The sequence below is a fragment of the Rhodanobacter sp. OK091 genome, from assembly GCF_900142825.1.
Classification (GTDB): Bacteria; Pseudomonadota; Gammaproteobacteria; order Xanthomonadales; family Rhodanobacteraceae; genus Rhodanobacter.
The window spans coordinates 57,672-148,378 of sequence record NZ_FRCH01000006.1 but is presented as its reverse complement, the minus strand read 5'-3'; the positions used below and the strand labels follow the sequence as shown (position 1 = coordinate 148,378).

Annotated in this window: 76 protein-coding genes, 1 pseudogene and 1 riboswitch (1 of these 78 only partly in view); of the genes and pseudogenes, 53 read left to right on the top strand and 24 right to left on the bottom strand. The window is 63.7% G+C overall.

What is annotated here, in order from left to right:
- Positions 1-2,966: pseudogene (locus BUA26_RS19315) on the bottom strand (hypothetical protein); the annotation flags it as partial.
- A gap of 167 nt (positions 2,967-3,133) precedes the next feature.
- The gene (xerD, locus tag BUA26_RS19310) at positions 3,134-4,051 is read right to left on the bottom strand and encodes a site-specific tyrosine recombinase XerD (protein WP_072762542.1); all 918 of its coding nucleotides are present in this window, start codon (positions 4,049-4,051) and stop codon (positions 3,134-3,136) included.
- 50 nt (positions 4,052-4,101) lie between these two features.
- On the opposite strand from xerD, the gene BUA26_RS19305 reads away from it, so the two are divergent.
- The 8 genes from BUA26_RS19305 to BUA26_RS19270 all read left to right on the top strand — a co-directional run bounded on the left by BUA26_RS19305 (position 4,102) and on the right by BUA26_RS19270 (position 10,727).
- Positions 4,102-4,605, top strand: coding sequence for an RDD family protein (locus tag BUA26_RS19305; RefSeq protein WP_072762543.1), 504 nt, complete (start codon positions 4,102-4,104; stop codon positions 4,603-4,605).
- Positions 4,606-4,679: 74 nt separating this feature from the next.
- Positions 4,680-5,447 carry a class I SAM-dependent methyltransferase gene (locus BUA26_RS19300; RefSeq protein ID WP_072762526.1) on the top strand — a complete coding sequence of 256 codons (768 nt, stop codon included), beginning with the start codon at positions 4,680-4,682 and terminating at the stop codon, positions 5,445-5,447.
- Positions 5,448-5,537: 90 nt separating this feature from the next.
- Positions 5,538-6,791 carry a polyhydroxyalkanoate depolymerase gene (gene phaZ / locus BUA26_RS19295; protein WP_072762525.1) on the top strand — a complete coding sequence of 418 codons (1,254 nt, stop codon included), beginning with the start codon at positions 5,538-5,540 and terminating at the stop codon, positions 6,789-6,791.
- Between the two features lie 124 nt (positions 6,792-6,915).
- A complete protein-coding gene (locus tag BUA26_RS19290) occupies positions 6,916-7,536 on the top strand; it encodes a YceI family protein (RefSeq protein WP_072762524.1) in 621 nt (206 codons plus the stop codon).
- The gene (locus BUA26_RS19285) at positions 7,533-8,111 is read left to right on the top strand and encodes a cytochrome b (RefSeq protein WP_072762523.1); all 579 of its coding nucleotides are present in this window, start codon (positions 7,533-7,535) and stop codon (positions 8,109-8,111) included. The genes BUA26_RS19290 and BUA26_RS19285 overlap by 4 nt, the downstream gene beginning before the upstream one ends.
- Positions 8,111-8,656, top strand: coding sequence for a YceI family protein (locus BUA26_RS19280; protein ID WP_072762522.1), 546 nt, complete (start codon positions 8,111-8,113; stop codon positions 8,654-8,656). Before BUA26_RS19285 ends, BUA26_RS19280 begins: the two co-directional genes overlap by 1 nt.
- 12 nt (positions 8,657-8,668) lie before the next feature.
- Positions 8,669-10,054: a GTP-binding protein gene (locus BUA26_RS19275; RefSeq protein ID WP_072762521.1), complete on the top strand. Its 1,386-nt coding sequence runs from the start codon at positions 8,669-8,671 to the stop codon at positions 10,052-10,054.
- A gap of 100 nt (positions 10,055-10,154) precedes the next feature.
- Positions 10,155-10,727, top strand: a complete 573-nt coding sequence (locus BUA26_RS19270; protein ID WP_072762520.1) for a DUF4337 domain-containing protein — start codon at positions 10,155-10,157, stop codon at positions 10,725-10,727.
- Positions 10,728-11,457: 730 nt separating this feature from the next.
- Here BUA26_RS19270 and BUA26_RS19265 read toward each other — a convergent pair.
- Complete coding sequence (locus BUA26_RS19265; protein WP_072762519.1) at positions 11,458-11,694, bottom strand: glutaredoxin family protein; 237 nt, start codon at positions 11,692-11,694, stop codon at positions 11,458-11,460.
- Between the two features lie 76 nt (positions 11,695-11,770).
- Between BUA26_RS19265 and BUA26_RS19260 the strand changes: the two genes are divergently transcribed.
- The 3 genes from BUA26_RS19260 (at position 11,771) to BUA26_RS19935 (ending at position 15,931) form a co-directional block, all read left to right on the top strand.
- Positions 11,771-13,153 carry an L-serine ammonia-lyase gene (locus BUA26_RS19260; RefSeq protein ID WP_072762518.1) on the top strand — a complete coding sequence of 461 codons (1,383 nt, stop codon included), beginning with the start codon at positions 11,771-11,773 and terminating at the stop codon, positions 13,151-13,153.
- Positions 13,154-13,248: 95 nt separating this feature from the next.
- Complete coding sequence (locus tag BUA26_RS19255; protein WP_072762517.1) at positions 13,249-14,913, top strand: APC family permease; 1,665 nt, start codon at positions 13,249-13,251, stop codon at positions 14,911-14,913.
- A gap of 244 nt (positions 14,914-15,157) precedes the next feature.
- On the top strand, positions 15,158-15,931 hold the full coding sequence (locus tag BUA26_RS19935; RefSeq protein ID WP_178368637.1) for a nuclear transport factor 2 family protein: 774 nt from the start codon (positions 15,158-15,160) through the stop codon (positions 15,929-15,931).
- Between the two features lie 79 nt (positions 15,932-16,010).
- On the opposite strand, the gene BUA26_RS19240 is transcribed toward BUA26_RS19935, so the two are convergent.
- The 3 genes from BUA26_RS19240 to BUA26_RS19230 form a co-directional block, all read right to left on the bottom strand.
- Entirely contained in the window at positions 16,011-17,153 is a 1,143-nt protein-coding gene (locus tag BUA26_RS19240; RefSeq protein ID WP_083573106.1) for a homoserine dehydrogenase family protein, read from the bottom strand.
- A complete protein-coding gene (gene metB, locus BUA26_RS19235; protein WP_072762516.1) occupies positions 17,150-18,337 on the bottom strand; it encodes a cystathionine gamma-synthase in 1,188 nt (395 codons plus the stop codon). Before metB ends, BUA26_RS19240 begins: the two co-directional genes overlap by 4 nt.
- Before the next feature lie 75 nt (positions 18,338-18,412).
- Positions 18,413-19,441 carry a homoserine O-succinyltransferase MetX gene (locus BUA26_RS19230; protein ID WP_083573112.1) on the bottom strand — a complete coding sequence of 343 codons (1,029 nt, stop codon included), beginning with the start codon at positions 19,439-19,441 and terminating at the stop codon, positions 18,413-18,415.
- 81 nt (positions 19,442-19,522) lie between these two features.
- A riboswitch (SAM riboswitch) is annotated at positions 19,523-19,639 on the bottom strand.
- 325 nt (positions 19,640-19,964) lie between these two features.
- On the opposite strand from BUA26_RS19230, the gene BUA26_RS19225 reads away from it, so the two are divergent.
- The 6 genes from BUA26_RS19225 (at position 19,965) to BUA26_RS19200 (ending at position 28,810) form a co-directional block, all read left to right on the top strand.
- Positions 19,965-20,690, top strand: coding sequence for a 2OG-Fe dioxygenase family protein (locus BUA26_RS19225; RefSeq protein WP_072762515.1), 726 nt, complete (start codon positions 19,965-19,967; stop codon positions 20,688-20,690).
- Between the two features lie 157 nt (positions 20,691-20,847).
- On the top strand, positions 20,848-22,023 hold the full coding sequence (locus BUA26_RS19220; protein ID WP_072762514.1) for a fatty acid desaturase family protein: 1,176 nt from the start codon (positions 20,848-20,850) through the stop codon (positions 22,021-22,023).
- 134 nt (positions 22,024-22,157) lie between these two features.
- Entirely contained in the window at positions 22,158-22,514 is a 357-nt protein-coding gene (locus BUA26_RS19215) for a DUF1304 domain-containing protein (RefSeq protein ID WP_072762513.1), read from the top strand.
- A gap of 14 nt (positions 22,515-22,528) precedes the next feature.
- Complete coding sequence (locus tag BUA26_RS19210) at positions 22,529-23,191, top strand: M24 family metallopeptidase (protein WP_072762512.1); 663 nt, start codon at positions 22,529-22,531, stop codon at positions 23,189-23,191.
- Between the two features lie 212 nt (positions 23,192-23,403).
- Complete coding sequence (gene fusA, locus BUA26_RS19205; RefSeq protein WP_072762511.1) at positions 23,404-25,533, top strand: elongation factor G; 2,130 nt, start codon at positions 23,404-23,406, stop codon at positions 25,531-25,533.
- A gap of 364 nt (positions 25,534-25,897) precedes the next feature.
- On the top strand, positions 25,898-28,810 hold the full coding sequence (locus BUA26_RS19200; protein WP_083573105.1) for a TonB-dependent receptor: 2,913 nt from the start codon (positions 25,898-25,900) through the stop codon (positions 28,808-28,810).
- A 219-nt stretch (positions 28,811-29,029) separates the two neighbouring features.
- On the opposite strand, the gene BUA26_RS19195 is transcribed toward BUA26_RS19200, so the two are convergent.
- Positions 29,030-29,911: an EamA family transporter gene (locus tag BUA26_RS19195; RefSeq protein ID WP_072762509.1), complete on the bottom strand. Its 882-nt coding sequence runs from the start codon at positions 29,909-29,911 to the stop codon at positions 29,030-29,032.
- Between the two features lie 198 nt (positions 29,912-30,109).
- On the opposite strand from BUA26_RS19195, the gene BUA26_RS19190 reads away from it, so the two are divergent.
- The gene (locus BUA26_RS19190) at positions 30,110-32,317 is read left to right on the top strand and encodes a beta-glucosidase family protein (RefSeq protein ID WP_072762508.1); all 2,208 of its coding nucleotides are present in this window, start codon (positions 30,110-30,112) and stop codon (positions 32,315-32,317) included.
- A gap of 116 nt (positions 32,318-32,433) precedes the next feature.
- Here the strand turns inward: BUA26_RS19190 and BUA26_RS19185 are convergent, their stop codons facing one another.
- A complete protein-coding gene (locus BUA26_RS19185) occupies positions 32,434-33,219 on the bottom strand; it encodes a LytR/AlgR family response regulator transcription factor (RefSeq protein WP_072762507.1) in 786 nt (261 codons plus the stop codon).
- Positions 33,219-34,403: a sensor histidine kinase gene (locus BUA26_RS19180; protein ID WP_072762506.1), complete on the bottom strand. Its 1,185-nt coding sequence runs from the start codon at positions 34,401-34,403 to the stop codon at positions 33,219-33,221. The genes BUA26_RS19185 and BUA26_RS19180 overlap by 1 nt, the downstream gene beginning before the upstream one ends.
- Positions 34,404-34,625: 222 nt before the next feature.
- On the opposite strand from BUA26_RS19180, the gene BUA26_RS19175 reads away from it, so the two are divergent.
- The 18 genes from BUA26_RS19175 (at position 34,626) to BUA26_RS19100 (ending at position 52,228) form a co-directional block, all read left to right on the top strand.
- Positions 34,626-35,246 (top strand): hypothetical protein, encoded by a 621-nt coding sequence (locus tag BUA26_RS19175; protein ID WP_083573104.1) that lies wholly within the window; start codon positions 34,626-34,628, stop codon positions 35,244-35,246.
- A gap of 163 nt (positions 35,247-35,409) precedes the next feature.
- Positions 35,410-36,192: a class I SAM-dependent methyltransferase gene (locus BUA26_RS19170; protein ID WP_072762504.1), complete on the top strand. Its 783-nt coding sequence runs from the start codon at positions 35,410-35,412 to the stop codon at positions 36,190-36,192.
- A 37-nt stretch (positions 36,193-36,229) separates the two neighbouring features.
- A complete protein-coding gene (locus tag BUA26_RS20510; RefSeq protein WP_178368636.1) occupies positions 36,230-36,376 on the top strand; it encodes a hypothetical protein in 147 nt (48 codons plus the stop codon).
- Positions 36,377-36,666: 290 nt separating this feature from the next.
- On the top strand, positions 36,667-37,407 hold the full coding sequence (locus tag BUA26_RS19165; RefSeq protein WP_072762503.1) for an XAC0095 family protein: 741 nt from the start codon (positions 36,667-36,669) through the stop codon (positions 37,405-37,407).
- A 187-nt stretch (positions 37,408-37,594) separates the two neighbouring features.
- Positions 37,595-38,083, top strand: a complete 489-nt coding sequence (locus tag BUA26_RS19160) for a hypothetical protein (RefSeq protein WP_072762502.1) — start codon at positions 37,595-37,597, stop codon at positions 38,081-38,083.
- 996 nt (positions 38,084-39,079) lie between these two features.
- A complete protein-coding gene (locus BUA26_RS19150; RefSeq protein ID WP_072762500.1) occupies positions 39,080-39,418 on the top strand; it encodes a hypothetical protein in 339 nt (112 codons plus the stop codon).
- Between the two features lie 68 nt (positions 39,419-39,486).
- Positions 39,487-39,885: a hypothetical protein gene (locus tag BUA26_RS20325; RefSeq protein ID WP_143154346.1), complete on the top strand. Its 399-nt coding sequence runs from the start codon at positions 39,487-39,489 to the stop codon at positions 39,883-39,885.
- A gap of 68 nt (positions 39,886-39,953) precedes the next feature.
- A complete protein-coding gene (locus BUA26_RS19145; RefSeq protein ID WP_072762499.1) occupies positions 39,954-40,349 on the top strand; it encodes a ribonuclease E inhibitor RraB in 396 nt (131 codons plus the stop codon).
- A gap of 78 nt (positions 40,350-40,427) precedes the next feature.
- The gene (locus BUA26_RS19140; RefSeq protein ID WP_072762498.1) at positions 40,428-40,688 is read left to right on the top strand and encodes a hypothetical protein; all 261 of its coding nucleotides are present in this window, start codon (positions 40,428-40,430) and stop codon (positions 40,686-40,688) included.
- A 78-nt stretch (positions 40,689-40,766) separates the two neighbouring features.
- Complete coding sequence (locus tag BUA26_RS20320) at positions 40,767-41,222, top strand: hypothetical protein (RefSeq protein ID WP_143154345.1); 456 nt, start codon at positions 40,767-40,769, stop codon at positions 41,220-41,222.
- Between the two features lie 89 nt (positions 41,223-41,311).
- On the top strand, positions 41,312-41,764 hold the full coding sequence (locus tag BUA26_RS19135; RefSeq protein ID WP_072762497.1) for a hypothetical protein: 453 nt from the start codon (positions 41,312-41,314) through the stop codon (positions 41,762-41,764).
- Between the two features lie 352 nt (positions 41,765-42,116).
- Positions 42,117-42,338 (top strand): hypothetical protein, encoded by a 222-nt coding sequence (locus BUA26_RS19130; protein ID WP_143154344.1) that lies wholly within the window; start codon positions 42,117-42,119, stop codon positions 42,336-42,338.
- Positions 42,339-43,543: 1,205 nt separating this feature from the next.
- Positions 43,544-43,735 (top strand): hypothetical protein, encoded by a 192-nt coding sequence (locus BUA26_RS20315; RefSeq protein ID WP_143154343.1) that lies wholly within the window; start codon positions 43,544-43,546, stop codon positions 43,733-43,735.
- A gap of 206 nt (positions 43,736-43,941) precedes the next feature.
- On the top strand, positions 43,942-45,543 hold the full coding sequence (locus BUA26_RS19120) for a peptide chain release factor 3 (protein ID WP_072762494.1): 1,602 nt from the start codon (positions 43,942-43,944) through the stop codon (positions 45,541-45,543).
- 51 nt (positions 45,544-45,594) lie between these two features.
- Positions 45,595-46,521, top strand: coding sequence for a CPBP family intramembrane glutamic endopeptidase (locus BUA26_RS19115; protein WP_072762493.1), 927 nt, complete (start codon positions 45,595-45,597; stop codon positions 46,519-46,521).
- A 114-nt stretch (positions 46,522-46,635) separates the two neighbouring features.
- Positions 46,636-50,283 carry a response regulator gene (locus BUA26_RS19110; RefSeq protein ID WP_072762492.1) on the top strand — a complete coding sequence of 1,216 codons (3,648 nt, stop codon included), beginning with the start codon at positions 46,636-46,638 and terminating at the stop codon, positions 50,281-50,283.
- Between the two features lie 5 nt (positions 50,284-50,288).
- Entirely contained in the window at positions 50,289-51,191 is a 903-nt protein-coding gene (locus BUA26_RS19105) for a CheR family methyltransferase (protein ID WP_083573103.1), read from the top strand.
- 44 nt (positions 51,192-51,235) lie between these two features.
- Positions 51,236-52,228, top strand: coding sequence for a diguanylate cyclase domain-containing protein (locus BUA26_RS19100; protein WP_072762491.1), 993 nt, complete (start codon positions 51,236-51,238; stop codon positions 52,226-52,228).
- Between the two features lie 85 nt (positions 52,229-52,313).
- On the opposite strand, the gene BUA26_RS19095 is transcribed toward BUA26_RS19100, so the two are convergent.
- From BUA26_RS19095 to BUA26_RS19085, 3 genes are all read right to left on the bottom strand, one after another.
- Positions 52,314-52,796: a hotdog fold domain-containing protein gene (locus BUA26_RS19095; protein WP_072762490.1), complete on the bottom strand. Its 483-nt coding sequence runs from the start codon at positions 52,794-52,796 to the stop codon at positions 52,314-52,316.
- Positions 52,797-52,885: 89 nt separating this feature from the next.
- A complete protein-coding gene (locus BUA26_RS19090) occupies positions 52,886-55,333 on the bottom strand; it encodes an acyl-CoA dehydrogenase (RefSeq protein ID WP_072762489.1) in 2,448 nt (815 codons plus the stop codon).
- A gap of 12 nt (positions 55,334-55,345) precedes the next feature.
- A complete protein-coding gene (locus tag BUA26_RS19085) occupies positions 55,346-56,245 on the bottom strand; it encodes an alpha/beta fold hydrolase (RefSeq protein ID WP_072762488.1) in 900 nt (299 codons plus the stop codon).
- Between the two features lie 139 nt (positions 56,246-56,384).
- On the opposite strand from BUA26_RS19085, the gene BUA26_RS19080 reads away from it, so the two are divergent.
- From BUA26_RS19080 to BUA26_RS19060, 5 genes are all read left to right on the top strand, one after another.
- A complete protein-coding gene (locus tag BUA26_RS19080; protein ID WP_072762487.1) occupies positions 56,385-56,963 on the top strand; it encodes a TetR/AcrR family transcriptional regulator in 579 nt (192 codons plus the stop codon).
- Between the two features lie 123 nt (positions 56,964-57,086).
- Positions 57,087-58,871: a phosphoenolpyruvate carboxykinase (GTP) gene (locus BUA26_RS19075; RefSeq protein ID WP_072762486.1), complete on the top strand. Its 1,785-nt coding sequence runs from the start codon at positions 57,087-57,089 to the stop codon at positions 58,869-58,871.
- A gap of 143 nt (positions 58,872-59,014) precedes the next feature.
- A complete protein-coding gene (locus BUA26_RS19070) occupies positions 59,015-59,560 on the top strand; it encodes an RNA polymerase sigma factor (protein ID WP_072762485.1) in 546 nt (181 codons plus the stop codon).
- Positions 59,557-60,015, top strand: coding sequence for a FecR family protein (locus BUA26_RS19065; protein ID WP_072762484.1), 459 nt, complete (start codon positions 59,557-59,559; stop codon positions 60,013-60,015). Before BUA26_RS19070 ends, BUA26_RS19065 begins: the two co-directional genes overlap by 4 nt.
- 17 nt (positions 60,016-60,032) lie before the next feature.
- Positions 60,033-60,938 (top strand): DUF4097 family beta strand repeat-containing protein, encoded by a 906-nt coding sequence (locus BUA26_RS19060; RefSeq protein ID WP_072762483.1) that lies wholly within the window; start codon positions 60,033-60,035, stop codon positions 60,936-60,938.
- 90 nt (positions 60,939-61,028) lie between these two features.
- Here BUA26_RS19060 and BUA26_RS19055 read toward each other — a convergent pair whose 3' ends face one another.
- Positions 61,029-61,940: a hypothetical protein gene (locus tag BUA26_RS19055; RefSeq protein ID WP_072762482.1), complete on the bottom strand. Its 912-nt coding sequence runs from the start codon at positions 61,938-61,940 to the stop codon at positions 61,029-61,031.
- 247 nt (positions 61,941-62,187) lie between these two features.
- Between BUA26_RS19055 and BUA26_RS19050 the strand changes: the two genes are divergently transcribed.
- Positions 62,188-65,088: a bifunctional diguanylate cyclase/phosphodiesterase gene (locus tag BUA26_RS19050; protein ID WP_072762481.1), complete on the top strand. Its 2,901-nt coding sequence runs from the start codon at positions 62,188-62,190 to the stop codon at positions 65,086-65,088.
- 67 nt (positions 65,089-65,155) lie between these two features.
- Here BUA26_RS19050 and BUA26_RS19045 read toward each other — a convergent pair whose 3' ends face one another.
- Positions 65,156-66,055, bottom strand: coding sequence for an Hsp33 family molecular chaperone HslO (locus tag BUA26_RS19045; RefSeq protein WP_072762480.1), 900 nt, complete (start codon positions 66,053-66,055; stop codon positions 65,156-65,158).
- A gap of 97 nt (positions 66,056-66,152) precedes the next feature.
- On the opposite strand from BUA26_RS19045, the gene mtgA reads away from it, so the two are divergent.
- Both mtgA and BUA26_RS19035 read left to right on the top strand, forming a co-directional pair.
- On the top strand, positions 66,153-66,893 hold the full coding sequence (gene mtgA / locus BUA26_RS19040) for a monofunctional biosynthetic peptidoglycan transglycosylase (protein ID WP_072762479.1): 741 nt from the start codon (positions 66,153-66,155) through the stop codon (positions 66,891-66,893).
- Between the two features lie 153 nt (positions 66,894-67,046).
- Positions 67,047-67,475: a CBS domain-containing protein gene (locus BUA26_RS19035; protein ID WP_072762478.1), complete on the top strand. Its 429-nt coding sequence runs from the start codon at positions 67,047-67,049 to the stop codon at positions 67,473-67,475.
- Positions 67,476-67,523: 48 nt separating this feature from the next.
- Here BUA26_RS19035 and BUA26_RS19030 read toward each other — a convergent pair whose 3' ends face one another.
- Positions 67,524-68,831, bottom strand: a complete 1,308-nt coding sequence (locus tag BUA26_RS19030) for an NTP/NDP exchange transporter (protein ID WP_072762538.1) — start codon at positions 68,829-68,831, stop codon at positions 67,524-67,526.
- A 102-nt stretch (positions 68,832-68,933) separates the two neighbouring features.
- Here BUA26_RS19030 and BUA26_RS19025 point away from each other — a divergent pair, with 102 nt between their 5' ends.
- On the top strand, positions 68,934-70,529 hold the full coding sequence (locus BUA26_RS19025; RefSeq protein ID WP_072762477.1) for a GMC family oxidoreductase: 1,596 nt from the start codon (positions 68,934-68,936) through the stop codon (positions 70,527-70,529).
- Between the two features lie 44 nt (positions 70,530-70,573).
- Here BUA26_RS19025 and BUA26_RS19020 read toward each other — a convergent pair whose 3' ends face one another.
- A complete protein-coding gene (locus tag BUA26_RS19020) occupies positions 70,574-72,490 on the bottom strand; it encodes a M48 family metallopeptidase (RefSeq protein ID WP_072762476.1) in 1,917 nt (638 codons plus the stop codon).
- Between the two features lie 56 nt (positions 72,491-72,546).
- The gene (locus BUA26_RS19015; protein WP_072762475.1) at positions 72,547-73,134 is read right to left on the bottom strand and encodes a LemA family protein; all 588 of its coding nucleotides are present in this window, start codon (positions 73,132-73,134) and stop codon (positions 72,547-72,549) included.
- A gap of 55 nt (positions 73,135-73,189) precedes the next feature.
- Here BUA26_RS19015 and BUA26_RS19010 point away from each other — a divergent pair, with 55 nt between their 5' ends.
- Positions 73,190-74,482: a serine hydrolase domain-containing protein gene (locus BUA26_RS19010; protein WP_072762474.1), complete on the top strand. Its 1,293-nt coding sequence runs from the start codon at positions 73,190-73,192 to the stop codon at positions 74,480-74,482.
- A gap of 80 nt (positions 74,483-74,562) precedes the next feature.
- Here the strand turns inward: BUA26_RS19010 and BUA26_RS19005 are convergent, their stop codons facing one another.
- Positions 74,563-75,609 (bottom strand): energy transducer TonB, encoded by a 1,047-nt coding sequence (locus BUA26_RS19005; protein WP_072762473.1) that lies wholly within the window; start codon positions 75,607-75,609, stop codon positions 74,563-74,565.
- Positions 75,610-76,013: 404 nt separating this feature from the next.
- On the bottom strand, positions 76,014-76,550 hold the full coding sequence (gene metJ / locus BUA26_RS19000; RefSeq protein WP_072762472.1) for a met regulon transcriptional regulator MetJ: 537 nt from the start codon (positions 76,548-76,550) through the stop codon (positions 76,014-76,016).
- A 414-nt stretch (positions 76,551-76,964) separates the two neighbouring features.
- Here metJ and BUA26_RS20310 point away from each other — a divergent pair, with 414 nt between their 5' ends.
- Complete coding sequence (locus BUA26_RS20310; protein ID WP_143154342.1) at positions 76,965-77,189, top strand: hypothetical protein; 225 nt, start codon at positions 76,965-76,967, stop codon at positions 77,187-77,189.
- A 121-nt stretch (positions 77,190-77,310) separates the two neighbouring features.
- Here the strand turns inward: BUA26_RS20310 and gcvH are convergent, their stop codons facing one another.
- The 5 genes from gcvH to BUA26_RS18975 all read right to left on the bottom strand — a co-directional run bounded on the left by gcvH (position 77,311) and on the right by BUA26_RS18975 (position 83,268).
- A complete protein-coding gene (gcvH, locus tag BUA26_RS18995; RefSeq protein ID WP_072762471.1) occupies positions 77,311-77,706 on the bottom strand; it encodes a glycine cleavage system protein GcvH in 396 nt (131 codons plus the stop codon).
- A gap of 86 nt (positions 77,707-77,792) precedes the next feature.
- Complete coding sequence (gcvT, locus tag BUA26_RS18990; RefSeq protein ID WP_072762470.1) at positions 77,793-78,893, bottom strand: glycine cleavage system aminomethyltransferase GcvT; 1,101 nt, start codon at positions 78,891-78,893, stop codon at positions 77,793-77,795.
- 87 nt (positions 78,894-78,980) lie between these two features.
- Complete coding sequence (gene cysC, locus BUA26_RS18985) at positions 78,981-80,870, bottom strand: adenylyl-sulfate kinase (protein WP_072762469.1); 1,890 nt, start codon at positions 80,868-80,870, stop codon at positions 78,981-78,983.
- Complete coding sequence (gene cysD / locus BUA26_RS18980) at positions 80,870-81,787, bottom strand: sulfate adenylyltransferase subunit CysD (RefSeq protein ID WP_072762468.1); 918 nt, start codon at positions 81,785-81,787, stop codon at positions 80,870-80,872. The genes cysC and cysD overlap by 1 nt, the downstream gene beginning before the upstream one ends.
- Before the next feature lie 83 nt (positions 81,788-81,870).
- Positions 81,871-83,268, bottom strand: coding sequence for an amidase (locus tag BUA26_RS18975; protein WP_072762537.1), 1,398 nt, complete (start codon positions 83,266-83,268; stop codon positions 81,871-81,873).
- Between the two features lie 115 nt (positions 83,269-83,383).
- Here BUA26_RS18975 and BUA26_RS18970 point away from each other — a divergent pair, with 115 nt between their 5' ends.
- From BUA26_RS18970 to BUA26_RS18945, 6 genes are all read left to right on the top strand, one after another.
- Positions 83,384-85,054 carry an electron transfer flavoprotein-ubiquinone oxidoreductase gene (locus tag BUA26_RS18970; RefSeq protein ID WP_255368422.1) on the top strand — a complete coding sequence of 557 codons (1,671 nt, stop codon included), beginning with the start codon at positions 83,384-83,386 and terminating at the stop codon, positions 85,052-85,054.
- Positions 85,055-85,134: 80 nt separating this feature from the next.
- Complete coding sequence (locus tag BUA26_RS18965) at positions 85,135-87,201, top strand: glycosyltransferase (RefSeq protein ID WP_083573101.1); 2,067 nt, start codon at positions 85,135-85,137, stop codon at positions 87,199-87,201.
- Between the two features lie 106 nt (positions 87,202-87,307).
- Entirely contained in the window at positions 87,308-88,054 is a 747-nt protein-coding gene (locus BUA26_RS18960) for an electron transfer flavoprotein subunit beta/FixA family protein (RefSeq protein ID WP_072762466.1), read from the top strand.
- Positions 88,055-88,171: 117 nt separating this feature from the next.
- The gene (locus tag BUA26_RS18955) at positions 88,172-89,113 is read left to right on the top strand and encodes an electron transfer flavoprotein subunit alpha/FixB family protein (protein ID WP_072762465.1); all 942 of its coding nucleotides are present in this window, start codon (positions 88,172-88,174) and stop codon (positions 89,111-89,113) included.
- 227 nt (positions 89,114-89,340) lie between these two features.
- Positions 89,341-90,288, top strand: a complete 948-nt coding sequence (locus BUA26_RS18950) for a glycosyltransferase family 2 protein (RefSeq protein WP_072762464.1) — start codon at positions 89,341-89,343, stop codon at positions 90,286-90,288.
- Positions 90,285-90,707, top strand: the 5' portion of a protein-coding gene (locus tag BUA26_RS18945; RefSeq protein ID WP_083573100.1) for a GNAT family N-acetyltransferase. The gene runs 360 nt beyond the window's last position; the window shows 423 of its 783 coding nt (coding positions 1-423); it begins with the start codon at positions 90,285-90,287; its stop codon lies off the right edge, out of view. The genes BUA26_RS18950 and BUA26_RS18945 overlap by 4 nt, the downstream gene beginning before the upstream one ends.

Here is a 90,707-nt window from a genome sequence, read left to right as displayed (position 1 = left end):
AGGCGGTGGTAGGCGTCGTAGGTCAGCGTCTTGGTAACGCTGTCGTTCTCGGTGCCGTACAGACCGGACTGGGTGATCGACAGCGGGTTGCCGTACAGATCGCGGGCGATCGCCTGGGTGATGCCGGCCGGGGCCTGCACCTGGATCGGTGCGCTGTAGCTGGGCGAGTCGAACACCTGGTAGCTGGTGGTGGTGACGTTGCTCTTGGGGTCGGTCACCTGTTGCCGGGCGCCGGACAGGTACGCGGTGCTGGCGGTCAGCGTGCCCAGCTCGGAGTCCTGCTGGGTCTGGGTCACCCGCTCCAGCGCGTCGTAGGTGGTCGCGACGCCCTTTATGCCGGCCGCCGCGGGCGACAGCGTGAAGTTCAACGCACTGGCGCTGGGGTACGCGCTGAAGGTCTTCTGCCCTTTGGCGTCGTAGGTGGTCAACGTGCTGGCTTGCACGCTGGCGCCGATGGCGCTGTCGCTCAGTACCGGGCGCAGCATCGCATCGAAGTAGGTCACGCCCACCGCATTGCCGGTGGTGGTGGTGCGCCGCCAGTGGTTGGCCGACACGCCGCGCTCGTCACTGGTGACGAAGTCGTAGGCGAAGGTCTTGGACAGCCACGCCACCTCGTCGCCACCGGGATAGGTGATGCCGGTGATCCGGCCGATGCTGTCATAGCCGTAGCTGGTGGTGTGGCCGGCCTGATCGGTGATCGCGCTGATCTGGCCGAAGTCATCGACGGTCAGGGACTCGCTGGTACCGTCCGGATAGCCGATGGTCTGCGGGATCCCGCGCTTGTAATTGCTCAGGCTGGTGGTGTGGTTGTTGCCGTCGGTGAAACTGGCCAGCTGGCCGGCAGTGTTAAACGTGTAGCTCATCAGCGGCTGGCCAAAGCGAGCGCGCGACAGCAACGTGTCATTGCTGGTGTTGTAGGTGTTGAGGCTCTCGACCTCCCCGGTGGTGAGGTTGGTCACCTGCTGCGGCAGGCCCAGCACCCACAGGTTGGTGTCGTTGAGGTAGGTGGTGGCTTCCTCGATCGGGCTTTGCCCGGCGATCGAATTGGAGCGCTTGGTCTGCGTTACCTGGGCATAGACATCGAACGCCTCCGCTTGCCAGGTGTAGGTGTCGCCATCCTGGGTGATCACGCGCTGGTTGAGCGGTGAATACTTTTCGCTCTGGTCTGCGTTAATGAGAGGCTGAAGATTCTCGCCTACGATCGTTGGCAATGGCACGGTCGTCGGTGGGGCATAGGCGTTGTCTTCAGCCCGCAGCAGGGTCGATGCACCCGCGGCCCCGGCGTAATACTCCGTACGCAGCAACTGGCTCTCGGTCATGCCGAACAAGTTGCTGAAAATATGCCGCACCGCACTGCCATCCGGCGCCACGATGTCGCTCCAGATGGTCGTGGGGCAGGTCCCGGTGCAATTTGACCAACTCTCGTTGGCGGGCGAGTAGTTGTACGACCAGGTTTGGTTAGGGATACCTGCGCCCGAGACGGTCATCTGCGTAGCCGTCAAGCTGTACCACGCATCGGGGACGATTGCGTAGCTGCCTCCCGTATTCGGATCGTTGTACTGCACCCCCCCGCACCCTTGCCTGACATACGAGCGGCCGTGCTTCATCGCCGCCACCACGAAGGTTCCCGTCAGCCCCGAGGGGTGGACGATCGTGCCTGTCGTCGGACCGAGGTAGGCGGGAACCGCCAGCGTGATGCAGCTGGAGAAGGGGGAGCTGGCAGCCAACGTCGCCGTATCGAAACCCGCCAGGTTGTAATGCCACTGGGTGCCATCGGGGAGAGTTACGGTCGTGAGGGAAGGCAACGCCCCGGCAGAGTAAGCATAGGTCCATGTCCGGGCGGCGCCGGACGAGGGCTGCAGAGTCACGCTCTGAATAAGCTGGGTGCCCGACACATAGGTCACATTGAGCGCGCGACCATCGCTCGCCGTGATACCCGTCAGATAGCCGTTGACGTCATAGCTGTAGTTGAGCGTGTTGCCAAATCGATCCTGGATCTTGGTGACCAGCAGTACGCCCAGACTCTCCGTGATGGAGTCGGTGATCGGTTGAGCACGTGCCACGGTTGAACCGGACAGCACGCTGATGAGCGTCTCGACGGACTTGTTCGCGAAAGCCACCAGACTGCTGGAGGGATGCGAATCCACACTGGCCGTGGTGTCGAAGAGCTGTCGCGTCATGCCTGTCGCACCGCGATACACCAACTTGTCGAACCAATACAACGTGCCGTCGGGCGCCTGACCCAGAAAAGCCTCGCCAGGCAGGCCATTCGACGTGGTCGGAAGGCAGCTGAAGCGCCAGTGGCTCTTGGTGACCGCAGGATAAGTGCCTTTAGTGGCGGCATCGACGTTGGAAAGCATGTCCTGGCTCGACTCGCCAGGAAGCACGAGGTGATAACCCCTCCACCACTCCTCGGGATCCCATTCCTGGAGCCCTGGGTCGCCCAAGTGCCGAAAGACCGTGGGGGGAACCCCAAAATGGGTGCACCGTGCATTGAGATCGATACCTGGCGCCACAAAGTTGTCGACCTCCCAGCCGTAGATCTTTTGCGGCAGGTTGGTATACGGGTTGTAGTTCGCCATCGGCAAACCGGTCGGGTTGCTCGGCGAGGGAGGCACGCCCGCTGTCAAGGTTTCCAGGTGGGGAAGGATCAGTTTCCAATCGCCAAAGACGGTGTCGACATCTGACGCACTGGGTCGATCACCCTCAGCATCGAATTGACGAACCAGCTGCAGCAACGGGCCCGTGCCCGCCAGACTGATGTCCGTCTGGGTAAAGGACAGCGATCCATCGTAGAGACTGATGTTTTCGCCGAACGGGTGCTCACCCAACGGCTGGATGTCTTCGTTGACCCGGATGAGCTGCTTGTAGGCTTGCTCGGGCATTGACTGCGCATGGCACAGCGGCCCGAATGAAAACAGCAGCACTGCCGCCGACAGGCAGATCCCTTGCCAATTACTGCGCATTCCCTTTCCCCTAGATTCCGGCTTTGCACACGGATTGGAGCAAGAACTTGCTCCTGGAAATAGTCCTGTGTCAATCAGCAAGTTTTTGCGAATAGCTATTGCTGCATGCCAATAAAATCGACAGCAAGCACCAGGCTAGGCTGTGCGGCTCGTCCGGCACATAGCGCTCACCCCCGCGGATGATGCTGCGCATGCAATCGCTTCAGCCCTTCTTTCGCCACCAGCGTATAGATTTGCGTGGTGCTTAGTGAGCTGTGGCCGAGCAGCATCTGCAGGGCGCGCAGGTCGGCGCCATGGTTGAGCAGATGGGTGGCGAACGAGTGGCGCAATACATGGGGCGAGATGCGTTTCGGGTTGATCCCGACCTTCAGGCCGTAGCGTTTCACCAGGGTCCAGAACATCTGCCGGGTCATGCCTTCGCCGCGCTTGCTGAGGAACAGCGCCGCCGGCTGCCGCCCTTTTGCCAGCGCCGGCCGCACGTTGGCCAGATAGGCGTTGATGCGCTCCAGGGCCAGTTCGCCGACCGGCACCAATCGATCCTTGCCGCCCTTGCCGGTAACGCGCAGCACGCCCTGGCGCGTATTCAGCGCGGCCAGCGGCAACTCGACGAGTTCGGATACGCGCAGGCCGGAGGCGTACATCAGCTCCAGCATCGCGCGATCGCGCAGCCCCAGCGTGGCCGTGGTATCGGGCGCGTCGAGCAGGCCTTCGATCTCGCGTTCGGCCAGCGCCTTGGGCAGGCTGCGCGGCATCTTCGGGCGCTCGATCAGCAGCGTCGGATCGGCAAAGCCCGGCTCCGTGCGGGCGAGGAACGCGTAATAGCGACGGAATGCCGATTGCCGTCGCGCGATCGAACGCACCGCGGCCGACTGCGCGCCGTGATAAGCGGAAATATCTTCGCGCCGGGCTGTGCGCAGGTTGCGGCCGCGACCGGCCAGCCAGCCCGCCAATGCCTCCAGATCGCGCCGGTACGCCTCCAATGTGCGATCGGCCAGGCCGTCCTCCGACCATACCCGTTCCAAGAACGTGCTTATGCTCAGCCGGTCGGCTTCGGCGATACTGGCGCGGCTTTCTTCCTTTTCCATGCGCACGATGCTGGCCATTGCGCGCGCACTACGCAAGCGACCGACCGCCGATGCCCGCGAACCTCGCCACCACCGATCTCCCCTGCCCGCTGTGGCGCCGCCTGCTCGCACTGGTCTACGACCTGCTGATCGTGGTGGCGATCGTGATGGTGGTGGGGCTGCTGTGTCAGCTGGCCACGGGCGGCCGGTTGATCCATACCGTGGGAAAGGCGGCCGTGCCGATCTGGTATCAGCTGCTGCAGGCGCTGGTGGTGATGGCGTATTTCATCAGCTCGTGGCGCCGCGGCGGGCAGACCGTAGGCATGCGGCCATGGCGTATCCGCGTCACCCGCGATGACGGCGGCACGCTGACGTTGCAGCAGGCGCTGATCCGCGTGCTGGTGGCCGCGGCACCGCTGGTGCTGCTGATGCTGGAGCCGGTGATCGGCCTGCACGCCACGCTGTGGACGCTGCTGATCGTATGGACTGCATGGTTTGCGGTGGGCTTGTTCGATCCGCGCCGCCGCGCCGTGCATGATTTCGCCGCCCACACCGAGATTCGCCGGCTGGCATGAGTGGTTGGCGGCGACGTGTCGGAATACCTCACCGCTTCACACTTCCCTCAGCGATGACAGGATTCAATCCCACGATGCCTCACCCGCGCCCCGCCGAAAGCCGTAGCGACGCCGAACTTATCCGCGTCAATCGCGGCTTCTACGAATCGCTGTGGGCTGCGGCGAGGTTGATCGGGCCCGAGCGCTTCAATACCTGGCCGCTGCTGCGCGGGCTGGCGGCCGCTGCACCGAACCGACTGGAAGTGGCTCCCGGCCTGCGCCCGCGGCTGCCGCTGGATGGCACCTGCTTCGTCGATCTCAGCCACGCCGCCCTGCGCCGCCTGCACGCCAGCGGCGCCAAGGCGGTGCACGGCATGATCGGCGCGCTGCCCTGCGCCGATGCCAGCTTCGACCTGATCTGCGCACTCGATATTCTCGAGCACGTCGCCGACGACGACAGCGCGCTGGCCGAACTGGCCCGCGTCGCGAGACCCGGTGCCCACGTGCTGCTATCGGTGCCCTTGCATCCGGAAGCGTGGACCGCGTTCGATGACTTCGTCGGCCATTGCCGCCGTTACGAACCGGCCCAGATCATCGCCAAGCTCGCCCGGCACGGTTTCACCATCGAGCACAGCGCGGTCTACGGCATGCAGCCCAAATCATCGCGCCTGCTCGACCTCGGCCAGTGGTATCTGACCCATCGGCGCGAGCGCGCGATGTGGTGGTACAACCGGGTGTTCATGCCGCTGGGCCTGCACTTCCAGAAACCGCTGCAATGGCATGAAGGCCTCAGCCATACGCAAGGCGTCGACGAGGTGCTGCTGCGCTGCCGTTACCGCCCGACTCCGCAGCCAAGTCACTGATTGAGCTGGGCACTGTTATTGCGGCGTTGCAACACGCGAAGGGGAAACGGCGCTAAGATGGCTTTCGTCCCTACGGCTATCCCCACTCCGATGCTTTATCAGATCCACGAATGGCAGCGCTCGTTCCTCGGCCCGTTGAGCTACTTCGCGCAGGCCAATGCGCAGATGCTCAATGACAACAGCAGTCCGTTCGCGCAGTTGCCCGGCGCGCAGCGGATGGCTGCCGGTTACGAGTTGATCCATCGCCTCGGCAAGGACTACGAGAAACCCGAATTCGGCATCCACACCGCCATCGCGCACGATCAGGAGATCGCGGTGATCGAGCGCGTGGCGCTGGCCAAGCCGTTCTGCCAGCTGAAACGTTTCAAGCGCTTCAGCGACGACCCGGCCACCATCGACAAGTTGAAGAACGACCCGGTGGTGCTGGTCGTCGCCCCGATGTCCGGCCACCATTCCACGCTGCTGCGCGATACCGTGCGCACGCTGCTGCGCGACCACAAGGTCTACATCACCGACTGGGTCGACGCGCGCATGGTACCGACGGCCCAGGGCACGTTCGGCCTGGACGACTACGTCGCCTACGTCGAGGAGTTCATCCGGCATATCGGTGCAAGCTCATTGCACGTGATTTCGGTGTGCCAGCCCACGGTACCGGTGCTCGCCGCCGTCTCGCTGATGGCCGCGCGCGGCGAAGACACGCCGCGCAGCCTCACCATGATGGGCGGCCCGATCGACCCGCGACGCAGCCCCACCAGCGTCAACAGCCTGGCCACCAACCAGCCACTGTCGTGGTTCCGCGGCAACGTGATCCATACCGTGCCGCCGAATTATCCTGGCCACGGCCGCGAAGTTTATCCGGGCTTCCTGCAGCATGCGGGATTCATCGCGATGAACCCCGGCCGGCATCTCAATTCGCACTGGGATTTCTATCAGGATCTGCTGCGCGGCGATCTCGACGACGCCGAATCGCACCGCAAGTTCTACGACGAATACAACGCCGTGCTGGATTTGCCTGCCCAGTTCTATCTGGACACGATCGAGAAGGTGTTCCAGCAATTCCTGCTGCCCCGCGGGCTGTGGAATGTCGCCGGCGAGCGGGTCGATCCGGCCGCGATCAAGCGCAGCGCGCTGCTCACCATCGAAGGCGAACTGGACGACATCTCCGGCCTGGGCCAGACCCAGGCGGCGCACGATCTGTGCAGCAGCATTCCGGTCAGGCGGCGCGAACACAAGGTCATCGAAGGCGCCGGCCACTACGGCATCTTCAGCGGCCGTCGCTGGCGCGAGACGGTCTACCCGCAGGTGCGCGACTTCATCCGCAAGTTCGATCACGCCGGAAAATAAACGCCGGCGACGGGTTTGGCGCCGCTGGCGGCTTCGGTCGCTCTGCGATTGGCCCGGCCACGGAAACCATCCGTTCCCCGATCGGTGCTGGCACCGCCGCCGCCGATCGGCCAGACTTCACGCCATGCGTCATTTCCGCTCCAGCGTCTGGGTATGGTGGCTCGCGGCGTTCCTGCTGCCGCTGACGTCGGCGCATGCCGCCAGCGCCAGCTATCGCTACGACACGGTGCACAGCCAGATCGTTTTCAGCATCAGTCACGATGGTTATTCGCGTCCGTTCGGGCGGCTGCACATCGCCAAAGGCTGGCTGCGTTTCGATCCGGACGACTGGAGCACGGCTGCCACCGAGCTGGATATCGATCTGACCGGGGTGGACATGGGCGACACGGACTGGAACAAGGCCGTTTGCAAGCCGGCCCTGCTCGATTGCGCGCGCAACCCCTATGCTCATTTCGTCAGCAGCAGTGTCGAACGCAAGGACGATCATCACGGCACGCTGCACGGGCAGCTCACCTTGCGCGGGGTCAGTCAGCCGCTGAGCATTCCGTTCACATTCAACCGTGCCGCCAAAACCATCTACGGACTGCATACCATCGCCGGCTTCTCGGCCGCCGCCATGCTGGATCGCGAGGCATTCGGCATCACCGCCAACGCCGGATCGATCGGTCAGCAGGTAGGCGTCTGGCTGGAACTCGAAGCCGTTCGCGACGAGCAGGCCGTTCCCGCATCGAAGGAGCAACCATGAGTCTGCGCAGCAATGATCGCCAATGGGGTACGGTCGCCAAGTTTTTCCACTGGATCATCGCACTGGCCATCCTCGGCAACGGCACCTTCGGCCTGCTGATGGACCTGGCGCATTCGCCGATGCAGAAGATCAATTGGCTCGCGCTGCACAAGTCGATCGGGCTGACCGTGCTGGCGCTGGTGCTGTTGCGCGTGCTGTGGCGCTGGGGTGACGGCCGCCCGCGCGAGGAACCGGCGCCACGCTGGCAGCAGTGGGCTGCTCGGCTCACCCATGGCGTGCTGTATGTGTTGATCGTGGCGCTGCCGCTCAGCGGCTGGTGGTTCAATTCCGTCAGCGGCAAACCGCTGCAGTGGTTCAAGCTGTTCAATCTGCCGGCGCTGGCTGAGAAGAATGACGCACTGCGCGACTTAGTACGCGACGTGCACGAATACCTGTTCTGGTTTCTGCTGCTGGTGCTGGTGGCACACGTCGGCGCGGCGCTGAAACATCATGTGTTCGACAACGACAACGTATTGCGCCGGATGCTGCCGTTCGGCCGTCTGCGCAACCACACGACGCCCCAAGGAGAATCCTGATGAAACGACTTGCCGCGCTGCTCGCGCTCGCCCTGCCCTTCGCCGCCACCGCAGCCGACTATGCCGTGCAACCGGCCGCAAGCACGCTGGGTTTCAGCGATACCTTCCAGGGCGAGGCCTTCAATGGCCACTTCGGCCAGTGGACGGCGGCGATCAGCTACGACCCGGCCAACCTCGCCGCTTCGAAGTTCGACGTCGAGGTAGTCCTGGCCAGCGTGAAGACCGGCGACAAGGATCGCGACGGCGCCTTGCCCGGTACGGATTTCTTCGACGTGGCGAAATTCCCGAAGGCGCATTTCGTCAGCACCGGCTTCCATCAGAACGGCGCCCGGGTGATCGCCGACGGCAACCTCACCTTGCGCGGCGTGACCAAGCCGGTGAGTCTCGACGTCACGTTCAAGCCGCAAGGCAAGAGCGCCACGCTGGACGTGGCAGGTACCGTCAAGCGGCTCGAATTCGGCGTGGGTGGTGGCGATTATGCCGATACGTCAGTGATCGGTGCCGACGTGAAGATCACCGCGCACCTGCAGCTCGCGCCGAAGTAAACAGGCTTCACGATGGCGAGCGACGACTTGTGGCAACGCCTGCGTAGCTGGCTCAAGCCCGCCGCCGGCATGCCATCGACGCCGGTACCGCGTCCCGCCGCGCCGCCCCGGAACGGTGCCGGCTCGGCGCGGGTAGCCGACAGCTTGCGCAGCCTGCTCGACGACCCGACCATCCCGGCCTCGGTACGCGGCGAATTGGCTGCCGATTTCGGCCGCATCGAAAACATGTTGCACAAGCTCGAACGCGGCGAGTTGCACGTCGCCGTGTTCGGCCGCGTTTCGACCGGCAAGTCGGCACTGGGCAACGCGCTGCTGGGCCGCGAGGCATTCAGCGTCGGTGTCCTGCACGGCACCACCACCGATGCCGCGCACGCAATGCTCGATGAAGCGCAGCACGACGGCCTGGTGCTGATCGACACACCTGGCATCAACGAACTGGATGGCGAGGCTCGCGAACAGCTCGCGTTCGAGGTCGCCGAGGTCAGCGACCTGGTGATCTTCGTCGGCGACGGCGACCTCACCCGTGAGGAACTCGACGCGCTGAGGACGCTCGCTGCCACCCAGCGCCCGCTGCTGCTGGCGTTGAACAAGGCCGACCGTTACGGCGCCGACGAACTGGCCGACTTGCTGGCGCACCTGCGCCTGCGCGTGGCCGGGCTGGTGCGGGCGGAAGACGTGCTGGCGGTGGCCGCGCATCCGACCGCACAACGCGTGGTCGAAGTGGATGCGCGCGGGCGCGAACAGTCACACGAGCAGGCGCGTCCGCCGGATGTCGCCGCGCTGCGCGAGCGGTTGCTGGCGATCGCCGCCCGCGAGGGCAAGACGCTGTCGGCGATCAACGCCGGCCTTTATGCCGGCCGGCTCACCGACCAGGTCAGCGCGCGTATCGCGCAGACCCGGCAGGTGGTCGCGGCGAAGCTGATCCACAACTACTGCATCGCCAAAGGCGTGGCGGTCGCGCTGAACCCGATTCCCGTCGCGGACCTGCTCGCTGCCGCCGGACTGGACGCGGCGATGGTGGTGCAGCTGTCGCGGGTCTACGGCTTGCCGCTGACCCGCGCCGAATCGGGCCGGCTGGTGGCGGTGATCTCCGCACAGCTCGCCGCCTTGATGGGCGCGATCTGGGGCATGCAACTGGTCGCCTCCGCACTGAAGGGCGTGAGTGCCGGCCTGTCGGTGGTCGTCACCGCCGCCGCCCAGGGCGCGCTGGGCTGGTACGCCACCGTGCTGATCGGACGCGCCGCCGAACGCTATCTGGTCGCCGGCAAATCCTGGGGCGAGGCTGGCGCCAAGCGCGCGGTCGCCGACATCGTCGCCAGCCTCGACCGCGATTCGATCCTGCGTGAGGCACGCGAGGAAATCCTGCGCCGGCTCAAGAGCCGCCACACCGCGCACTGAACGGCTCATTCCCGATTATTTTTCTGCATGACGCGTCGCAGGCATGGCAACTGCGCCTAGAATCCGCCTGCCCGTCACAGTCCGCCATTCGGAGATCGCCATGTCAGAAGAGTTCGAAGTCCGCGGTGTGCATGAGGATCACTTGGACGCGGCGGCCGAACACGAGCCCCGCGGCATGGCCGGCAGGCTGGCGGTGATCACGGCGATCCTGGCCACCTTGGGCGCGATGTTCTCGTACATGGCCGGCGCCACCCAGGCCGAAGCCGGCCTGCTCAAGAATGACGCCGCCATCAAGAAGACCGAGGCGGCCAATCAGTGGAACTACTACCAGGCGAAGGGCAACAAGCAGAACCTGAGCGAGCTCGGCATGGAACTGTCCAGCGACCCGCGCAAGCCGTTCTTCGCGGCCGAAGTGAAACGCTACGAGGCCGAGAAGATCTCGATCAAGCTCGCTGCCGACAAGCTCGAAAAGGCCTCGGCCGAATTCGACGAGAAGAGCGAGGTGCAGATGCACCAGCATCACCGATGGGCGCAGGCCACGATGCTGCTGCAGATCGGCATTGCCATGGCGGCGATCGCACTGCTCACCCGCAAGCAATGGCTGGGCAAGCTGGTGCTCGCGATGGGCGGCATCGGCGTCATCGTCGGCGCACTGGCATTTTTCGGTATCTGAATTTCAGCTGCGGACACCTCCCCTCACGACACCCGTGTGTAGGAGCCCGCTCGCGGGCGATGCTCTTTTTTGCACTTGAAGCGAAGAGCTTTCACCCTCCTGCGGAGGGCGAGTTACTTCTCTTTTGCTTGTCCAAAAGAGAAGTAACCAAGAGAAAACGACACCCCGCTTACGCGCTTTGCGGGCATCGTGCCCGCAAAGTCCGCGGGTGGGTTACGGGGTTTGTCGACAGGGCTTCCTGCCCTGACGCCAAACTGGTCGGCATCCCTGCCGGCCACCCTGCGGGCTGTTCCTCCACCCACCCGCCGCTTCAGAGGGGCCCCGGGTAGAGCAGCAGGCCATCGTGGCCTGCACTCGGTGAAAAGCCGAAGCGAAGCGTCGCTCTGGCTGTTGACCTAGCTCTTCTGAAAAGTACGCGCAGGAGGCGCGTTGCTCTACCCGGGGCCCCTGTGCGGCGGTGAGACGGGGACGACAGGCCGCGCAGCGGGAGTCGACAGGGATGTCGACTCCTTTTCGTCAGGACAGGAGTCCTGTCGAAAAGCCCGGCTTCGGCTCACGGACTTGCCGGGCAGGAGCCCGGCAAGCGCCAAGCGGGGTGGCCTTTCTCTTTGGTTACCTTTCTCTTTGGCCACACAAAGAGAAAGTAACTCGGGCGCCATCGGCGCACGAAAGCTCTTGCTTCGATCAACCCACCTAGAGCCAAGAGCATCGCCCGCTAGCGGGCTCCTACCTACAGCGCGGTGGCGAGAAACGCGCGCACCGCTGCCGCGTCGAACGGCCAGTCCAGTTCGCGTCCGTCGCGAGCGTCGCGCAGCACCGGCACGCGCGTGCCGTAGCGCTGCTCCAATGCTTCGGCATCGTCGACCCACACGCTGTCGAAATCCGGCGCGCGCGCCTCGGCCAGCACGGCGAGTGCGAGGTCGCACAGGTGACAGTAATCGCGCTGGTACAGGATCAGGTCGGGCATGCGCTTGCGAATGGACTGCCAAAGGCGGGGACGCCGCGTAGAATAACCGGTCCACCTCCTTCATCAGCGTGCAACCATGGCCGTCAGCGTATTCGACCTGTTCAAGATCGGCATCGGACCGTCCTCCTCGCATACGGTGGGACCGATGCGCGCGGCGGCTCGTTTTGCCGAACGCTGGCTGGAAGAAAAAGGCGTGCTCCACCGGGTCACCCGCGTGCGCGCCGAACTGTATGGCTCGCTGGCGATGACCGGTCGCGGCCACGGCACCGACAAGGCCGTGCTGCTGGGGTTGGAAGGCCAGCATCCGGACACGGTCGATCCGGACGAGATCCCCGCCGCGCTCGAGCGCATCCGCAAGACACAACGCTTGCGCGTGCTGGGCAAGCACGAGATCGAGTTCGAGGAAAAGCGCGACCTCGTTTTCAACAAGCGCCAGAAACTGCCGTTCCACACCAACGGCATGCGTTTCAGTGCGTACGATGCCGACGGCAACGAACTGGCCACGCGCGACTATTACTCGGTCGGCGGCGGCTTCGTGGTGAACACCGACGAGGCGGCGGAAGATCGCATCGTCGCCGACACTACGGAGCAGCCGTACGCTTTTTCCACCGGCGACCAGATGCTGGCGCTGTGCAAGCAGCACGGCCTGACCATCGCCCAGCTGATGCTGGCGAACGAAACGGTGTGGCGCAGCGAGGAAGAAACCCGCGCCGGCTTGCTGACGATCTGGAAGGCCATGCAGGACTGCGTCAACCGCGGCCTGCGCTCGCCCGGCGTACTGCCCGGTGGATTGAAAGTCACCCGTCGCGCACCGGCGATGGCCGAGGAGTTGCGCAACGCACCTGAAGCCGCACTCAGGGATCCACTGACCATCCTCGACTGGGTGAACCTGTACGCGCTGGCGGTGAACGAGGAAAACGCCGCGGGCGGTCGCGTGGTCACCGCACCGACCAATGGCGCAGCCGGCATCGTGCCGGCGGTGGGCCACTACTACCTGCGCTTCTGCCCGAAGGCGAACGACGACGGCATCGTCGAATACCTGCTTACCGCCGCCGCGATCGGCATCCTGTACAAGGAGAACGCCTCGATCTCCGGCGCCGAAGTCGGCTGCCAGGGCGAAGTCGGCGTGGCCTGCTCGATGGCCGCCGGCGGCCTCACCGCCGCGCTCGGCGGCAACGTGATGCAGGTCGAGAACGCCGCCGAGATCGGCATGGAGCACAACCTCGGTCTCACCTGCGACCCGATCGGCGGCCTAGTGCAGATCCCCTGCATCGAGCGCAACGCGATGGGCTCGGTCAAGGCCATCAACGCCAGCCGCATGGCGCTGAAGAGCGACGGCAAGCACCGCGTCTCGCTGGACAAGGTGATCAAGACCATGCGCGACACCGGCCGCGACATGAAGGACAAGTACAAGGAAACGTCGCGCGGCGGCCTCGCGGTCAACGTGATCGAGTGCTGACGCCCCTGCCCTGACCTTTGCCGGGTGACACGCCCGGCCCAGTCTGCAACCATCGGTTTCTTTTGGGCGCTGCCGGCGCCCCAGCCGGAGCTTCCATGTCCCAAACCAACGCGATCCGCCGCGACGTCGGCCCCTTCGCCCTGATGCTTACCGGCCTGGGCTCGATCATCGGCTCCGGCTGGCTGTTCGGCGCCTGGCGCGCCGCCGGTCTGGCCGGCCCCGGCGCGGTATGGGCCTGGGTGCTGGGCGCCGCGATCATCATGACGATCGCGCTGACCTATGCCGAACTGGGTGCGATGTTTCCCGAGTCCGGCGGCATGGTGCGCTACAGCCATTATTCGCACGGCTCGCTGGTCGGTTTCATCGGCGCATGGGCGAACTGGATCGCGATCGTCTCGGTGATTCCGGTCGAGGCCGAGGCCTCGGTGCAATACATGGCTTCGTGGCCATGGCAGTGGGCGCACGACCTGTACATCCACATGCCTGACGGCCATGGCGAACTCGCCGTGCCGGGACTGATGATCGCAGCAGTGCTGGTGATCGTCTATTTCCTGGTCAATTTCTGGAGTGTGAAGCTGTTCGCCCACTCCAACACCGCAATCACCGTGTTCAAGTTGGTGGTGCCCGCCGCCACCGGCATCGCCTTGATCGCCAGCGGCTTCCACACCGAGAACTTCTCGGTCGGCATCCACGGCGACAAACACGCCACCGACTTTGCCGCGATCCTCACCGCGGTCGCCACCGCCGGCATCGTGTTTAGCTTCAACGGCTTCCAGAGCCCGGTGAACCTCGCCGGCGAAGCACGCAACCCGGGCAAGAGCATCCCGTTCGCGGTACTCGGCTCGATCGCGCTGGCCACCGTGGTCTACGTGATCCTGCAGGTCGCCTATATCGGCTCGGTACCGCCGGACATGCTGGCCAAAGCCGGCTGGCACGGCATCGATTTCCGCTCGCCGTTCGCCGAACTGGCGATCATCGTCAACCTGCACTGGCTGGCGATGCTGTTGTACATCGACGCATTCATCAGCCCCAGCGGCACCGGCATGACCTATACCGCCACCACCGCGCGGATGATCTACGGCATGGAACGCAACGGCACGCTGCCGAAGATCCTCGGCCAGGTGCATTCGAAGTGGGGCGTGCCGCGTCCGGCGATGTGGCTGAACCTGGCGGTGTCGTTCCTGTTCCTGTTCTTCTTCCGCGGCTGGGGCACTTTGGCGGCGGTGATCTCGGTGGCTACGATCATCTCCTACCTGACCGGCCCGGTCAGCGTGATGACCTTGCGCCGCACCGCGCCGGAGCTGCACCGTCCGTTCCGCCTGCGCGGCCTGTCGGTACTCGCCGGCATCGCCTTCATCATGTCGACCGAGCTGCTGTACTGGGCGAAGTGGCCGCTGACCGGCGAGATCATCCTGCTGATGGTGGTGGCGCTGCCGGTATATCTCTACTACCAGGCCAAGAACGACTGGCATGATTTCGGACGACAGATGAAAGGCGCCTGGTGGCTGGTGTTCTACCTACCCACGCTCGCGTTGGTGTCGTGGGCAGGCAGCACCTCGTTCGGCGGCAAGGGCTATCTCTCGTACGGGATGGACCTGGGCGTCGTGGCGGTGATCGGGCTGGTGTTCTATCTGTGGGGCGTAAAGTCCGGCTGGCGCACGCCGTCGGTGGAGGCGGCGCAACTGGAAGCACACGTCGATCCGTTCACGCCGCTGGTGCCACCGGATGAAGAAACGGCGGAACGCATCACCGGTCGCTGAGCCTCGCACCGGTTGCATCGAAAAGCGCGCGGCACCAAGCCGCGCGTTTTTTTGTTTCAGAGATGCATTCCATCCAGCGCGCTTGTCGAAAACGCGCCGCTCCGTTCGTCATTGATGCAAGAGCCCGTGAAAGGGCACACCGCCCGATGTGCGGAGGAGAACGACGATGCATTCCCCCAGCGATCGTTTCGCGAGAAGAGCGCCTGCCTACCCCCCAGTGGCAGCGCAACCCGGGGCGGGTCGCATGACGGACGCGCAGCAGACCCGGGATCTCGTGCGCCGCTTCTACGCCACATACCACTCGGCCGACCGCGACGCGATCGAGAAGCTGTTGAGCCACGACTTCCGATTCACCAGCCCGTATGACGACGCCATCGATCGCGCCACGTATTTCGAACGTTGCTGGTCGCATGCCGGAACGTTCGCCTATCTGGACGTGAAGGAGCTCCTCATCGAGGGTGACACCTGCTTTGTGCTTTACGAAGGCGCTGCCGCCAACGGCTCGAGGTTCCACAATACCGAGCGGCTCCAGCTCGAAAACGGCCGCATCCGTTCGGTGGAAGTCTTCTTCGGCCGGCCGCAAGGCGAAACCTCGGATGCCGGAAGCGATATCCGCGCGCTCGTCGAGCGCCAGGCCCAGGCCATCCGCGACAAGGACGCCGACGGTGTGATGATCCACAACGCGCCGGACATGTTGTCCTTCGACATCGTCGCGCCACTGCGCCAACGTGGTGCGGAGGTGGTGCGGGAGCGGCTGCAGCACTGGTTCGATGCCTTCGACGGCGCCATCGGCTGCGAGGTGCGCGAACTCGAGGTGGCGACTTCCAGCGACACCGCATTCGCTCACTTTCTGCAGCGCTTCAGCGGCACCAACACCAGCGGTATAGCGATCGACATGTGGGTGCGCGTGACGATGGGATTGCGCCGTATCGACGGCCGCTGGCTGATCGTCCATGAGCACATGTCCGACCCGTTCGATCCCGACAGCGGCATGGCGCTGACCCAGCTCGCACCTTGAGCACGCGCTATCCGATCAAGACATCCACCGGGCGATCGCGGCCGGATAAGCGATGCCGCGGCCCATTCCCGCGGCGCGTTCAAGCGAGTGCCAGCACATCTCCCAGCAACGCTTGCGCCGTCACTTCTGGCCCGGCACCCGGCCCCTGGATCACCAGCGGCTGGGTGTTGTAGCGGGTGGTGGTGAGCGCGAACTGGTTGTCGGTGCCGTACAAGCGTGCAGCCGGATGGCTCAGCGGCACTTCGACCAGGCCGACGCGGGCGCGGCCCCGCTGGTTGAGACGGGCAAGAAAGCGCAGCACGCAGCCGCGCGACTTCGCTTCGGCATGCAGTTTGGCCAGCGGTTCGTCCAGCTCTTCCAATCGAGCCAGAAAAGACTCCGTATCCAGCGCACGCAGCGACTCGGGCACCAGGCCTTGCATGTCCACCTCGTCGGTGCCCAGCGAGAAGCCGGCGTTGCGGGCAATGATCAGCAGCTTGCGCGCGACGTCCTCGCCGGACAGGTCCGAGCGGGGATCGGGCTCGGTGTAGCCGAGCTTGCGCGCCTCGCGCAGCAGCGCGGAGAACGGGCGGCTGCCGTCATATTGGTTGAATAGCCACGACAACGAGCCGGAGAACACGCCTTCCAGCGTGAGCAAGCTGTCGCCACAGGTGCGCAGGCGGCGCAGCGTCGACAATACCGGCAAGCCGGCTCCCACCGTCGCCGAATCGCCGTAGCGACCGCCATGTGCGAGCGCCGCCTGCAGCGCACGCCAGCCGGGCAGTTCGCCGCCGGCCAGCGCCTTGTTCGCTGTGACCACGTGATACCCGCGCGCCAGCCATTCGGCGTGGCGCGACGCCAGCGGCGCGCTGGCGGTGGCGTCGACGATCACCCGGATCGACGCGCCGCTGGCATCGAGTGCGGCGAGCAGGCCGGCGTTGTCGCGGATGTCGCCCTGGTTATTCAGTTGCTCGCGCAGGCTGCGACTGGCCAGGCTGGCCGGGTCGGTCTGCTGCCGGCGCGAGTTGGCGGCGCCGACCAGCCGCAACGACGCCGCGGCCGGCGTGTTGAGCAGCTTCAGCAGGGCACCGCCGACCACGCCGGTGCCAAGCAGCACGATCGCGATGGCCGGCGCTGCGGAAGCGATTTTTGTGGGAGCGGCTTCAGTCGCGATTTTCCCGCGGGCCGTGATCGCGGCTGAAGCCGCTCCCACAGTAGCCGCAGCATCCAGCACCGCGCTCATGCGATCACCCGGCGTTTGGATTTCTCCACGGTGACGGCACGCAGCAGCGCCGCATCGAGGTCACGCAACAAGTCGTCGCCATCCTCGATGCCCACCGACAAGCGCAAGAGGCTGTCGGCGATACCGGCATTACGGCGTGCCTCGGGCGCCATCGCCGAATGCGTCATCGAGGCCGGATGCGCGATCAGGCTCTCCACCCCGCCCAGCGACTCGGCCAGCGAGAAGTACTGCAGCCCGTCGACGAAAGCTTCGATCTGCGTCACGTCGCCTTCCAGCTCGAAGCTGAGCATGGCGCCGAAGCCCTGCTGCTGCCGCGAGGCCAGCGCGTGGCCAGCATGGCTGGACAGGCCGGGGTAGTACACCTTGCGCACGGCCGCATGACCGTCCAGCTGCGCGGCGATGCGGGTAGCGTTCTCCTGATGCTGGCGCAGCCGCACGCTGAGCGTGCGCAAGCCACGCAGGGTGAGATAGCTGTCGAACGGCGCGCCGGTGAGGCCATTGCAGTTGGCCCACCACTTCAACTGATCGAACACCGCCGCGTCGCGCGCCACCACCGCACCGCCGACCACGTCGCTGTGGCCGTTGATGTACTTGGTCGTGGAATGCACCACCACGTCGGCTCCCAGCAGCAGCGGCTGCTGCAGTGCCGGCGACAGGAACGTGTTGTCGACCACCAGCAACGCGCCGACCGCGTGCGCGGCCTGTGCCACGTGGCGGATGTCGGTGATACGCAGCAGCGGATTGGACGGCGTCTCCACCCATACCAGCGCGGGCTTCTGCGCCAGGCCGGCGGCTAGCGCCACGCTGTCGGTGAGGTCGGCGAACTCCACGCGGAAGCGGCCCTTCTTCGCCCATGCATCGAGCAACCGCCAGGTGCCGCCGTAGCAGTCGTGCGCGGCCAGTACCGTGGCGCCCGCCGGCACCAGCTCCAGCGCCAGCGCGACCGCCGACATGCCGCTCGATGTCACCACCGCGCCGGCGCCCTGCTCCAGTTCCGCCAGCGCATTGCCGAGCAGGTCACGGGTGGGATTGCCGCTGCGCGAGTAGTCGTACGGCCGCTTGCCGCCAAGGCCGTCGAAGCTGTAGTTGGTCGACAGGTGCAGCGGCGGCACCACCGCGCCGTGCTGGGTGTCCGATTCGATGCCGGCGCGCACGGCGCGGGTACAGGGGGCGGACTCGCTCATGGGATGGATCTCCGGGTCTTCGTGCTGTGGTGATGGGGCAAGTTCTGGCAGGAACAATTTCTGGCGGATGCGGGCTTAGCTCAGCGCTTCGCGCAACAGCGGCGCGAGCTGCTCGGGTTCTTTGAGGAAGGCGTCGTGGCCGTACGGCGACTCGATCACCTCGAGCGTGGCCGGACCATGCAGGCGGCGCTGCAGCTCGCACAGGTCGGCCAGCGGCACCAGCCGGTCGGACGGAAACCCGATCAGCGTGGCCGGCGTGGGGATCTGTTCAGGCTTGACGTCGTGCAGGTCGATCGACTCGGACAACGCCAGAAACCGGTCGGCATTGAAGCGCTCGACAAAGCGGCGGCCCTGATGCTCCAGATAGTCCTCGACCGGAAAATGGAAGCGGTCGTCGCGCCACTCCGGCTCGCCGGCAAAGCGGCGACCGAACTCGCCGCTGCCGCGGTAGGTGGTGACCGCCAGCTGACGCGCCAGCGCCAGCGCTTCGTCGACCTGGCCGCTGGCCTGGCCCAGCCGCACGATCCCGCGCTGCACGCTGCGCTGCGCCGTGCTGAGCGGGTGCGGCCGATGCGCGCCGGCCAGCAGCACCAGCCGGTCCACGCAGCGGGGATGCCGCGCGGCAAACGCCAGCGCCACCATCGCGCCGTACGAAGAACCGACGAAGGCATGTGCCCGCGAGATGCCCAGCGCCTGCAGCAAGGCAGCCAGCGCATCGGCCTGATCCTCGCTGGACACCGAGCCGGCGCCCAGCTCGTCCGGAGTCAGCCAGTCGATCGCCAGCACGCGCCAGCGTTCCAGATCGATCGCCGCACCGCTGCCGACCAGCGCCTGCCACCAGCCCGGTGCCACCTGGCCATCCAGTGCGGTGACGTCGCGGTCGGCCGAGATGCCACCCTGCACGATCAGCGTCGGCGCATCCGGTGCGCCGCACCACAGATAGCGCACTTCGACCTCGCGCGGGCCATTGCCATACCTGGGGCCGATGACCAGCCGCCGCGTGCTGCGCTGGGCGGTCAGGCCCTCGCGACGCGATTCCACATGAAAGCGTGCCGAAGGCTGGCTGATATTGGGCTCGGCGAGTGGCTGCGGCTGAAAGGTCATGCGGTTCTCCGGTCGCATCGCCTGCGGGGCGCCGGAGCCGGGTGTCATCCATGCGCGCGAAGGGAACTGCGGCAGGAATGACGCCCATCTCTCGGTGGCGCCGTGGCGCCTCCGCAGGATTTGGCACCGTGACGGGAACGTTTCCCGCAGGTTGCCCCGGCATCAAAGGGCCTATCCCTCCGCCGGTCTCGATGAGTGAAGCGGATAGTGAAGGCTATCCTCATGCGCTGTCAATAGACGTCTAAACATCTAAACGTATATATGTTTATTGGTTATAACCATTGACTGAACCTGCAGAGGCCAGACATCCGCACGACCGGAGCACTGCCGGCCTTTCCAGGCCGAACCCGCATACCCCGCCTGGGTGTTGTAGGAGCCCGCACGCGGGCGATGCTCTTGGATGTTCTTCGGTTCGACCAAATCCAAACCAGGAGCATCGCCCGCGAGCGGGCTCCTACACGGTCCGGGTTCGGCCGGGGTGGCGGCCATCGCCGCTTCATGCAAGCCCTGCTAACGTAAGGGGATGACTGACCACCCCGATACGTCCGCGCTGCACACCCGGCTGCAGCGCGACGGTTTTGCCTTCGTCACCGCCGACATCATGCGCGGCCTGCTGCAGGCGCCGATGCTGACCGACTGGCCTGCGTTCGCTGCCAGCTGGAGCGATCTGGCGCCGGACAGCTATCTCGCCGCCAGCGGTCGCCGACGGCGCCGGCGCCATGCCGCGTTTGCCGCCGATGCGGGTGGCGAAGTGTGGCGCCAGCCACACCAGCCGCATTACCAGAGCCTGCAGTACAACCACCTGCAAGGCGACATCCAGCGCTGGTTCGAACCCGTGTTGCCGGCGGTCGCCGACGGCGCCAGCCTGCGTCGCATTCTCGGCTTCTGCCGCGATTGTTTCGGTGCGCTGGCGCCGACTGCCCGGCATTGGCATATCGAGGTGCACCAGTTCCGCATCGAGGCGCGCGCCGACGAAGCCGGCGAGCCGACGCCGGAAGGCGTGCACCGCGACGGCGTCGACTACGTGCTGGTGCTGCTGATCGACCGCACCAACATCGAGAGCGGCACTACCACCATCCACGCCCACGACGGCAGCTTGCTGGGCAGCTTCACGCTCACCCATGCACTGGATGCCGCACTGGTCGACGATGCCCGCGTGTTCCACGGCGTTACTGCGGTGACGCCGCTCGATCCCGCCCTGCCCGCGCATCGCGACGTGCTGGTGGTGACGTTCAAGGCGACGAGCTGATAACGCACGTCGCCCAGCTCCCGTGTGCGCTGGCGCCGACTCCTGGCGCGAATCGTTCGTGCGAGCGGGCTACCCATCCGCTTTCGCGACGGCGGCCAACATTCGCCTTACGCGCAATCACGTAAGATGCGTGCCTGATCTTTCGCCAGGCCATGACATGTCCCTCGATTCATCACATCGCGGGGATTTCTCTGCCGATTCGCTGCCAGCCGATGCCCACGCCGAGCGGCTGACGTTCAATGGCGACAATTCGTTCCATCGCGAACTGCGCCGCCGTGTCGACGCCGAGTTCAAGCGCAGCGGCACCCGCCAACGCGACAGCGCCCAGATGTATCTGAAGACGGCGGCCATTCTCGCCACGTTCGCGCTTGCCTATGTCGCTCTGGTGTTCTTCGCCGTCACGTGGTGGCAGGCGCTGCCGCTGGCCCTGGTGCTCGGCACGGCGATGGCGGGCATCGGCTTCAACATCATGCATGACGGTGGCCACCAGGCGTATTCGGAACGGCGCTGGATCAACCGGCTGATGGCATTGGCGCTGGATCTGGTCGGCGGCAGCTCGTACATCTGGCAATGGAAGCACGCGCGATTCCACCATACCTGGGTCAACGTGGCCGGCCACGACAGCGATATCGATCTCGGCGTGCTGGGCCGACTGTCGCCGCAGCAGCCGCGCCGGCCGTGGCATCGCTGGCAGCACCTCTATCTGTGGCCGCTGTACGGCGTCACCGCGATCCGCTGGCATCTGTTCGGCGATTTCCGCGACATGATCACCGGCACCGTCGGCGAGCGCCCGTTCAAGCGACCGAAAGGCTGGAACCTGGCTGGGTTCGTGATCGGCAAGCTGGTGTTCTTCACCCTCGCGTTCGGCCTGCCGCTGATCTTCCATTCCGTCGGCACCGTGCTGTTGTTCTACAGCCTGGTCTCGGCGGTCGCCGGCATCTTGCTGGCGCTGGTGTTCCAGATGGCGCACGTGGTGGAAGAAGCGGCGTTCCCCGTGCCGGACGAAGCCGGCCAGCAGATCGACACGCCCTGGGCGATCCATCAGCTGGAAACCACGGTGAATTTCGCTCGCGGCAACCGCGTGCTGAGCTGGCTGATCGGTGGGCTGAATTTCCAGGTCGAGCACCACCTGTTTCCGCGCATCTCGCACGTGCACTATCCCCGTGTCGCCCGCGTGGTGGAAGCCACCTGCCGCGAGTACGGCGTGGCGTATCGCGAACACCGCACGTTCGCTGCCGGCATCGCCTCGCACTACCGCCTGCTGCGGCGACTGGGCAGACCCGATACCCACGTCGCTGCCGTGCAGACAAACACACCCTTACCAACCGGCTGACCTCACTCTACGCAGGCGACCGGCCCCGCGCCGCAGATGCGAAGCGGCCGTCTTTCCGCGTTTGCGATCGACCTACGCGGCTGCGACACTCCGCAGGCGCCGCCAGCCGTCGTTCGTCAGCCAAGGGGACCGTCATGTTCATCGCCGCCAACGTCGTAATCGCCGTCATCGCGCTGCTGCATCTGTGGTTTCTGATCCTGGAAATGTTCCTGTGGACCAGGCCTTCCGGTCGCCGCGCGTTCGGCCTCACCGCGGAATTCGCCGAGCAGTCGAAGGCACTCGCCGCCAACCAGGGTCTCTACAACGGCTTTCTCGCCGCCGGCCTGGTCTGGGGTCTTTGTCTGGGTGGCGCCGGCTTTGACGTGAAAGTGTTCTTTCTCGCCTGCGTGCTGATCGCCGGCATCTTCGGCGGGCTCACCGCGAGCCGGAAGATTCTGTGGATACAGGCGCTGCCCGCGGCGATCGGACTGGTACTCGTCCACCTGGCCTGATTAAGCAGACGCTCATGACGACTCCCTCCCGCGAAGCTGTCGGACCACGCTTCGACCCCACCTCGATGCAGCGCGCCCGCGAAAAGACCTGGGCTGCGTTGCACGGCATCCGCCAGCGCATGTGTCCCGGCATCAGCGAGGACGAGGCGAAGCTCGAAGCCGCCGAAGTGTTTCGCGAACTGGACTTCGAGCGGCTGTGGCATCCGGTGATCATCCGTATCGGCGCAAACACCACCAGGACCTATCGGCAGGCTTCCGATCCGAACGTGCGGCTGGGCGAGAACGACAGTTACTTCATCGACCTCGGGCTGGTGTTCGACGGGCATGAGGGCGACGTGGGCGATACCTTCGTGGTCGGCCAGGCGCCGGAGCGGCAGGCTTGCGCGGATGCGGCTCGTACCCTGTTCGGCGAAGTAGCCGACGCGTGGCGCACGCAGGGACTGAGCGGCCAGGCGCTGTATGCATTCGCCGGCGAACGGGCCGGGGCGATGGGATGGCGGATCAACCATGCGATCAAGGGGCACCGGGTCAGCGACTTTCCGCATTCGGTGCACAAAGGCGGTGACCTGGGTGACCTGGAAGCATCGCCATCCGGCGGGTTGTGGATACTGGAGATCCAGATCGCGCATCCCACCGAGCCATTCGGCGCGTTCTACGAGGATCTGCTGACGCGCTGATCCGCATGCGCGGCAACCCCAGAGTTGACCGATCGACGCTGCCTCGCCGCGTACCGGTTATCATGCAACCGACACGTACGCGCAGCCTGCCTGCACAGGCCCGCACATCCTGCGACCCTGCTGACCTGCAGTCCCATTGAAAAAGCGCCTGCCGGACAGCATCTGGTCTGCCCGCTGTCCGCTTGCTCGACACACTTTCTGGAATCTCTACCGTGGCCCGACAGAAACCTCTCTCGCTCTACCGCAACATCGGCATCATTGCGCATATCGATGCAGGCAAGACCACCACCACCGAGCGCGTGCTGTATTACACCGGCAAGAAACACCAGATCGTCGACGTGCACGACACCAAAGACGGCAAGGGCTCCACCACCACCGACTATCTGGAGCAGGAGCGCAAGCGCGGCATCACGATCCAGTCGGCCGCCGTCTCCACCGAGTGGAAGGGCCATCAGGTCAATATCATCGATACCCCGGGACACGTCGACTTCACCATCGAGGTAAACCGCTCGCTGCGCGTGCTCGACGGCGCCGTGGTGGTGTTCGACGGCGTGGCCGGTGTGGAACCGCAGACCGAGACCAACTGGCGCCTGGCCGACCAGTACAACGTGCCGCGTATCTGCTACGTCAACAAGATGGACCGCATCGGCGCCAGCTTCGGTCACTGCGTCAAGGGCATCCGCGAACGCCTGGGCGCCAACGCGCTGCTGTGCCAGATCCCGCTGGGCAGCAGCGACGAGTTCGTGGGCATGGCCGACCTGGTCGCCGGCGTGGGCTACATCTGGGCTTCCGACGACAAGGACAGCGCCTGGGAAACCGTGCCGCTGGAGCAATTGAAGGATCGCCTGAAGTTCGGCTCCACTGCCGACAACGAATGGATCGCCAACCTGCCCAAGCTGCGCGAGGAAATGCTGGAGCACGCACTGGCGCTGGACGACGACGCTTTCGAACGCCTGCTCAACACCGGCGAACACGATCCTGCGCTGCTCAAGCAGTGCATCCGCAAGGGCTGCGTCACCGGCAAGCTGGTGCCGGTGCTGTGCGGCTCGTCGTACAAGAACAAGGGCGTGCAGCAGCTGCTGGACGCGGTGATCGACTACCTGCCCTACCCGGGCGAAAACGGCGGCATCGCGATGGTCGACGAGGATGGCAACGTCATCGGCGAACAGGTCGTGTCCGACGACGCTCCCGCGCGCGCGCTCGCGTTCAAGGTGATCAACGACCAGTTCGGCACGCTGACCTTCTGCCGCGTCTACTCCGGCGTGATCAAGAAGGGCGACACCTTGCAGAACGTCACCCGCGGCAAGAAGGAGCGCGTGGGCCGCATCGTCGAGATTCAGGCCAACGCGGCCAAGGAAATCGATGAAGTGCGCGCCGGCGACATCTGCGCCTTCGTTTCGATGAAGGACACCGAGACCGGCGATTCGCTGTCCGATCCGGCGCATCCGGCGCTGCTGGAACGCATGCGCTTCCCGGATCCGGTGATCAGCGTGTCGGTCGAGCCGAAGACCCGCAACGACATCGACAAGATGTCCACCGCGCTCTACAAGATGGTCAAGGCCGACCCGTCGCTCAAGCTCGAAGTGGACAAGGAAACCGGCCAGACCGTGCTCAAGGGCATGGGCGAGCTGCATCTGGAAGTGACGATCGATCGCATGCGTACCGAGCTGGGCGTGGAAGCGAACATGGGCAAGCCCAAGGTCAGCTTCCGCGAGGCGTTCGGCCACGTCGTCGAGCACACCTATACGCACAAGAAACAGTCCGGCGGCTCGGGCCAGTTCGCCGAGGTGAAGATGATCTTCGAGCCGACCGCGGCCGGCACCGGCGTGCAGTTCTCCGACGAGATCGTCGGCGGCCGCGTGCCGCGCGAATACATCCCGGCGATCGAGCATGCGGTCAAGGTCGAGTCGAACCAGGGCCAGATCGCCGGCTACGAAGTGGTCGACTTCAAGGCTCGCCTGATCGACGGCAAATACCATGACGTCGACTCGTCCGCGCTGGCCTTCGAGATCGCCACCCGCCAGTGCTTCCGCGAAGCGCAGAAGCTGAGCAAGCCCAAGCTGCTGGAGCCGATCATGCGGCTGGAAGTGGTGATGGAAGCGGATTATCTGGGCGACGTCATCGGCGACATCAACCGCCGTCGCGGCACGGTCAGCGACCAGGGCCACAAGGGCACCTCGGCGTTCGTGCAGGGCTTCGTGCCGCTGGCGGAAATGTTCGGTTACATCAACTTCCTGCGCTCTGCGACCCGCGGCCGCGGCACCTTCACGATGGAGTTCGACCACTACGAAGACGTGCCGGCAAGCATGGTCGACAAGTTGATGGAGAAGGAAACGAAGTAAGTCTTGCTTCCCGCCGGCGCCGCGCGCTTCGGCGTCGGCGCCGTGTGGAAAAAAGCCCGGCGATCGGCTCCGGGCGGCATGCAAGCCGGCGATCAGCAAGGTCGCCGGTTACTGCTCATGGATAGGCGCGCATCGATCGCATGAGCTTGGGAAAACTCGCTGACCCGCGAAGCATTCGCGCCAGTCGCCGACGCGCATGACATGAAGATTTTTTCGCAGCCTGGATGCTGCGACGCACGATGACAGCAGCAAATCCGCTGATCATGCTGCACCGGGTTTCGCACGACGCATCGCGTCATGCGCACACCCGGGCGCTATAGGGGGCGCCCTTTCTCAACGGGAGAGGTTGATGGATTGTCATTGCATGTCGCGCACCGCACGTTCCGTTCGTTCGCGCAAGAAGCTGCTGGACGCTGCTTGCGCCGCCGCCCTGATCGCCTTCATGGCTGCCGGCCCGGCAGCTGCCCAGACCGCTCCGGAGCAGACGCAGACTCCGCCCGCGGATACAAAAGCGAAAACAACGCCAGCCAAGACCGCCAGCAAGACCGACAAGACCGGTCGAAAATCCGAAAACACGGTGAGCAACCTCGACGCCATCGTGGTGACCGGCATCGCCGCCAGCATCGAGAACTCATTGAAGGCCAAGCAGAACTCGGATGACATCATCGAGGCGATCTCGGCCGAGGACATCGGCAAGCTGCCGGACGCCAGCATCGCCGAGAGCCTCTCGCGCCTGCCCGGCCTGGCAACCCAGCGCCTGGATGGCCGCGCGAACGTCATCTCGATCCGCGGCCTGTCACCGGACTTCGCCGGCACCACGCTCAACGGGCGCGAGCAGGCCACCATTGGCGAGAACCGCGGCGTCGAATACGACCAGTATCCGTCAGAGCTGATCAGTGGTGCGGCGGTATACAAGACGCCCGACGCCAGCCTGATCGGGCAAGGCCTGTCCGGCACCGTCGACCTGCATACGATCAAGCCATTGGACCTGCCCAACCGCGCCATCGCGATCAACCTGCGCGGCGAACACACCAGCAACGGCAAGCTCAATCCCGGCACCGGAGTCGGCGACAACGGGCATAGAGCCAGCATCTCGTACATCGACCAGTTCTTCGACCATACCCTCGGCCTCGCCGTGGGCTTCGCCCAGCTCGATTCGCCGATCCAGGAGAAGCAGTACCAGGCGTGGTGGTGGAGCGTCGACAACGGTTCGGCCGGCATCGACCAGAACTGGGGCGGCCCGCATACGCCGGGCATGCCCGACAACGTGATCTCGCAGGAAGGCATGCAGCTGCGCGCGCAATCGGAAAACCAGCTGCGCAACGGCTTGATGACCGTGCTCGAGTGGGCACCGAACGATAACTATCACTCCACGCTGGACATGTACTACTCCACCTTCAGCGAGAAGAAGTTCACCAACGGCGCGCAGTGGTCCAGCAGTCCCTGGGATGGCATTTCCTATGCGAACGTGGGCGTGACACCCAGCCAGCCCTATCCCGTCGTCACCTCAGGCACGATCAACGGCCTCGCACCGATCCTGCAGAACGAATACACCAAGGAACACGACAAGCTGTTCTCGGCGGGCTGGAACAACCAGTACGACTTCGGCAACGGCTGGGCGGCGACGGCGGATCTGTCGTATTCCAGCGCAAAGAAGAAACTGCACGACGCTTACCTGTTCAGCGGCCTGTCCGGCGGCGCCTTCACCAGTGCGCAGTTCTCCACGCCGCTGGGCAACGGGTACCCGTACTTCACGCCAGGCGTGAACCTCGCCGATCCCGCCACGGTGGTCTTCACCGACCCGGATGGCTACGGCTACAACGGCCGCCAGGAATTCGACCATCAGAAAGACACGATCAAGGCGGTCCGGCTGGAAGTGACCCATCCCCTGGGATGGATCTTCAGCAGCTTCAACCTGGGTATGGACTACTCGGACCGCACCAAGACCAAGCAGGCCGACGTGGGCTTTGCCTGGTTGAACGGCAACGGCTCCACGTCGGGCACCTACGACAACCACTTCAGCACGCCGATCAATCCGGCTTTCCTGTATGGCCCCACCTCGCTCAGCTACGGCGGCATCCCGGGCATCCTCAACTACAACGTGCTGGCCGCGCTGCAGAACCAGTTCTACCTGACCCAGCGCAATGGCCAGTCGGACTGGAGCCGCAACTACACGATCGAGGAGAAAGTCCCCGTCGCCTACGCCAAGTTCAACATCGAGACGACGCTGGGCAGCATTCCGCTGCGCGGCAACGTGGGCGTGCAGTTCGTGCGCACCGATCAATCCTCCGATGCGCTGCAGACCAATGGCGATGCCCTGGTCGGCCGCATCACCGACGGTGCCAAGTACAACAACGTGCTGCCCAGCCTGAACCTGGTGGCGCAGCTCACCGACAAGCAATACCTGCGTTTCGGCCTGGCCAAGACGATGGCCCGCGGCCGCATCGACGACGAGAAGGTCGCGACCTCCGCCAGCGTGTCGAAGCAGCAGAACGGCCCCGCCGCCGGCCAGGTGCTGTGGTCCGGCAGCGGCGGCAACCCGAAGCTGAGGCCTTACGTGGCGGTCGGCACCGATCTGTCGTACGAGTTCTATTTCGGCAAGTCCAGCTATGTCGCCGCAGCGGTGTTCAACAAGAACCTGCTCAACTACATCTACAACCAGACCACGCTCGACTACGACTTCTCCCACTACATCAACGACAACCCCACGCTCACGCCTACCAGCAACATCGGCTCCTTCACCCGCCCAGCGAACGGCACCGGCGGCAGGATGGAGGGCCTGGAATTGTCGGGTGCGCTGGAAGGCGGAATGCTGACGCAGGCGCTGGACGGTTTCGGCGTGCAGGCCAACTTCTCGCTGACCAACAGCAGCATTCCGGTCAGCTCGATCTCCTCGATTCCCGGTGGCCCGAAGACCTTGCCCGGCCTGTCGCGCAAGGTCGCCAACCTCGCGCTGTACTACGAGAAGTACGGCTGGTCGGCACGCATAGCCGAACGCTACCGCTCGTCCTTTACCGGCGAGGCTGTAGCGCTGTTCGACCAGCTCGGCTACACCACGATACTGGCCAACAAGCAGACCGACCTCCAGCTCGGCTACGCCTTCCCCGAAGGCCGCTGGAGCGGCTTGTCGATCCTGCTGCAAGTCAGCAACCTCACCAATACTCCCGATGCGACGGCGCAGGTTGCGGGCCTGCCCAACAACGTCAAGGTCGCCAGGCCGCTGGAATACGACACCTGGGGACGCACGGTGATGCTGGGAGTGAATTACAAGCTGTAGCGGATGGTTGAAAAACAACCTGCCGATGCGATCCACGGAGGGATCGCTCGCGCATCGAGCATGCAAAGGGCCGGCTCGTCATTCCCGCGGTTTTCAACAGCCGCATGGCTGGTCAAGCGGAAATCCACCGTCTTTCCCGTAACGCGTGCACCACGGGATCCCGGATATCGCTTCGCGATTCCGGGATGACGGGCAAAATCAGGGCATCCTTGCCGACGCTCAGTTCGCCAGCGGCTCGGCCAGCGCGGGCTGAACGCTCAACGCGGTGCCGGCCGCGGCCACGATGATCGCCACAATGGCCAGCCATTGCAGCACGCTGAGCTGCTCGCCCAGCAACGCCACGCCGGCCACCGCAGCGACGGCCGGCTCCAGGCTCAACAAGGTGCTGAACGTGCGCGCCGGCAGCCGCGTCAGCGCGACCATCTCCAGCGAATACGGCAGCGCCGAACTCAGCACCGCCACGCCCAGCGCATACGGCAGCAGCGTCGGCGACAGCAGTGCCGCACCGGCATGCGCGACACCGAACGGGATCGCCAGCAACGCGCCGATCGAGGTGCCCAGAGTCACCGCATCCGCACCGTAGGCCGCCCCCGCCTTCCGCCCCAGCACGATGTACAACGCCCAGCCACCGCCGGCGGCCAGCGCGTACAGCACGCCGACCGGATCCAGCGCCTGCATTTGCCCGCGCAGCGGCAGCAACAAGGCCAGCCCGGCCACCACCAGCGCGATCCAGACGAAGTCGAGCAAGCGGCGCGAGCCGAACAGCGCCAGCGCCAGCGGCCCGGTGAATTCCAATGCCACCGCGATGCCCAGCGGTATCGTGCGCAGCGACATGTAGAACACCAGGTTCATCGCACCCATCGAGAGGCCGTAGCCCCATAGCGCGCGCCGGTCGCGCCGACTGCCCCAGCGACGCCACGGCCGCCGCCACAGCAGCAGGATCAGCGCGCTGAGCCCCAGCCGATAAGCGGTGGCGCCCTGCGCGCCGACCTGCGGGAACAAGTGCTTGGCCAGCGACGCGCCGCATTGGTACGAGACCATGCTGATCAGCAGCATGCCGACCGCGAGCGCGACCGGGGCAACGGTAGAGCGTGATGACATGAGTGCAGCCACGGCGGAAGAACAGTCCACCCATGATGCCCGCAGACCCGCATGAAACCCACCATGCAGACCGCCATTGCTGACAGCATCTGACAGCAATGAGCGGCATGGCTCGCGAAATGAGGCAGGATGCCTGGACTCAACCCCCCAAGACTTGCGATAAGGTCAATCGATCAGGGCGCCATTGAGGATGCTTCCATGAAACACAAAAACAGGTCGGCGCTACGCCGCGCCATCTTCGCATCGGGTATCGCGGCCTGCGCCTGCGCCCTGGCCGCGCCCGCACGACCCTGGAGCGATGCCGGTCAGTCGCCCGACGCGCGTGCGCGCGCGCTGGTCGGGCAGCTGACCGAGGCGGAAAAATTCCAGTTGATCCACGGCGTATTCGCCCAGCCCGATCAAGCCCACAACTGGCCGATGCCGGCCGGCGCGATCGGCTCGGCCGGCTACGTGCCGGGAATCCCGCGGCTGGATATCCCGGGGCAGCAGCAGAGCGACGCCGGCCTGGGCGTGGCCAACCCGGTCAACGTGCGGACCGGCGATGTCGCCACGGCGCTGCCCTCGGGCCTCGCGACCGCGTCCAGCTGGGACCCGCAGATCGCGTTCGCCGGTGGCGCGATGATCGGCGGCGAGGCCTGGCACAAGGGCTTCAATGTGATGCTGGCCGGCGGCGTCGACCTGCAGCGCGATCCGCGCAATGGCCGCAACTTCGAGTACGCCGGCGAGGACCCCCTGCTGGCCGGCACACTCGTCGGCGAGACCATACGCGGCATCCAGAGCCAGCACGTGCTGTCCACGGTCAAGCACTACGCGCTAAATGACCAGGAGACCGCGCGCACCACCATCGACGTGCGCATCGGGGAACGCGCCATGCGCGAGTCCGATCTGCTCGCCTTCGAATTGGCGATCGCGCGCGGCCGCCCCGGATCGGTGATGTGCTCGTACAACAAGGTCAATGGCGACTGGGCCTGCGAGAACGACTTCCTGCTCAACCAGGTGCTCAAGAAGGACTGGCGCTATCCGGGCTTTGTGATGTCGGACTGGGGCGCCACGCATAGCGCCGCCAAGGCGGCCAATGCCGGACTGGATCAGGAGTCGGCCGCCGAAGTGTTCGACAAGGAGGTCTACTTCGACGCGCCGCTGAAGCAGGCGCTCGCATATGGTGAGGTCAGCCACGCCCGGCTGGACGACATGGTCACGCGCATCCTGCGCAGCATGTTCGCCGTGGGGTTGTTCGACCATCCACCGCAAAAGGGCCCGATCGACGCCGACGCCAACCTCGCCGTGGCGCAGCGCACGCTGGAAGCCGGCGCGGTGCTGCTGCGCAATGAACGCACGCTGCTGCCGCTGGCGTCCGACCTGCATTCGATCGCCGTGATCGGCGCGCATGCGGACAAGGGCGTACTGGCGGGTGGCGGTTCGTCGATGGTGATACCGCGCGGCGGCAACGCGGTGACCGGCCTGGAACCGGCCACCTGGCCGGGGCCGGTGACCTACGATCCGTCTTCGCCGCTGCAGGCGATTCGTGCGGCGGCCGGCCATGCCAAGGTCGAGTTCGCGTCGGGTGACGATCCCGTCGCGGCAGCCGCGCTGGCGCGGCAGGCGCAGGTGGCCGTGGTGTTCGTGCAGCAGTGGACGGCCGAGTCGTTCGATGCGGCCGACCTCACGCTGCCGAACAAGCAGGACGCGCTGGTCGCGGCGGTGGCCAAGGCCAACCCGCACACCGTGGTCGTGCTGGAGACCAACAGCCCGGTAGCGATGCCGTGGCTGGACCAGGTCGGCGCGGTGCTCGAGGCGTGGTACCCCGGCAACGCCGGCGGCCAGGCCATCGCCAACCTGCTGTTCGGCCGGGTGAACCCGTCGGGACGCTTGCCGGTCACCTGGCCGCGCGATCTGTCCCAGTTGCCGCGGCCGCAACTGCCGGGAGCCGTCGCCGCGCCGGGAACCCCGCCACCGGCCACGGTCGACTACGGCATCGAAGGTGCCGACGTGGGTTATCGCTGGTTCCAGCGCAAGCAGCTGCAGCCGCTGTTCCCGTTCGGCTTCGGCCTTTCCTACACCAGCTTCGCGCAAACCGCGCCCCAAGTGACGGTGCGCGACGGCCTGCCCCGGGTCAGCGTGGAAGTGCGCAACACCGGTTCGCGCGCCGGCGCCGACGTGGTGCAGATTTATGCGCAGCTACCGGGCAATCCCATCCGACGGCTGGCCGGCTTCGCGAAAGTGACGCTCGCACCGGGACAGGCACGCACCGTCGAAGTGCCGCTCGAACCACGCCTGCTGTCGGAGTTCGACGTGGCCAAACGGCGTTGGATCATCCGCGGTGGCAGCTACGCCATCTACGCCGGACGCTCGGCCACCGATCTTTCGGCGGCAGTGCAGGTGAAGCTTCCGGCGAAGGTGCCGTAGCGGTATCAGGCCGATGCGCGGCTGCCGTGCACCCGGACGTTAGACGGGCGATATCCGATTGTTCAAGCCCGTCTCGTCCCAACGGCCTCCACTTACCGGCGCCAACTGGCTGCCCCTCAGCTCGCCCCGACCATCAGCCGCTCGAGGTGAACGCGGACTTTGTCGCGGTAGCCTTCGCTGCTCGATACGGTGGCGCCACCCGCGAGGACCAGGATGAAATCGCCGCGCGGCGTGCGGCTGACCTCCCGCACGTGATTGACGTTGACGAGGCAGGAGCGGCTGATGCGCAGCATGGGTTGCGAGCGCATCGCGCCTTCGGCCTGCTGCAAGGTGCTGCGGGCGTGCAGCGTGTCTTTGCCTACACGCAGCATTACGTAGTTGCGGTCGGCCTCGACCATTTCGACTTGCGCGACGTCGACCATCTGCATTCGACCGCCCGCGTCGGCCAGCAGCCGGGGGCGCGACTGCCCGGCTGTGTGAACTGCCCGATCCAGTTGGCCGATCAATGTTGCGAGCGCCGACTGCCGATCCACGGCGGTCTGTGCGAGATGGCGATGCCGGACGCGGGCGAGCATCGCGCGGAACCGCCCGTCGTCAAAGGGTTTGAGCAGATAGTCGATGGCACTGACCTCGAACGCCTCCAGCGCATAGTGGTCGTAGGCCGTCACGAACACGATCAGCGGCAGCGCCTCGGGATCCAGCGACTGTGCGAGCTGCATGCCCGACATCGTATTCATCTGGATGTCGAGAAATAACAGGTGCGGCGGGTGACGGCGGATCGCTGCCAGGGCCTCCTGCGCGTCGGCGAATTCCCCGACGACATCGAGGTCCGGCTCTGTGGCGCAGCAGTCCCGAAGAATTCGGCGCGCGGCCGCTTCGTCGTCGACAATCATGACATCCATCAGGATATCTCCCGGGCCGAACGCTGTTGCGTGAGCTCGCGCAACACCGGGATCGCGAGCTGCGCAACCCACGTGGTGGCATCGGTCGGTCCTATGTCCACGGTGGCGTTCGGGCCGAACTGTACCGCAAGCCGCTCGCGCACATTGCTGAGGCCGATGCCGTCACGCCGAACTGCGTGATTCGGCGCGATCGAATTGATCACGCGCAGGATCAGCGTTTCCGAGGACAGGAACGCCTCGATGCGGACGGTGATCGCTCCACCGTGGCCCGCCAGGCCGTGGACGACCGCGTTTTCGACGAGCGGCTGCAGGATGAGGCTGGGAACCCAGACCGCAGGCTGCGCTTCAATATCGGGCAGCACGACCGTCAGGCGATCAGCGAAGCGGCGTTCCTGCAGTTCGAGATACAGCTGCACGAATCGCAGCTCATCGGCAAGAAGTGAAAAATCCCGCTCGCCGGCGTTCAGCAGCCGCCGCAGCAGATCGGCCAGTTGCACCATCATCGACTGCGCGACCTGCGGATTCCAGTCGATCTGGCCGCGAATGGTGTGCAGAAGATTGAACAGCGTATGCGGCGACAGTTGCATCCGCAGTGCCGCCAAACGGGCCGTACTCCATTCGCGCTCCAGGGCTGCGACCTGCAATTCGGAGTCGCGGAAGCGTTGGTACAGGGCGAATCCGGTCACCAGCGCGAGCCCGAAGCCATAGCTCAGAAAGAAATTGATGAAGCTCGCGAGCCAGAGCGCCCCCATCGATTCCGCCGGCTGGCCGGCGGCCGCCGGCGGCATCTGCAAGTTGTCAGGCAACAGGATAGCCAACACCATCGCCCAGAATGACAGCGACGCGAACGCGACACCGAGCACGACCTGCGCCAGCGCACGCCAGACAGTAGTCCAGCCGATACGCAACGAGCTCCAATAGCAAACCAGCAGTACCGGGAAGAGCAACACGTGCTGCAGAACACGCTGGCCCCACGGCCCGAACACGACCACGTCGCTGACCTTGGCGACGTCGGCTTGCAGACTGTGCGCATAGAGCACGTTCGACAGCGTTACATAAAGCCAGAACAGCGTCGTGATCAAAAACAGTTCGCGCAGAGGCATGGGCGCAAGCCGCGCTGCCCGCTGCTCCGGTGCGTAGGCGAACGATGCTGCGGTTTCGGTCACGAGAGCACGGTTGTTCATGGAATACGGCGCATGCCTCCCGCGGCCCTTTCGACTGGCGTCAGCTTATCGCAATGCTGTGCGCCGATATCGAGTTCGTCGCCTCTGTTGGGACGGACTCGTCGGTGCCGGGGACGAACTCGACGTCCAGCTATAGATAGGCCGGTGGCAGCTGATGTCTCATAGACCGGCCGAGAAAACCATCCGCTCTGTGCCACCCGCGAGTCATCCGGAGACATGCATATGAAAACCCCCAAACATGCCCGAACCGGCTTTCTCGTGATCGCGCTTGTCGTTCTCATGCAGCCCGCTTTGAGCCTGGCGCAGTCGGAAAAAAGCGCCGCGACAGCCGCGCCGCAGGACACCACCGCGACGCGCGACGGGCAACACGATTTCGATTTCGAGATCGGCACCTGGAAAACACACCTAAAGCGTCGCCTGCATCCACTGACCGGCTCCACGACCTGGGTCGAAATGGAAGGTACGTCTGTCGTCCGCAAGGTCTGGAATGGCCGCGCCAATCTGTTGCAGCTGGAGGCCGATAGCCCGTCCGGCCACTTCGAGGGGCTGAGCCTGCGTCTCTATGATCCGCAATCCCATCAATGGCGCCTCAATTTTTCCAACAGCAACGACGGCATCATGGCCCAGCCCACGATCGGGGAGTTCAAGAACGGACGCGGCGAGTTCTACGATCAGGAATTGCTTAATGGCCGGGCCATTCTTGTCCGATTCGTCATCTCGGACATCACCGCGAATTCCGCCCATTTCGAGCAGTCGTTCTCGAACGATGGCGGCAGGACGTGGGAAGTGAACTGGATCGCGACGGACACGCGGGTCAGGGATGAAGAAGACAGAGCGCACTGAACGGCACCATGGACCATGGCGCTGATCGGACGATCTGAATAATCGCATCGCGTTCGAAAACCGTGCACGAATCGCCTTCGTCGTTTGGAAAACATCTCAACGAGCGAGGCCTTCGAGCGATCTGACACCGTGCCGTCTGGACGGCCACTGAGGGCAGTACGACATGCGCAAACTTATTGTTGCCTACGTGATTTCGGCGCTGGCCATGGCGGGTCTGGCCATGGGCCAGGCACACGCGGCCGATCCGGCGAATGTTCCCCATGCGGTTGCCGCTGCGGTCGCCGATGCCTCGCGGCCCGCCGCCGATACCGAACGGGATGCTGACCGCAAGCCGGCTTTGACCCTGGCTTTCGCCGGCATCAAACCGGGCGACAAAGTCGCCGACTACGCCGCCGGCGCCGGCTATTTCACCCGCTTGTTCACCGATGTGGTCGGGCCTCAAGGCCACGTCTACGCGACCGTGCCCAACTCCTTGTTCGTATACCCGAATATCGTCAAGGGGATTGCCGATATCCAGACCTACGCTGTCGCCCATCAAAACGTCACGGTGACCTTCGCGTCCGCGCTGGACGCGGCAAGGTTTCCCGAACGGCTCGATCTGTTCTGGATTTCCCAGAACTACCACGACTTGCATGACAGCTTCATGGGTCCGGTCGACACGGCTGCATTCAACAAGGCGGTCTATGCGGCGCTCAAGCCTGGCGGGGTCTACATCGTGCTCGACCATGTCGCTGCGAAGAACTCACCCGCGGACGTGACCGATACCTTGCATCGCATCGAGCCTTCGACGGTGCGCCGCGAAGTCGAGGCGGCAGGCTTCAAGTTCGAGGGCGAGAGCAAAGTGCTGGCCAACCCCGCCGACCCGCACACCGCCACCGTGTTTGACAAGGCGATACGCGGCCACACCGATCAGTTCCTCTTCAAGTTCCGGAAACCGAAGGGCTGAGATCTCGGCCCCGTGCGCTGCCCGGCGATCCCGTTCGGTGGCTCGCCGGCTTTGCTGGCTGGTCGCGCCGGCGATCTATCTGCATCGCATCCGCGAGGAAGAGATTGCGCTGACCGAGGGACTGGGCGACGCGTATCGCGAATATTGCCGGCACACGAAGCGGCTGATCCCCTGGGTCTACTGACTCAGCTTCGCTCATCCACGCCTGTCTTGACTCCCCTCCACTGCCGTAGCAGACTCGTTTGCAAGGAGCGTAGAAACTCCCTCTCATAGCGGTGCCCACCTCCGTCAAACCGGTGGGTTTTTTGTACCTGTTCGCAGGTGCAAGCCGACGCGAAGCCTGCGTCGGGAGGGCGGCTAATACAACACCCTTCGGGGAAATACGCCCGCCGGCTATGAGCGGTTTCTAACCTCCCGACACCCCGTCCGTCGTCATGCCGTGGGCGGGCACTTCTATGGAATGAGGAGGCGACCATGTCGACGTTCGATTCGAATGATCTGGAAACGATGGGCTATTTCCTGCCGGAGGACAGCCAGCTGCGGCTGAAGAAGCTGCGCGAGTATGCCGAATTCCTGTCGCATATCGCGCAGCCGCGCACGGCGGACGAGGAGCAGGAATGGATGCCCGAGATTCGCGTGGGCGAAGTGGCGATCTGCCTGGAATTGTTGGCCGAGCAGGTGGGGCTGGTGCTGGACGAGATGTCGTGGCCGGCCTACCGGTCCGAGAGCGAGGCTGCGGCCGAGGCCGGCGCGGAGCCTGCAGAGGAGATGCCCGACGACGCGGGTGGGCGCTACCGCTTCGGCATGACCATGGAGCAGATCGATACGCTCAACCGGCTGATCGACATGATTGTGGCCCATGGCGATGTGGTGATCGCCAGTGGTGAGGCCGAGTTCGCCGACCACACACTGTCGGTGCTGGGCGATGCCATCTTCAACGACGCGAGGACGGTGCGCGAAATCATCCGTCAGGTGGAATCGCAGAGGCTCGGGCCAGCGCACGGTTCGCAAACCGGCGTGGCCGAAGAGCGGGCCACATACCATGTCGGGCCAGCGCGTTTGTCTGCGGACAGCGCGTCGCAGGAAGCCGGGACGGGGGAAATTTTCCGGCGATTTGCGCCCGTCGCTCAATCGCGCCAATGTGTATCGCATGGGCATCGCACCAGAAGGTTTCATGAAGACAAAAGCGCCAGCAAGATGAGGCGGGTTCGCTGACAATCAGCGCTGCTGAGGCGCACGGGCCGCGCAAGTGACTGAAGCGCGGACGGCGAATGCTAGGGCAAGCTCGACAGGCAGAGACCGACCCAAAACGGACATTTCGAACGCGATATGCCAGGCTAGTGTGGCGGTCTAGGGGGCGATAGCTATGGATGTGACAGGAACCGGGCCAGGCAAGGCATTCATGCGCCCATTTCTCTTCGACTATTGGGCGTATCGGTCGTGGATGCAAAGGGAAGGCAACAGCCCTTCGGTTTTATCTTCGTACGCTGGATTTGGCTTGGCGTTCTACGGCATTTGGGTGATCGCAGGACTGACGTTAGTCCTGCTGCCACCGATGAAGGTGCTGCTGACCTATCGACTCGGCCCGATTCCAGCCTTCCCAGTTGTTGTGGTCATCGCTTACCTTGCGATCTCGGCCTTCGCTACTCGATTTCTCCGAGCCAGAGAGGCGCAGGCTCGGGACATCTATGAGGCTAGCAAGGGCATCTCATACGGATGGGTTGTTTTGGGTTCAGCGGTGATACTTCTGCCGCTGCCGATCGCACTCGCAGTTTCGCGAGATAGCTTTGTCGCGACCGTGCTGACCATTGCTTTCCATGCAGTTTACGTCGCTGCGATGGGCGGATTCCTTCTAAGGCTGATTCGTAAACCGCCAGCTGAGGCCGGTTAAACGATTTGAGTGCAAGGGGCCGCTTTCGACCGACAGTGTTGAAAAACTCGCTTCGAAAATTCGAGCTCGTTCAAAGCGAGAAAATCCGGCCACGACGATCGCTTTCTGTCGGCCTGAATGTGCAAATTTGTCCAGGATCGATTTATCGTCGTGGTCGCGATCCAAAATTTGGACGTCTATTTGTTAAGACGGAGTTTTTCAACAGAATAGACCCATAGCGGACGCTGCGGAACAGCACGGAAGGCCAATGAAGGGGGCTAGATGACGTACACAAAGCGGGAGCTATCGGTCGAGCTCGCTGCGCTCCTGGCTGCAATGCCCGGAGCAGTTGACTATGTGAAGGTGTCAAGCTGGGCCTATAGCGCTTACGTCAGCAACAACGACTTAGAACCCGAAGTCAGCAAGCTTCTTGTGGCGCTGGGAGCTATGGACTTGGGGCCAGAGTTTGAATTCAGCGAGTTGGAGCTCCGCCAGATTGCGGGAGGCAACCAAGAATAGGTTCGCTTTCGACCCGTTGCTGCCGGTCAGGAGCGTCAGCTTTGCGGAAGCCTATTTTCCGGGAGTGACTGCGGGCACCTGGAAATGCGAGTGGGTCCAATGCGTGAGGTGCGTCCCTCCGGACAGCCACCACATGCATCTCACGCACGTGGCTGTCGGCTTTGGCCCAAGATGAACCATTCGTCAATCCGATGTCGATCTGCTCGGAGCGCAAACTGTCATTTTGACGCGTGACAGCCGGCGAATTTCGTCGAATGGGTGAGTAACAGGCGCAGTCGGGAGGGCCCGTATATCCCCTCGGGTTGTGATGGATAAAACATAGCACCTCGAATAAAAAGGTTCGCATGGCAGCAAAGCGTCGATGCCGACTCCGGGCACATCAGGTAACGAGGGGATCTCGTGTAGGATTAGGGTGGAAGAAGGGGGACACGTGGAAGCTGAACATCCAGTGCATATTGCCGAATCAAGGCACTACTGAAGCGTTAGGCATGGGAAGTCATGAACATCATCGATATCATATTTGCTGCTTCGGTGCCCATCGTTTTCGCTGCCGTCATTTGGTACTACGTTTCTCTGTTCAAGTTTTCACGCATCCTCGCCCATGACAATCCGCAAGCCCTTTCTCAAGCTCGCGAAAAGCGTTCAATGCGCATCTCTAATCTCCAAGCTGCACACCTTGTGCTCAGTGGCACGAAAGATTCGGCATTCGATGGTTGCAAGCTTTCTAGCCGCGCGTTGGCGGCTCGCAATCATGCAAACAGGCTTCTATACATTGGCCTTTGTGCTTTCATGGTTCTTCTAGCTGCAGGGCTTATTGTGTCAGTCACGAAAGCCTAACCACTCATCCAAGCGGACGGCTCCGCTGCCGCTTAATTCCAGCGTTAGATTCAACCGGAAATTCCAGCATGACTCGAACTCTACAAAAAATGCTCTTAGCTACACTTCTTGTCGCTGGCAGTTCCGTTATCGCTGGTGAGCCTGTAAACGAAGCGATGTTGCAACGCGTGGCCTCAAGAATGAACAAGTCTTTACCTCAAATGGAGTCGGACAACACTCGCCTGGATAAAATCACTGTTGGCCCTGGACTAACATGGACCTACAATTTCACGCTGGTAGGCCTTGACGATTCACATGGCACGAGGAAAGTCATTGAGGCAAATGCACCATCAATTATTTCTAAGTTCTGCTCCCTCCCAGCTACAAAAATATTCTTAGAAAACAATATTATCACCCATATGCAATACACAGATCATGCCGGAAAGCTTGTCTCAGATGTTCTACTTGACAGGGCCAAGTGCTCTTGATTTGTATCTAACATTTCGTTCAAGGCGGACGGCTACGCCGTCGCTTAACTCCAGCGTTAGGCTTAAATATGAAAGTTATTGCAGTCATCGTGCTTGCTCTGCTGCTTGGAACAGTGGCCTTCCGTTCCTTTAGTCAACAGGCATCCTCTTCACAGGCAAACGATGACGCTGTCATCGAGCAGTTGCGCCTTGCGGGCTCAAACCTCTCGAAGCCGCATCCAATAGACTTCTATCTCTACGCGCCGACCCAAGAGTCTGCCGAGCGCATTGCGGGCGTCCTTTCTCATCAGGGGTTCACAGTCAAAGTCGAGCACGCTGCAACTGGTTCGCAGTGGCTTGCTCTGGCCACCAAAAAGGTCGTACCCACCTCTGCCGCACTCGCTAATCTTCGGCGCGATCTCACCGCTATCGCCTTGCGCGAGCATGGCGACTACGATGGCTGGGAAGCTCCGATCGTCAAGTGACGGCAGCCTAACATCACATTCGAGGCGGACGGCTCTGCCGCCGCTCAATTCCAGCGTTAGGCATCATTGGAGAATTTTATGCAGACCGATATGACGCCCGTTCGGCAAGAGCAGTTTTCTGTAAACGGGTCGAGCTATGAGCTCAGTCTTTTTCGCATCACTCAAACAGGAGAGCTTCGTCTCTTTGTATCAAAAGAAGGCCATGGTGTTGGCCGCTCATTCTCGGCAGGCTCCGATGTTGTCTCCGACGCAAAGAGCCAATCCGGCATAGACATTAGCGAGACGCTCTTCAATCAAGCTAAAGACGACATCACTCGCAACGAATTTGGCGAGTACTGATGCCTAACATCTCGTTCGAGGCGGACGGCCCTGCCGCCGCTCAACTCCGGCGTTAGGCGCAAGCAGGCCTCTCCTCAAATGAAACGTATAGTCGCTATAGCCTGCACTCTGTTTCCACTTGCCGTGGTCGGACAGGCAACACCTTCAGCGTTGACTGTGGCCGTGCACACGTTTACTGGCGGCGCTGAGAATCAAGCCTTCCGCCATTCCATCGTCGATCTAAGCGGCGACCGCAGCTCTGACGCGCTAGTTCTTCTGTCGGGCCCAAATTGGTGTGGTTCGGGCGGCTGCACCTTGCTTGTCTTTAGGCAAGTTCACGGCAAGTTCGAGCTGACCTCACGCAGTACGGTGGCACAAACCCCAATCCGGGTTTCGCCAGAAGCTTCCCACGGTTGGAAAACCCTAATCGTCTACTCCAAGGGGCGCGGCAATGTGCTGCTGCGCTTTGACGGTAGTCGCTATCCTCTAAACCCCTCTATGCAGCCACTCGCCACCAAACGGCAGGTCGAAGCATCCACTATGGCGCTCAATTAGTGTCAGTATTTGTGCCTAACAATTCGTTCAAGGCGGACGGCTTCGCCGCCGCTTAATTCCAGCGTTAGACGCCTCAGGGGAGATCCATTATGGGTGAAACGGAAGAAGCAAATAGCCGCCGCGCTGACATCGCCATGCGTAATCGTCGCCGCACGCTGGAGTCCCGTGAACGCAAGTTGACGATGGCGGTATTCGGGCTTATGGCTTACTCGGCATTCGCAAATGTTGTCAGCGGCATCGTCCTTCTAACAACGTCACCTTTGGATGCTGGCTTAGGCCTCATCCTCGGCGCCTTGTATTCGCTTGGCGCCTATCGCGTTTGGCTCAAAGACGATATCCGCTGGTGGCCCGTCGCAGTGCCAGCTGGTATCTCAATTGCCGTCCTGATAATGGCCTGGCTTGGCGGAGTCCAGCATCCCATTCCGTTGCTGCTTAACGCCATTCTCCTCGTACTCGTGCCCATCCGCAGACGGGCTGTGGCAGCGGTGCCTAACATCTCGTTCAAGGCGGACGGCTCCGCCGCCGCTCAACTCCAGCGTTAGGCCTTATGCACTGCCCATACTGTTCAAGCACGCTCACCGAATCAGGAGCTGGCGAGCTTCAATGCACACAAAGCGGCGCACTCTTCAGTCGCTCCATCCGTGCGCAGCTTGAACAAGTCGCCGCCCGCGTCTCGTCACCAGCAGCACGTACCGTACTGAGGCTTGGTAGCTTCTTTTGCCCCGGCTGTGGCGCAGAAGCGCCTGATGGCATCTGTTCGAGTTGTGGTGCTGTAATGTCTCCTCGGTTAGTGCACGAACTCCTAGAGTTCAATCCTCACGGTAGTGCCTAACTATTCGTCCAAGCGGACGCGCGTACCGCGCGCCGCTTAACTCCAGCGTTAGGCGCCAAAACATGCTTCACGCATTCTGGGATTGGACTAAGTTTGGTTTGGGATTCGGCCTTGTCTGTCTTGTTGCAGGGCTGGTCGTCACTCTGCCGCTGTTGCTATTCAAGCCTCTCCGAGAGCGCTTCTCCCGTTCTAAATTCGACGTAGAGACGATTGGCGCCATTGCGCTGGTCATCGCGCTTCTTGCCATAGGCCTCTACAATCACTTTGGCGCAAATGGCGTCTAACATCTCATTCGAGGCGGACGGCTGCGCCGCCGCTCAATTCCAGCGTTAGGCACCATCCGTGACTCGATCGCGCACATCACTTGAACTTGCGGCAGGCAAACTCACTTCCGCAATCCAAAAGGAGTGGGACGCCGAGATGGGTGAGTCCGCCTCGTCCGTAACAGAGCAAGTAATGTACGCTTCACACGAATTGCTGCGAGCGGCTAAGACTGGCTCACTTGTGCCCTTGCTTGGCGCTGCATCGGTGTCTGAGTTCTTGGGTATTCAGTGGGTGCAAGCCCACGCAAACGTTCGCCCTTTCATTCGAGCACTAGAGACCGCTGCATCGGGGGCAACACGTGCCTAACAATTCAATCAAGCCGACGCGGCTTATTTCAGGCGTTAGGCTTTCCACAGCTTCATTTCGGGCACACATTCTCGTTTCTCAATTACCGCGATGGTCGCGCTTGTCGATGAGGTGAAGTAGTGAGACGGAAATTGAGCAAGGAGGCCTTGTTAGAGCTGCTGACTGTAATGAGCCATCCAAGGCAGCACGGGCTCACTCAGGCAACCGTAGAGGCAACTATGTCCAACTTCTGCGCTGGCTGCCCTGATCCAATAGGCGCATATCGACTTGTTGTGGAGTGTCTCGATCCGATGACAGACGAGGAACTAGTCGATCGAGCTTTGGCAATGCCACTTCGTCCAATGTCCGAAGTGCCTAGGGCAATTGTTCCGACCAATCATCCTTCAAGAGCAGCCTAACTATGCGCTCAAGCGGACCGTGCGGGAGTAATCTCCTCGCGAAAATCACACATTGCGGCCCGCGCGGCCGCTTAGCTTAGGCGTTAGGGCTCAAATGCCGCATTTCGCTCTTACAAGACAAGGCTACGATCAACTCATCAAAGCTTGCGGTGGTCGCCTACCGTCTCCGCTTTGGGTCAACGCTGGCGTCCTCTCGCCTTCTGAGATGGCCGATTTACGCACCCAAGGGCTCCAAGTCACCGACTTCGTCCGAGCAGTCCCTTTGCGAGGTCCGGGCTTGGTTGACGCAATCGACACCATCGAAGAGCATCATCCGGGTTCGTCCATTTGGGTTGAGCACGTGGCGCAGCCCTAACCAGTCATCCAAGCGGACGGCGCCGCCGCCGCTTAATTCCGGCGTTAGGGCGCATATGCGGACTGAGGTTGTCGAAACGTTCTATTCAAAAGATCGCAAGCGACGAGTGAATATCGTTCGCCAGCCCGATGGGTCCTACAGTTATGTTGAAGAGTATTACTTCAAAAATGAGCTTGCGGAGATCGATGGCTGGGCCTCTCTTGGCGGCAACCCATCGCTATACGACAGCTTGGAAACGGCACGCCGCGAAGTACCATTCAATGTCACCTGGCTTGCTTCACAACGCGGCGAACCCTAACCACTCGCTCAAGGCGGACGGCTTCGCCGCCGCTTAACTCCAGCGTTATGCATCCCGGCCATTTGAATGGCCGCTTTGCGGCATGCACATGAGATAGCCGACCGGCCGTTGTTGGCCGATAGCCGACACCCCATCCAGCCCACCCCGAGCTCACCGCCCGATCCACGCTACAATTGCCGGTTCGCGCTCCCGTCGAACCGCTATCCATGTCCACCCATCTGCAAGAAACCCGCCGTCGCCGCACGTTCGCCATCGTCAGCCATCCTGACGCGGGCAAGACCACGTTGACCGAAAAGCTGCTGCTGTTCGGCGGTGCGATCCAGATGGCGGGGTCGGTGAAGGGGCGAAAGGCGGCGCGGCATGCGACCTCGGACTGGATGGCGCTGGAGAAAGAGCGCGGCATTTCGGTGACTTCATCGGTGATGCAGTTTCCGTACGAGGGCAAGATCGTCAACCTGCTCGACACGCCGGGACATGCGGACTTTTCCGAGGACACCTACCGCGTGCTGACCGCGGTGGACTCGGCGCTGATGGTGATCGACTGCGCCAAAGGTGTCGAAGAGCGCACGATCAAGCTGATGGAGGTGTGCCGCCTGCGCGACACGCCGATCATGACGTTCGTCAACAAGCTCGACCGCGAGGGCCGCTCGCCGATCGAACTGCTGGACGAAGTGGAGTCGGTGCTGGGCATCGCCTGCGCGCCGGTGACCTGGCCGATCGGCATGGGCAAGCGGCTGAAGGGCGTGTATCACCTGGTGCTGGATGAGGTACACGTCTTCGAGCCCGGCAAGAATTTCACCCGGCAGGATTCGACCATTTTCAAGGGACTCGATGCGCCGGGCCTGCTGGAGAAAATCGGCGACGAAGCGATGCGCGAGCTGCGCGACGAACTCGAGCTGGTGCAAGGTGCCGCGCCGTCGTTCGATATGAACGAATACCTCGCCGGCCGGCAGACGCCGGTGTTCTTCGGCTCGGCGGTGAACAACTTCGGCGTGCAGTTGCTGCTGGATTTCTTCGTCGAGCACGCACCGTCGCCGCGCCCGCGCGCCACGCTGGGCCGCGAAGTGCAGCCGGAGGAAGAAAAGCTTTCCGGCTTCGTGTTCAAGATCCAGGCGAACATGGACCCGGCGCACCGCGACCGCGTGGCGTTCATGCGGGTGTGCTCGGGCACTTATACCGCCGGCATGAAGATGATCCAGACCCGCACCGGCAAGGACATCCGCATCGCCAACGCGCTGACCTTCATGGCCAGCGATCGCGAGATCGTCGAGACGGCCTATCCGGGCGACGTGATCGGCCTGCACAACCACGGCACCATCACGATCGGCGATACGTTCACCGAAGGCGAGTCGATCAACTTCACCGGCATCCCGAACTTCGCGCCCGAACTCTTTCGCCGCGCGCGCCTGCGCGATCCGCTGAAGATGAAGGCCTTGCAGAAGGGCCTGGCGCAGTTGTCCGAGGAGGGCGCCACCCAGTTCTTCCGTCCGCTGATGAGCAACGACCTGATCCTGGGCGCGGTCGGCGTGCTGCAGTTCGACGTGGTGGCGTACCGGCTGAAGGACGAATACAACGTCGACGCCAGCTTCGAGCCGGTGACGGTGACCACCGCGCGCTGGGTGCATTGCGACGACGAGAAGAAGATGGCCGAGTTCCGCGAGAAGAATGCGATGAACCTCGCGATCGACGGTGCCGGCGAGCTGGTCTACATCGCGCCGACGCGGGTCAATCTGCAACTGGCGCAGGAGCGCTGGCCGCAGGTGCGCTTCGCCAACACGCGCGAGCATGCGGCCTCCGTCGAGGTGTAGCAGTACCGCAACACCACTGCTAACGCGCGAACCTTTACCGGGGGATCACACATGCACGACCAGGCCATCGCCTTCACCACGCCGCGCGGTGCCTCGGCCCGGCAGCGCTGGCTGCTGTTCTCGCCACTGGCGCGGATCGTAATCTTCGTGGCGCTATCCACGGTGCTGGGCCTGACGTTTGGTTCCTTGCTGCACCTACTGGGCTGGCACAACAAGGATGCCGCATCCGTCAGCTTCGGCTTGGTGCAGTTCCTGATGCGCGCCGTGCCGTCGCTGCTCGCTTATCTGCTGCTGGTGCGTTTCGTGGAACGCCGCGCGGTCACCGAACTGACACCTCTTCGGCTGCTACCGGACGGCGCCGCCGGCACGGCCATTGGCCTGCTGCTATTCAGCACGGTGGTCGGCATGCTGTATTTGCTCGGCAGTTATCACGTCACCGGCAGCAACCCGGACGCGCCATGGGTACCGGCCCTGCTGATGGTGGGACTGGGTGCCGGCATTGGAGAGGAAATCCTCTTCCGCGGCGTGCTGTTCCGCATCGTCGAGGAAGGCTTGGGCACCTGGTGGGCACTGCTGATTTCGGCACTGTTCTTCGGTGCGGTGCACATCGCCAATCCCGGTGCCACGTTGTGGAGTTCGGCTGCCATTGCGATCGAGGCCGGCCTGCTGTTTGGCATGCTGTATCACGTGACCCGCTCGCTGCCGATTTGCATGGGCGTGCATGCGGCATGGAACTTTGCCCAGGGCACGATCTACGGCATTCCCGTCTCGGGGCTCAAAACCGACGGCTGGCTGGTGTCCACCCGCACCGGCCCGGACTGGCTCAGCGGTGGCATCTTCGGCGCCGAGGCGTCGGTGATCGCGCTGGGTCTGTGCTTGCTGTGCACGTTGGCCTTGCTGGCCGTCGCGCTGCGGCGCGGTTCTATCATCCCGTGCCGGCCATGGCAGCAGTGGTTGCAACGGTTCGGTCGCCGCTGAGCCGCGGCGTGCGGCCGGCTATGGTTCGGCGCCGGCACCGGCTACTCTGTTAAAGGCCCGATCGCCGATCCGCTGATCGCAGAACAGAACGCCTACCGAACCGCCGTGATCCCCATGCAGCCATCTACCCGCCCGAAAAAGAATTCATGGCTGGCCGATCAGCCGCTGCAGCGCAAGATGATGCTGGCGATCGGCCTGTTGCTGGGTCTGTTCCTGGTGACCAGCCTGGTCACCTTGAACTCGCTGCGTCAACAGGAAGGCAATCGGCAGTGGACGACGCACACCTATCAGGTGCTGCTGGAACTTGACCAAGTGCAGCATGCGCTGCAGACCAGTCAGCTCGGTGCGCGCGGCTACATGCTGACCCAGCGCGCCGACCAGCGGGCCATGTTCGACAGCGGCATCAGCGACCTGCATGAACGTATCGCCCATCTGCGTCAGATGACCACTGACAACCCGCTGCAGCAGTTACGCATCGATTCGCTGGAAAAGATGGCGGCGCAGTGGCAGCGGGAGATAACGGTCAACGCGATCGACCCAATCGCCCAACGGAAGGTCGCCGATACGGCAGCGATGGCGCTGGAACTGCAGCGCATCCAGTCGAACTATCTGGAACACCGCACGGTGCGCAGCGACGACCTGCACGCCGCCATCAATCAGATGATCGCCGAGGAAAATCAGCTGCTGACGGTGCGCAACCGGCAACTCGATAGCGCCCTGTTCACCGCCAAGGTGATCAACACGATTGCGATACTGCTCGGTATCCTGCTCGGCATCGTGGTGATCAGGCTGACCTCGAAGCTGGTCAGCCGGCCATTGCGTCGTCTTACCGACCTGATGACGCGACTGGCGAATCGCGACCACGATTTCGAGATCCGCCGGCTCGATCGCCGTGACGAGGTCGGCGAAATTGCCCGCGCGCTGCAGGTGTTCAAACAGATGTCGCTGGATACCGAGGCGCAGACCTGGATCAGATCCCGCGTGTCGGACGTCTCGCACGTGCTGCTGCAAGCCACCACGCACAAGGAATTCGCACAATGGCTGGCCAGCGAACTGGTGCCACTGTGCGGGGCCGGCGTGGGTCTGTTTTATTCATTCGACGACACGCGCCATCGCCTCGACCTGCTGGGCAGCTACGGCCTGCGCCTGAACAACCGCACGGCGGACCAGTACATGCCCGGCGAAGGACTGGTGGGCCAGTGCGCGATCGAACGCAAAGCCATCATGCTCGACGACGTGCCGGAAAATTACCTGCACATCGATTCGGGCACCGGCGAGGCGTTGCCACGCAACGTCTCGATCCTGCCGGTGCTCTACCGCGACACCTTGATCGGCGTGCTGGAACTGGCCGGTTTCGTGCCGCTCAGTCCGTTGCAGAAACGGCTGCTGGATGAGCTGCTGCCGATCGTGGCGTTGACCCTGGAAAACCTCAACCGCGCCGTCAGCACGCACGACTTGCTGCTGCAGACGCAGGAACAGGCCGACGACCTGCGCGTATCCGAGCTGGTGATGCGCCAGCAGAAGGAAGTGCTGCGCGACAACAACGAGGCGCTGCAGGCGAAAACCGCCGAACTGGAAGAGCAGTCCGAACGGCTGATCGCCTCCGAAGAGGAGTTGCGTGTGCAGGCCGAAGAGCTGCAGGCGTCCAACCAGGAGTTGCGCGAGAAGACAGAGAGCCTGAACCGGCAGAAATATGTGCTGGAGGAACTGCAGCAGGAAACCGCCGACAAGGCGGCCGAACTGGCACGCGCCAGCCAGTACAAGTCCGAGTTCCTGGCGAACATGTCGCATGAACTGCGCACACCGCTGAACAGCCTGCTGATCCTGTCGCGCAACCTGGCCGACAACGAGACCGGCAACCTCGACGACGAGCAGATCGAATCGGCGCGGATCATCCACGACGCCGGCAACAGCCTGCTGCGCCTGATCAACGACATCCTCGACCTGTCCAAGGTCGAGGCCGGCAAGATGGAGCTGGTGATCGACGACCTGGCGCTGCCCGATCTGCTGCGGCGGCTGCGGCGCACGTTTGCGCATGTGGCGGAGGAAAAGGGCCTGGGCTTCACGCTGGACATCGACCCCGGCCTGCCGGCCGTCCTGCGCACCGACGGCAGCAAGCTCGAACAGGTCGCCAACAACCTGATCAGCAACGCGTTCAAGTTCACCGCCAAGGGCGCGGTGAGCCTTCGCATCGGCCGCCCCGACAGCGACACCGACATTCCGGAAATACTGCTGGGCCAGCCGCTGATCGCCATCACGGTGAGCGATACCGGCATCGGCATTCCGCCGGACAAGTTCCAGCGCGTCTTCAACGCGTTCGAACAGGTGGACGCCGGCACCAGCCGCCAGTTCGGCGGCACCGGGCTAGGCCTGGCGATCTCGCGGCGGATGACCCAACTGCTCGGCGGCGACATCGTGCTGCGCAGCGAGAGTGGCCGCGGCAGCTGCTTTACGCTGCTGCTGCCGGAGACGCCGCCGGAGGCGCCGGCGGCATCCGACTTCGCCGAGGATCTGCCGCGCGCCAGCAAGACCCGGCTCAGCCAGGCCGTGTCGCCGTATCTGCTGCCGGAGCCGATCGATGATGATCGCACCTCGCTGCTGCCGGGCCAGACCACGATTCTGGTGATCGAGGACGACCCCGCCTTTGCGCGCATCCTGATCGACATGATCCATCGCAAAGGCTATCGCGCGCTGGCCGCCGGCGACGGCGAATCGGGGCTGCAACTGGCGCGTGAACATCATCCCACCGGCATCCTGCTGGATATCTCGCTGCCGGTCATGGACGGCTGGAGCGTACTCGACCAGCTCAAGGCCGACGACGCCACGCGCGCGATCCCGGTCCACTTCATCTCGGTCGACGACGGCGGCACGCGGGGGCTGGAGCGCGGCGCAGTGGGCTTCCTGATCAAGCCGGTCAGCCGCGAATCGATCGGTCTCGCGCTGGAGCGCCTGCTGCATTTCGCCGCCGGGCAGCAACGCCACCTGCTGATCGTGGACGACGATGCCGACTCGCGCACCGCCGTGCACATCATGCTGCGCAGCGACAACGTGCAGATCGACGAAGCCGGTTCGGCGGAGGAGGCGCTGGAGAAGATCACCGGCACGGCTTACGACTGCGTCGTGCTCGACCTGGGCCTGCCCGGCATGTCCGGACTCGAATTGCTGGAGCGCCTGGCGGAGACTGCCCGTGGCGTGCCGCCTGTGGTGGTGTATTCCGGCCGCGACCTCAGCCGCGAGGAAAACCTGAAGTTGCGCCAGTACACCGACGCCATCGTGGTCAAAGGCGCGCGTTCCACCGAACGTCTGCTCGACGAGGTCAGCCTGTTCCTGCACAGCATCCAGCAGGCGCCGCGCCGGAGCGCCGCCGGATCCGCGGCGAAGGGCGAACTCGCCGGCCGTCGCGTGCTGCTGGTGGATGACGACATGCGCAACCTGTTCGCGCTGTCCAAGGTGATGCGCGGCTGGGGGCTGCAGGTGAACATGGCGCAGGACGGCTACAAGGCGCTGAAGGTGCTGGCCGACGACGAAGTGCCGGAACTGGTGCTGATGGACATCATGATGCCGGGCATGGATGGCTACGAAACCATCCGCGCCATCCGCGCCCAACCGCATTTCGCCGACCTGCCCATCATCGCGCTGACCGCCAAGGCGATGCTCGGCGATCGCGAGAAGTGCCTGGAGATGGGCGCCAGCGATTATCTGTCCAAACCGATCGACATCGACAAGCTGGCGTCGATGATGCGCGTGTGGCTGCAGCGCTGAGCGCAATGCCTGCGTCGACTGCGGCCAGCGAACTGGAACGGATCGAACTGGATTTGTTCGTGCAGGCGCTGAAGCGGCGTCACGGCCACGACTTCAGCCAATATGCGCCGGCCTCGCTGATCCGGCGCGTGCGCCAGCTGGCGCGCGATCACCGCTGCGGCAACATCAGCGAGCTGACCACGCGCCTGCTGCACGAGCCGGACTTCGTGGCAGTGGTGATACAGGGGCTGTCGGTCCCGGTGTCGGAAATGTTTCGCGACCCGCCGGTGTTCCGGGCGCTGCGCGAACAGGTGCTGCCGATGCTGGCGTCGTACCCGCAGATCACCATCTGGCAGGCCGGCTGCGCTTACGGACAGGAAGCCTATTCGCTGGCGATCCTGCTGGACGAGGCCGGGCTGTACGAGCGCAGCCATATCTTCGCCACCGACTTCAATGCCGACGCCTTGCGCCGCGCGCACGAAGGCATTTATCCGGCCAGGGACGCCCAGCTGTGGTCGCGCAACTACCTGGAAGCGGGCGGCGAGCGCTCGCTGGCGGATTACTACAGCGCACGCTACAACTTCATCAAGCTCGACCAGCGGCTGCGTCGCCACATCACCTTTGCCAGCCACAACCTGGTGGCCGACAAGGTGTTCTGCGAGGCGAACCTGGTGGTGTGCCGCAACGTGCTGATCTATTTTTCCGCGCCGTTGCAGAACCGCACGCTGGAGCTGTTCCATGACAGCCTGGTGCGTGGCGGCTACCTCTGTCTGGGGCTGCGCGAGAGCCTGGACTTCTCGCCGGCGGCCGCCGACTTCAGCGTGCTCGACGCCGCCCTGCGGCTGTACCGGCGCGGCCACCGGCCGGCCTCGATCGAGTTTGATGGGACAGTGCTCCCGTTCACGCAGGATGGCAGGGGTAGCGGTTAAGGTGGAGCCAAGAGGCAAGCCGCCCGGTCACCGACATGAACACGATGCCGCCGAAAATCCTGGTCGTCGACGACACCGCCGCCAACCTGATCGCGATGCGGCGGCTGCTTGCCCGCAGCGGCGCACAGATCATCGAGGCGCGCAGCGGCAACGAGGCGCTGGCGTTGTGCCTGGATCACCACTTCGCGCTGATCCTGCTCGACGTCAACATGCCCGACATGGACGGTTTCGAGGTGGCCGCGCTGCTGGCCGAGGCCGAGCAGCTGCGCGAGACGCCGATCATCTTCGTCACCGCGGCCTATGCCGACGACCTGAACCGGCTCAAGGGCTACCGCTCAGGCGCGGTGGATTACATCGCCAAGCCGATCAACGACGTGATCCTGCAATCGAAGGTGCGCGTATTCCTGGAGCTGTATGCGGTGCGCGCCGAACTGCAGCAGACCATGGCCGAGCTGGCCGAGCGCAACCAGCAGCTCACCCGCGAAATCGCCGAGCGCGAACTGGTCGAGGCCATGGTGCGTCATCAGGCCAGCCACGACATACTGACCGGCCTGCCCAATCGCATGCTGTTCAACGATCGCCTTCAGGTGGCGATCCAGCATGCACACCGCCACCATGGCCACTTCGCGCTGGCCTTCATCGACATCGATGGCTTCAAGGGCGTCAACGACGAACACGGCCATCCGGCCGGCGATGCGCTGTTGCAGGAAATCGCGGCGCGGCTGTCCACGCATCTGCGCAGCAATGACACGGTGGCGCGACTGGGCGGCGACGAATTCGCGCTGATCCTGGAAGACGTCGAAGATCCGCATCAGGCGCTGCAGCTCTGCCAGAAATTGTGCCGAACCCTGGGCGAGCCCTACATGCTGCGTTTCGACGACCGTCTGGTCGAAGTGTGCGTCAGCGCCAGCATCGGCATCGCGCCGTACGCTCCCGACGATCGCCCCGACGCCAACGAGCAACTGATCCAGGCCGCCGACCGCGCCATGTACACAGCCAAGCGCGGCGGCAAGAACCGCTGCGTGCTGGCGAGCTGAGCCCATCCGCGACAAACAACACGTTATCGAGGCGAGGCTGGATAGCGGCGCTGGGCTTGGCCTCGCGCGTGCAGGTCGCAACCGGCTAAGTCGCCGCCGCCCGCGTGCGCGGCGATACCCACATGTCGATGCGGGCGCGGAACACTTCCTCGCCGGCATCGTTGCGCACGCTCACCTTCACCGGCCATGCGTAGCCACCGGGCGACTCCACCGCAGCATTCTCGGGAGTGGCCTCGGCATGCATGGCGCCCTTGGCCTTGGCCAGGTACTCCACCGTCATGCCCTTAGGAATCCAGCGCATGTTGGCCGGAATGGTCGCGTCGGTCATCACGCCGGCACTGAGTTCGGCCAGGTTGCACAGTGCGATCGCGTGCACGGTACCGATGTGGTTGTGCACGCGCCGGCGGTCGCGGATGCGCACTTCGCAACGCCCTGGTTCCAGCGCCACGAATCGCGGCGCGATCGTGGCGAAATAAGGTGCCTTGAAACAGATCAGTCGCGAAAAGAGCCAGTGACCCGCGGGCCAACGTGTGATGCGACGATACAGCGAAAGCACGGGTGCGCTCATCGGCGACTCTCCAGGAAAAAGCCGGCCCGACGCTGATGGCGTGTGAAACCCATCAGGCACGGGCCACGACGTGCACGCTTGCCGGCGTTCTACTTGTCCGCGCGTGTCTTGAATGCGCGCAGCTCGTCCGGCTCGAAATCATCCACCGAGATGAACTCGAACACGCCTTCGCGCACGCGTCTGAGCAGTGCGACCTCACTGGCATTCAGCACGCCGGCCTGCTCCGCTTCCGCCAGCTGATCCATGTAATCGTGTGACTTGAACTGGCCGCCCTTCTGCGCCTTGCCGAATTTGCGGTCGACCGGTTCGGCCATGATCACGTCCGGCAACAAGGCGTTCATGCGGCCGACCGTGTTGTTCGCCGTCGGAGTCAGATACACCCATTCGAGCAGGCGATCGCGTGCCTCGCTGGGTGCGGTGATCAATGCGGCGACGCGGCGACCGAGACGATCGGAAGGCGGCACTTCGCGACGACCGAACGGAAACACCAGCGCGCGCAACAGCCACGACACCGGCTTCAGCGGGAAATTGCGGATCGCGCCATCCAGCGCCATCTGCATGTTCCACACGCACTGGTGGAACGCCCATGCCAGCAGCGGGCGATCCGCTTCCGGCCGGCCGGTGTCTTCGTAGCGTTTCAACATGGCGCTGGCGATGTACAGATAGCTCAGCACGTCGCCCAGGCGCGCGGACAGCTTCTCCTTGAACTTCAGTTTGCCGCCGAGCACACCCATGAACACGTCCGAACACAGCGCCAACGCGGCGGAGTAGCGGTCGAGCTTGCGATAGTAGCGGCGGGTGTACGCATCGCCGGCACTCTCGCCGAGGCGCGAACCGGTCAGGCCCAGCACCAGGCTGCGCACCGCGTTGGACACACCGAAACCGAGATGGCCGAACAGCAGGCGATCGAACGTCTTCAGCTGCTCGCCGCGATCGGTGATCGACAGCGCCTGCATTTCCTTCAGCACGTACGGATGGCAGCGGATCGCGCCCTGACCGAAGATCATCAGGCTGCGCGTCATGATGTTGGCGCCTTCCACGGTGATCGCGATCGGCACGCCTTGCCATGCCCGGCCGGCGTAGTTGTTCGGACCGAGCTGCACGCCCTTGCCGCCGAGCACATCCATCGCGTCGCCGGCCACTTGCCGGCCCCATTCGGTGGCGTGGTATTTCGCGATGGCCGACGGCACGGCCGGCTTCTCGCCCCGGTCGACCGCGGCGGCGGTGGCGCGCGACAGTGCTGCTGTGGCGTAGGTCAGGCCACCGATGCGCGCCAGCGCCTCCTCGACGCCTTCGAAGCGGGCGATCGCCAGGCCGAACTGCTTGCGCATGCGCGCATACGCGCCGACCGATGCCACCGCACCGCGCAGCGCGCCAGTGGCGTTGGACGGCAGCGAAATCGCACGCCCCACCGACAGGCATTCGACCAGCATGCGCCAGCCGTGGCCGGCCATGTGCGGGCCACCGATCAGGGTGGACAGCGGCACGAACATGTCCTTGCCGTGGACCGGGCCGTTCTGGAACGGCACGTTCAATGGGAAGTGACGGCGACCGATCTGCAGGCCCGGCGTGGAACGCGGCAGCAATGCCAACGTGATGCCCAGATCGTCTTTGTCGCCGAGCAGATGCTCCGGGTCGTACATGCGAAATGCCAGTCCGACCACGGTGGCGATCGGCGCCAGCGTGATGTAGCGCTTGTCGAACGTCAGCTTGATGCCTAGCGTGTCGACGCCATCGACCGTCTGCTTGCAGACGATGCCGAAGTCGGGAATCGAGGTGGCGTCGGAACCGGCATACGGACCAGTCAGCGCGAAGCACGGGATCTCGTCGCCCACGGCCAGTCGCGGCAGGTAGTAGCTCTTCTGTTCATCGCTGCCGTAATGCAGCAGCAGCTCGGCCGGCCCCAGCGAGTTCGGCACGGCGACGGTCGAGGCCACCGTGGCCGACATCGTGGCCAGCTTCTGCAGCACCGCCGAATGCGCCAGCGCGGAGAACTGCAGGCCGCCGTACTGCTTCGGGATGATCATGCCGAAGAAGCGGTTCTTCTTGATGAACTCCCACACGTTCGGCGGCAGGTCGGCCAGCTCGTGAGTGATCTGCCAGTCGTCGATCATGCCGCACAGCTCTTCCACCGGGCCGTCGAGGAACGCCTGTTCTTCCACGCTCAGTTCGGGCTTCGGCTGCTTGAGCAGCTCATGCCAGTCCGGCTTGCCGGAGAACAGCTCGCCCTCGAAACCGACGGTGCCCGCTTCCAGTGCGGTCTGCTCGGTGTCGGACAGTTTCGGGGTGACGCTGGCGAACAGTTTCAGCAGCGGCGCGCTGATCTGCCGGCGGCGGAAATCCACCAGCAGCAGCGGCACCGCGATGGCCAGTTCGATGATCAGCAAGAGGATCGTCGTCCACGGCGTATGCGCGATCAAGCCCACCACCAGCGTCGTGACAGTCGTGGCGATCGCCCAGGTGCGGAGGCTGCTGCGGTGGTAGGCACAGGCGCCGGTGGCAATCAGCGCCGCCAGCAAGGTCAGTATCACGGGCATCTCAGCACCTCATCACGGTTGGACAGCGCCGGCGTGCCGCCGGTCGACAGATGGAACAAGACTCTGCACGAAGCGGGCGACTTCGCGGGTGAACGCATCGTTCGCGTCGCCCGCCACCATGTGCGTGGCGTGCGGCAGTTCCACATGCCGGGCATGCGGCACCAGTTGCAGAAACTCATCGACGGTGGCGCGCGAGACTACGTCGCTGCGCGCACCGGACAGCAGCAGGACCGGCACGTCGATCTTCGCCGCGGCGGCCTGCAGGCGCGGCTGATAGCGCTCGCTCTCCTGCACCACGCCGCCGGCCAGCAACGCCGGATCCCAGTGCCAGCGCAGCCGACCATCGGCACCTTCGCGCAGCAGCGGGCGCAGTTGTTCCTCGCTCTTGCGCTCGCGCCGCTGCGGCAGGTACACGGCGATCTGTTCGGCCGCCTCGGTGTAGTTCGCGAAGCCGTCCGGATGGGCCTGCATGAAGGCAAGAATGCGTTCCACCCCGGCGGTTTCCCAGCGCGGCGTGATATCGACCAGAACCAGCGCACGGAACGGCGTCGGCCGCACTTCGCCGGCGAGCACGATACCGAGCAAGCCGCCCATCGATGCGCCGACCAGGATCGGCGGCTGCGGCTGCGCTGCGGCCATCCGCAGCAAGTCATCGGCGAACTGGTCCATGTGGTAATCACCGTTGACCACGCGATCGCTTTCACCATGCCCGCGGGTGTCGAATGTCACGCAGCGGCAACCCGCATCGGCCAGCGCCGCAGCCGCACCGCTCCAGGCGCCGCGGGTCTGGCCGAAGCCGTGCGCGAACAGCAGCGTCGGATGGCCGGCCGGATGGCGCGTCTCCACCGCCAAGCTCAGGTCGGCAACGGGAAAACGGTTGATGGTAGGAAGAGATGGGATGTCGGAAACCATACGGAAGAGTATGGATTGCCTCGGCGAGCGCCGTCAACCGCCCCATCGGCGAACCCCGTGCGACCTGAAAATAGCCAGCCCAATCAGCCGGATGGGTCGTACCCATTACAAATACACGGGGTATGGCTACCATACGCACATGAATGTCAGCACCAAGCCAGAACGCACCCGCCTGTCAGCCGAGGATTGGGAACTCGCCGCCCTGCACCTGATCGCCGAACAAGGCGTCGGCGCCCTGGCCGTGGAGGCGCTGGCCCGCCAGCTGGGTGTGACCAAGGGCAGCTTCTACTGGCATTTCCGTACCCGCGAAGCTTTGCTGAATGCCGCGCTGGAACGCTGGGAGCAGTACGGCGAACGTGAAGTGCTGGGCCAGATCGAGCAGATCACCGATCCACGCAAACGCCTGCCCGAGTTGTTCCGTCGCGTTGCGCACGAACTGCAGCCGCATCGCGTCTACGCCGCGCTGCTGAAGGCGTTGGATCATCCGCAGGTGGTGCCGGTGATGGCGCGCGTGTCGCAGCGGCGAATGGAATTTCTGACCACCGCGTATCGCGAAGCCGGTTTGCCGGCGCAGCAGGCATTGAATCGAGCGCGGCTGACCTATGCCGCCTATGTCGGATTCCTGCAGCTGAATTTCACTCTGGGCCTGCCGCGTATCAATCACGAGGAATTCGACGCCTACGTGGAGCACATGATCGCGACACTTATTCCGGCCTGATCTACAACGGAAATATCCCCGCACGGCGCCAACTGGCGCCGTTTTTGTTGCAAGAAACCTTGCAATACCAGTGCACGCAAACTACCGTTCCGGTTCAATTTTTCTGAAGACCTAGAGGGCACGATGGCTAGCAGCCTGGAAGCGCTACAGCATTGGGTAAACGACGTGGCGGCGCTGACGCGTCCGGCCCGGATTCACTGGTGTGACGGCTCGGACGCCGAATACCAGACGCTGGTACAGCAGATGCTGCAGACCGGCACTTTGATCGAATTGAACCAGCAGACTCACCCGGGCTGCTATCTGCACCGCTCCCATCCTTCCGACGTGGCCCGTGTCGAGCACCTGACCTTCGTCTGCCACCCTGACGAGCAGGATGCCGGCCCGAACAATCACTGGATGGCCCCGGCCGAAGCACACGCGAAGATCGATGCGCTGTTCGATGGCTGCATGGAAGGCCGCACGATGTACGTGATCCCCTACTGCATGGGGCCGATCGATTCGCCGCTGGCGCGCTGTGGCGTGGAGATCACCGACAGTCCCTACGTGGTCGCCAACATGAAGATCATGACCCGTATGGGCACGGCCGCGCAGGCGCGGATCGAGCGCGAGGGCACGTTCGTCAAAGGCCTGCATTCGACGGGCGAACTCGACCCTGCGCGCCGCTGGATCATGCACTTCCCGGCCGAGCTGTCGATCAAGTCCTACGGCTCCGGTTATGGCGGTAATGCGTTGCTGGGCAAGAAGTGCCACGCGCTGCGCATCGCCAGCAACCAGGCTCGTGCGGAGGGCTGGCTGGCCGAGCACATGTTGATCGTCGGCATAGAAAACCCGCGTGGCGAAACGCATTACATCGCCGCCGCGTTCCCGTCCGCCTGCGGCAAGACCAATCTGTCGATGCTGATTCCGCCGGCAAGCTACCTCCAGGATGGCTGGAAGGTGTGGACGGTGGGCGACGATATCTGCTGGATGCGCCCCGGCGCCGATGGCCGGCTGTACGCGATCAATCCGGAAGCCGGCTTCTTCGGCGTGGCACCGGGTACCAGCGACGCCACCAATCCGAACGCGCTGAGGAGCATCTCGCACGACACCATCTTCACCAACGTCGCCCTCACCGCCGACAATCAGCCGTGGTGGGAAGGCCTGCACGGCACGCCGGTCACCGACTGGCAGGGCCGCCCGTACGACGCGGCCAATGGCCCCGCTGCCCATCCGAACTCGCGCTTCACGGTCAGTGCAAAGCAATGCCCGACCTGGTCGGACAAGGCTGAAGAAGCGCAAGGCGTGCCGATCAGCGCCATCGTGTTCGGCGGTCGCCGGCCGTCGCTGCTGCCGCTGGTGATGGAGGCACAAGACTGGAGCCACGGCGTGCTGATGGGTGCCGCGATGGGGTCGGAAACCACCGCTGCCGCTACCGGCGCGGTCGGTGTGCTGCGCCGCGACTCGATGGCGATGAAGCCGTTCTGCGGCTACCACTACGGCGACTACTTCGCACACTGGCTGTCCCTCGATCAGCCCGGCGCCCGGTTGCCGAAGGTGTTCCACGTCAACTGGTTCCGCAAGGGCAAGGACGGCAAGTTCCTGTGGCCGGGCTTCGGCGACAACTTGCGCGTGCTGGAGTGGATGATCGATCGCGTCGAGAAGCGCGTCGATGGCACCGAAACCCCGATCGGCATTCTGCCGGCCGACGGCGAACTCAGGCTGGACGGCCTCAAGCTCCACCCTGCCCAGCTCGATGAGCTGCTCGATGTCGACAACGCCGGCTGGCAGACCGAGCTGGCCGCGATCGGCGAGTATCTGCAAACCTTCACTCCGCGCCTGCCAGAACAGTTGCACCGGGAACAGCAGCGTGTGGCCAAGGCGCTGGACGATGCCGACGCCCAGCCGCGCCGCGAGGCAGCCTCGCATTGAACCATCATGCGCCAGGGCGGGCTATCACGCCCGCCCTGGCGCATGATGGGCGCCGACACGGCGGCGGCGGTTCAAACCCTTTCGCATGACGGCGCATCCAAGCTGGCAAGATGATCGCTGCCTGCCCTGCCATTGGAAGTTCCATGTCGCCTGCCTCAGCGGGAGCCCACGACACCGATGACGTGCGCGCCGCAGCCGCCGGTGACCGCCACGCATTCCAGCGGCTGTATCAGTTGCATGTGGGCCGCGTGCACGGCGCGGTGTACCGGCTCGCCGGCTACGACCACGCCCGCGCCGAGGATCTGACCCAGGACGCGTTCATCCGCGCCTGGCAGAAACTGCCCGGTTTTCGCCACGAGAGTGCGTTCGGCACCTGGCTGTACCGGCTCGCCGTGAACGTGGCGCTGATGGATATCCGTGCCCGCGGCGCCGACCCGGTCAGCATGCTGGACGACGATCACCTGCCGGACACCGGCGAGACCCCGTTCTGCGCCGCCGAACGCGAAGAACTGGAGCGCGCGATCGGCCTGCTGCCGCCACGTGCCCGGGCCGTGCTGGTGCTGCATGACATCGAAGGCTGGCGACACGAAGAAATCGGCAACGAATTGGGCATGGCGATCGGCACATCGAAAGCGCAACTGCATCGCGCCCGCGGCCTGCTGCGCAAGGTATTGGGAGAAAGCTCATGAACGAATTCGAATGGCGCCGCCAACTGCGCGACCTGCGCCAGCCGCTGACGCCGCGACGCGATCTATGGGCCTCGCTCGACGCGGCACTGGACGACGTCGAACGGATGGACGCACCCGAGATCCAGCAGACATCATCGATGCATTCGCCAAGGCACCGGCGGCGTTGGCTGGTCGGCGCCAGCCTCGCCGCGTCGATGCTGCTGGTGGCCGGCATCGGCTGGCATCGGCTGCAGGCGCCCACGGATACACAGATTGTCCGCGCCGACAGAGCCCCGGCAAGCTGGAAACCTGCCGACCCACGGTTGGCTGGCGCAGCGATCGAACTGGATGCCGCCCGCATGGAGCTGCAACTGGCGATCCGGCAAGCACCTCATTCGCCGGCGCTGCAGCGCCTGCTCGACCGTACCGAACTGCAACAGACGCAATTGCGCCAACTGGCCGATCAGGCCGGCTGATACCCACAGGACCGATCATGAAAATCACCCGCTATCTTCCGCTGCTTTTGTGCCTGTGCATCGGTCAGGCTCTTGCCGACACACCGATTCAGCTGCGCCATGACGCCAGTCCGACCGCTCATGTCAGTATCAGCAATATCGCCGGCACAGTGAATGTGATCGCCTGGGATCGCAACGAAGTGCAGGTCCGCGGCCAGCTCGGCAATGGGGCCAAGCCGCTGGCCATCACCGGCAGCAATACCGACATGGCGATCAAGGTCGAGCCGCAGGGCGGCGGCTCCGGCTGGTTCAACTGGAAAGGCGACAACAACATGGCGTCGACCACGCTCGAACTGCATGTGCCCAAGGGGGCCTCGCTGGACATCGGCGTGGTCAGCGCACCGCTGGTGATCGACGGCATGGATGGCGGCAACATCGAGGTCAATACGGTCAGCGGCAAGGCACGCATCAACGCACGCGCCCGATCGCTGAAAGTCGAAAGCGTCAGCGGCGGCATCGAGCTGGCCGGACATGCCGAACAGGCCGACCTGCAGACAGTCAGCGGCGAAATCCTGGCCCCCGCACTCGGCAGCAACGTCAAGCTGCAGACCATTTCCGGTCGCATCCAGGCCTCTGGCGGACCGTGGCAGAAATTGACGCTGAGTACGGTATCCGGCGACGTGCAACTGACCGGCGGGCTGGCCGCCGACGGCACCCTCGGCATCGACAGCATGAGCGGCGACGTACAGTTGCAACTGCCGGCGGGCACCTCCGGCAACCTGCATGCCAGCAGTTTCAGCGGCAACCTGCGCAGCGATTTCGGTACGCCCAAGGAACCCGAGCATGGCCCCGGCAGTTCGCTGGACGTCCGCCTCGGCGACGGCCGCGGCAAGATCAATGTCGAGACCTTCAGCGGCGACCTGCGCGTTCGCAAGCAGAACTGATGACGGGCAGATACGCACTCTCAAACGAAAAACGCCGTCGCACTTGCGACGGCGTTTTCAACTCAGCCGGTGTAGATACAGCCCGGCGAATCAAAGATCCTGGTGGTACTGCACGTAAGGCGTACGCGACTGATCCGGCTCCGGGCCCACCGGCGTATTGGCCGGAGTGCCGGACGACCACAGGTTCTGCGCGCCGACGCTCAACACACCGCGCCACGGCAAACGCCAGGTCACGCCGAGATCGATACTGTTCCAGCGCCTATCTGCATTGAGGCTACCGGGGATACCGGCTTCCGGCTGCATGGTGCGACCGGTCAGGACACCGCTCAACGGGCCATGATCGATACCGAAACTCAGCGCTTTCTGATCCAGCGCGTTGACGCCGAGCAGGTTGCCGGGCAACAGGCGAATGCGGCCGACACTGGCACCCAGATCGATGCCGCTCTTGCTGCCCAGCGCGAGTCGGCCACGCGCGTTTAGCTGGGAGCTGCTGTCGAAACCCGACAAGCCGTCGACCCCCGGCGCCGCGCCTGGAAGCACGCGCGGCAATACGGCGTTGTGGTTCGATGTACTGACGGTGCCGACACTCAAGTCGAGGCTGTAGCGACCGGCGTCGTAGGTGGCACCCACTTCGCTACCGAGCACCCGCAAATTCTGGTTCGCCCACGAGTGTTCGCTGACCTCGGCATGTGCCTGCAGCCGCGGCCCCAGACCATATTGCAGGCCAGTCGTCATCACGCTGGCGGCATCGACCGGATGCAGTGCCAGCGGGGCGTTCTTGCGCAATGCATCGGCACCGGTGCTCTGATCCGCCTTGAGCGCCAACAGACGACCATCGGCGCCACGCCACAGCGGCACCACCACACCAGGCTCGACTTCGGTCATCTGATCCGGCGCCTGCGCCAGCAAACGCTGCGCTGTGGCGTTGTCATTGCCCGCAGACTGCCCGGCCGCGGTGAGCGGCAGCAGGGAGATCAATAGCAGGGCGGACAGGCGTCGCATGAGCGTTGTACCGATGACTCTTTCGATGATGGGGAGACCTGGACGCGAGTATACCCGGTTTTACGTTTTACTAACACCCCGAAAACCCCCACCCAATCACAGAACGGCATGGGTTTGTGTCAAGCTTCGACCGGTCGGGATACCTGCAGTTCCCGCTGTCGGAGCGCTGGCGACCGGGCCAACTTACACGCTATAAAGGCGTTTGACGCCGATCCGCCAGATCGTTCCGGAACCGACCACAGTCCTAATGAGCGCCAAGCCGACGATCCGTTCATCTCCGCCACTTTCGGCGGCACGGGATCTTGCGGCCTTGCACGGTGCAGTCGAACGCCTGTTCGAAGCTCCTGATGCCGCCAGCGTGATGGATATCTGCGAGGTGATGCTGGTCAATTTCGGCGTCCAGGGCCGGCTGCGCTGGCGCCGCATGGACGAACAACCCGCCTACCTGGCCGGACAGCTCGATCTGGCCGAGGATCCCCAGGGTCCGCGCACGATGACCCTCGAATGGGCCGACTTGCCGCTGACCGACGTGGTACGCGACCGGCTGGATTGGCTGGGCAGGCTGGCCGGGACCCGTCTGCGCCAGTTGGCCGAAACCAGTCGGCTGTACGAGGCGATTTCCCGCCTTGCCCTCGCCGAGCGGTTGCAACGCGCGCTGTATGCGATCGCCGAACAGGCCAGCGCCGAGCACGACATGCCCGAGATGATGCGCTCGCTGCATGCCATCGTCAGCAGCCTGATGTATGCGGAAAATTTCTACATCGTGCTGTACGACGCCGCCACCGATACCGTCCGCTTCCCCTATTACGTCGACATCGCCGATGCCGATCCGCCGTCGCCGGACCAGACCGTACCGTTGCACGACATGCTGCACAGCCTGACCTGGAACCTGTTGCAGGAAGGTCGCCCGCTGATGGGGTCGATCGAGGAAATGCGGCAACAATTCGGCGATCGCTTCGTACTGGTCGGACCCAGCTGCGAGCACTGGCTGGGCGTTCCGATGTTGCGCGACGGCCGCGTGGTCGGCGGCATCGTCATGCAGAGCTACCGCGACGACACCCATTACTCGCGGCATGATCTGGAGCTGCTGAGCTACGTGGCCCAGCATGTGCAGACCACACTGGAGCGGCGCGAGGCGCATATCGAACTGGGCCGCCGGGTGGCCGACCGTACCGCGGCGCTGCGCGAAGCCAACCGCGTGCTGCGCCAGCAAGTGCTGCAACGGCAACGCGGCGAACGCCTGCAGGCGGCGTTGTTCCGCATCGCCGAGCTGGCGAATACTTCGGAGAGCCTGGAAAAATTCTACGCGGCCATGCATCAGGTGATCAGCGGCCTGCTTTACGCGCGCAATTTCTACATCGCGCTGGTCGACGAAGATAACGGCTACCTGACCTTTCCCTATTCGGTGGATGATGTCGACAGCGTGCGGCCGCCGCGCGCGCATGGTCGCGGCGTGACCGAATATGTGCTGCGCCACGCCAAACCCCTGCTGGCCGACATGAAAGCCGTCGACCACCTCATTGAAACCGGCGAGATCAGCCACTTCGGCTCGCGCTCGGTATGCTGGCTCGGCGTGCCACTGATCTGGGGCGGCAAGGCCATGGGTGTGCTGGCACTGCAAAGCTATTCGCCCGAACACACCTACAACGAACGCGACCAGGAGCTGCTGACCTTCGTCAGCTACCACATCGCCAACGCACTGCAGCGCAAGCAGGCGGCGTCCTCGCTGAAGCATGCCTACGCCGGACTGGAACGCCGCGTCACCGAGCGCACCCGGGCGCTGGCGCTGGCCAACCGCGACCTGCGCGAACAGATCGCGGAACGCGAACGGGTCGAACGCCGGCTGAAATACGAAACGCTGCACGACTCGCTGACCGGCCTACCCAACCGCACCTTGCTGCTGCAGCGGCTGGAACAGGCGATGCAGCGCTACGTTGCGAATCCCAACGAGCAGTTCGCCGTGCTGTTCATCGATCTGGACCGCTTCAAGGTGATCAACGACTCGGTCGGTCATCTGGTCGGCGACGATTTGCTGTTCCAGGTCGGCGGTCGCATCCGCGCCTGCCTGAAGACCCGCGACGTGGTCGCCCGTCTGGGTGGTGACGAATTCGCCGTGTTGCTGGAAGGCATCGTCGAAACCGGCAAGGCATCGCTGATCGCCGAACGCATCATCAGCGAACTGCAGACTCCGTTCCGGCTCGGCACCAAAGAAATTTTCACGTCCGCCTCGATCGGCATCGCGTTGGCCAGCCCGCATTATCGTCAGCCGGAAGAGCTGCTGCGCGACGCCGATGCAGCGATGTACAACGCGAAAGATGGTGGCCGCCATCGCGCGGCGATGTTCGACGACCGCCTGCGCCGCGAAGCATTGTCGCTGCTGGACATGGAGAGCGACCTGCGCCATGCGCTCAGCCGCAACGAGTTCGAACCGTTCTACCAGCCGATCGTCGAACTCGCCGATGGCCGCGTTACCGGCTACGAGGCGCTGCTGCGCTGGCATCATCCCGAACGCGGCCTGCTGCCGCCACATGATTTCCTGCTGATCGCCGAAGAATGCGGCTGCGCCGAGGCGATCGACTGGCAGATCTTCGAGCAGGTCTGCACCCAGGCCGTGCGGTTGATCGGCAATGAGGGTTTCATCAGCATCAACGTCTCGGGCCGGCATTTCCGCTCCGCCGACCTCGATCAACGACTGCTCGCCCTGTTCGAGCAATACGCCGTGCCGACGCGCTGCATCCGCATCGAGGTCACCGAGCACGCGCTGCTGGAGAACCCGACCCAGGTCAAGCAGATGCTGCAGAACCTGCGCAGCCACGGCGTTGGCATCGCGCTCGACGATTTCGGCACCGGCTACTCCTCGCTGAGCTACCTGCACCAATACCCGTTCGAGACGTTGAAGATCGATCGGTCCTTCATTACCGAACTGCCTCCCGACGACACGGAAACCCAGGGCCTGGCGCTAGTGCGCGCGATCCAGGTGCTGGCCGATTCGCTGCAGATGAAGGTGATCGCCGAAGGCATCGAGGACGAGTCCCAGCGGCAAGCCCTGTTGCGGGTCGGCTGCCGCTATGGCCAGGGCTTCCTGTTCGCCACGCCGCAGCCTGCTTCCACTTGGCAGAACGCGGACAACCCGCTGTTGCTGGCCTGATCCGCGGCGGACCCGCCGTTCCGTTGCACCACGATTCATTGCGCCGGGGCTTGTTGCGCAGGATTCTTCACTGAGGTGTTTCCGGCGCTGCGGGCGCCGCACTGACGCTGAGCAGATGCTCGGCGTCGATCCGGTCGTAGTGATAACGCTGCGCGCAGAACTCGCAGATCACCTCGATCTGGTCGCCTCGCGCCACCAAAGCCGCCTCGACTTCATCGCGGCCGAGCGAACGCAGCATCGCCGTCACACGCTCGCGGCTGCAGTTGCAGCCGAATGCCAGCGCGTGCGGCTCGAACAGGCGCGCGGACTCTTCGTGGTAGAGCCGGTACAGCAACTGCTCCGGCGCGGTATTCAGCAACTCGTCGGCGCCCAGCGTGGCGGTCAGGTGCACGATGCGGTTCCACGCATCGTCATCGAGCGCGGCGTCGCGCCCGCCCTCGTCCGGCATCTTCTGCAGCATCAGGCCCACGGCGTACCCATCGTCGGCGGCCAGCAGGATCCGCGCCGGCAATTGCTCGGACTTGACGAAGTAGTTTTCCAGCGAGCCAGCGAGCCCAGCATGCTGCAGGTCGATCAATCCCTGATAGCGCTGGTCGCGGTCCACATTGCCGATGGTGATCGCCATGATCGCGTCGGGCAGCGCGTCCAGCGCCAGCGGATCGGGCAACGGCTCATTCCAGCGTGCCAGCCCGCGCAGGCGGCCCTGGTCGTTGCATTCGGCAAACAACAGACGCAACGCGCCGGAACTCTTCAGTTCAATCGACAATGCGCCATCCAGCTTGATGTTGCCGGTCAGCAATGCACTGGCGGCCAACGACTCGCCCAGCAGCGCATGCAGCGCCGGCGGATAGTCGGCGCGGCCGGCCACTTCGCGCCAGGCCGGCCCGAGCCGTACCAGCGTGCCGCGCACGCCGGCACGCTCCAGCAGAAAGCGATGCAGTACATCGTCGACAGGCAAGGTTTCCACAATAAGCGTTCCGGATGAGGTCAAGCGCCTCAGATGGGGGCGCGGCGGCGGCGGGACAACGCCCCTTATACTGCTACATCTTCCTGCACGTACCGCCATGCGCTCTGAGTTTCGCCGCCCTCTGCTGATCCGTCTGCTGCGCTCACTGGCGATTCTCGTGCTGGCGTGGCTGGCGCTGACCTGGCTTGTCGTGCTACTGCTGCGCTTCGTGCCGCCATGGACGTCGGCGATGATGATGGAACGCCAGCTCGGCGCGTGGATCCATGGCGAGAAGGATTTCCAGCTGCGTCAGCACTGGGTACCGTGGAAACAGGTGTCACCCTGGGTACCGCTGGCGATGGTGGCCGGCGAGGACCAGAAATTTCCCTACCATCATGGTTTCGATTTCGATTCCATCCAGGATGCGATGGATGCGGCCGACGACGGCAGGCGCCTGCGCGGCGCCAGCACGATCAGCCAGCAGACGGCCAAGAACCTGTTCCTGTGGAACGGCCGCAGCTTCGTACGCAAGGGACTGGAAGCCTATTTCACCGTACTGATCGAGCTGACCTGGCCGAAACAGCGCATCCTCGAGGTGTACGTGAACATTGCCGAGCTGGGCAACGGCATCTATGGCGTCGGCGCGGCGAGCGAGGCGTATTTCCATGCCTCGCCGGCGCAGCTCGGGCCAGCGCAGGCAGCACGCCTGGCCGCCGTGCTGCCGAACCCGATCCGCCTGCACGCGGATCGGCCCAGCGTGTACGTGCAAGGTCGCGCCAACTGGATCCAGCAACAGATGAACCACCTCGGCGGCCCCGCCTACATCGAAGGTCGCGCGGCGCCGCGACCGGGGCATTGAGTCGGGTCGCAGGCATCTGCAGCCGCCCTTTTTCAGCGCGCAACGCCCCCTGCCGCGCCGATCCGCAGGGCTTCACAACTTCGCTACACGTGAGGCCGGCACCGGAGTTAGACTCGCGACAAACGACCTATCCGGGTCGGTGGGAGGCCAGGCATGATTCAGGTCAAGCATCTGCTGGAACGCAAGGGCAGTACGGTCTTCAGCATCACACCGGATGCGCCGGTGCTCGACGCGATCAAGCACATGGCCGAACACCGCGTAGGCGCGTTGCTGGTGATGCGCGGCGACCAGCTGGTCGGCGTGATGTCCGAACGCGACTACGCGCGCAAGGTGATCCTGCAGGGCCGCTCTTCGTCGCAAACGGCCGTGTCCGACATCATGAGCAGCGAGCCGCTGACCGTCGGTCCGGATACCGACGTATTCGACTGCATGCGCCTGTGCACCGACAGCCGCATTCGGCATCTGCCGGTGGTGGAAGGCAAGCGGGTCGTCGGCGTGATCTCGATCGGCGACCTGGTCAAGGCGGTGATCGACGAACAGGCCGAAGAAATCGAGCATCTGCAGCGGTACATCACCAGCTAAGGCGGCACCAGCCAAGGCTGGCGCCAGCTGAGCGCCGCACGGGTTTCTTCAGATCGACGGTGCATCGGCGCCGCTGTTCTGAGCATGCTCGTCCGGCGCCAGGTCGGGCGACCAGCCGGCCCGGCGGGCCACCATCGCCGCCAGGGTGGCGACGCCGGCACCCAGCAAGGCCAGTCCGCCGACGCCCCAACCCAGCATGCGCAAACCGCTCACGGCGCTGGTTACCACCACGTCGCCAAAGCGCCATACCGCGGTCTCGACGAAATTCTTGCCCTTGTAGCGCGTCTCACGCGGCACCCGCGTGTACAGCGCGTCCACCGCCGGCTTGGTCATGCCATAGGCGAAGCCGCGTGTGATCACCAGCATCACCGCCAGCAGCGACACGTTGTAGCTGAAGAACCAAAAGCTGCCGACACCGATCAGCGCTACCCCCGCCAACAAAGCCACATTCACCACCGCTGGCAAGACCAGCCCCCAGCCGGCGCCGCGACGCACCAGCAACCACGGCGTCACGCTCAGCTGCAACGCTGCGCCGAGCAGGTTGGTGGCCAGATCGAGATCGTTGTAGAACGACGTACGCGCGACCGTGCTGGTGAAATGCGCCTTGGCGTAGTCGGCCACCAGCGCGTAGGCCAGCGTGCCGATGCCGTCGCCGAACAACATCAGCAAAGCCATGTAACGCAGGAACGGACGCGACCACAGCTCCCTGATGCCGGCCCACAGCGAGCCGCCAATCGCCTCATCAGCACGGCTACCCGCTTGTCGATCGTGCTGCGCCGAAAGCTGCAGCAACAGCATCATCGAGAAGCTCAATGCCAGCGCCGAGACCAGCAACAGCGGCGCTACGCCGATCAACTGCACCAGAAGCTTGGTCACCAGCGGGCCGAAGATCGCGCCAGCCATGCCGCCGAGTGCGATCAGCGAAAACACCCGCCTAGCCTGGCCGCTGGAGAAGATGTCGGCCATGAAACTCCAGAACAGCGACACCACGAACAGGTTGAACACGCTGACCCAGACGAAAAACACCACGCCCAGCTCGCGCGCCCCGATGCGATCCTGCGCCATGAAGGCGGGTACGAACGCGAGCAGACACAGAATGAAGAAGCTGTAGCTCCAGCCAAGCAATTCCCTGCGCCGGAAGCGCGCCGCCAGCATGCCGAACACCGGCGTCAGCAGCAGCATCACCACGAACACCGCGCCGTAGAACAGCGGCAGCGACTGCGAACCCACCGCGCCGCTCAACTGATCCCTGACCGGCCGGATGATGTAGTACGAAGTCATTACGAAGAAAAACGCCAGCGCGGACAGCGTCGGCGCGGCAGCTTGTTCCACAACGGTTTGGCGGGGCAAACTCACAGGCACATCCAGCGTGGGGCGCGGCAAGACTAGCATGCACCCATGTCCATCCAGCCCTCGTCTATCCCGTCCACGTCCCTCCAGTGAGGAGCGATAGAGCCCTTGAACAACTACGACTACGATTACGTCATCGTCGGCGCCGGTTCGGCCGGTTGCGTGCTGGCCAACCGGCTCAGCGCCGCCCCAGGCAAACGCGTGTTGTTGCTGGAAGCGGGCGCGTCGGACTGGAATCCGCTGATCCACATGCCTGCCGGCATCGCCCGGCTGGCCAACAACCGTCGGCTCAACTGGAATTACCGCACCGAACCGGAGCCCGCACTCAACCAGCGTCGCCTCTGGTGGCCGCGCGGCAAGACGCTGGGCGGCTCCAGTTCGATCAATGCGATGTGCTACATCCGCGGCGTGGCGGCCGACTACGACGGCTGGGCGCGGGCGTGCGGCGATCCGCGCTGGTCATGGCAACAGGTGCTGCCGTGGTTCCTGCGCAGCGAGGACAATACGCGCGGCGCCAGCGCGTGGCATGGCGTCGGTGGCCCACTCGGCGTGGCCGATCTGCGCCACCACAACGTGCTGTCGGCGACTTTGATCGATGCGGCTGCAAGCGCCCGCTACCCGCGCAACGACGATTTCAACGGCGAGCAACAAGCCGGCTTCGGGTTGTACCAGGTGACGCAGCGTGACGGTGCGCGTTGCTCCACTGCAACAGCCTTCCTGAAGCCGGTACGCCAGCGCGCAAACCTGCACGTGCGCACGCATGCACTGGTCGAACGCGTGCTGCTCGAGCATGGCCGCGCGGTGGGCGTGCAGCTGCGCCGCGGCCGGCACGCTTGCGAACGGATCGAAGCAGGCGAGGTGATCCTCGCCGCCGGCGCGATCAACACGCCGCAACTGCTGATGCTGTCCGGATTGGGCCCGGCCGATCATCTGCGCGAACACGGCATCGAGGTGCTCGCCGACCTGCCCGACATCGGCGGCAACCTGCAAGATCATCTGGATATCTGCACGCTGGACGGCAGCAAGCAGAAGATCACCTACGACCATCTCAATGAGCTGACCACCGGCCTGCGCTGGTGGCGCCACCGCGACGGACCGGGCAGTTCCAATGTGGCCGAGGCCGGCGGTTTCGTGCGCAGCCGGCTTGCCGACGATGAGCGCTGCGACCTGCAGTTCCACTTTGTGCCCGCCCTGCTCGACGATCACGGCCGCCATCGCCTGCCCGGCTACGGCTACACCTTGCACGCTTGCTATCTGCATCCGCGCAGCCGCGGCCGTCTGCGCCTGCACTCGGCCGATCCGGCACAGCCGATCGCGATCCACGCCAATTATCTTGGCGATCCGGAAGGCCACGATCTGAAGCGGATGATCGAGGCGGCGCGGCTGTCGCGCGACCTGTTCGACCAGAGCGCGTTCGATGCGTATCGCGGCGAACCGGTATTCCCCGAGCGGCGAATCAGCACCGATGCCGAGTACACCGATTTCATCCGGCGCAAGGCGGAAACCATCTACCACCCGGTCGGCACCTGCCGTATGGGCAACGACGACCGTGCCGTGGTCGACAGCGAGCTTCGCGTACGTGGCGTGGAAGGTCTGCGCGTCGTCGATGCCTCGGTGATGCCCAGCCTGCCCACCGGGAATACCAACGCGCCGACGATCATGCTGGCCGAGCGGGCCAGTGCGCTGATCCGCGGCGAGATCTAGACATCATCGCGTGAAGCGCAAACCTACTGCCTAGCGGCGTGCTGCTACACCGGCAGCGGGCAATGCAGGCTGGCGCAGATCACCCGCAGCAACTCGGCCTCCTCCACGCTGACGACGCCATCGGCATGGATCGCGCTGGCCAGGCTCTGGATCACCAGCTCCTTGGCCGGCGGCACCAATCCGTCGAGATCATCCAGCGCGCGCTCGAACGGCGTCTGCCACGCCGCCGGCGGTGCCGACCAATCCAGCGCTTCGCCGGGGAAAGCCTGCTGCATCGCCAGCAACCAGGCGCGACGCGCGGCGGCTTCGTCGGCATTCCCGTTCACGGCAACGACTGCGCAAACCAGCATCACGCTGCCACGGCACGCCGGCAGTTTTTTCAGCCCGTCCACCGGTGAGCGCCGCGGCTGTTGCGCCTCGATCAATTGCAGGCGCAGCAACCGGACCAGGCAGTACTCGTCGAGATCGACCCGGCCATCCGCCCGCACCAGCGCATCGAGCGAAGCCAGCAAGGTCTGCTGGCGTCCTTCCGACAGCTGTTTCAGCGCGGGGAACGCCAGCGCCGCCAGCGGCAACCGGGACTCCGGCGACAGCGTCGCCACTTCGAGCGCCGTCGCCTGCACGGCCTGCTCCAGATCATCGCCAAAGGCATCGGCGATGATCCTGCGCTGCGCCTCCTGCAGTTCTTTCTCCGACGATGTGGCCAAGGCCAGCACAACGGTCAGTGCCGACTCCGGTTGCTGCACGGCTGCCGTCAACGTGGCCGGCATGGCCTGCTGCACGGCTGCGGCGCGCTGGAAGCGCGTCGAACCCGTAGTGCTGCCGACACCTTGCGCCAACACCACGGCGCCCAGCACGGCCGGCAATGGCGGCGGCGTGGCCACGGTGGGCGCCGGCGGCGGGTTCGCTGATTTATCGGCGAAAGCTGCCGTCGATTGCGCCTGAGCAGTCTGCTGCATCGACGCCGCCAATCGGGCCAGATCCTCTTCGCGAAAACCGGGCTCCAGGGCACGGATGCGTTGCAGCAGCGGTGGATGGGTGGCGAACAACGCGTTGAACGCGCCGGCCTCGCCAAACAACATGTGCGCCACTTCCTGCTTGTTCGCCACCTGCAGTTCGGAGCCTTCGCTGAGGATTGCGATCTTCTTCAGTGCGCCGGCGATGCCATCGGTCTGGCGGGTGAATTGCACCGCCGACGCGTCGGCCAGCGATTCGCGCGAACGGGCCACCGCGGCCTGGATCAGCCGCGCGAAGAAGTACCCGATATAGCCGACCACGATCAGCGCCAGTCCGATCATCCACACCTGGCCACCGCCACCGTCGCGCCGGCTGCTGCGGCCGCCGCCGAACCAGATCACCTTGCGCCCGACGATCGTCAGCACCAGGATGCCGAACAGCAGACCCATCAGGCGGATGTTGAGCCGCATATCGCCGTTCAGCACATGACTGAACTCGTGCGCGATCACACCTTGCAACTCGTCGCGACTCAGGTTGTCGAGGCAACCACGGGTCACGCACACCGCCGCGTCGGATGCCGAGTAGCCGGCGGCGAACGCATTGATACCGGGCTCCTCTTCCATCAGATAGATGTCCGGCACCGGCACGCCTGCCGCGATCGCCACTTCCTCGATCACATTGCGCAATTGGCGCAGCTGCGGGTCGCGCGTATCCGGTGGCACCGGCACCGCGCCGACACTCTCGGCCACCGTCTTGCCGCCACCGGACAGGCTCATGATGCGGAACAACGAACTGAGGCCGATCCCGGCCAGCACCGCGGCGCTGCTGGCCAACAGCAGCGACAGATTCGATCGCGCCGGCTCGCCCTCCATCGGGTGGTGGCCCATGGCGAACCACACCACCGCGTCGATCGCCGCCACGATCGCGATCACCGCCAACACAAACAGCGCAACCAGTCGTCGGCTGCTGCTGCGTACGCGCGCCTGTTGCGCAAAAAAATCCATGGAGGCTCCGGCGGCTGAACGTGTGCATCGCGACGACAGTCGCGATGCAGCGGCGATCAGGTAAAGGAAACCTTCGGCGCGTCACGCACAGCCGGGTCCTCGATCTTCAGCGGCTCGGCCGCGACGAAGGCGAAGCTGTTGGCCACGAACGACGACGGAAAGACTTCGCGCTTGTTGTTGTAGGTCAGCACCGAATCGTTATAGGCCTGCCGTGCGAACGCGACCCGGTTCTCGGTCGAAGTCAGCTCTTCGGAGAGCTGCATCATGGTTTGGTTCGCCTTCAGGTCGGGATACGCTTCCTGCAGCGCGAACAAATGACCCAGCGTCTGGGTCAAAGCGTTCTCGCTGCTGGCCAGCTGCTGCATTGCGGCCGGATCACCGGGGTTGGCCTTGGCGCCGGCCAGCCCGCTGACCGCCGCGTTGCGGGCCTGAACCACGGCCTCGAGGGTGCCGCGTTCATGCGCGAGATAACCCTTGGCCGTTTCCACCAGATTCGGAATCAGGTCATGCCGGCGGGTCAGCTGCACATCGATCTGCGCAAAGGCATTCTTGTAGCTGTTGCGAGAGGTCACCAGTCCGTTGTAGATCGCCACGAAGTACAAGACAATCAGAACGACAACAATCAGAACAATGATCAGGCCCATCGGTCGACTCTCCACCCTGAGGCGCTTCCCCACGCCGGAACAACACCAGAATATCATGCAGTTTCAGAAGATCTTCCTGTTGATCGCGGGCGTGTTCGGAGCGGCTTGCGCGCCGGTCCGCGCCGCTACTACCGCGACAACGTTGCCGACGGTCAGTGTTCACGGCACCGCCGAAAGTCTGCCGCCGGCACGCATCAAGCAGACCATCGACGACTACCAGCGCTGGCTGAACCGCATAGCCGAGCGACATGCCGTCGCCGGCCTGGTCACGGCGCTGGTGATCGACGACAAGGTGGTCTTCGAAGGCACGGTCGGCTACACCGATGCCGTTACCAAACAACCGGTGACGCCGGAGACCGTGTTCCGGCTTGCCTCGCTGTCGAAGGCATTTGCCACTGCCATCACCGGCCTGCTGGTGGACGATGGCAAGTTGAGCTGGGATACCAAGCTGGTCGATGTGCTGCCGTACTTCAAGCTCAAGGACATGCAGGCAGCCTCACAGGCCACCGTGGCCGACATCCTGGGACAACGGCTGGGTCTGCCGCGCAACACCTATGACAACATGCTCGAAGGCGACATGTCCTACGAGGAGCTGGTGCGCAAGCTGGACGAAGTCAACCTGGTCTGCGGTGTCGGCCAGTGTTACGGCTACCAGAACGTCGCGTTCGGCATGATCGGCGATGTGGTGCTCGCACGCACCGGCGACTTCTTTTACCGCCAGGTCGACAAGCGCATCTTCTACCCGCTCGGCATGACCACCGCCAGCTACGGCCGCGAGGCACTGGAATCCAACAAGAGCTGGGCTCGCCCGCACCGCGCGAGCAGCCACGGCTGGATACCGTTCGAACCGAGCGAAACCTACTATCGGGTCGCACCGGCGGCGGGCGTCAACGCCAGTTTGCGTGACATGGAAAAATGGCTGATCGCGCAGATGGGCGATCGCCAGGATGTGCTGCCCAGCTCGTTGCTGGAAGTGCTGCATGCGCCGGGCGTGGTCACGCCCAGCGAACTGAATGCCACGCCATGGCGCCGGGCACGATTGACCAACGCGCACTATGCGCTGGGTTGGCGGGTGTACGAGTACGGCGGCGAAACCCTGATCTTTCACGCGGGAGCCGTGGCCGGCTATCGCACCATGATCGGCTTCTTCCCGAAGTACCACGCCGGCGTGGTCACCTTGTGGAACTCTACCGGCCCGATTCCCAGCGGCTTGATGCCGATGGTGTTCGACGATCTGCTGAACCTGCCGCACGTGGACTGGGCCGAGATCGAAGGCAACGCCAAGGCGCCGGCAGCGGCACCACAACGGAAAAAGCTGCCTAGGCACCGTCGCGGATACCGCTTCTGAATCGCTGCCTCCCGAAACGAAAGACGGCGCATGGGAAACATGCGCCGTCCGGTTGCTGCTCTCACATCAGTGCATGACGATCAGAGCTTGAACTCGATCCGCTGCTGCTTGACGCTGGCGACGGCCACGCCGTCCTTCTTCGCCGGCGTGAACTGGTAGCGCTGCACCGCATCTATCGCGGCGCGATCGAAAACACGGCGCGGCTGTGCGTCGACCACCTTGATGTCGCCCGTCCGCCCAGCGGGATCGATCGTGAACGACACCAGCACCCAGCCTTCCTGCCGCGCGCGCATCGCCGCCGTGGGGTAGCGTGCGCCGACGGCCCTCAGCAGCACCGCATCGCTGGTCTGGCCAGCAGCGTTGCCGCTGTCCGCACCGGCGGCCGCCGGGTTGCCGGCTTCTGTCGACGGGGTCGTCGACGGCTGCTGACTCGGCTGTTGCGCCGTGCGGGCCGACTGCGCTTTCTGTTGCTCGGCCGCCAATTGGGCCTTCTGTTGTGCGGCCAGCTGATCCGCTGCCGCCTTGTCGGCCGCCGCCTTCTGTGCCGCCAGCTGCTGTGCCTTCTGCTGATCGGCGGCATCTTGCTGCTGCTTGTCCAGCGTCTTGCGCTGCGCATCCAGCTTGGAACGCAGGATGGTCAACGTGAAGTTGGTCGGATCGGCCTTGGCCAGCAGGTCGATCTGACGCTGCGCTTCATTGAAGTCTCGCGAGTTGATCGACTGCTCGGCCGACGTGGCGGCGAACGGGAACGTCTCGCGCAACGCATCGGATGCGACCTTGTTGCCCGGATCCTTCTCCAATACACGCAGATAGAACTCGAAGGCGTTATTGCCGGTCGGCGCCAGATAGCGCTGTTCGTTCATTGCGGTACGCGCTTCGGCCAGCAACTGGTTGACGTCCATCGCCGCCACGTTGGCGGGCGGTGGCGGCAGTGCCCGGGTAGCCGTGGATACCGGCGTGGACGGATGGCCGCCCGCGTCGGCCATGACCAGCTCCTGATGCGGCTTGATGATCAGGAACCATGCCCCTACGGCCAGCAGGGCGAAAACGGCGATGATGGCGATGACTACGGGCCTGATGGCCCCACGCTCATGCCGGCGTGTATCAAATACGTCTCGGGTATCCATGGTCTCTCGCTGAGTGTCGACAGATACCCGCGCTTTTTCCCCCTGTCGATCCAGGAGCGGCGAATCCCCCGGATTCACCGCAGCGCGGATAGGGGAAAGGTAACTCCAATGAGCCAGCACGGCAAATCGTGCATGAACGCACGGTGCGGAAAGTGATTTTGTTCCAAGGGCCGGAGGCCGGACATCCGCCTGGCGATCAATCGGCCGGGGGTCTCGGCGCCCCTCACGGGATGGGCGCGGGCGGCCCTCTGCTGCCGTGGTGAATCTTTCCCGACCCCACAAACGAAGCGTCCCGGCCAGGCCGGGACGAAAGCTTCTCGAAATGCCCTCCCCGCGCTGGGCACCGCGGGGAGGGAAGTATCGGGTGACTTGTCTTATTGGAGGTGTTGCTTGTCGCGTGTAGCTTACTTCTTGGCCTTGGAGGCTTTTGCGGTCTTGGTGGCTTTCACCACCTTGGCCGGTGCAGCTTTCTTGGCGGCGGCCTTCTTCGGCGCAGCCTTCTTCGCAACCTTCTTCACGGCGGCCTTCTTGGCCGGCGCAGCTTTCTTGGCGGCGGCCTTCTTCGGCGCAGCCTTCTTCGCGACCTTCTTCACGGCAGCTTTCTTGGCAGCCGGCTTCTTGGCGGCGACCTTCTTCACGGTGGATTTCTTGGCGGCCGATTTCTTGGCAGCCGGTTTCTTTGCAGCGGATTTCTTGGCAGTGGCCATGGTTCGTCTAAGCTCCTCATCAGTTGGCAGTGGTTGCCCAGTAAAAGCGTGCAGGAACGCCTCAACCAACAAGTCGCTGTTGGTGGCGTGCCGAAGATTGTTCACTTGGCGGTGAGTGCGCAAATCGGAGAGCCGCCGCAGAACATGCAGCGGAATCGAGACAGTGATCTTGCGTACTGCGTTGGCCTTTTCACCGTGCTCGACATAAGGCTTGATGAATTTTGCTGTCGCCATAAAGCACATTCCCCGTGATCTGTTGCGAAAGCTATCCCTGAAGATTTCACCTGTCAATTGATTTTAGTCATGAAATCAAACCACTGCACCCCTCCCCATACCGACCGAAAACCGGTTACGGCAAGGCCTCAAGGCCATTTGAGACCATTGCCAATTGGACGTCTATACGTCCATATATTTTTCGGTTGAAAACGTATATATCCTTCGAAACCGTTGCTGCACAACGGTTTCCAACAATCGACTCCGTCGCGAAGAAAAAATATCTCGCGCAAAATACCGCTCGCAGCAAGGCCGCATTCGGACCGCTTCATTGCCTCCGTCAGATGAACGGGACGCGACTGAAATTATTTTGGCCGACCCGCCGAACCGGGCAAAAAAAGTCCGTCACCCCGGCTCGCACGGACTTCGACCAAGATGACGGGCACCCCGGCGCTCGTCGCCGAAGAGCATGGGAGCGATGACATTTTCCGGCGCGATGACGTCGGCGACGACACGCAAACTCGGCATCGACGTCGACACGATCTCGTCAAAAAAAGCAGAGCAAGGATCGTGTCGACGCTGTCGATGCAGATCGATGGACGATGCAGCGAATGCGTGCGCTGCATGCAAGGCGTGACGACGCGATGCATGCCGCCCTGACGGATCGTCTTATCGATCATCATCGGATCGGACGGACGGCTCGACGTCTCCCCCGATCGCTACGCCCAAAACGTTGCCGGCCGCACTTGGCGGCCGGCAACATCACGCTATGGCGCAAGACTCAGTGGTCTTCGTTCTCGACCAGCTCTTCGTAGTCGTTCGCGTCGAGCAGCTCATCCAGCTCCGCACGGTCGCTGGGACGCACCAGGAAGATCCAGCCTTCGCCGAAGGCGTCTTCATTGATGATCTCGGGCTTGTCGTTGAGCAGCTCGTTGACCTCGACGACTTCGCCGGAAACCGGCGAGTAGATGTCCGAGGCGGCCTTCACCGACTCGACCACGGCGGCGCCGACGCCCGCTTTCACGGCCGAGCCGACTTCCGGCAGCTCGACGTAGACCAGATCGCCTAGCTGGTCCTGCGCATGGTCGGAGATACCCACGCGGACCAGGCCGTCGTCTTCGGCGCGGGCCCACTCGTGGGACTTGAGGAATTTCAGATCGCCAGGAATCTCGCTCATGATCGGGGTCCAGTCGTTTGGTGTGAGTCAGGGTACAGGCGGTGATTCTAGCCACAACCGCCGTGGGTGAGTTGTGCAGCGGTGGATCAGATGCCCGCGCACGGCTTGCCGTCGCGCACGAACGGATACTTCACCAGCCGCACCGGCACTTCGCGACCGCGGATGTCCACCCGCACGTCGCCCGGCTCGCCGGCCGGAATGCGCGCGAATGCCACTGCCTTGTTGAGGGTCGGCGCGAAACTGCCGGAGAGAATTTCGCCGGCGCCGTTCGCGGTCAGAACTTTCTGGCCGTGGCGCAGCACGCCCTTCTCGTCCAGTACCAGTCCGACCATCACGCGCGGCACGCCGGCGGCTTTCTGCCGCTCCAGCGCGGAGCGGCCGATGAACTCGCGGCCCTCGTCCAGCGCGATGGTCCAGCCCAGGTTCGCTTCCCATGGCAGGACGCTCTCGTCCATATCCTGCCCGTAAAGATTCATGCCGGCTTCCAGCCGCAGCGTGTCGCGTGCGCCCAGGCCGGCCGGAGCCACGCCGGCGGCAGCCAGCGCTTCCCACAATGCGACGGCGTGCTCGGCCGGCACGATGATCTCGAAACCGTCTTCGCCGGTATAGCCGGTGCGCGCCACGAACAGCGGTATCCCGTGCGGGCCTTGCGCAGCAGCGGCAGCGAACTTGCCTAGCTTCTCGATGCGCGGGCGATCCACCTCATGCAACAGGCCAAGCACCTTGGCGCGGGCGTTCGGACCCTGCACCGCGATCATCGCGAATTCCGGACGCTCCTTTACCTGTACATCGAACGCGGCGGCCTGCTGTTCGATCCATGCCAGGTCCTTGGCGCGGGTACCGGCGTTGACGACCAGCCGGAAATACTCCTCGCCGAGGTAATACACGATCAGGTCGTCGATCACGCCGCCCTGCTCGTTCAACATGCACGAGTAAAGAGCCTTGCCGACCACCTTCAGCTTGTCGATGCTGTTGGCCAGCAGATGGCGAAGGAACTCGCGTGTGCGCGCACCGTGCAGGTCGATCACCGTCATGTGCGAGACGTCGAACATGCCGGCATCGCGGCGCACCGCATGGTGTTCTTCGATCTGCGAGCCGTAGCTGATCGGCATGTCCCAGCCGCCGAAGTCGACCATGCGCGCGCCGAGCGCACGGTGGGTGGCGTTGAGTACGGTCTTCTCGGTCATCGCGGCGGCGCCTTGCAGGGGAAGTCCCGTATTATCGCCGCCGGCCCGGGGCAATCCAAGCCTTGCCCCACCGATGGCACCGTCGCGTCACGGGTGAGTGCCGCTGTTGTCCAGCTTGGACAGCAACTCTGCAGTGACCTGCTCGGCCAATTGCTCGGCGCGTTGTCCGCTGCTCAACAGATGGATGTCCGGCGCCTCGGGCCTTTCGTACGGGGCGTCGATGCCGGTGAAGTTGCGGATCGTACCTGCACGGGCCTTGCGGTACAGGCCCTTGGGATCGCGCCGCTCGCATTCCTCCAGCGGCGCATCCACGAACACCTCCATGAATTCCGCCGCCCCGAACAACTCGCGCGCCGAGCGCCGCTCGCTGCGGTATGGCGAAATTGCGCTGACCAGCACGATCAGTCCTGCGTCCACCATCAGATGCGCCACCTCGGCGATACGCCGGATATTCTCGACGCGATCTTCCGGCGTGAAGCCCAAGTCCTTGTTGATGCCGTGGCGCACGTTGTCGCCGTCGAGCAGATAAGTGTGATAACCGAGCGCATGCAGCCGCCGCTCGACCAGGTTGGCGATGGTGGACTTGCCGGCACCGGAAAGGCCGGTGAACCAGAGGCACAGCGGATGCTGTCCCTTGCTGGCGGCGCGTACCGTGCGGTCGATATCGACGTGTTGCCAGTGCACGTTGGCCGATCGTCCCAGTGCGAAGTCCAGCATGCCGCATGCCACCGTGGCATTGCTCAGGCGATCGATCAGGATGAAACCGCCCAGCGTGCGGTTGCTGGCGTAGGCCTCGAAGGCGATCTCGTCGTCCAGCCCCAGCGTGCAGTAACCCACCTCATTGAGACCGAGGTGGCGTGCCGCAAGCCGAGCCTGGCTGTTGACGTCGACCTTGTACTTGATCGACATCACCCGCGCATTGACCGTGCGCGTGCCGATCTTCAGCCAGTAAGTACGGTTGGGCAGCAACGCGGCGTCGCCCAGCCACAACAGGTGGCAGGTGAACTGATCGGCCACCGGCGCCGGACGCAACGCATCGGCAATCACGTCGCCGCGACTGACGTCGATCTCGTGGTCCAGGCACAGCGTCACCGCCTGCCCGTCCGCCGCATCAGCCAGGTCGCCGTCGGCGCTGACGATGCGTTCAACGCGTGCACGTTGTCCGCCCGGTTGCACGATGATTTCGTCGCCGCGACTCACCCGGCCGCCGCAGATCGTACCGGCGTAGCCCCGGAACGCATGGTCTGGGCGATTCACCCATTGCACCGGCATGCGGAAATCGGCGGCGCGGAACGGCGTGACCTCGACCGACTCCAGCAGTTCGAGCAGGCTCGCACCCTGGTACCAGGGCATCCGCGACGAACGCGCGCCCACGTTGTCGCCGGTCAACGCCACCACGGGCAGGCAATGCACCTCGACGATACCCATCTCCTGTGCCAGCTCGCGGTACTGCGCCGCAATCGCGGCATAGACCGCCGGGTCGTAGTCGACCAGATCCATCTTGTTGACGGCCAGCACCACCTGCCGGATGCCCAGCAACCCACAGATATAGGTATGCCGGCGCGTCTGCGGCAACAGGCCCTTGCGCGCGTCGACCAGCACCACCGCGAGCTCGGCGTTGGACGCGCCGGTGGCCATGTTGCGGGTGTACTGCTCGTGCCCCGGACAGTCGGCCACGATGAAACTGCGCTGCGCGGTATGAAAGTAGCGGTACGCCACATCGATGGTGATGCCTTGCTGGCGCTCCGCATCCAGACCGTCGGTGAGCAGCGAGAAATCGAGCACGTCGCCGGCGTCGGCATGCTGCCGCCGGCTGTCGCGGGCCAGCGCGGCCAGCTGATCGTCCGACAGCATGCCGGCGTCATACAGCAGCCGGCCCAGCAGGCTGCTCTTGCCGTCGTCCACGCTGCCGCAGGTGATGAAACGCAGCAGGCTCTGTGCGGGCAGCACGGCACCCTTTTCAGTCGTCGCACCCATCAGAAATAACCTTCCTGCTTCTTGCGCTCCATTGATGCAGTCGGATCCTGGTCGATCACCCGGCCCTGCCGCTCGGAAGTTCGCGAGCTGGCCATCTCGTCGATGATCTTCGCCAGCGTGTCGGCCGAGGACTCCACCGCGCCGGTCAGCGGGTAGCAGCCCAGCGTACGGAAACGCACTTCGCGCATTTGCGCGGTTTCGCCGTCGCGAAGTACGAAGCGGTCGTCGTCGACCATGATCAGTGCGCCATCGCGTTCGACCACCGGGCGCGGTTTGGCAAAATACAGCGGCACCACCGGAATGTTCTCGCGCTGGATGTACAGCCACACATCCATCTCGGTCCAGTTGGACAGCGGAAACACCCGCACGCTCTCGCCCTTGCGGATGTGCGTGTTGTAGGTGTGCCAGAACTCGGGCCGCTGATTCCGCGGATCCCAGCGATGCTGTGCGTTGCGGAACGAGAAGATGCGCTCCTTCGCCCGCGACTTTTCCTCATCGCGGCGTGCCCCGCCGATCGCCGCGTCGAAACCGTACTGATCCAGTGCCTGCTTCAGCGCCACCGTCTTCATCACGTCGGTATGCACTGTGGCACCGTGGGTCAACGGCGAAATACCCTGGCGCACGCCATCCTCATTGATGTGCACCAGCACCTCTACGTCGCCGGCGGCCGCCACCTGATCGCGGAACGCGATCATCTCGCGGAACTTCCAGGTGGTATCGACGTGCAGCAGCGGCATCGGCGGCCGTGCCGGATAAAACGCCTTGCGCAGCAGGTGCAAAAGCACCGAGGAATCCTTGCCGATCGAGTACAGCATCACCGGGCGCTGGAAACCCGCCAGCACCTCGCGAAAAATGTGGATGCTCTCGGCCTCGAGGTCATCGAGATGGGAACGGGATTGCAGGGAAGCTGTCGTCATGCCGGAAGAGCCCGAATGTTTACCGCGGCGGTGTATCAACGGTGCCGTCGGCATCGCATACCGCCCGCCATCTTACGCGATCCTCAGGCGATCACTGGATACGTCGGCTCGGCGTCCAGCGTCGCGGCGCATGCCGCCGCCAGCTCCAGCAGGCGCAGGTCCGAACCGCGCGCACCGACCAATTGCAGCCCGATCGGCATGCCATTCGGCAAGCTGCCCATCGGCAGGCTCACGGCGGGACAGCCGGCCAGGCTGGCGAAGCTGGTGAGATCGGCTTGCGAATCCGGCACCGGGCCGCCCAGCGGAAACGCCCCTTGCGGCGTGGTCGGCAGCACCAGTACATCGACCTGGGCGAACAACCGGCGCATCTTCAAGGTGGCCGCGTCGAGCACGCGATCGGCCACCGCGTAGTCGGCCGCGCTCTTGCCAGCCGCATAACCGAGCATGTTGCGGAAACGTGCCGACACCGGATGCTCGGTATTGGCCAGATCGGCGGCGAAGGTACCGAGCATCTCCGCTTCCATCAGCAGCAGGCCGGCGCGACGGGTACGGCTGAAATTCCAGTCGTCGAAATCGACCGTGCGCCGGTCGCCCAGCGCATGCGGCAGCTTCGCCAGCGCCGCCTCGAACACCTCGATGACTTCCGGCTGCACGCCCACAGCAGCCAGATCCGGCAACAGACCCGCGCGCAGATTGCCCGGCTCCCAGTCCGGCAGCGCGAAGGCGACACGGCGACGGCGCGAACGCGCATCGTCGGCGTCGTACCCGGCCAGTACCTGCAGCAGCACCGTGAGATCGTCGACGCTGCGCGCCAGCAGGCCGACCGCATCGAGCCGGCGCGCCGCCGGCACCAGGCCGCGGGCGGAAATTTCGCCGTGCGTGGGCTTCAACGCGTATACGCCGCAATAGCTGGCGGGAATGCGGATCGAGCCCAGACTGTCCGAACCGACCGCCGCCACCGCCAGACCGGCGGCCACCGCCGCCGCCGCACCGCCTGAGGAACCGCCGGCGCTGTAGCCGTGCCGATGCGGATTATGGGTGGCGCCGAAATGCGGATTGTCGGTTACCGCACCCAGCGCGCCCTCGTCCATATTGGTCTTGCCCACCAGCACCGCGCCGGACGCACGCAACCGCGCTACCACATGCGCATCGTCCTGCACCGGCTTTTCGCGGCCCGGCAGACCCGCCCGGGTCGGCCAGCCGGCCATGTCGAAATTGTCCTTCAACGCGATCGGGATGCCGTCGAGCCGTCCGATCACGCCGTCGCGACGGCGCCGATCGGCCATATGCGCCTGCTCCTGCAGCAATCCCGAGCGCTCGTCGACGTAAGCATTGAGTTCGGGGTTGAGCCGTTCGATCGCGTGCTGATAGGCATCGGCCAGCGCCTGCGGCTGCACGCGGCCCACCGCCAGCCAGTGCAGCAGCTGGCACAGCGAGGCGCGGCGCAGGTCGAGATCGGCGATCGGCGGCATCGAATTCATGGAGACTCCTTCAAATATGTCCCGATTATCGCCATGTCCGATGAAACGATTGCAAGCGGTAGCGCAACACGCGTTGCTGCTTGGCGCGCGAAACCGGACAATGGCGGTCTGATCCATACCACCACGCACGGCCACCGCCTGCACTGCCCGCAGCACCACGGAGTCCGCCATGAGCGACCGCGAAACCATGGAATACGACGTTGTCGTCGTCGGCGCCGGCCCAGCCGGCCTGTCGTTCGCGATCCGCCTCAAGCAGCTCAAGCCTGAGGTGAGCGTGTGCGTGATCGAGAAAGCCTCGACCATCGGCGCGCAGATCCTGTCCGGCGCGGTGATCGAGCCGCAACCGCTGGATGCGCTGCTGCCGGGCTGGCGCGACAACCCACCGCCGATCTGTGTGCCGGCCGGCGAGGACGAGTTCTGGCTGCTCAGCAAGACCAGCGGCCGCAAGCTGCCGGTACCGCCGGGCATGCACAACCACGGCAACTTCATCGTCTCGCTGGGCGCGATGTGCGCCTGGTTGGCGCCGCAGGCCGAGGCGCTGGGCGTGGACGTATTCCCAGGCTTCGCCGCCGCCGACACCATCTATAACGAGGACGGCTCGGTCGCCGGCGTGCGCATCGGCGACATGGGCGTGGCGAAGGACGGCACACACAAGCCCGGCTACACCGAAGGCATCGACATCAAGGCCAAGGTCACGGTGCTCGCCGAAGGTGCGCGCGGCAGCCTCACCAAGCAGTTGATCAAGCGCTTCAAGCTCGACGCGGACAGCGATCCGCAGGGTTACTCGATCGGCATCAAGGAACTGTGGCAGCTGCCGCCCGGACGCGTGACACCCGGCAAGATCGTGCACAGCTTCGGCTGGCCGGCCGACACACATACTTATGGCGGCAGCTTCCTGTATCACCTGGACCAGGATCGGGTGGCGCTCGGCTACGTCAGCGGGCTCGACTATAGCGATCCGAACTATCAGCCGTGGGAAGCGTTCCAGCAATGGAAGAACCACCCCACGGTGAAACCGTTGCTGGATGGCGGCACGATCCTCTCGGCCGGCGCCCGAGCGATCGTCACCGGCGGCTACCAGTCATTGCCGAAAACCGAAATGCCCGGCGCCTTGCTGATCGGCGACACCGCCGGCCTGCTCAACGTGCCCAAGGTGAAGGGCACGCACCAGGCGATCAAGAGCGGCATGCTCGCCGCCGAACACCTGGTCGCCCATGGTCTCGATTCCGCCGGTTTCGACGCGAAGCTGCGCGGCTCCGACGTGATGGCCGAGCTGAGGAAAGTCCGCAACATCAAACCCGCGTTCAAGAAGGGCTTGTGGTTCGGCATGTTGAATGCGGCATGGGAAACCGTCACCGGCGGCATCTCGCCGTGGACCCTGAAGAACAAGGCCGACTGGTCGTCGCTGCACAAGCTGGGCGCGCAGGAAGAGCCGAAGCGCGACTACGTGCAGCGCACGCTGGCTCCGCGCGACCGCCTCGCCGGCGTCTACTTCGCCGCCACCGAGCACGACGAGGATCAACCCATCCACCTTCACGTCGCCGACACCCGCATCTGCATCGACCAGTGCACCACCGAATACGGCAACCCGTGCACCCGCTTCTGCCCCGCCAATGTCTACGAGATCGTCGAGGACGTTCACGCCGATGGAAGCAAGGGCCGCCGCCTGCAGATCAACGCGGCGAACTGCGTGCACTGCAAGACCTGCGACATCAAAGACCCGTACGAGATCATCACCTGGCTCACGCCGGAAGGTGGCTCGGGGCCGAATTATCAGAATCTCTGAGCGAAACGGGCCTCAACCCACCGCCGAGCCCACCCAAGACCCTCGCAAGACTCATTGAGGATTTCATTCTGACCAGCACGATGCAATGGCAGCTACGACGACTGCATTATCTACTGAAGCGGGTTGGCGGCAGCATGGCCCAGCGAGGCCTTCGCGGTACATTCTCCCGTGTTGCTGAAGAGTTGCGTCCTCGCGCAACAGACTCCAATTGGACGCTTGAACCATTGGACGTTCCGTTTATTCCAATTAGCTTGCCGTACAGCGAGTCTCCACGCGTTTCAATAGTCATCCCAGTTCACGGAAAACTCCGCTATACACTCGCCTGCCTGCGCTCGATCGCGCGTTACGGCGCTGATGCATCTTTCGAAGTTATCGTGGTCGACGATGTGTCTCCCGACGAAAGCGCCACCACACTGGCGCAAACTGTTGGTCTACGCCTGCTCCGCAACACCGAGAACCTCGGCTTCATCGGCAGCTGCAATGCAGGTGCCGCGATTGCCCGCGGTGCATTTGTGCTGTTCCTCAACAACGATACCCAGGTCACTCCGGGCTGGCTCGACCGGTTGCTGGATTGCTTTACCGAGGAAGATGGTTGCGGCATCGCCGGTAGTCGTCTGGTGTATCCGGACGGACGGCTCCAGGAAGCCGGTGGCATCGTATATGCCGATGGGAAAGCGTGGAATTATGGCCGCTTCGAGAAACGCAATGATCCCCGATTCCTGTACCGACGCGATGTCGATTACGTTTCTGGCGCGGCGTTGATGATCGACATAGCCTTGTTCCGTAAAATTGGAGGATTCGATACGCGCTACGCACCGGCGTACTGTGAAGACGTGGACCTTGCGTTCGCCGTGCGCGCTGCAGGACGACGCGTTGTCTATCAACCGGCCAGTCTGGTGGTTCACTGCGAAGGCATCAGTTCGGGGCTTGATCCCTTCGAGGGTGTCAAGCAGTATCAGATAATCAACCAGGCTAAGCTAGCCGAAAAGTGGCAAGGTGCGCTGCTTAATCAACCCAAGCCACGTACACCGGTGGAACAGGCCATTCACCATGGTGGCGCGCGCCACATATTGATCGTTGATGCCTTGACGCCTGATCCTTCGCGCGACTCTGGCTCGCTACGGCTAATCAACATCATGCGGCTGCTGCGCGAGCAGGGATGGCGAATCAGTTTCATGGCCGATAATCGACGCGCCACCGAAGACGAGATCGAATTGCTAGGTAGCAAGGGTATTCATGTCCTGTGCAAGCCCTGGGCACCCACTCTCTCTACTTGGCTGGCACGAGAAGGCGCGGGACTGGATGCTGTGATGCTCTGCCGCCACTACATCGCGCAACCTCACTTGCTGCTGGTGCGCAGGTTGGCGCCGACGGCCAAAATTCTGTTCGATACCGTCGATCTGCACTTCCTGCGCGAACAGCGCGCGGCAGCGCACTCCGGTAATGCTGCACTGACACGGCAGGCCGAAGCATCGCGGCGGCGTGAGATCGCGCTTGTGCGTGCATGTGACGCCAGTTTCGTGGTCAGCCCAGTCGAACTCCGCTTGCTGGCAGACGAAGTGCCCGAAGCACGGGTAGAACTGCTTTCGAATGTGCATGAGGTGTTTGGACGCACCAAAGGCTTTGCCGAACGCAGTGGACTGGTCTTTGTCGGCGGTTTCGGTCATCCGCCCAATGTCGATGCGGTGCGATGGCTGGTCGAGCAGATCCTTCCGTGCATCCGCGAACAGCGACCGGACATCGTCTTGCATCTGATCGGCGACATGCCCGATGACGCTCGGCAACGATTCATCGGAATCGGCACGGAGGTGCATGGCCGCGTCGACGACCTCAAACCATGGATGGAAAACTGCAGGGTGGCGCTTGCCCCACTGCGCTATGGCGCCGGCGTCAAGGGCAAGGTGAATATGGCCATGAGTTACGGTCTGCCGGTGGTGGCGACGCCGATTGCAGCTGAGGGCATGAATCTGATCGATGGCCAGAACGTATTGCTGGGCGCTGATGCGCCGACCATTGCTACCGCCGTACTGCGCTTGTATGACGATGAAGCACTGTGGTTGCGACTATCTGAGGCCGGGCTGGACAACGTGCGTCAGTACTTCTCTTTCGATGCGGCCCGCGCGGTTCTGCAGCGAGTGCTTCATTGATTCAACCGACAACCGGCAGAGCACAATTCATACATGTGTTGCCGTCGAGGTAGAATAACGGTTTTCGAACTTCTGAAAGAGCTGCCCCAAGGTCAAGGAACTGCGAATGAAAATTCTGGTCGGCTACAAGCGCGTCGTGGATTACAACGTGCGCATCCAGGTCAAGCCCGATGGCAGCGGTGTGGTCACTGACGGCGTCAAGCTGTCCGCCAATCCGTTCGATGACATCGCGCTGGAAGAGGCGCTGCGCTTGCGCGAGAAGGGTGTCGCCACAGAGGTGATCGTGGTCGGCATCGGTCCGGCCGATCTCACCGCACACCTTCGCAACGGCCTGGCGATGGGCGCAAACCGGGCGATTCACGTGGTCACCGCCGATGCCGTGCAACCGCTGACCGCCGCCCGCGTCTTCCTCAAGCTAGTCGAAAAGGAGCAACCGGAGCTGGTGATCCTCGGCAAGCAGGCGATCGACGACGACGCCAACCAGACCGGCCAGATGCTCGCCGCGCTGTGGGATCGCCCGCAGGCTACCTTCGCCAGCAAGATCGAGATCGCCGATGGCAAGGCCACGGTGACCCGCGAAGTCGACGCCGGCCTGGAAGTGATCGAGGCGGAGTTGCCGGCCGTGATCACTACTGACTTGCGCCTCAACGAACCGCGCTTCATCAAGTTGCCGGACATCATGAAAGCGAAGTCCAAGCCGATCGACACGATCGAGTTCGGCTCGCTCGACGTCGCGGCACACGACCATCTGAAGACCACGCAGTACGCCGCCCCGACCAAGCGCAGCAAGGGCGTGATGGTGAAAGATGCCGCCGAACTGGTCGCCGCGCTAAAGCAAAAAGGCCTGCTGTAAACCCCATTCCTGTGGTAGGAGCCCGCTGGCGGGCGATGCTTTTTCTTTTGAGAATCTAGAACAAAAGCATCACCCGCCAGCGAGCTCCTACACACGCACGAAGCTCCGGAGACACACATGAGCAAGATCCTGGTCATCGCCGAACATCTAGGCGGCAAACTCAACTCCTCCACTGCACGCGCCGTGAGCGCAGCCATCGCCGTGAAGGCTGAAGCAATTGACGTACTGGTGCTCGCCGACAGCGTCGACGCGATCGCCGCCGAGGCCGCAAAGATTGACGGCGTCAGCCGCGTGCTCACCATCGCCCGTGCCGAGAACGCGCATCCACTGGCCGCCATACTGGCGCCGCAGATCGCCAAGGCCGCCGCCGGCTACAGCCATGTATTCGTGCCATCCACCACATTCGGCAAGGACGTCGGCCCGCGCGTCGCTGCCCTGCTCGGCGTGGCACAGGTCAGCGACGTGATGAGTGTGGAAGCCGCTCACACCTTCAAGCGTCCGACCTACGCCGGCAACGCAATCATCACGGTCGAGGCCAATCCCGCACACACCGTCGTCGCCACGATCCGTTCGGCCTCGTGGCCGGCCGCCGCCACCGGCGCCAGCAGCGCGCCGATCGAAGCCCTATCCATCGATGCAGCCTTGCCCACGCATACCCGTTTCATCGAACTCAAGCAAGGCAGCAGCGATCGCCCGGATCTGCAAAGCGCCAGCAAGGTCGTCTCCGGCGGCCGCGGTGTCGGCTCGAAGGAAAACTTCGACATCATTTTCAAGTTCGCAGACAAGATCGGCGCTGCCGTGGGCGCCTCGCGCGCCGCCGTCGACGCCGGCTACGTGCCCAGCGACTTGCAGGTCGGCCAGACCGGCAAGATCATCGCCCCCGAGCTGTACATGGCGATCGGCATCTCCGGTGCCATCCAGCATCTCACCGGCATCAAGGACGCCGGCACCATCGTGGCGATCAACAAGGATAGCGAAGCGCCGATCTTCGAAATTGCCGATTTCAGTCTGATCGGTGATTTGTTCAAGCTGATCCCGGAGCTGGAGCAAGCGCTCTGACAACCAGGGCTTCATGATGAAGTGTGTCAGTCCTCAATCAGCTAAATCCATGCTGAAATTACAGACATGATCTACAAACTGAATTGGCTCACTACTTTCTTCACCCTAACTACACCATGCATTGCAAGACCTGCCCTCAATGTCGATTCGATTTCGGCGCTAATCAGCTTATTCCGGCAAGGCGGCATGCCATCTATATCCCAATGTATCCAATCTGAGTCACGCTGATGTCCCCACACGGAAACACCCCGATAATTTCAGTTGTGTCCCCCGTCTATGGGTGTAAAGGCTGTTTGGAGGATCTCGTTGATCGCGTGTCGGCAATCCTCCTTCCTCGCGGAGAATCATTCGAAATCATATTGGTCGACGATGCCAGCCCAGATGGCGCTTGGTCACGAATTTGCGAAATTGCTGCAACTAGGCCGAAGGTACGCGGACTGCGACTGACCCGCAATTTCGGCCAACACGCCGCGATTTCCGCTGGCCTACACCACGCACGCGGAGCGCGCGTGGTAGTCATGGATTGTGATCTTCAAGATAGTCCTGATGAACTCCCCCGCTTATTGGATGCGTTAAAACCTGGTGTTGAAGTGGCTCTTGCGCAGCGAGTCGACCGCCAAGACGGGGCGCTAAAACGGTTGGGTTCATGGGGCTTCTATAGAATGCTTGGCTGGCTTACTGATAGTCCACACGATCACACGACTGCCAACTTTGGTGCCTATACCCGCAAAGTGATCGACACAATCAATGCGATGCCTGAATCGGACCGTTTTTTTCCGTTACTGGTTCGTTGGACTGGGTTTCGTACCGTTTTGGTACCTGTTACCCATGGTCGTCGTGATCATGGACGCAGCAGTTATGGGCTCCGCCGCTTGCTGCGGCTCGCGACCAATGTGGCGATCTCCTTTTCCGACAAGCCATTGCGACTAGTTGTGAAACTTGGCTTCTTGTTCGCCATGTTTGCACTCTGTGTGGCTGCCTTCAGCATCTATCGATATATCATTGGCGATATACGAATCGCCGGATTTACGAGCATCATTGCTTCTATTTGCCTCGTCGGCAGCGTTGTCATATCAAGTATCGGAATACTTGGCCTATACCTTGGACGCCTGTTCAACGATATGAAGAAACGCCCACACTTTGTCATTGCTGAATACTCGGAACATATCTCATGAACTCGGATGGAGACTGGTTCATACCGTCGCCAAAAGACTCCGCTCGTTTTGGGCTGAAGATCGTGCGCGGTCGAATTGACCAAGATAGTCCGACGCCAGGTATCTTGCATAGCGAGATCGTAGCGCTCGGAACCGATATCGCCGTACTCCGTATTCCCGCGGGAATGACTGCACCGCTACGCGACTTCACGAACCACGGGTTGATTCCAATACACGCCGACACGCTGGTTTATTATGAGCGGCAACTGACATCTCCAGTTGCCATTTCAGAACCACCAACCAACCTAATTGTGGAAAAGGCGACAATAGAAGACCGGAGCTCCATCGCCGACGTCGCACGCCGTGGATTTGGCTCTTATCGCAGCCATTACCACGCAAATCCGTTACTAGATCCAGTTTTAATTTTAGAGGGTTATGCC

Bases quoted from the DNA above. Each gene is read 5' to 3' on its own strand.
- BUA26_RS19145 (WP_072762499.1), top strand. From the start codon at position 39,954: ATGAAAGTTATTGCAGTCATCGTGCTTGCTCTGCTGCTTGGAACAGTG.
- BUA26_RS18955 (WP_072762465.1), top strand. From the start codon at position 88,172: ATGAGCAAGATCCTGGTCATCGCCGAACATCTAGGCGGCAAACTCAAC.
- metB (WP_072762516.1), bottom strand. From the start codon at position 18,337: ATGAGCGAGTCCGCCCCCTGTACCCGCGCCGTGCGCGCCGGCATCGAA.
- BUA26_RS19180 (WP_072762506.1), bottom strand. From the start codon at position 34,403: ATGAACAACCGTGCTCTCGTGACCGAAACCGCAGCATCGTTCGCCTAC.
- BUA26_RS19140 (WP_072762498.1), top strand. From the start codon at position 40,428: ATGCAGACCGATATGACGCCCGTTCGGCAAGAGCAGTTTTCTGTAAAC.
- BUA26_RS19275 (WP_072762521.1), top strand. From the start codon at position 8,669: ATGGCGAGCGACGACTTGTGGCAACGCCTGCGTAGCTGGCTCAAGCCC.
- mtgA (WP_072762479.1), top strand. From the start codon at position 66,153: ATGCGCTCTGAGTTTCGCCGCCCTCTGCTGATCCGTCTGCTGCGCTCA.
- BUA26_RS19130 (WP_143154344.1), top strand. From the start codon at position 42,117: ATGCTTCACGCATTCTGGGATTGGACTAAGTTTGGTTTGGGATTCGGC.
- BUA26_RS19060 (WP_072762483.1), top strand. From the start codon at position 60,033: ATGAAAATCACCCGCTATCTTCCGCTGCTTTTGTGCCTGTGCATCGGT.
- BUA26_RS19160 (WP_072762502.1), top strand. From the start codon at position 37,595: ATGCGCCCATTTCTCTTCGACTATTGGGCGTATCGGTCGTGGATGCAA.
- BUA26_RS19150 (WP_072762500.1), top strand. From the start codon at position 39,080: ATGAACATCATCGATATCATATTTGCTGCTTCGGTGCCCATCGTTTTC.
- BUA26_RS19170 (WP_072762504.1), top strand. From the start codon at position 35,410: ATGCGCAAACTTATTGTTGCCTACGTGATTTCGGCGCTGGCCATGGCG.
- BUA26_RS19035 (WP_072762478.1), top strand. From the start codon at position 67,047: ATGATTCAGGTCAAGCATCTGCTGGAACGCAAGGGCAGTACGGTCTTC.
- gcvH (WP_072762471.1), bottom strand. From the start codon at position 77,706: ATGAGCGAGATTCCTGGCGATCTGAAATTCCTCAAGTCCCACGAGTGG.
- BUA26_RS19050 (WP_072762481.1), top strand. From the start codon at position 62,188: ATGAGCGCCAAGCCGACGATCCGTTCATCTCCGCCACTTTCGGCGGCA.
- BUA26_RS19210 (WP_072762512.1), top strand. From the start codon at position 22,529: ATGACGACTCCCTCCCGCGAAGCTGTCGGACCACGCTTCGACCCCACC.
- BUA26_RS18975 (WP_072762537.1), bottom strand. From the start codon at position 83,268: ATGAATTCGATGCCGCCGATCGCCGATCTCGACCTGCGCCGCGCCTCG.
- BUA26_RS19015 (WP_072762475.1), bottom strand. From the start codon at position 73,134: ATGGGCCTGATCATTGTTCTGATTGTTGTCGTTCTGATTGTCTTGTAC.
- BUA26_RS19175 (WP_083573104.1), top strand. From the start codon at position 34,626: ATGAAAACCCCCAAACATGCCCGAACCGGCTTTCTCGTGATCGCGCTT.
- BUA26_RS19095 (WP_072762490.1), bottom strand. From the start codon at position 52,796: ATGAGCGCACCCGTGCTTTCGCTGTATCGTCGCATCACACGTTGGCCC.
- BUA26_RS19075 (WP_072762486.1), top strand. From the start codon at position 57,087: ATGGCTAGCAGCCTGGAAGCGCTACAGCATTGGGTAAACGACGTGGCG.
- BUA26_RS19200 (WP_083573105.1), top strand. From the start codon at position 25,898: ATGTCGCGCACCGCACGTTCCGTTCGTTCGCGCAAGAAGCTGCTGGAC.
- metJ (WP_072762472.1), bottom strand. From the start codon at position 76,550: ATGGCGACAGCAAAATTCATCAAGCCTTATGTCGAGCACGGTGAAAAG.
- BUA26_RS19100 (WP_072762491.1), top strand. From the start codon at position 51,236: ATGCCGCCGAAAATCCTGGTCGTCGACGACACCGCCGCCAACCTGATC.
- BUA26_RS19280 (WP_072762522.1), top strand. From the start codon at position 8,111: ATGAAACGACTTGCCGCGCTGCTCGCGCTCGCCCTGCCCTTCGCCGCC.
- cysC (WP_072762469.1), bottom strand. From the start codon at position 80,870: ATGGGTGCGACGACTGAAAAGGGTGCCGTGCTGCCCGCACAGAGCCTG.
- BUA26_RS19005 (WP_072762473.1), bottom strand. From the start codon at position 75,609: ATGGATACCCGAGACGTATTTGATACACGCCGGCATGAGCGTGGGGCC.
- BUA26_RS19080 (WP_072762487.1), top strand. From the start codon at position 56,385: ATGAATGTCAGCACCAAGCCAGAACGCACCCGCCTGTCAGCCGAGGAT.
- BUA26_RS19120 (WP_072762494.1), top strand. From the start codon at position 43,942: ATGTCCACCCATCTGCAAGAAACCCGCCGTCGCCGCACGTTCGCCATC.
- BUA26_RS19260 (WP_072762518.1), top strand. From the start codon at position 11,771: ATGGCCGTCAGCGTATTCGACCTGTTCAAGATCGGCATCGGACCGTCC.
- BUA26_RS19065 (WP_072762484.1), top strand. From the start codon at position 59,557: ATGAACGAATTCGAATGGCGCCGCCAACTGCGCGACCTGCGCCAGCCG.
- BUA26_RS19165 (WP_072762503.1), top strand. From the start codon at position 36,667: ATGTCGACGTTCGATTCGAATGATCTGGAAACGATGGGCTATTTCCTG.
- BUA26_RS19085 (WP_072762488.1), bottom strand. From the start codon at position 56,245: ATGGTTTCCGACATCCCATCTCTTCCTACCATCAACCGTTTTCCCGTT.
- BUA26_RS20325 (WP_143154346.1), top strand. From the start codon at position 39,487: ATGACTCGAACTCTACAAAAAATGCTCTTAGCTACACTTCTTGTCGCT.
- BUA26_RS18965 (WP_083573101.1), top strand. From the start codon at position 85,135: ATGCAATGGCAGCTACGACGACTGCATTATCTACTGAAGCGGGTTGGC.
- BUA26_RS20310 (WP_143154342.1), top strand. From the start codon at position 76,965: ATGACGGGCACCCCGGCGCTCGTCGCCGAAGAGCATGGGAGCGATGAC.
- BUA26_RS19265 (WP_072762519.1), bottom strand. From the start codon at position 11,694: ATGCCCGACCTGATCCTGTACCAGCGCGATTACTGTCACCTGTGCGAC.
- phaZ (WP_072762525.1), top strand. From the start codon at position 5,538: ATGCTTTATCAGATCCACGAATGGCAGCGCTCGTTCCTCGGCCCGTTG.
- BUA26_RS19225 (WP_072762515.1), top strand. From the start codon at position 19,965: ATGACTGACCACCCCGATACGTCCGCGCTGCACACCCGGCTGCAGCGC.
- BUA26_RS19290 (WP_072762524.1), top strand. From the start codon at position 6,916: ATGCGTCATTTCCGCTCCAGCGTCTGGGTATGGTGGCTCGCGGCGTTC.
- BUA26_RS19215 (WP_072762513.1), top strand. From the start codon at position 22,158: ATGTTCATCGCCGCCAACGTCGTAATCGCCGTCATCGCGCTGCTGCAT.
- BUA26_RS19010 (WP_072762474.1), top strand. From the start codon at position 73,190: ATGCAGTTTCAGAAGATCTTCCTGTTGATCGCGGGCGTGTTCGGAGCG.
- gcvT (WP_072762470.1), bottom strand. From the start codon at position 78,893: ATGACCGAGAAGACCGTACTCAACGCCACCCACCGTGCGCTCGGCGCG.
- BUA26_RS20320 (WP_143154345.1), top strand. From the start codon at position 40,767: ATGAAACGTATAGTCGCTATAGCCTGCACTCTGTTTCCACTTGCCGTG.
- BUA26_RS19240 (WP_083573106.1), bottom strand. From the start codon at position 17,153: ATGAGCGCGGTGCTGGATGCTGCGGCTACTGTGGGAGCGGCTTCAGCC.
- BUA26_RS19195 (WP_072762509.1), bottom strand. From the start codon at position 29,911: ATGTCATCACGCTCTACCGTTGCCCCGGTCGCGCTCGCGGTCGGCATG.
- BUA26_RS19055 (WP_072762482.1), bottom strand. From the start codon at position 61,940: ATGCGACGCCTGTCCGCCCTGCTATTGATCTCCCTGCTGCCGCTCACC.
- BUA26_RS19300 (WP_072762526.1), top strand. From the start codon at position 4,680: ATGCCTCACCCGCGCCCCGCCGAAAGCCGTAGCGACGCCGAACTTATC.
- xerD (WP_072762542.1), bottom strand. From the start codon at position 4,051: ATGGAAAAGGAAGAAAGCCGCGCCAGTATCGCCGAAGCCGACCGGCTG.
- cysD (WP_072762468.1), bottom strand. From the start codon at position 81,787: ATGACGACAGCTTCCCTGCAATCCCGTTCCCATCTCGATGACCTCGAG.
- BUA26_RS19110 (WP_072762492.1), top strand. From the start codon at position 46,636: ATGCAGCCATCTACCCGCCCGAAAAAGAATTCATGGCTGGCCGATCAG.
- BUA26_RS19230 (WP_083573112.1), bottom strand. From the start codon at position 19,441: ATGACCTTTCAGCCGCAGCCACTCGCCGAGCCCAATATCAGCCAGCCT.
- BUA26_RS19285 (WP_072762523.1), top strand. From the start codon at position 7,533: ATGAGTCTGCGCAGCAATGATCGCCAATGGGGTACGGTCGCCAAGTTT.
- BUA26_RS19220 (WP_072762514.1), top strand. From the start codon at position 20,848: ATGTCCCTCGATTCATCACATCGCGGGGATTTCTCTGCCGATTCGCTG.
- BUA26_RS19135 (WP_072762497.1), top strand. From the start codon at position 41,312: ATGGGTGAAACGGAAGAAGCAAATAGCCGCCGCGCTGACATCGCCATG.
- BUA26_RS18950 (WP_072762464.1), top strand. From the start codon at position 89,341: ATGTCCCCACACGGAAACACCCCGATAATTTCAGTTGTGTCCCCCGTC.
- BUA26_RS19305 (WP_072762543.1), top strand. From the start codon at position 4,102: ATGCCCGCGAACCTCGCCACCACCGATCTCCCCTGCCCGCTGTGGCGC.
- BUA26_RS19935 (WP_178368637.1), top strand. From the start codon at position 15,158: ATGACGGACGCGCAGCAGACCCGGGATCTCGTGCGCCGCTTCTACGCC.
- BUA26_RS19190 (WP_072762508.1), top strand. From the start codon at position 30,110: ATGAAACACAAAAACAGGTCGGCGCTACGCCGCGCCATCTTCGCATCG.
- BUA26_RS19070 (WP_072762485.1), top strand. From the start codon at position 59,015: ATGTCGCCTGCCTCAGCGGGAGCCCACGACACCGATGACGTGCGCGCC.
- BUA26_RS19185 (WP_072762507.1), bottom strand. From the start codon at position 33,219: ATGGATGTCATGATTGTCGACGACGAAGCGGCCGCGCGCCGAATTCTT.
- BUA26_RS18960 (WP_072762466.1), top strand. From the start codon at position 87,308: ATGAAAATTCTGGTCGGCTACAAGCGCGTCGTGGATTACAACGTGCGC.
- BUA26_RS19090 (WP_072762489.1), bottom strand. From the start codon at position 55,333: ATGCCCGTGATACTGACCTTGCTGGCGGCGCTGATTGCCACCGGCGCC.
- BUA26_RS19270 (WP_072762520.1), top strand. From the start codon at position 10,155: ATGTCAGAAGAGTTCGAAGTCCGCGGTGTGCATGAGGATCACTTGGAC.
- BUA26_RS19105 (WP_083573103.1), top strand. From the start codon at position 50,289: ATGCCTGCGTCGACTGCGGCCAGCGAACTGGAACGGATCGAACTGGAT.
- BUA26_RS19115 (WP_072762493.1), top strand. From the start codon at position 45,595: ATGCACGACCAGGCCATCGCCTTCACCACGCCGCGCGGTGCCTCGGCC.
- BUA26_RS19255 (WP_072762517.1), top strand. From the start codon at position 13,249: ATGTCCCAAACCAACGCGATCCGCCGCGACGTCGGCCCCTTCGCCCTG.
- BUA26_RS19020 (WP_072762476.1), bottom strand. From the start codon at position 72,490: ATGGATTTTTTTGCGCAACAGGCGCGCGTACGCAGCAGCAGCCGACGA.